The organism is Nocardia sp. NPDC057455, from assembly GCF_042802775.1.
Lineage (GTDB): Bacteria > Actinomycetota > Actinomycetes > Mycobacteriales > Mycobacteriaceae > Nocardia.
The window spans coordinates 1-97,487 of the sequence record NZ_JBHVDM010000003.1 but is presented as its reverse complement, the minus strand read 5'-3'; the positions used below and the strand labels follow the sequence as shown (position 1 = coordinate 97,487).

The 97,487-nt window shown below is 69.0% G+C and carries 97 protein-coding genes and 1 tRNA gene; 29 read left to right on the top strand and 69 right to left on the bottom strand.

Features of this window, described 5'->3' with window-relative positions; all coding sequences use genetic code 11:
- The first annotated feature begins 208 nt into the window (after positions 1 to 208).
- Both ACFU5M_RS02250 and ACFU5M_RS02245 read left to right on the top strand, forming a co-directional pair.
- A complete protein-coding gene (locus ACFU5M_RS02250) occupies positions 209 to 1,726 on the top strand; it encodes a methyltransferase (RefSeq protein ID WP_379042299.1) in 1,518 nt (505 codons plus the stop codon).
- Positions 1,727 to 1,920: 194 nt separating this feature from the next.
- On the top strand, positions 1,921 to 2,889 hold the full coding sequence (locus ACFU5M_RS02245) for a sigma-70 family RNA polymerase sigma factor (protein WP_379042297.1): 969 nt from the start codon (positions 1,921 to 1,923) through the stop codon (positions 2,887 to 2,889).
- Positions 2,890 to 3,047: 158 nt separating this feature from the next.
- Here the strand turns inward: ACFU5M_RS02245 and ACFU5M_RS02240 are convergent, their stop codons facing one another.
- The 3 genes from ACFU5M_RS02240 to ACFU5M_RS02230 form a co-directional block, all read right to left on the bottom strand.
- The gene (locus ACFU5M_RS02240; RefSeq protein WP_379042295.1) at positions 3,048 to 3,350 is read right to left on the bottom strand and encodes a DUF4333 domain-containing protein; all 303 of its coding nucleotides are present in this window, start codon (positions 3,348 to 3,350) and stop codon (positions 3,048 to 3,050) included.
- Positions 3,351 to 3,491: 141 nt separating this feature from the next.
- Positions 3,492 to 6,164, bottom strand: coding sequence for a GNAT family N-acetyltransferase (locus ACFU5M_RS02235; RefSeq protein ID WP_379042293.1), 2,673 nt, complete (start codon positions 6,162 to 6,164; stop codon positions 3,492 to 3,494).
- Complete coding sequence (locus tag ACFU5M_RS02230) at positions 6,157 to 7,428, bottom strand: acetoin utilization protein AcuC (protein WP_379042290.1); 1,272 nt, start codon at positions 7,426 to 7,428, stop codon at positions 6,157 to 6,159. Before ACFU5M_RS02230 ends, ACFU5M_RS02235 begins: the two co-directional genes overlap by 8 nt.
- A gap of 207 nt (positions 7,429 to 7,635) precedes the next feature.
- On the opposite strand from ACFU5M_RS02230, the gene ACFU5M_RS02225 reads away from it, so the two are divergent.
- Together ACFU5M_RS02225 and galE are read left to right on the top strand one after the other, a co-directional pair.
- On the top strand, positions 7,636 to 8,322 hold the full coding sequence (locus ACFU5M_RS02225; RefSeq protein WP_379042288.1) for an iron dependent repressor, metal binding and dimerization domain protein: 687 nt from the start codon (positions 7,636 to 7,638) through the stop codon (positions 8,320 to 8,322).
- A gap of 3 nt (positions 8,323 to 8,325) precedes the next feature.
- Positions 8,326 to 9,306 carry a UDP-glucose 4-epimerase GalE gene (galE, locus tag ACFU5M_RS02220; RefSeq protein WP_379042286.1) on the top strand — a complete coding sequence of 327 codons (981 nt, stop codon included), beginning with the start codon at positions 8,326 to 8,328 and terminating at the stop codon, positions 9,304 to 9,306.
- 185 nt (positions 9,307 to 9,491) lie between these two features.
- Here galE and ACFU5M_RS02215 read toward each other — a convergent pair whose 3' ends face one another.
- Both ACFU5M_RS02215 and ACFU5M_RS02210 read right to left on the bottom strand, forming a co-directional pair.
- Positions 9,492 to 10,553, bottom strand: a complete 1,062-nt coding sequence (locus tag ACFU5M_RS02215) for a DUF4192 domain-containing protein (protein ID WP_379042284.1) — start codon at positions 10,551 to 10,553, stop codon at positions 9,492 to 9,494.
- Between the two features lie 464 nt (positions 10,554 to 11,017).
- A complete protein-coding gene (locus ACFU5M_RS02210; protein ID WP_379042282.1) occupies positions 11,018 to 11,722 on the bottom strand; it encodes a sensor domain-containing protein in 705 nt (234 codons plus the stop codon).
- A gap of 278 nt (positions 11,723 to 12,000) precedes the next feature.
- Between ACFU5M_RS02210 and ACFU5M_RS02205 the strand changes: the two genes are divergently transcribed.
- The 4 genes from ACFU5M_RS02205 (at position 12,001) to speD (ending at position 18,003) form a co-directional block, all read left to right on the top strand.
- Positions 12,001 to 12,945: a PAC2 family protein gene (locus tag ACFU5M_RS02205; RefSeq protein ID WP_379042280.1), complete on the top strand. Its 945-nt coding sequence runs from the start codon at positions 12,001 to 12,003 to the stop codon at positions 12,943 to 12,945.
- Between the two features lie 69 nt (positions 12,946 to 13,014).
- The gene (locus ACFU5M_RS02200; protein WP_379042278.1) at positions 13,015 to 15,513 is read left to right on the top strand and encodes a DEAD/DEAH box helicase; all 2,499 of its coding nucleotides are present in this window, start codon (positions 13,015 to 13,017) and stop codon (positions 15,511 to 15,513) included.
- Positions 15,514 to 15,676: 163 nt separating this feature from the next.
- Positions 15,677 to 16,792, top strand: a complete 1,116-nt coding sequence (locus tag ACFU5M_RS02195; RefSeq protein WP_379042276.1) for a type III PLP-dependent enzyme — start codon at positions 15,677 to 15,679, stop codon at positions 16,790 to 16,792.
- A gap of 8 nt (positions 16,793 to 16,800) precedes the next feature.
- Positions 16,801 to 18,003 carry an adenosylmethionine decarboxylase gene (gene speD / locus ACFU5M_RS02190; RefSeq protein ID WP_379042274.1) on the top strand — a complete coding sequence of 401 codons (1,203 nt, stop codon included), beginning with the start codon at positions 16,801 to 16,803 and terminating at the stop codon, positions 18,001 to 18,003.
- An 84-nt stretch (positions 18,004 to 18,087) separates the two neighbouring features.
- Here the strand turns inward: speD and ACFU5M_RS02185 are convergent, their stop codons facing one another.
- From ACFU5M_RS02185 to ACFU5M_RS02165, 5 genes are all read right to left on the bottom strand, one after another.
- Positions 18,088 to 18,294 (bottom strand): 4-oxalocrotonate tautomerase family protein, encoded by a 207-nt coding sequence (locus ACFU5M_RS02185; RefSeq protein WP_181725417.1) that lies wholly within the window; start codon positions 18,292 to 18,294, stop codon positions 18,088 to 18,090.
- Position 18,295: 1 nt separating this feature from the next.
- Positions 18,296 to 19,030 (bottom strand): SDR family NAD(P)-dependent oxidoreductase, encoded by a 735-nt coding sequence (locus ACFU5M_RS02180; protein ID WP_379042271.1) that lies wholly within the window; start codon positions 19,028 to 19,030, stop codon positions 18,296 to 18,298.
- 77 nt (positions 19,031 to 19,107) lie between these two features.
- Positions 19,108 to 19,698, bottom strand: coding sequence for a TetR family transcriptional regulator C-terminal domain-containing protein (locus ACFU5M_RS02175; RefSeq protein ID WP_379042269.1), 591 nt, complete (start codon positions 19,696 to 19,698; stop codon positions 19,108 to 19,110).
- A gap of 56 nt (positions 19,699 to 19,754) precedes the next feature.
- Entirely contained in the window at positions 19,755 to 20,249 is a 495-nt protein-coding gene (locus ACFU5M_RS02170; protein ID WP_379042267.1) for a gamma-glutamylcyclotransferase family protein, read from the bottom strand.
- A 57-nt stretch (positions 20,250 to 20,306) separates the two neighbouring features.
- On the bottom strand, positions 20,307 to 21,215 hold the full coding sequence (locus ACFU5M_RS02165; protein WP_379042265.1) for a hydrogen peroxide-inducible genes activator: 909 nt from the start codon (positions 21,213 to 21,215) through the stop codon (positions 20,307 to 20,309).
- 178 nt (positions 21,216 to 21,393) lie between these two features.
- Between ACFU5M_RS02165 and ACFU5M_RS02160 the strand changes: the two genes are divergently transcribed.
- The 3 genes from ACFU5M_RS02160 to ACFU5M_RS02150 all read left to right on the top strand — a co-directional run bounded on the left by ACFU5M_RS02160 (position 21,394) and on the right by ACFU5M_RS02150 (position 23,400).
- The gene (locus ACFU5M_RS02160; protein WP_379042263.1) at positions 21,394 to 21,981 is read left to right on the top strand and encodes a peroxiredoxin; all 588 of its coding nucleotides are present in this window, start codon (positions 21,394 to 21,396) and stop codon (positions 21,979 to 21,981) included.
- Positions 21,982 to 22,078: 97 nt separating this feature from the next.
- Positions 22,079 to 22,618, top strand: a complete 540-nt coding sequence (locus ACFU5M_RS02155) for a carboxymuconolactone decarboxylase family protein (protein WP_357034144.1) — start codon at positions 22,079 to 22,081, stop codon at positions 22,616 to 22,618.
- A gap of 107 nt (positions 22,619 to 22,725) precedes the next feature.
- Entirely contained in the window at positions 22,726 to 23,400 is a 675-nt protein-coding gene (locus ACFU5M_RS02150; protein ID WP_379042260.1) for a PhzF family phenazine biosynthesis protein, read from the top strand.
- A gap of 7 nt (positions 23,401 to 23,407) precedes the next feature.
- Here ACFU5M_RS02150 and ACFU5M_RS02145 read toward each other — a convergent pair whose 3' ends face one another.
- The 4 genes from ACFU5M_RS02145 to ACFU5M_RS02130 all read right to left on the bottom strand — a co-directional run bounded on the left by ACFU5M_RS02145 (position 23,408) and on the right by ACFU5M_RS02130 (position 27,237).
- On the bottom strand, positions 23,408 to 24,139 hold the full coding sequence (locus ACFU5M_RS02145) for an anti-sigma factor domain-containing protein (RefSeq protein ID WP_379042258.1): 732 nt from the start codon (positions 24,137 to 24,139) through the stop codon (positions 23,408 to 23,410).
- On the bottom strand, positions 24,132 to 24,818 hold the full coding sequence (gene sigK, locus ACFU5M_RS02140; RefSeq protein WP_379042256.1) for an ECF RNA polymerase sigma factor SigK: 687 nt from the start codon (positions 24,816 to 24,818) through the stop codon (positions 24,132 to 24,134). The genes ACFU5M_RS02145 and sigK overlap by 8 nt, the downstream gene beginning before the upstream one ends.
- Before the next feature lie 63 nt (positions 24,819 to 24,881).
- Positions 24,882 to 25,565 carry a DUF5134 domain-containing protein gene (locus ACFU5M_RS02135; protein ID WP_379042254.1) on the bottom strand — a complete coding sequence of 228 codons (684 nt, stop codon included), beginning with the start codon at positions 25,563 to 25,565 and terminating at the stop codon, positions 24,882 to 24,884.
- 442 nt (positions 25,566 to 26,007) lie between these two features.
- Entirely contained in the window at positions 26,008 to 27,237 is a 1,230-nt protein-coding gene (locus ACFU5M_RS02130) for an aspartate aminotransferase family protein (protein WP_379042252.1), read from the bottom strand.
- 268 nt (positions 27,238 to 27,505) lie between these two features.
- Between ACFU5M_RS02130 and hrpA the strand changes: the two genes are divergently transcribed.
- Positions 27,506 to 31,612 carry an ATP-dependent RNA helicase HrpA gene (hrpA, locus tag ACFU5M_RS02125; protein ID WP_379042250.1) on the top strand — a complete coding sequence of 1,369 codons (4,107 nt, stop codon included), beginning with the start codon at positions 27,506 to 27,508 and terminating at the stop codon, positions 31,610 to 31,612.
- A 1-nt stretch (position 31,613) separates the two neighbouring features.
- Here hrpA and nrdR read toward each other — a convergent pair whose 3' ends face one another.
- The 3 genes from nrdR to ACFU5M_RS02110 all read right to left on the bottom strand — a co-directional run bounded on the left by nrdR (position 31,614) and on the right by ACFU5M_RS02110 (position 34,133).
- The gene (gene nrdR / locus ACFU5M_RS02120; RefSeq protein WP_379042248.1) at positions 31,614 to 32,084 is read right to left on the bottom strand and encodes a transcriptional regulator NrdR; all 471 of its coding nucleotides are present in this window, start codon (positions 32,082 to 32,084) and stop codon (positions 31,614 to 31,616) included.
- 206 nt (positions 32,085 to 32,290) lie between these two features.
- Entirely contained in the window at positions 32,291 to 33,544 is a 1,254-nt protein-coding gene (locus ACFU5M_RS02115) for a hypothetical protein (protein ID WP_379042246.1), read from the bottom strand.
- Between the two features lie 124 nt (positions 33,545 to 33,668).
- Positions 33,669 to 34,133, bottom strand: coding sequence for a hypothetical protein (locus ACFU5M_RS02110; RefSeq protein WP_379042244.1), 465 nt, complete (start codon positions 34,131 to 34,133; stop codon positions 33,669 to 33,671).
- Between the two features lie 220 nt (positions 34,134 to 34,353).
- On the opposite strand from ACFU5M_RS02110, the gene lexA reads away from it, so the two are divergent.
- Positions 34,354 to 35,127 (top strand): transcriptional repressor LexA, encoded by a 774-nt coding sequence (lexA, locus tag ACFU5M_RS02105; RefSeq protein WP_379042242.1) that lies wholly within the window; start codon positions 34,354 to 34,356, stop codon positions 35,125 to 35,127.
- 120 nt (positions 35,128 to 35,247) lie between these two features.
- Here lexA and ACFU5M_RS02100 read toward each other — a convergent pair whose 3' ends face one another.
- The 21 genes from ACFU5M_RS02100 to ACFU5M_RS02000 all read right to left on the bottom strand — a co-directional run bounded on the left by ACFU5M_RS02100 (position 35,248) and on the right by ACFU5M_RS02000 (position 53,252).
- Positions 35,248 to 35,661 carry a hypothetical protein gene (locus ACFU5M_RS02100; RefSeq protein WP_379042240.1) on the bottom strand — a complete coding sequence of 138 codons (414 nt, stop codon included), beginning with the start codon at positions 35,659 to 35,661 and terminating at the stop codon, positions 35,248 to 35,250.
- A 29-nt stretch (positions 35,662 to 35,690) separates the two neighbouring features.
- Complete coding sequence (locus ACFU5M_RS02095) at positions 35,691 to 36,200, bottom strand: DUF2231 domain-containing protein (RefSeq protein WP_379042238.1); 510 nt, start codon at positions 36,198 to 36,200, stop codon at positions 35,691 to 35,693.
- Between the two features lie 725 nt (positions 36,201 to 36,925).
- Positions 36,926 to 37,672: a DUF6390 family protein gene (locus ACFU5M_RS02090; RefSeq protein ID WP_379042236.1), complete on the bottom strand. Its 747-nt coding sequence runs from the start codon at positions 37,670 to 37,672 to the stop codon at positions 36,926 to 36,928.
- Positions 37,669 to 38,706, bottom strand: coding sequence for a HoxN/HupN/NixA family nickel/cobalt transporter (locus ACFU5M_RS02085; RefSeq protein ID WP_379042456.1), 1,038 nt, complete (start codon positions 38,704 to 38,706; stop codon positions 37,669 to 37,671). Before ACFU5M_RS02085 ends, ACFU5M_RS02090 begins: the two co-directional genes overlap by 4 nt.
- A 118-nt stretch (positions 38,707 to 38,824) precedes the next feature.
- The gene (gene hypE / locus ACFU5M_RS02080; RefSeq protein ID WP_379042234.1) at positions 38,825 to 39,901 is read right to left on the bottom strand and encodes a hydrogenase expression/formation protein HypE; all 1,077 of its coding nucleotides are present in this window, start codon (positions 39,899 to 39,901) and stop codon (positions 38,825 to 38,827) included.
- Positions 39,894 to 41,006, bottom strand: coding sequence for a hydrogenase formation protein HypD (gene hypD / locus ACFU5M_RS02075; RefSeq protein ID WP_379042232.1), 1,113 nt, complete (start codon positions 41,004 to 41,006; stop codon positions 39,894 to 39,896). The genes hypE and hypD overlap by 8 nt, the downstream gene beginning before the upstream one ends.
- On the bottom strand, positions 41,003 to 41,329 hold the full coding sequence (locus tag ACFU5M_RS02070) for a HypC/HybG/HupF family hydrogenase formation chaperone (RefSeq protein ID WP_379042230.1): 327 nt from the start codon (positions 41,327 to 41,329) through the stop codon (positions 41,003 to 41,005). The genes hypD and ACFU5M_RS02070 overlap by 4 nt, the downstream gene beginning before the upstream one ends.
- Before the next feature lie 16 nt (positions 41,330 to 41,345).
- Entirely contained in the window at positions 41,346 to 43,730 is a 2,385-nt protein-coding gene (locus ACFU5M_RS02065; protein WP_379042228.1) for a carbamoyltransferase HypF, read from the bottom strand.
- Entirely contained in the window at positions 43,727 to 43,969 is a 243-nt protein-coding gene (locus ACFU5M_RS02060; RefSeq protein WP_379042226.1) for a HypC/HybG/HupF family hydrogenase formation chaperone, read from the bottom strand. The genes ACFU5M_RS02065 and ACFU5M_RS02060 overlap by 4 nt, the downstream gene beginning before the upstream one ends.
- Positions 43,970 to 43,971: 2 nt before the next feature.
- Positions 43,972 to 44,478: a hydrogenase maturation protease gene (locus ACFU5M_RS02055; RefSeq protein ID WP_379042224.1), complete on the bottom strand. Its 507-nt coding sequence runs from the start codon at positions 44,476 to 44,478 to the stop codon at positions 43,972 to 43,974.
- Between the two features lie 13 nt (positions 44,479 to 44,491).
- Complete coding sequence (locus ACFU5M_RS02050; protein WP_379042222.1) at positions 44,492 to 44,809, bottom strand: hypothetical protein; 318 nt, start codon at positions 44,807 to 44,809, stop codon at positions 44,492 to 44,494.
- Positions 44,810 to 44,831: 22 nt separating this feature from the next.
- Entirely contained in the window at positions 44,832 to 44,951 is a 120-nt protein-coding gene (locus ACFU5M_RS02045; protein WP_085994907.1) for a DUF6893 family small protein, read from the bottom strand.
- Between the two features lie 13 nt (positions 44,952 to 44,964).
- The gene (locus ACFU5M_RS02040) at positions 44,965 to 46,293 is read right to left on the bottom strand and encodes a hypothetical protein (RefSeq protein WP_379042220.1); all 1,329 of its coding nucleotides are present in this window, start codon (positions 46,291 to 46,293) and stop codon (positions 44,965 to 44,967) included.
- Positions 46,290 to 46,937, bottom strand: coding sequence for a DUF6084 family protein (locus ACFU5M_RS02035; protein WP_379042218.1), 648 nt, complete (start codon positions 46,935 to 46,937; stop codon positions 46,290 to 46,292). The genes ACFU5M_RS02040 and ACFU5M_RS02035 overlap by 4 nt, the downstream gene beginning before the upstream one ends.
- The gene (locus ACFU5M_RS02030) at positions 46,934 to 47,569 is read right to left on the bottom strand and encodes a DUF5947 family protein (protein WP_379042216.1); all 636 of its coding nucleotides are present in this window, start codon (positions 47,567 to 47,569) and stop codon (positions 46,934 to 46,936) included. The genes ACFU5M_RS02035 and ACFU5M_RS02030 overlap by 4 nt, the downstream gene beginning before the upstream one ends.
- On the bottom strand, positions 47,566 to 48,480 hold the full coding sequence (locus tag ACFU5M_RS02025) for a NifU family protein (protein ID WP_379042453.1): 915 nt from the start codon (positions 48,478 to 48,480) through the stop codon (positions 47,566 to 47,568). Before ACFU5M_RS02025 ends, ACFU5M_RS02030 begins: the two co-directional genes overlap by 4 nt.
- A gap of 32 nt (positions 48,481 to 48,512) precedes the next feature.
- A complete protein-coding gene (locus tag ACFU5M_RS02020) occupies positions 48,513 to 50,309 on the bottom strand; it encodes a nickel-dependent hydrogenase large subunit (protein ID WP_379042214.1) in 1,797 nt (598 codons plus the stop codon).
- An 11-nt stretch (positions 50,310 to 50,320) separates the two neighbouring features.
- Entirely contained in the window at positions 50,321 to 51,376 is a 1,056-nt protein-coding gene (locus ACFU5M_RS02015; protein ID WP_062974012.1) for a hydrogenase expression protein HypE, read from the bottom strand.
- Between the two features lie 93 nt (positions 51,377 to 51,469).
- Positions 51,470 to 52,312: a hydrogenase nickel incorporation protein HypB gene (hypB, locus tag ACFU5M_RS02010; RefSeq protein WP_379042212.1), complete on the bottom strand. Its 843-nt coding sequence runs from the start codon at positions 52,310 to 52,312 to the stop codon at positions 51,470 to 51,472.
- Positions 52,270 to 52,644, bottom strand: coding sequence for a hydrogenase maturation nickel metallochaperone HypA (locus ACFU5M_RS02005; RefSeq protein WP_379042210.1), 375 nt, complete (start codon positions 52,642 to 52,644; stop codon positions 52,270 to 52,272). Before ACFU5M_RS02005 ends, hypB begins: the two co-directional genes overlap by 43 nt.
- A 233-nt stretch (positions 52,645 to 52,877) precedes the next feature.
- Positions 52,878 to 53,252, bottom strand: coding sequence for a PepSY domain-containing protein (locus ACFU5M_RS02000; protein WP_379042208.1), 375 nt, complete (start codon positions 53,250 to 53,252; stop codon positions 52,878 to 52,880).
- 114 nt (positions 53,253 to 53,366) lie between these two features.
- Here ACFU5M_RS02000 and ACFU5M_RS01995 point away from each other — a divergent pair, with 114 nt between their 5' ends.
- Entirely contained in the window at positions 53,367 to 54,044 is a 678-nt protein-coding gene (locus ACFU5M_RS01995) for a response regulator (protein ID WP_379042206.1), read from the top strand.
- Positions 54,037 to 55,524 (top strand): sensor histidine kinase, encoded by a 1,488-nt coding sequence (locus ACFU5M_RS01990; protein ID WP_379042204.1) that lies wholly within the window; start codon positions 54,037 to 54,039, stop codon positions 55,522 to 55,524. The genes ACFU5M_RS01995 and ACFU5M_RS01990 overlap by 8 nt, the downstream gene beginning before the upstream one ends.
- Before the next feature lie 62 nt (positions 55,525 to 55,586).
- Here ACFU5M_RS01990 and ACFU5M_RS01985 read toward each other — a convergent pair whose 3' ends face one another.
- From ACFU5M_RS01985 to ACFU5M_RS01950, 8 genes are all read right to left on the bottom strand, one after another.
- Positions 55,587 to 56,489, bottom strand: a complete 903-nt coding sequence (locus tag ACFU5M_RS01985; protein WP_379042202.1) for an alpha/beta hydrolase fold domain-containing protein — start codon at positions 56,487 to 56,489, stop codon at positions 55,587 to 55,589.
- 124 nt (positions 56,490 to 56,613) lie between these two features.
- Positions 56,614 to 57,759 (bottom strand): acyl-CoA dehydrogenase family protein, encoded by a 1,146-nt coding sequence (locus ACFU5M_RS01980; protein WP_379042200.1) that lies wholly within the window; start codon positions 57,757 to 57,759, stop codon positions 56,614 to 56,616.
- A gap of 662 nt (positions 57,760 to 58,421) precedes the next feature.
- Complete coding sequence (locus tag ACFU5M_RS01975; protein ID WP_379042198.1) at positions 58,422 to 59,318, bottom strand: lysophospholipid acyltransferase family protein; 897 nt, start codon at positions 59,316 to 59,318, stop codon at positions 58,422 to 58,424.
- 353 nt (positions 59,319 to 59,671) lie between these two features.
- Complete coding sequence (gene hflX / locus ACFU5M_RS01970; protein ID WP_379042450.1) at positions 59,672 to 61,099, bottom strand: GTPase HflX; 1,428 nt, start codon at positions 61,097 to 61,099, stop codon at positions 59,672 to 59,674.
- A 191-nt stretch (positions 61,100 to 61,290) separates the two neighbouring features.
- Positions 61,291 to 62,172 (bottom strand): diaminopimelate epimerase, encoded by an 882-nt coding sequence (gene dapF / locus ACFU5M_RS01965; protein WP_379042447.1) that lies wholly within the window; start codon positions 62,170 to 62,172, stop codon positions 61,291 to 61,293.
- Between the two features lie 33 nt (positions 62,173 to 62,205).
- The gene (locus tag ACFU5M_RS01960; RefSeq protein ID WP_379042196.1) at positions 62,206 to 63,042 is read right to left on the bottom strand and encodes a TrmH family RNA methyltransferase; all 837 of its coding nucleotides are present in this window, start codon (positions 63,040 to 63,042) and stop codon (positions 62,206 to 62,208) included.
- Positions 63,039 to 63,971 (bottom strand): tRNA (adenosine(37)-N6)-dimethylallyltransferase MiaA, encoded by a 933-nt coding sequence (gene miaA, locus ACFU5M_RS01955; protein ID WP_379042194.1) that lies wholly within the window; start codon positions 63,969 to 63,971, stop codon positions 63,039 to 63,041. Before miaA ends, ACFU5M_RS01960 begins: the two co-directional genes overlap by 4 nt.
- On the bottom strand, positions 63,968 to 64,732 hold the full coding sequence (locus ACFU5M_RS01950) for a hypothetical protein (RefSeq protein WP_379042192.1): 765 nt from the start codon (positions 64,730 to 64,732) through the stop codon (positions 63,968 to 63,970). The genes miaA and ACFU5M_RS01950 overlap by 4 nt, the downstream gene beginning before the upstream one ends.
- A gap of 240 nt (positions 64,733 to 64,972) precedes the next feature.
- Between ACFU5M_RS01950 and ACFU5M_RS01945 the strand changes: the two genes are divergently transcribed.
- The gene (locus ACFU5M_RS01945) at positions 64,973 to 66,349 is read left to right on the top strand and encodes a DUF349 domain-containing protein (RefSeq protein WP_379042190.1); all 1,377 of its coding nucleotides are present in this window, start codon (positions 64,973 to 64,975) and stop codon (positions 66,347 to 66,349) included.
- Positions 66,350 to 66,414: 65 nt separating this feature from the next.
- On the opposite strand, the gene ACFU5M_RS01940 is transcribed toward ACFU5M_RS01945, so the two are convergent.
- Both ACFU5M_RS01940 and miaB read right to left on the bottom strand, forming a co-directional pair.
- Entirely contained in the window at positions 66,415 to 66,996 is a 582-nt protein-coding gene (locus tag ACFU5M_RS01940) for a hypothetical protein (protein WP_379042188.1), read from the bottom strand.
- A gap of 137 nt (positions 66,997 to 67,133) precedes the next feature.
- Positions 67,134 to 68,681 carry a tRNA (N6-isopentenyl adenosine(37)-C2)-methylthiotransferase MiaB gene (miaB, locus tag ACFU5M_RS01935; protein ID WP_379042186.1) on the bottom strand — a complete coding sequence of 516 codons (1,548 nt, stop codon included), beginning with the start codon at positions 68,679 to 68,681 and terminating at the stop codon, positions 67,134 to 67,136.
- A gap of 258 nt (positions 68,682 to 68,939) precedes the next feature.
- Here miaB and ACFU5M_RS01930 point away from each other — a divergent pair, with 258 nt between their 5' ends.
- The 5 genes from ACFU5M_RS01930 to ACFU5M_RS01910 all read left to right on the top strand — a co-directional run bounded on the left by ACFU5M_RS01930 (position 68,940) and on the right by ACFU5M_RS01910 (position 72,603).
- Complete coding sequence (locus ACFU5M_RS01930; protein ID WP_379042444.1) at positions 68,940 to 69,668, top strand: amino acid ABC transporter ATP-binding protein; 729 nt, start codon at positions 68,940 to 68,942, stop codon at positions 69,666 to 69,668.
- A 48-nt stretch (positions 69,669 to 69,716) separates the two neighbouring features.
- On the top strand, positions 69,717 to 70,553 hold the full coding sequence (locus ACFU5M_RS01925) for a glutamate ABC transporter substrate-binding protein (protein ID WP_379042184.1): 837 nt from the start codon (positions 69,717 to 69,719) through the stop codon (positions 70,551 to 70,553).
- Positions 70,554 to 70,652: 99 nt separating this feature from the next.
- Positions 70,653 to 71,333, top strand: coding sequence for an amino acid ABC transporter permease (locus tag ACFU5M_RS01920; protein WP_379042182.1), 681 nt, complete (start codon positions 70,653 to 70,655; stop codon positions 71,331 to 71,333).
- Between the two features lie 19 nt (positions 71,334 to 71,352).
- Positions 71,353 to 72,255, top strand: coding sequence for an amino acid ABC transporter permease (locus ACFU5M_RS01915; RefSeq protein ID WP_379042180.1), 903 nt, complete (start codon positions 71,353 to 71,355; stop codon positions 72,253 to 72,255).
- Positions 72,256 to 72,462: 207 nt separating this feature from the next.
- Positions 72,463 to 72,603, top strand: coding sequence for a hypothetical protein (locus tag ACFU5M_RS01910; protein WP_379042178.1), 141 nt, complete (start codon positions 72,463 to 72,465; stop codon positions 72,601 to 72,603).
- A 265-nt stretch (positions 72,604 to 72,868) separates the two neighbouring features.
- Here ACFU5M_RS01910 and recX read toward each other — a convergent pair whose 3' ends face one another.
- From recX to ACFU5M_RS01895, 3 genes are all read right to left on the bottom strand, one after another.
- Positions 72,869 to 73,525: a recombination regulator RecX gene (gene recX, locus ACFU5M_RS01905; RefSeq protein ID WP_379042441.1), complete on the bottom strand. Its 657-nt coding sequence runs from the start codon at positions 73,523 to 73,525 to the stop codon at positions 72,869 to 72,871.
- A 187-nt stretch (positions 73,526 to 73,712) separates the two neighbouring features.
- A complete protein-coding gene (recA, locus tag ACFU5M_RS01900) occupies positions 73,713 to 74,756 on the bottom strand; it encodes a recombinase RecA (RefSeq protein WP_043694706.1) in 1,044 nt (347 codons plus the stop codon).
- A 169-nt stretch (positions 74,757 to 74,925) separates the two neighbouring features.
- Positions 74,926 to 75,948 (bottom strand): Lrp/AsnC family transcriptional regulator, encoded by a 1,023-nt coding sequence (locus ACFU5M_RS01895; RefSeq protein WP_379042176.1) that lies wholly within the window; start codon positions 75,946 to 75,948, stop codon positions 74,926 to 74,928.
- A gap of 98 nt (positions 75,949 to 76,046) precedes the next feature.
- On the opposite strand from ACFU5M_RS01895, the gene ACFU5M_RS01890 reads away from it, so the two are divergent.
- A complete protein-coding gene (locus ACFU5M_RS01890) occupies positions 76,047 to 77,456 on the top strand; it encodes an MFS transporter (protein WP_379042174.1) in 1,410 nt (469 codons plus the stop codon).
- Positions 77,457 to 77,535: 79 nt separating this feature from the next.
- Here the strand turns inward: ACFU5M_RS01890 and ACFU5M_RS01885 are convergent, their stop codons facing one another.
- From ACFU5M_RS01885 to ACFU5M_RS01875, 3 genes are all read right to left on the bottom strand, one after another.
- Entirely contained in the window at positions 77,536 to 77,985 is a 450-nt protein-coding gene (locus ACFU5M_RS01885) for a nuclear transport factor 2 family protein (protein ID WP_379042172.1), read from the bottom strand.
- A gap of 24 nt (positions 77,986 to 78,009) precedes the next feature.
- Positions 78,010 to 78,852, bottom strand: a complete 843-nt coding sequence (locus ACFU5M_RS01880) for a pyridoxamine 5'-phosphate oxidase family protein (RefSeq protein WP_379042438.1) — start codon at positions 78,850 to 78,852, stop codon at positions 78,010 to 78,012.
- Positions 78,853 to 78,927: 75 nt separating this feature from the next.
- Positions 78,928 to 79,389: a VOC family protein gene (locus tag ACFU5M_RS01875; protein WP_379042170.1), complete on the bottom strand. Its 462-nt coding sequence runs from the start codon at positions 79,387 to 79,389 to the stop codon at positions 78,928 to 78,930.
- 154 nt (positions 79,390 to 79,543) lie between these two features.
- On the opposite strand from ACFU5M_RS01875, the gene ACFU5M_RS01870 reads away from it, so the two are divergent.
- The gene (locus ACFU5M_RS01870) at positions 79,544 to 80,059 is read left to right on the top strand and encodes a CGNR zinc finger domain-containing protein (RefSeq protein ID WP_379042168.1); all 516 of its coding nucleotides are present in this window, start codon (positions 79,544 to 79,546) and stop codon (positions 80,057 to 80,059) included.
- Between the two features lie 3 nt (positions 80,060 to 80,062).
- On the opposite strand, the gene ACFU5M_RS01865 is transcribed toward ACFU5M_RS01870, so the two are convergent.
- The 7 genes from ACFU5M_RS01865 to ACFU5M_RS01835 form a co-directional block, all read right to left on the bottom strand.
- Positions 80,063 to 81,307, bottom strand: coding sequence for an APH(3') family aminoglycoside O-phosphotransferase (locus tag ACFU5M_RS01865; RefSeq protein ID WP_379042166.1), 1,245 nt, complete (start codon positions 81,305 to 81,307; stop codon positions 80,063 to 80,065).
- Complete coding sequence (locus tag ACFU5M_RS01860; RefSeq protein ID WP_379042164.1) at positions 81,304 to 81,498, bottom strand: DUF3046 domain-containing protein; 195 nt, start codon at positions 81,496 to 81,498, stop codon at positions 81,304 to 81,306. The genes ACFU5M_RS01865 and ACFU5M_RS01860 overlap by 4 nt, the downstream gene beginning before the upstream one ends.
- A 64-nt stretch (positions 81,499 to 81,562) precedes the next feature.
- The gene (locus ACFU5M_RS01855) at positions 81,563 to 82,720 is read right to left on the bottom strand and encodes a glycosyltransferase (protein WP_379042162.1); all 1,158 of its coding nucleotides are present in this window, start codon (positions 82,718 to 82,720) and stop codon (positions 81,563 to 81,565) included.
- Between the two features lie 88 nt (positions 82,721 to 82,808).
- Positions 82,809 to 82,982 (bottom strand): hypothetical protein, encoded by a 174-nt coding sequence (locus ACFU5M_RS01850; RefSeq protein WP_167464162.1) that lies wholly within the window; start codon positions 82,980 to 82,982, stop codon positions 82,809 to 82,811.
- 217 nt (positions 82,983 to 83,199) lie between these two features.
- On the bottom strand, positions 83,200 to 83,829 hold the full coding sequence (locus ACFU5M_RS01845) for a PRC-barrel domain-containing protein (protein ID WP_379042160.1): 630 nt from the start codon (positions 83,827 to 83,829) through the stop codon (positions 83,200 to 83,202).
- 78 nt (positions 83,830 to 83,907) lie between these two features.
- Positions 83,908 to 84,075: a hypothetical protein gene (locus tag ACFU5M_RS01840; RefSeq protein WP_379042158.1), complete on the bottom strand. Its 168-nt coding sequence runs from the start codon at positions 84,073 to 84,075 to the stop codon at positions 83,908 to 83,910.
- 163 nt (positions 84,076 to 84,238) lie between these two features.
- Positions 84,239 to 85,723, bottom strand: coding sequence for a bifunctional phosphatase PAP2/diacylglycerol kinase family protein (locus ACFU5M_RS01835; protein WP_379042156.1), 1,485 nt, complete (start codon positions 85,721 to 85,723; stop codon positions 84,239 to 84,241).
- Between the two features lie 297 nt (positions 85,724 to 86,020).
- On the opposite strand from ACFU5M_RS01835, the gene ACFU5M_RS01830 reads away from it, so the two are divergent.
- On the top strand, positions 86,021 to 86,221 hold the full coding sequence (locus ACFU5M_RS01830; RefSeq protein WP_379042154.1) for a hypothetical protein: 201 nt from the start codon (positions 86,021 to 86,023) through the stop codon (positions 86,219 to 86,221).
- A gap of 11 nt (positions 86,222 to 86,232) precedes the next feature.
- On the opposite strand, the gene ACFU5M_RS01825 is transcribed toward ACFU5M_RS01830, so the two are convergent.
- From ACFU5M_RS01825 to pgsA, 5 genes are all read right to left on the bottom strand, one after another.
- Positions 86,233 to 87,123, bottom strand: a complete 891-nt coding sequence (locus tag ACFU5M_RS01825; protein ID WP_379042152.1) for a hypothetical protein — start codon at positions 87,121 to 87,123, stop codon at positions 86,233 to 86,235.
- Positions 87,124 to 87,264: 141 nt separating this feature from the next.
- Complete coding sequence (pspA, locus tag ACFU5M_RS01820; RefSeq protein WP_379042150.1) at positions 87,265 to 88,086, bottom strand: phage shock protein PspA; 822 nt, start codon at positions 88,084 to 88,086, stop codon at positions 87,265 to 87,267.
- 199 nt (positions 88,087 to 88,285) lie between these two features.
- Positions 88,286 to 88,747, bottom strand: a complete 462-nt coding sequence (locus tag ACFU5M_RS01815) for a helix-turn-helix domain-containing protein (RefSeq protein ID WP_379042148.1) — start codon at positions 88,745 to 88,747, stop codon at positions 88,286 to 88,288.
- Between the two features lie 111 nt (positions 88,748 to 88,858).
- Positions 88,859 to 89,386: a CinA family protein gene (locus ACFU5M_RS01810; RefSeq protein WP_379042146.1), complete on the bottom strand. Its 528-nt coding sequence runs from the start codon at positions 89,384 to 89,386 to the stop codon at positions 88,859 to 88,861.
- Positions 89,383 to 90,042 carry a CDP-diacylglycerol--glycerol-3-phosphate 3-phosphatidyltransferase gene (gene pgsA, locus ACFU5M_RS01805; RefSeq protein WP_379042144.1) on the bottom strand — a complete coding sequence of 220 codons (660 nt, stop codon included), beginning with the start codon at positions 90,040 to 90,042 and terminating at the stop codon, positions 89,383 to 89,385. The genes ACFU5M_RS01810 and pgsA overlap by 4 nt, the downstream gene beginning before the upstream one ends.
- A 142-nt stretch (positions 90,043 to 90,184) precedes the next feature.
- Between pgsA and ACFU5M_RS01800 the strand changes: the two genes are divergently transcribed.
- Both ACFU5M_RS01800 and ACFU5M_RS01795 read left to right on the top strand, forming a co-directional pair.
- A complete protein-coding gene (locus tag ACFU5M_RS01800) occupies positions 90,185 to 90,751 on the top strand; it encodes an amino-acid N-acetyltransferase (RefSeq protein ID WP_379042142.1) in 567 nt (188 codons plus the stop codon).
- Positions 90,752 to 90,765: 14 nt separating this feature from the next.
- Positions 90,766 to 91,050 (top strand): YciI family protein, encoded by a 285-nt coding sequence (locus tag ACFU5M_RS01795; protein ID WP_379042140.1) that lies wholly within the window; start codon positions 90,766 to 90,768, stop codon positions 91,048 to 91,050.
- 4 nt (positions 91,051 to 91,054) lie between these two features.
- On the opposite strand, the gene ACFU5M_RS01790 is transcribed toward ACFU5M_RS01795, so the two are convergent.
- Complete coding sequence (locus ACFU5M_RS01790; protein ID WP_379042138.1) at positions 91,055 to 92,035, bottom strand: TerC family protein; 981 nt, start codon at positions 92,033 to 92,035, stop codon at positions 91,055 to 91,057.
- A gap of 817 nt (positions 92,036 to 92,852) precedes the next feature.
- Here ACFU5M_RS01790 and ACFU5M_RS01785 point away from each other — a divergent pair.
- Positions 92,853 to 92,929 (top strand) — tRNA-Leu (locus ACFU5M_RS01785).
- A 6-nt stretch (positions 92,930 to 92,935) separates the two neighbouring features.
- On the opposite strand, the gene ACFU5M_RS01780 is transcribed toward ACFU5M_RS01785, so the two are convergent.
- Both ACFU5M_RS01780 and ACFU5M_RS01775 read right to left on the bottom strand, forming a co-directional pair.
- Entirely contained in the window at positions 92,936 to 95,542 is a 2,607-nt protein-coding gene (locus ACFU5M_RS01780) for a DNA translocase FtsK (RefSeq protein ID WP_379042136.1), read from the bottom strand.
- Between the two features lie 117 nt (positions 95,543 to 95,659).
- On the bottom strand, positions 95,660 to 96,283 hold the full coding sequence (locus ACFU5M_RS01775) for a TIGR03085 family metal-binding protein (protein WP_379042134.1): 624 nt from the start codon (positions 96,281 to 96,283) through the stop codon (positions 95,660 to 95,662).
- A 197-nt stretch (positions 96,284 to 96,480) separates the two neighbouring features.
- Here ACFU5M_RS01775 and ACFU5M_RS01770 point away from each other — a divergent pair, with 197 nt between their 5' ends.
- Both ACFU5M_RS01770 and ACFU5M_RS01765 read left to right on the top strand, forming a co-directional pair.
- Complete coding sequence (locus ACFU5M_RS01770; protein ID WP_379042132.1) at positions 96,481 to 96,861, top strand: DUF4189 domain-containing protein; 381 nt, start codon at positions 96,481 to 96,483, stop codon at positions 96,859 to 96,861.
- A 29-nt stretch (positions 96,862 to 96,890) separates the two neighbouring features.
- Positions 96,891 to 97,448, top strand: a complete 558-nt coding sequence (locus tag ACFU5M_RS01765; RefSeq protein ID WP_379042130.1) for a hypothetical protein — start codon at positions 96,891 to 96,893, stop codon at positions 97,446 to 97,448.
- Positions 97,449 to 97,487 lie beyond the last annotated feature (39 nt).

Genomic DNA, 97,487 nt, shown 5'->3' with positions numbered 1-97,487 from the left:
GGCACAGCGGCACAGCGGCACAGCGGCACAGCGGCACAGCGGCACAGCGGCACAGCGGCACAGCGGCACAGCGGCACAGCGGCACAGCGGCACAGCGGCACAGACACCATCCCACCGGCCCACCACCGGTATGTCCACCGCGTCGAGGTGCCGTGGACACGATGGGTGCCTGATCCCCGCCCGGTGGACGCGGTGGCAGAGTACCGGTGTGTCTACGAACCGATCGACGACCACCGGCTCGCTGCTCACCGCGCTCTGCCCGGACCTGCGGACCGCGCTGACCAGGGTGGGCTACGACGCCGACACCCTGCTCGAGGTACTCGGCGACGCGCACGCGGCACTGGGCCGGTCGGAGCCGGTGCCGGTGCGCCGTGCGGCACGCCGGGCCGGGGAGCTGGGCACACTCATCCGCCTCCTGATGCTGGGCGACGCGCTGCCCGAGCGGGATGTGGCCGGGGCGCTCGCGCCCGTGGAGATCGATCGCGCGGTCGCCGCGGGCCTGCTGGACCGCGACGGCGACCAGGTGCGGGCGGCGCTGGACCTGCGGCCGCTGGATGCGGGTGCGGGAACGCGATGGGTCCTGTCCGACCTCGACGATTCGATGCACCGGCGCACACTGACCGAAGAGCACGTCCTCGGCGTCGGGCACGCCTCCCTGTCGCTGCTGCGCGCCACACCCACCCGGCCGGTCGGCACGGTGCTCGATCTCGGCACCGGCTGCGGCGTGCAGGCGGTGCACGCCGCCTCCTACGCGCGGCGCGTGACCGCCACCGATGTCAATCCCCGGGCGTTGTGGCTGGCCGAGGCCACCGCGGCGCTCAACGAGCTGGACATCGAACTGGTGGAGGGTTCCTGGTTCGAACCGGTGCGGGGCAGGCGCTTCGACCAGGTGGTGGCCAATCCGCCGTTCGTGGTAGGTCCCGGGCGCGTCGAGCACACCTATCGTGACTCCGGTCTCGCGCTCGACGGCGCAAGCGAATTGGTGATCTCGCAGGCCGCCGATCTGCTCGCCCCCGGTGGCACGGCCGCGATGCTCGCCGCGTGGGTCCATGCCGAGAACGAGGACTGGCGCGGCCGGGTCTCCTCCTGGTTGCCCGCGCACGGCGTGGACGCCTGGGTGGTGCAACGTGACGTCGCCGACCCCGCGCTGTATGTCGGCACCTGGTTGCGGGACGCGGGAGCGGATCCGCGCGATCCGGCCGCGCAGGCACGCGCACAGCGCTGGCTGGACGCCTTCGAGGCCGCCGACGTCGAGGGAATCGGGTTCGGTTTCGTCTACTTGCGCGCCATCGACGGGCCGACGGAACTGCTCGCCGAGGATCTCACGCACGGCTTCGACGATCCGCTCGGCGACGAGGCCATCCGGTATTTCGAGCGCTCGGCCTGGTTGCGCGCCGTCGCCGGTGACGAAAATCTCGCCTGGTCCGCACGTTTCGCCGTGGACCCGGCGACTGCGCTGGAACGGGTGTATCTGCGAGGCGACGAGGGGTGGACGCCGCAGGTGGCACGGCTGCATCGCGGCGACGGGCCCCGCTGGCAGCACGAAGTGGATGAGGTCACGATCGCCCTGCTGGCGGGAATGCGGGCCGAGGGCTTGCCGTTGTACGAGCTGATCGAGCTGCTGGCGCTCGCGCACGGATCCGAGGAGGTGAGCGCCGAGTTCGCGGCCGACGCGTTGTCCGTGGTCACCGGGTTGGTCCGGCACGGATTGATCAGGCCCGTGTGACACACGGCCGCCGCGCGCCGGTCGGTGCAGGTCTCGGCCGGGGATTGTCCCCGCGCTGCGGTGCTTCTCAGGAACTTCTCAGCCGAGAGGGGCGAAAACCGCTGCTCAGAGCGGTTTATGCCAGCCGTAACGGGGAACTTTCTTCCTGTCGGGTCCGTTTATCGGAGTGAGACACCACCGACAGGAGGCAAGTCATGACAAGCCCCGCCACCACTCGTGTGCGCATCAGCGATTCGGACCTCGACGCTCAGAGCCCTGCCGCCGACCTGGTACGCGTGTACCTGAATGGGATCGGCCGCACCGCACTGCTCACCGCTGCCGACGAGGTCGAGCTGGCCAAGCGCATCGAGGCGGGCCTCTACGCGCAACACCTGCTGGAAACCGGCAAGCGACTGTCGGCGACCCGCAAGCGTGATCTCGCGATCATCGTGCGCGACGGTCAAGCCGCCCGGTCTCATCTGCTGGAAGCCAACCTGCGCCTTGTTGTCTCGCTCGCCAAGCGTTACACCGGCCGCGGCATGCCGCTGCTCGATCTGATCCAGGAGGGCAACCTCGGGTTGATCCGGGCCATGGAGAAGTTCGACTACGCCAAGGGCTTCAAGTTCTCCACCTACGCCACCTGGTGGATCCGGCAAGCCATCACCCGCGGTATGGCCGATCAGAGCCGCACCATCCGCCTGCCCGTCCACCTCGTCGAGCAGGTGAACAAGCTGGCCAGGATCAAGCGCGAACTGCACCAGCAGCTGGGGCGTGAGGCGACCGACGAGGAACTGGCCAACGAATCCGGCATTCCGGTCGACAAGATCTCCGATCTGCTCGACCACAGCCGTGACCCGGTGAGCCTGGACATGCCGGTCGGCAACGACGAAGAGGCCCCGCTGGGCGATTTCATCGAGGATTCCGAGGCCACCTCGGCCGAGTCCGCGGTCATCGCAGGCCTGCTGCACCACGACGTGCGCAGCGTGCTCGCCACCCTGGACGAGCGCGAACAGCAGGTCATCCGGCTGCGTTTCGGCTTGGACGATGGCCAGCCGCGCACGTTGGACCAGATCGGCAAGCTCTTCGGCCTCTCCCGCGAGCGGGTGCGCCAGATCGAGCGTGAGGTCATGGCGAAACTGCGCAAGGGCGAGCGGGCCGACCGGCTCCGCGCCTACGCCAGCTGATCACTTCCCGGCGCCGGCAGCGCCGGCGTTCGGCTGGGTGGCCTCCCCCGCCAGGGTCACTTTTCCGCGCCGACCGGTAAGCGCGCGTGCCCATCCCTCCGGGTGTCGCGCGAGCCGGTCGGCGGTGTCGTACATCCCCCCGTCCGGCGCTGAGGGGCTCAGCCCTGATCCACCGCGATGTCGTACTTGATCGTGTCGCCGTCGACCGAGGTCACCGTCAGTATCACATCGAGCCTGTCCCCGCCCGCGGTCAGCGAGCAGCGCATGGTCGTTCCTTCCTTTCCGTTGAGATCGCTGGGGCAGTCGACGGCGTCGGGTTCCTGCCCGACCTTCTCGTTGAGCGAATCCTTGACCGACTTCTCCAGCTCGGCCTCTTCGACTTTCGGCGTGCCGATGCTGACCGAACACGCGGTGAGCGCCGTCACGAGCAGCGACAACAGGGCAAGGCTGCGAATCTTCATGGCGAGCTGGGCCTTTCTTTCCGGCGGGTGTGGCATCCCCAGATCGCGGCGAGAGCGATCGTCCGTTATCGGATATCCCGCTTGTGACGTGTGCGAGCCGACGTCTCAGCCGCGCCACACTCCCGGCGTAGCCCGTGCAGCTCAACCCAGCCGGCGCGGACCGGTGTCGAAACGACTCGGCTCCGGGCCGATACGGGCACGCGCGTAGAGGATTTCCGCCGAGGTAGGCGAGGCCAGCACCGGATCGAAGGACAGTTCTCGCATTTCCGGCAGATCGTCGAAGAGGGCCGAAATGCGCTGAGCCAGTTCGGCCAAAGCAGCTTTGTCCACGCGCGGGCTCGCCGGAGTACCCGACAGCAGAGGTGCGGCTCGCGGCGCGTCGATCAGAGCTGTGGCCTCGTCGGCGGTCAACGGCAGCGCCCGATAGGCGCGGTCGCCGAGCAATTCGATGATCAGGCCGGACAGACCGAACTCGATCACGGAGCCGAACGAGGGATCGTCCTGCACGCGCAAAATGCAGCCGACCCCCTTCGTGGCCATCTTCTGGATGTGCAATACGGGATCACCGCACAACTCCGCCAGATCCGCGTATCCCTGCCGCACCGCTTCCGGTCGCCACAGATCGAGCCGGACGCCGGTGAGATCCGGCCTGCGCCGCCACAGTTCGCCGGTCGCTTTGGCCGCCACCGGATAGCCGAGTTCCTCGGCGGCCGCGACCGCCTCCGCGGCGCTGCGTACCTCGCGGAATTCCACGACCGAAATGCCATAGCAGGCAAGCAGTTCCACTGTCTCCAGATCCGTCAGCCGCCGACCGTCCGACCCGGCCATCCAATCGGCCACCAGTTGGCGCGCGCGGTCGGTGTCTATGCCCTGCGGCCGCACCACCGGTGACACGGGCCTGGTCCGCCATTCGGCGTATCGACGCACCCGCGCCAGGGCCCGCGCGGCGCGTTCGGGATCGGGATACGACGGGATCGACCCGTGCGCCGCCGTGGCGCCCGGACCGCGCACCGCGAGCAGATTCGGGATTCCTTGCTCGGCGACGAACGTCGTGAGAATCGGTGTGCCCGACTCTGGCACCGCGGCCGCCGCCGCCCGGATCGCGTCGGCGAAGCCGGCGGTCGGCAGCGGCACCGGGGGTGCGAAAACGACGATCACAGCGTCTGCTTCGTCCGACCGCAGGGCCGCGACCAGTGCGTCCAGGTACGCGCCGGGCGTTGCCTGCGGGCCGAGGTTGACCGGCTCGCCGACCTGCAGGCCCTCACCCCGCGCGGCGTCGACGGCCAGCCAGTTGAGCGCCGTGCTGTTGCCGACGACGGCCAGGCGCGAGCCGCGCGGCAGCGGTTGATAGCCCAGCAGAGCGGCGCAGTCGAACAATTCGGAGATCGAGTCGACTTGGACGATGCCCGCTTGGGCGAACAGATCTCGCACGATCGAACGGTCCATGTCGCCCGCGGGCTGCGCGACCGAGCGGCCGCTGCTCACCGCGACGATCGGTTTGGTCCGGGCCACGCGGCGCGCGATCCGGGAGAACTTGCGCGGATTGCCGAAGCTCTCCAGGTACAGCAGCACCACATCGGTGTCCGGATCGCTGTCCCAGTACTGCAGCAGGTCGTTGCCGGAGACGTCGGCGCGGTTGCCCGCCGACACGAACGTCGACAGGCCGAGATTGCGCGCCGCCGCCTCGCCCAGGATGGCCGCGCCCAAGGGACCGGACTGGCAGAAGAATCCGATCCGGCCACGCCCGGGCAGCACGGTGGCGAGAGTCGCGTTCAAGCCGACCGCCGGGTCGGTGTTCGCGATGCCGAGCGCGCTCGGCCCCACCACGCGCATACCGTGACCACGAGCCGCCGCGACGAGTTCGCGCTCGGCTGCCAGACCCCCTTCGCCGGTCTCGCCGAAGCCCGCGGTCAGCACCACCAGACCCTTGACCCCCTTGGCCATGCAGTCGTCGAGCACCGACCCGATCGCCGTGGGCGGCACCGCGACCACGGCGAGATCGACCTCGTCGGGGATTTCCCTGACCGTGGCGTATGCCCGTACCCCGCGCACCGATCTGCGGTTCGGGTTCACCGGGAACACCGGCCCCTGGAACACACCCGACAGCAGATTCGCCAGCACCGACCCGCCGACACGCCCCGGCGCGGGGGTGGCCCCGATCACGGCGACCGACCGCGGCGCGAGCAGATTCCCCACGCTGCGCGCCTCCGAGGCGCGTTCGCGCGAATCACGCACCGACAGGAGCGCTTCGGTGGGATCGATGGCGAACTCGAGGTGCAGGACGGATCCGTCCCTGCTGCGCTCGACCTGATAGCCCGCGTCGCGGAACACCGTTACCATCACGGTGTTCTCGGCGAGCACCTCGGCGACGAAGGTCTCGATCTTGTTCTCGGCGGCGGCGCCGGCCAGATGTTCCAGCAGGATCGAGCCGAGCCCACGGCCCTGATGCCCGTCGGCGACCACGAACGCGACCTCCGCCGCCCGCGGCCCGTCCCGTTCCAGCAGTTCGTAGCGGCCCACCGCGACGATCGCCTCGCCCAGTTCCAGCACCAGCCCGACCCGGTCGTGATAGTCGACATGCGTGGTGCGGTAGAGGTCTTTGGGCGAGATTCGCGGGTAAGGGCCGAAATACCGCAGGTATCTGGTGCGATCCGATAACGCGCCGTGGAACTCCTGCAACCGCTCGGCGTCGTCGGGCGTGATCGGGCGCAGTCGTACGACGCCGCCATCGGAGGCCAGCACGTCGGCGAACCAGTGCTGCGGCGGCGGGGGCGGGGTGGCGGGAGTGTCCGAGGTATCGGCGGGATCAGTCACGAGGGTCCTCCGGGTCCAGACCGAGCAACCCGAAAGTCGCTCGGCGGGTGGCCAGCACGGCCATGTCGACGGCACGTTGGGCGCGGTCGGCCCGCGCGTCACCGCTCTCACCGGTGCCGCCGGGGCCGTCCCACGGGCGGAAGGCGACGTCACCGCCGTCGCCCATGGTGCGCGGCGGCTCCACCTGCGGGGCCGCCGCGCGGATCGAATCGATCCAGTCCTGTGGAATCGGCGTCGCCGGGTCGACGGTGCGGCCCAACGCGGTGGCCAGCAGATGGGTCCAAGCCCGCGGCACCACCCGGACCAGGCCGTATCCACCGCCGCCGACGGCCAGCCAGCGTCCTTCGGCATAACGGTCGGCGAGTTCGCGCATGGCGCGGAAGGCCGCGCGCTGCCCGTCGACGGTGAGTTCCAAGTCGGCAAGCGGATCCTCGCGATGCGTATCCACCCCGCACTGGCTGACCACGATCTGCGGACCGAACGCCGCCACCGCGCCCGGAACGACCGCGTGAAAACCACGCAGCCACTGCGCATCCCGCGTGCCCGGCAACAGCGGCAGGTTGATCGACGAGCCTTCCGCCGCACCCGCGCCGGTCTCCTCCGGCCAACCGGTGTTGGGCCACAAGGTGGCCGGATGCTGGTGCAGCGAGATGGTCAGCACCCGGGGGTCGGCGTAGAAGGCCCGCTGCACGCCGTCGCCGTGGTGCACGTCCACATCGATATAGGCGATCCGGTCGAAACCGTGATCCAGCAACCAGGAGATGGCCACGGCCGGGTCGTTGTACACGCAGAAGCCCGCCGCCGAATCGGCCATCGCGTGATGCATGCCACCGCCGATGCTCACCGCGCGCTTGGTGCGGCCTTCGGCGATCTCCCTGGCCGCGGCCAGGGTGCCGCCGACGATTGTGGACGCGGCCTCGTGCATACCCGGAAACACCGGGTTGTCCGGGGAACCGAGGCCGTAGGGCGGCGCGGTCGGCGAACCCATCGGCGGCACGGCGCGTTCGACCGCGTCGAGGTAGTCGGGCGTGTGAATCCGCAGCAGGTCCGGACGGCCGGCAGCGGCGGGCTCGAGCAGTTCGACACCCTCGAGCAATCCGAGACTTCCGGCCAGCGCCATGGTGAACTTCAAGCGCGCCGGCTGCATCGGATGCTCCGGAGTCCAGGTGTAATCCAGAAACCGCTCGCTCCAGACGACGGTTCCGGGCCGGCTCGTCCCGGGCGAGATCGGCGCCTGAGGTTCGCCGCGCGGTGCAGTGGCCATGATCGCAACGCTAGCGGGAAGCAAGGAACCCCGCGAAACGTTCCTATGCAGTACAAATACAAGAAAGACGCTCATGGCCGCCTGCCGTGCGCCGATCGGGTTGCCGCAATGCCGCCGGAATGTCGTGCGCGGCGTGGAGCGACACGATCCGGCACACGGGGGTGCCGTCGTGCGTGGGTAGAATTCGTGCCGACGAAGGGGTAACAGGTGAAGGATCTGGTCGACACCACGGAGATGTATCTCCGTACCATCTACGACCTCGAGGAGGAGGGCGTGGTGCCCCTGCGCGCCCGGATCGCCGAGCGCCTCGAACAAAGTGGTCCCACCGTGAGCCAGACCGTCGCCCGGATGGAACGTGACGGTTTGCTGCTGGTTGCCGGCGACCGTCATCTCGAGCTGACCGAGAAGGGGCGCAGCATGGCCGTCGCGGTCATGCGCAAGCATCGGCTGGCCGAACGGCTGCTCGTCGACATCATCGGCCTCGACTGGCAGAACGTGCACGCGGAGGCCTGTCGCTGGGAGCACGTGATGAGCGAAGACGTCGAGCGCCGCCTGGTCGAGGTGCTCAACCACCCCACCACCTCCCCGTACGGCAACCCCATCCCCGGCCTGGACGAGTTGGGCATCATTCCGCCCGCCGCCGCCGACGAGACGCTGCTGCGCCTGTCCGATCTGCCGCACGGCCAGATGTACGCCGTCGTCGTGCGCAGGCTCGCCGAGCACATCCAGACCGACCCGGAGGTCATCGGCCGGCTGCGCGAGGCGGGCGTGGTCCCCGACGCCCGCGTCACGGTGGAGACGAAGCCGGGGTCGGTGGTCATCACCGTGCCCGGCCACGACGGCTTCGAACTGCCCGACGAGATGGCGCATGCCGTCCAGGTGAAGCTGGCCTGACACATGAAACTTCTCGTCACAGGTGGCGCGGGCTACGTCGGCGGCGTCTGCGCACAAATTCTGTTGGAAGCCGGCCACGAAGTGGTCGTGGTCGACGATCTGTCCACCGGCAATGCCGACGGCGTCCCTTCCGCCGCCCGGTTCGTCGAGGGCGATGTGGCGATCGCCGCGCCCCGGCTGCTGGCCGCCGAACCCTTCGACGGAGTACTGCATTTCGCGGCGCAGTCGCTGGTCGGCGAGTCGGTGCAGCAGCCGGAGAAGTACTGGCACGGCAATGTGGTGAAGACGTTCGAACTGCTGGAGGCTCTGCGGCGCGCGGGCACGCGGCGGCTGGTCTTCTCCTCCACCGCGGCGGTCTACGGGGAACCCGAGCAGGTTCCGATCACCGAGGATGCCCCGACCCGCCCGACCAATCCGTACGGCGCGTCGAAGCTGGCCATCGATCACGCCATCACCTCCTACGCGATCGCGCACGGGCTGGCCGCGACCAGCCTGCGGTACTTCAATGTCGCCGGCGCCTATGGTGGCCTCGGCGAGAACCGGGTGGTGGAAACGCATCTCATCCCCCTGGTGTTGCAGGTCGCGGCGGGGCATCGCAAGGCGATCTCGGTCTTCGGCACAGATTGGCCCACCCCCGACGGCACCGCGGTCCGCGACTACATCCACATCCGCGACCTCGCTCAGGCCCATCTGCTGGCTTTGGCGACCGCGGAAGCGGGCACCCACCGGATCTACAACCTCGGCAGCGGCACCGGATTCTCCGTTCGCGAGGTGATCTCGGCCTGCGAGCGCGTCACCGGCCTGCCGATCACCGCGCAGGACGCGCCTCGCCGCCCCGGCGACCCGGCGACGCTCATCGCGTCCAGCGAGCGTGCCATCGCCGAACTCGGCTGGCGTCCCGAACACAACGATCTCGACGAGATCGTCACCGACGCCTGGGCTTTCCTCCAGTCGCTCGGCCCCCGCGCGCACAGCGCGAAATAGCCTCTTCCGCACCGCCCGAGCAGGCCCAGTGCCGACTCGGGCCGTCGGCGTCGCGCCACCGCACCGGGGCCGGGACCGCCGCGCCTTCGGGCGAAGCACTACGCGTCGTGGAGTCGTCGGGACACTCCGGCACCCAGCTCAGCGGGGTTCCCACCGACTCGTCAACGGCAAGTGGGACAACGGGTTCACGATATCGGCGCGCCTAGATCGACACCGAGACCGGCGGCGGTCCGGTACCCGCTGTGCGCGAGCCGGCGCAACTGTTCCGGGCGCATGCCCAAGCGCAGCGAGGTATCGAGCAGCATCGCCATCGGATGTCCCGGATCCGCCTCCAGCGCGGCTTCCAACGCGATGCCTGCCAGTGGTCCGTCCCCACGGACGTAGGCGCTGTAGCCGAGCAGAGCGGCGGCCTCGGCGCGGTCGGCGCCGGACAGTGCGCGGGTCAGCGCGGCCCACACCGCCTCGGCCGCGGCGGCGTGGTCGCCGACAGCCAAGGCGAACATCGAGTCCCGTACCGCCCGATCACGCAGGGCCGCCGTTATTTTCGCCAGTTCGGGCGCCATCAGCGCCGCGCCCGAGGCGGTGTTGGCGATCTGCCACAACACATGGTCGAGCGCTTGCCTGCTGGACCCGATCGGATCGCCGCGCCGTGCGGCCCGCGCATAGCGTTCACGGGCGCGAGCGAGCGCATCTTCCAGATGCGCCGCCACCTCGGCATGCGCGAGTGGGTCCTGCGCGACCAGTTCGGTGAGCTCGGCACGCGAACCGCGGATCGGCCTGCCGTCCAGCACGTGGGTCAGCGTCACCAACGAGGCCGCCGGATCTCGCAGCACCCCCTGCCGCGGCGGCCCCGCCAACGTCCACCAGCGCTGCCCGGTGGCGATCGCACGCACCGCCCACACTCCGCCGAGCGAGATGCCGCACGCCGCCAACCGCCTGCCGAGCGAGCCGACCAGCACGTCGAAACCTCCGGCCGCGCATCCCGGCCGGCCGGCGCCCGCTCCCGGTTCCACGGCGCGTTCGTCCACGATGACGGCCAGGACCTCGGCCGCCTCGTCGTGTGCGCAGATCCGCGCGACCGCCGTCGCCAATGTCGCGCCCCGGACGCGTCGTCCGGTGGGCGAAGCCAGATCGAACCGCACCACCGCGTCGACTATCGCACCGCCCGTCGTCCCGTGCCGCAGGACGAGCACGACCACCGAACGTTCGGGAGTGAAGCCGAGCATGGCGGGCACGGCGGCGATCAACTCCGCCGGGTCCTCGACGCGTACAACGTGATCCGGTGTACCCCGGAACAGCGGAGGTTCATCGCGGCATCGGGCATCGCCCCCCGCGCCAGCGGAGCTCCACGTGCTCGCTCCCCTCTCTGCGGCATGTGAAGAAGAGTGCGGCGAACCCATGGCGGTGGGAAAGAGGCGCGCCTCGGCCTCGGAACAAACGCCGGAGGGCGACGAACGGTCATGGCCGGTGCCCGGCCGGAATGCGTCGTCCTCGCCTGCATATCCGGTATCGATCGGTTCGGGAGCGGGAAATGGAGTCGCGGAAGTGGTCATGCTTCGACCATGCGGCTCGGCGGTCCCCGGCTTGCGGCGCCGACCTGGCGATTCCGCCGCCCTGGGGAATTCGTTTCGCGCTGTGCACGACTCGAACGGCACGACGCGAGTATCGCGATTCGTGTCGGTGGGGCCTGCTACCGTGCCGCTCCTGCCCGCTATCTCTCGCGCACTTTGCGTACCGCGGTGGCGAACAGCGCATTCAGCGCCGCCGTATCCGGTTCACCATCGGCGAAGGACATATACGTCACCGAAATACGCACGTCTCCGGTCTGCGCGACGTGGGTGTGCATGGACTGGGTCAGCCGGCTACCTCCCGCCTCCGGCCGCACGGTCCTGCGCAGCGAAAGGGCGTCGTCGGCGTCGATCGGCGGTGGCTCGGCCGGCTCGGTCGTCACGGTGGTGGCGGCGCCCGCCCGCTGCACCCGCACCGATCCGCACTGCTCCAGCCGGGCGCGCAGTGCCGTCAACGGCTCGCCGGTGCGCGTCAATTCGACGGTCAGCGTCGCGCGTGTGGCGTCGTCCGTGCCGACCGCCATGGCCGTGTGATCGGGCCCGAAGTCCTGGTTCGGCGGCACACAACGGCTGGGCTGCACATTCGAGCCGCGGCCCATACCGTCCAGATCGCCCGCCGCCTGGGCCACGGCTTCCTGTGGCAATACCACCGCCGTGTAGGGCGGGGGAAACACGCTCGCATCCGGCAACAGCGTCGGCAGTTCGGCGCTCACGTGCCGGGTCACCGTGGCAGGCACCGACGAGACCGGGCGCCCCGGTACCGTCGACCCGCATCCTGCGAGCAGCACCGCGCAGACGGCGGGCGCCACCCAGCCCGGCCGTACGCGCCTCGAATCCGCCACGGTCACGCCCCCACTGTGCCAAACTCCTCGTGTCCAGCAGGCGATGCCACGCCGCCGGGCCGGGAATGCGCGAGCCACCGATGCTGTTGCCTCGGAGTACGGGTCGGTGTCCGGCCGTGCGCGGTGACCGCCACGGCATGGGGGACAATGGACAGTGGTCCCCGGTCCGGACGACCTGCTCGTCTCGCACCACCACCGAGGGTGGCGAACGATCGGGCAGGCAACCACACTGGCGCGTGAGGTACGCGTCCGGGCCGCAGGAGCCGCGCAGGAAGGAGTACGCGATGGACTACGAGTCGCGAATGTACGAATTGGAGTTCCCCGCTCCGCAGCTGTCGTCCGCCGACGGCGCGGGCCCGGTCCTGGTGCACGGGCTGGAAGGTTTCACCGATGCCGGGCACGCGGTGCGGCTGGCGACCACGCACCTGCGCGAGAGCCTCGAAAGCGAACTCGTCGCCTCGTTCGACGTGGACGAGCTGCTGGACTACCGCTCGCGCCGTCCGCTCATGACGTTCAAGACGGATCATTTCTCCGATTACGCCGAGCCGGAACTCAATCTCTGGGCGTTGCGGGACACGACGGGAACCCCGTTCCTGTTGCTCGCCGGCCTGGAGCCGGACCTACGCTGGGAGAAGTTCACCACCGCGGTGCGGCTGCTCGCCGAGCAGCTGGGCGTGCGCCGCAGCATCGGCCTCAGCGCCATCCCGATGGCGATTCCGCACACTCGCCCCCTGGGCGTGACCGCGCATTCCTCCGATCGCGACCTGATCTCCGACCATCAGCGGTGGCCGGGCGAGCTGCAGGTCCCGGGCAGCGCGTCGTCGCTGCTGGAATTCCGCATGGCGCAGCACGGGCACGAGTCGGTCGGCTTCTCGGTGCACGTGCCGCACTACCTGGCGCAGACCGCCTACCCGGAGGCCGCGCAGACGCTGCTGGAGAACGTCGCGGACAACGCGGGCCTGCAGTTCCCGCTGGCCGCGCTCGGTGAGGCCGCCGCCCGGGTGCGTGAACAGGTCAACGAGCACATCGCGGGCAACGTCGAGGTGGAGACCGTTGTACACGCCCTGGAACGGCAGTACGACAGCTTCGTCACCGCGCAGGAGCGGCAGTCGAGCCTGCTGGTGGGCGACGGCGAGTTGCCGAGCGGCGATGAACTGGGCGCCGAGTTCGAGCGATTCCTCGCCGAGCAGAGCCGCGACAAGGGCGACGACGAGGGCGAGCAGGACTGAGCCGCGCGGCGGCCTGGTCCCGGTCGCCCCTGCACGGCCGACCGCCGGCGAGGCCGTAGGGTGGTCGGAGTGGATCTGACCGAACTGCTCGACATCCCGGGGACCGACGCCGACGCGCTCTACGAGTCGTTCGGGCTGTGGGCCGCCGAGCAGGGCACCCCGCTCTACCCCGCGCAGGACGAGGCGCTGCTCGAGCTGGCATCCGGATCCAACGTCATCCTCGCCACCCCAACCGGTTCCGGGAAATCGCTCGTCGCGGTCGGCGCGCATCTGTTCGCCCTCACCCAGGGGCTGCGCACCTATTACACCGCCCCGATCAAGGCGCTGGTGAGCGAGAAATTCTTCGCCCTCTGCGAAGTGTTCGGGGCCGAACGCGTCGGCATGGTCACCGGCGACGCCGCGGTGAATCCGGAGGCGCCGATCATCTGCGCGACCGCGGAGATCCTGGCCAACCTGGCACTGCGCGAGGGTGCCGACGCCGCCGTCGGCCAGATCGTGATGGACGAGTTCCACTTCTACGCCGACCCCGACCGGGGGTGGGCCTGGCAGGTTCCGTTGCTGGAACTGCCCCGCGCCCAGTTCCTGCTCATGTCGGCCACGCTCGGCGAAGTCGACTTCTTCGCCCGCGACCTGGAGCGCCGGACCGGGCGATCCACCGCGATCGTCGCGGGTACCGAGCGTCCCGTGCCGCTGAGCTTCTCCTATGCCCGCACTCCGATCACCGAAACGCTCGAGGAACTGGTCACCACCCACCAGGCCCCGGTGTACGTCGTGCACTTCACCCAGGCCGCCGCGCTGGAGCGCGCGCAGGCGCTGACCAGCGTGAATTTCGCGACGCGCGCCGAGAAAGACGCGATCGCCGGGGCGCTGGGCGGGTTCCGGTTCGCCACCGGGTTCGGCAAAACGCTGTCGCGGCTGATCCGGCACGGCATCGGCGTGCATCACGCGGGCATGCTGCCGAAGTACCGGCGTCTGGTGGAGCGTCTGGCCCAGGACGGCCTGCTGAAGGTGGTGTGCGGCACCGACACCCTCGGCGTAGGCATCAACGTGCCGATCCGCACGGTGCTGCTCACCGGGCTGACCAAGTTCGACGGCGTGCGCACCCGCAGGCTCAAGGCACGGGAGTTCCATCAGATCGCGGGCCGCGCGGGCCGGGCGGGTTACGACACCATGGGCACCGTCGTTGTGCAGGCTCCCGAACACGAGGTGGAGAACACTCGATTACTGGCCAAGGCGGGCGACGATCCCAAGAAACAGCGCAAGGTACAGCGGCGCAAACCACCGGAGGGCTTCGTCTCCTGGAGCGAGGAAACCTTCGACCGCTTGGTCGCCGCGCAGCCGGAGCCGATGGTGTCGCGTTTCACGGTGACCAACGCCATGCTGCTGAACGTGATCGCCCGGCCGGGCAACTGCTTCACCGCCATGCGTCACCTGCTCGAGGACAACCACGAGCCGCGCCCCGCCCAGCGCAGGCACATCCTGCGCGCCATCCGGCTGTATCGCGCGCTGCGCGACGCGGGGGTGGTGCAGCAACTGCCGGAACCGGACGCCCACGGCCGCCGTGCCCGCCTGACCGTCGACCTGCAGCGCGATTTCGCCCTCGACCAGCCGTTGTCGCCGTTCGCACTGGCCGCATTGGACCTGCTGGACAAACAGTCTGCGAGTTATACCCTCGACGTGGTGTCGCTCATCGAATCCACCTTGGAGGATCCGCGCCAGCTGCTGATGGCTCAGCAGCACAAGGCGCGCGGCGCGGCCATCGCGGAGATGAAGGCCGAGGGTATCGAGTACGACGAGCGGATGGAACTGCTCGAAGAGGTGACCTGGCCCAAGCCGCTGGCCGAGCTCATCGAACCGGCGTACGAGACCTATCGTGCCGGGCACCCGTGGGTGTCGGAATTCGCGCCCGCGCCGAAGTCGGTGGTGCGCGACATGATCGAGCGCGCCATGACCTTCGCGGAGCTGATCTCCTTCTACGAGCTGGCCCGCTCCGAGGGCGTGGTGCTGCGCTACCTCGCCGACGCCTACCGCGCGCTGCGGCGCACCGTGCCCGAGTCGGCGCGCACCGAGGAGCTCGACGACATCACCGAATGGCTCGGAGAGCTTGTGCGTCAAGTGGATTCGAGCTTGCTCGACGAGTGGGAGCAACTGACCAACCCGGGTGCGGAGACCGACGCCGACCAGCTGGCCTTCGGCGCGGAAACGGTGCGCCCGATCACCGCCAATGAGCGTGCCTTCCGGGTCATGATCCGCAACGCGCTGTTCCGTCGCGTCGAACTGGCCGCACTGCGACGCTGGGACGCACTCGCCGAACTGAGCCCCGGACCGGATTGGGCCGAGGCGCTCGCGGACTACTACGCGGAATACGAGCGGATCGGCACGGGCCCCGACGCCCGCGGCCCGCAACTGTTCCAGGTGGAACGAAGACCCGGATTCTGGCAGGTGCGCCAGGTGCTGGACGACCCTGCGGGCGATCACGGCTGGTCGATCGACGCGGTGGTGGATCTCGCCGAGTCCGACGCCGCGGGCGAGGTCGTCTTCGACGACGTCACCGTGTCCGCCGGCTGAGCCCGCATCGGCCATCGGTCCCGCATTCGCGCAGGTAAGCAGCTCCGTCATGCCAGGAGGACAGAGGTGCGCGACCTTGTGGCGAACCCAGGTTTCGACGGATTCGTTTCTGGGTAGGGGCCGCTGATACTCTCTCCCCCGCTGCCCAAGCGAAAGATCAACTATGCCCGAATCGCCCTACCTTGTCATCCATCCCGAGCGTGTCCGCCGGAATTACCGCGCGCTCGATACCGCCCTGTCCGCGGGCACGGGCGCCGCGACGAGGATCCGTTTCGCCGTGAAGGCGAGCCCGGTGCCGGAGATCGTGCGCCTGCTCGACGAGGAGGGCGCGGAATTCGACGTCGCCAGCATCGGCGAAATCGAACTCTGCCTCGGGCTGGGGGTGGCGCCACACCAGCTGTGCTACGGCAACCCGATCAAGAAGGCGGCGCATATCGCCCGGGCCTATGCCCTGGGCGTGCGCCGCTGGGCCTTCGACACCGAGGACGACCTGCTGCGCATCGCGGAGCACGCACCCGGCTCCGAGGTGGAGTGCCGATTCCTCGCCTCGGCGCCGGAGTCGCGCACCCCGTTCGGCACCAAGTTCGGCTGCAGCCCGGGTGAGGCGTTCCGGCTGCTGGTCCGGGCCCGCGATCTCGGGCTCGTGGTCGCCGGGCCGTACTTCCACGTCGGCTCCCAGCAACTGGACCCCACGGCGTGGCGGATCGGCATCGAGCAGGCGGGCCGGATCACTGAAGCTCTGGCCGACAAGGACATCGCGATCGGTTCGGTGAATATCGGCGGCGGGCTGCCGATCTCCTATGCCGACCCCGCGCCCGGGCTGGGCGAGATCGCCGCGGTGATCAAGCACGCCGCGGCCGAATTCCTTTCCGGAAGCATTGGATTGGTCGTCGAACCGGGCCGGGCGCTGGTCGGTTCGGCGGGCACGATCCACGCCGAGGTGGTCGGCGTCCGCATCGCGCCGGACGGCAGGCGCTGGGTATATCTCGACATCGGCCGCTACAACGGCATGGCCGAGACCGAGAACGAGTACATCGCCTACCGGTTCGTCACCGACCGGGACGGCGACCCCGTCGACGAGGCGGTGGTGGCCGGTCCGACCTGCGACGGCGACGATGTACTGTATCAACGCACGCGAGTCCTCCTACCGACCACGTTGCGAGCCGGTGATCGCGTTCGAATCCTCGACACCGGCGCCTATACCGCGAGCTATTCGTCGGTGTCATTCAATGGTTTTCCGCCCTTGACCGTTCATGTCTCGGGCGCTGAGCGAGAGTGAGTTTGCCCATGACGGCGGAATTCACCGGTTGGCATGTGCTGGCCGAGTTCGGTGGTGTCGACGCAGACCTCTGCGACGATCTCGAACGACTCGAATCGGCGTTGCGTGAGTCTTTGATCGCGGCGGGCGTCACCATCTGCGATGTCGTACACAAGAAGTTCGACCCGCAGGGGGTGACCGTCCTCGCGCTGTTGTCGGAGTCCCACGCCTCGATTCACACCTATCCGGAGTCCGGCGACATCTTCGTCGACGTGTTCACCTGCGGCAGCATCGGTGCCGGCGCGTCGAAGGCGGTCGAGCTACTGCGAGACGCATTGGCTCCCAAGGATGTTCGCATGCAGGTCATCCGCAGAGGGCACGGTAGCCAACGGATCGAGGAGCCGGTGGGCGCGGGCCTGACCCGCATCTGGGACCTGAACGAGGTGATCGTCGACACCCACACCCCGTTCCAGCACATGGTCATCGCGCGGACCGAGCAGGGCATCAGCCTGTTCTCCGACGACGACCGCCAGTCCACCGAGTTGTCCCAGCTCACCTACCACGAGGCGATGATGGTTCCGGCCTTCGTGCTGGCCGAGAAGCTGGACAAGGTACTCATCATCGGCTCCGGCGAGGGCGTGGCCAGTCAGATGTCGGTCGCCGCGGGCGCCACCCTGGTCGACCATGTCGATATCGACCAGCTCGAGGTGGAGCTGTGCGCTCAGCACCTGCCCTACGGCTACACCAGCGACGAACTGGCCGCCGCGGTCGAGGGCGAGGGGCCGATCAAGGTGCACTACGCCGATGGCTGGGACTTCCTGGCCACGGCCGCGCAGGCGGGCACTCGCTACGACGTCATCGTGATCGACCTGCCGGACGAGCGCGTCGAGGACGCGCAGCACAATCGCCTCTACGAGGCGGAGTTCCTGTCCCGATGTCGCGCGCTGCTCGCGCCCGGCGGCGTGCTGTGCGCCCAGGCAGGCTGCGCGACCATGTGGCGCAACGAGACGCTGAAGCGCTCCTGGCAGCGTTTCCACGAGCAGTTCGGCACCGTCGTGCACTACGGCAGCGACGAGCACGAGTGGTCGTTCCTGTTCGGGCTGGTGGACTCGGTTGACGACCCGGTCGGCGGGATGACCGATCGCCTGGCGCTGCTGCCCTACAAGGCCGAGACCATCGACGCGCGGGCGCTGGTGCGCGGCGCGATCGAACCGCACGCGCTGCGGGTCTAGGCGTTGGCACCCGAGTGCGCCGGTTCCCCTCGGAACCGGCGCACTCGTTCCTTACGGTGGAACGAGTTGCCCGCATTCAGCGGTTCAGGAGCGCTGCTGCTCGCGCCACCGCTCGACGTCGACCCCGCCGACACCCCAGTTCGACAGCGCCACCTCGTCGATCACGACGTAGGTGCTCGCGGGCGCCTTGCCGAGCACGTCGTGCAGCAGATCGGTGACGCCCGCGATCAGGCGCGCCTTCTGTTCGCGGGTGACGCCTTCGTCGGTGACTTTGATATTCACGTACGGCATTTCAGGCCGCCCTTCCAGAGATGAACCCGCCGTCGACGGGGAGGATGTGACCGGTCGTGAACTCCGCGTCGGCGAGATAGAGCACCGCCGCCGTCGTTTCGGCGACTTCGCCGATGCGGTTGAGCAGCGCGAGCCCGGCGGAGGCCGGTTCGTCGCCGTCGCCGAACAGCGGCGTACGGATGATGCCGGGGGCGACCGCGTTGACCCGGATGCCGTCGGCGGCGAGTTCGGCGGCCAAGCTTGTGGTCAGCGCGTGCACCCCGCCCTTGCTGACCAGAGCCGCCGTGGCGGGCAGCCCGGCGAGGGCATGGTCGATCAGCACCGTGCCGATATTCACGATGCTGCCGCCCCTGGCTTGCGTCAGGAACCGCCGCACCACGGCCTGCGTGGTGAAGTAGGTGCCTTTGAGGTTTCCGTTCAGATAGTTGTCCAGGTCTACCTCGGTGACCTCCACGAACGGTTTGGCTCCGAAAATGCCCGCGTTGTTGACCAGCACGTCCACGCCGCCGAACCGCTCGACGGCGACGCCGACCAAGGTCGCTCCGGTAGCGGCCGAGCCGATATCGCCCGCCACCGTGGCCACCCGCTCCGGCGCACCGAAGCCGGCGGCCACCTCCGTCAGTTTTTCCGCGTCTCGTCCGTTGAGCACGACGTTGTCGCCGCGTTCCACGAATGCCCGTGCGATATCGCGGCCGATCCCACTGGAGGAACCGGTCACGATGACCGTCTTCGCCATCGCTGTCCTTTCATTTATACGACCGGTCGTCTTGTATTGAGGGGCCGAAGACGCCGGACGGGTGTGCCGCCCTGGGATCAGGGCAGGAAGTAGTCGCCGAGCAGGCGATCCAGGCACTTGCGCAAGGGGACGAGGGTGCGATCGATCTTCATCCTGATCACCGCCCCCTCCCAGGATTCGAGCAGCAGATCCGCCAGTTCGACCGCCTCGATGTCGGCGCGGATCATGCCCAGGCGCTGCCCATGCGCGAGTTGCTCGGCGACCCGGTCGCGCCATGCGCCCCAAGCCTTCGACAGCGATTCCCGCAGCAGCTCACTACCTTCCAGCTCGCCGCCCAGGTTCGCGATGAGGCAGCCGCCGGTGAAATCGGAGGCGACGAAATCGTCCATCAGCCGCCCGAAGAACGCCCGCAAGCCGCTCACCGGGTCCGGCGCGGCTGCGAACGCCTCGGTCAGGTTGCGCTGGACGCACAGCGAGTGATGCTCGATGATCGCGCGCCCGAAACTCTCCTTGCTGTCGAAGTAGTTGTAGAACGACCCCTTCGGCACCCCGACCCGGTCGAGGATTTGTTTGAGCCCGGTGCCGTGGTAGCCGTTGGTCAGGAACCCCGAGGCGCCCTCTTCGACCAGAAGCCGCCGAGTGTCTTCGCTGCGCCGAGGTCGTGCCATACGGTCAATATACGACCGGTCGTCTTGGAATCGCAAACTGGCTGTACCCGTCGGCCTCACACCATCGGCCCAGACCATCCGGGTCCGGGCGGATCGCGGAAATTTGCCGGGTCTCGGCGCCACCGCGCGGAGCGAGCGGCGAAAGGCGCGAGGTGCTCAGCGGCGAACCGATCCCGTTGCCAGTCCGCCGAATCCGCCGCCACCGTCCAGACATAGGTCCATACCGGAACGTCCCGGTCATCGATGTACAACCGGCGCAGGTCGTACTCGTCGTCCTCGAACGCGTCGAGGATGGTCCACTCCACCGCGGTGATACCGCTCAGCACCGCGCCGCTTGTTCGTCCATCGGACGCGGCGATCAGCCCCGGGTAGATCCGACGCGGCAGCGCGGCAGCGCGCCAGCCGGTCAGCTCGGCCGGCTCGAGCGGCGGGACCCGCCCGAGCAGTGTCTTCAGCACTTCGGGAAATTGCAGCGTGCCGTAGACGAACAGCTCGTGATCCAGCCCGGACAGGCGGCCCAGTCGCCCGTCGCTCCACGCCGCCGATGCCAACTCGAGTCTCCTCTCACCCCGCTCCAGCGTGCTCGTCCCACGGGCTCGGCGCAGCAGCTACATCGGCCGCTGAGCGCGGATGATGGCGGACAGGTACTCGTAATCATCGGCCCTGGCGCTGGAAGTACGGAAGACCAGGCCGATGGTGCGGCCGGGTGCGGGGGCGCAGAAGTGGGCGACATCCAATGTGCCGCGGGCGGTTTCCGTCGCAACGGCCATCTGCGGGATCAGGGTCACGCCGAGTCCGCCCGCGACGCACTGCACCACCGTGGACAAGGACGCGGCCCGAGTGTCGCCGACAGCGGCCGGATGCACATCTGCCGAGCGGCACGCCTCCAGAGTCTGATCCCGCAGGCAGTGCCCTTCGTCCAGCAGCAGCAGCGGCTGGGCGTCCAGCACCGACGCCGCGAGGTCGGTACGCCCGGCCAGCTCGTGGCCGCGCGGTGTGACCAGCACGAACTCCTCGGCGAAAAGGGGAATCTCGACCAGGCCGGGCATCTCGGTGGGCACCGCCAGCAGCGCGACGTCCAGCACTCCGGTGCGCAGGCCGTCCAGCAGCCGGGCGGTCTGGTCCTCGACGATCTGCGGGCGCAGCTCGGGTAGCCGCTTGCGCAGCTCCGGCAGCAACCCGGGCAGCACATACGGGGCGACCGTCGGGATGATGCCCATCCGCAGCGTGCCGCCGAGTCCGTCGCCGGTGGCCGACGCGACGAAACGGTCGGCGGCCTCCAGCGTCGCCATCGCCTTGGGCAGCAAGCGCATCCCCGCGGCGGTCACCAGCACGCGCCGGGTGCTCCGTTCGATCAGCTGGAGCCCCAGCCCGTGTTCCAAAGCGGCGAGCGCCTGCGATAACGTGGGCTGACTCACACCGAGGCGGGCGGCCGCGGTGCCGAAATGGCGGTATTCCGCGATCGCTACGAACGCACGCAGCTGTGACAGGGTGGGCTGATAAGTCTGATCAGTCACGCCTATCAGTGTAGTGCGACTGATCACCTTTACCTTTTACGCACCCTTGGGCAAGATCGCCGGTGAGCTTTTCCACCGGCGGTGTGAGTGCCGGGCCCGAGGCGGTGGCTCGTATGACCGCAAAGGCCCCGCAATACCGCAGAACACAGTTGGCAACCCACCTGACGAGGAGACGAGCATGGCCCTGCTGACCATCGGCGACCAATTCCCGGCATACAACCTCACCGCGGTCATCGGCGGTGATCTGTCCAAGGTCGACGCTCAGCAGCCTGACGACTACTTCACCCGGATCACCAGCGACGACCACGCGGGCAAGTGGCGGATCGTCTTCTTCTGGCCGAAGGACTTCACCTTCGTGTGCCCGACCGAGATCGCCGCGTTCGGCAAGCTCAACGACGAGTTCGAGGACCGGGACGCCCAGGTGCTCGGCGCGTCGGTGGACAACGAGTTCGTGCACTTCCAGTGGCGTGCTCAGCACGAGGACCTCAAGACCCTCCCCTTCCCGATTCTTTCCGACCTCAAGCGTGAACTGGCCGCGGCCACCGGCGTGCTCAACGCCGACGGCGTCGCCGACCGCGCCACGTTCATCGTCGACCCGAACAACGAGATCCAGTTCGTCTCCGTCACCGCCGGTTCCGTGGGCCGCAACGTCGACGAGGTGCTGCGCGTGCTGGACGCCCTGCAGTCCGACGAGCTGTGCGCCTGCAACTGGAAGAAGGGCGATCCGACCATCAACGCCGGTGAGCTCCTGGCCGCCAGCGTCTGAAAATCCCTTCGCATCCGCAACTTTCGGGTGCACCGCCCACATCATCGAGAAACGACCCGGTCCCCCGACGGACCGCATCGAGTAGAGGAATCGCCGAATGAGCATTGAGAACCTGAAGAACTCCCTTCCCGAGTACGCCAAGGACCTCAAGCTCAACCTGTCATCCCTCGCGCGCACCACCGTGCTGAACGAGCAGCAGCTGTGGGGCACCCTGCTGGCGTCGGCGGCCGCGACCCGGTCGACGACCACGCTGCGCGAGATCGCCGAGGAAGCCGCCGACGTCCTGTCGGCGGAGGCGTACAACGCCGCGCTCGGCGCCGCCTCGATCATGGGCATGAACAACGTGTTCTATCGGGGCAAGGCGTTCCTCGGCGGCCGCTACGACGACCTGCGGGCCGGGCTGCGCATGCAGATCATCGGCGCGCCGGGCGTCGACAAGGCCGACTTCGAGCTCTGGTCGTTCGCGGTCTCCTCGATCAACGGCTGCGCGCACTGCCTCGAGGCGCACGAGCACACTCTGCGCGAAGCGGGCGTGTCACGCGAGGTGATCTTCGAATCGCTGCGCGCCGCCGCCATCGTGGCCGGTGTGGGCCAGGCGGTGCAATCGACCGAGGCGCTCAGCACGGCCGCGATCTGATTTCGCTCGAAAAGAGGTCCCTGTCCTGCGGCGGGGGCCTCTTTCGCGTTCTCGATGTGGGCCGGCCGACAGCTCGCGGCGGGGGCACGCGGGTAGGCTCGTCGAGCATGAGCACACAGGTTGATGTGGTGCGAGTGTTCACCGACGCGGCCGGGCGCTTCGGCAACGAGCTGGGTATCGCGCGAGCGGCCGATGTAGCAGCAACCGATCGGCAGGCGCTGGCGGCCAAAGCCGGCTACAGCGAGACCGTGGTGGTGGAGGAGCCGGTCGACGGCACGGTGGCGGTGCGGATCTACACCCCCACGGTGGAGCTCCCGTTCGCCGGACACCCATCGGTGGGGACCGCGTGGTGGTTCGCGTCCCAGGGCCTCCCGGTGCGAATCCTCGATGTGCCCGCGGGCCCGGTGGCGGTGGAACTCACCGAGGGACTGACCTGGATCACCGCTCGCGGCGAATGGGCGCCCCCGTTCACCTTTCATCAACTGGAAGACGCCGAGGAGCTGGCCGCTCTGCGCCCGGACGAGTTTCCCGGCGGACCGCACTACCTGTGGGCGTGGACCGACGAACATCGCGCCGTCCTGCGATCACGCATGTTCGCGCCGACCATGGGGATCGCCGAGGACGAGGCGACCGGAGCGGCGGCCGTGGCATTGACGGCGTTGCTGCGCAAAGGCCTGGTCATCACGCAGGGCAAAGGCTCGCAATTGTTCACCCGGTGGGATTCCGACGGCTGGGTGCACCTGGGCGGTCGAGTCGTCGGCGACCAACCGGTGGAGATCTAGAGCCCGCTCAGGGCAGCGTGACGCCCACGATCGGATCTCCGCTCGGTGTGGCCGAGCCGCCGTCGGGTTCGACGCTCACCGCGAGCAGATCGCCCGATCGGAAACCGGTGACGAACGGCCGATCGGCCGACGGCAGGTCGCGCAGCACGCCGGCGGAGCGGGCCTGTCCATCGGAGCCGACCAACCACATCTGATACACCTGGCCCGAAGGCGGCGGCGCGACCCGATCGAATACGACCACCGCGCGCCCGAGTTCGGGCAAGGCTTCGACGACGAGCGCACCGCCACCGGCGAACGACCCGTTCAGCGTCCGCACCCCCGGGCTCACCTGCACCTGGTCGGCAGCGGCCGGATCGGACGGCGAGCCGGTGAACTGCGCGGTCAGCACGCCTCCACCGATCAGCAGGCTGGCGGCGGCCGCGATCGGCACCGCCCAGCGCAGCGGCCGCCGCGTCGAGATCCGCCGGATCGATCGCCGCCCCCCGGGGTCGTCGGGCAGCGCGGCCAGGATGCGACGTTCCAGCTCCGGTGGCGGCGCGGACTCGTCGAGCACGGCCAGTCGCCCCATGACGTCGCGTACCTGCCAGACGGTGTCGGAGAATGCCCGCCGCACGTCGGGGTCCGCGGCCGCCAAGCGGGCATCGATATGCCTGCGCTCGATATCGGCGACCGCGTCCAGCGCGCACGGGTAGGCGAGGTCGATGAGGTCGGCCTCCAACCGTGGCGAGGCGTCAACCATCGGTGCGTTCCCCGGACAAACACTTCTCCAATCTCTTCAGCCCGTCGCGGATGCGGGTCTTGATCGTGGGCAGCGGCACCGAGAGATGATCGGCGACCTCTCGGTAGGTCCACCCGCTGTAATAGGCCAGCGCGATCGCTTCGCGCTGGGTGGGGGTCAGGTTTTCCAGACAGCCTGCCACCTGTTGCTCTTCGATGCGCTGGGTGACCGATTCCGCGACGACGTCGTGGTCGCGCCCCAGATGGGCGTGCGCGTAGACCAGGTCCCGGCTGGTGGCCGAACTCTCCGCGCGGACGCGATCCACCGCTCGGCGATGGGCGAGCATCATGAGCCAGCCGACCGGACTGGCCAGCGCGGCATCGTAGCGGTCGGCCATCGACCACACCTGGAGGTAGACCTCTTGGGTCACCTCTTCGGCGGCGGCGTGACTGCGCAGGATTCGCACGGTCAGCCCGAACACCCGTGGGCTGGTGAGCTGATAGAACTCGGTGAACGCGGCACGATCGCCCGTGCCCGTCGCGGCGAGCAGCGCCGCGAGCTCACGGCTCGCTCGGGTGGCCTGCGATCGGTTGTAGCCGGTCGGCAGCGGGCACGCGAGCGCCGGGCCATCGGATTCCTCTCCCGCGCGTGCCGCGGCGCCCGATCGGTGGGGTGAAGCAGAACCGTGTTCGTTGCTCATGGCCGAATCCCGTGCCTGCATGCACAGGGGTTCGGTATGCGGGAGGACCCGGATTGGTCCCGGTCACCGAATGATCACGGCCACCAGCATGTAGGCGGTGCCCGCGTCCATCACCACGTGCGGCACCGCCGCCCACGGTTTCGCGGGCCCGGTGAGCGCGGCGACGCAACCGCCCGAACGCGCCAGCAACCTCAGTGGGCCCGGCGCCTGCGCTTGCGCCCAGCCCGTGCAGGCGGCGACCGCGACCACGAGTGCGTCGAGGAGGAACAGCGCGGCAAGGGCGAGAGCGGGCCCGGCGGCCGGGCCGCCCGCGTGACCGGAGGCGGTGTGACCGGACATCGCGTACAGCATCGCCGCAGCGGCCACGATGTGGTAGCCGAGCGGGACCAATCGGTCGATCGGCAGCGCCCGCCCCTGGGCGGCGTGCTCCACGGCGCGGAGCGTCAGCAGTCCGGCGAAGACCACGGCCATCGCCGTCAGCACGCCACGCAACGCGTGCGGGCTCGCGCCCGAGGGGAACAGCAGCATGCCGAGCATGACCAGGCACATCACCAGGTGCGCCGCGTCGGACTCGGAGTGCCCGGCCGAAAGTTCGTGTGCGGAAGGCGAATCCGGCAAGGCGTCGACGGAATCGGCAGAGGGCGCCGCGGGCGCCGTCACCCGCGACAACACGATCACCGCGGCCACCACGAACGCCGCCACCGTCACCCACCGCAATGCGGCATACTCCTGCACGAACTCCGCCACACCCCACCACCTCTCAACACGGCGACCACGGCCGTCGCACCTCCATGCTCGCATCCCGAGGCGGCCGAGGTGCCCCCTTCTTTCGATTCGCCCACAGCACTGATCCGCCTCCGCTGCGACAATCGGCCGGCATTTCCGCACCTGGACAGGTACTTCCGACCGGTCTCGCTGAGACGGTGTGTACCGCAGCCGGTTCCGGCAACGACGTGAGGCGATCACATCGAGTCACCACCTGCGGCCGAATCGCATCCTGGCGAACACGTTTCCGAGGAGGCTCGCATGTACTACGACCAGGCGGGCAGTTCGAGGGCGCCCGGCCAACCGCGATGACGGGCCCATGTCCGATCGAACTGATCAGTGCGCTACCGCGATCGAGGGCGATGGTCTGTTGGTCTGCGCATCATCGTCGACGGTGCCAGGGGCCGATCACCGTCGCGGTCGATCACACATCGTTCAGTGCACGCGTGAAGCCGTCCACGAGTTCAGCGATCTGGTCGTCGGTCATGATGAAGGCCGGGGAGATCTGCATGGCTCCCTGGCCCGCGGCGCGACTGGAGATACCGTGTGCGCGCAGCGTCGTGACCAGCGGCAACCCTTCGGCGGGGTCGGCCAGCTGGATGGCCGCGACCGCGCCGAACCCGCTGCGGACCTCGGCGACCCTGGGGTGTCCGGCGAGCACCGACAGCTGCTCGTGCAGGGTGGCCTCCAAGCGCAGGGCGGCCTCGAGCAGGCCTTCCCGCTCGATGATGTCGAGATTCGCCAGCGCGGCGGCCGCGGCGCCCGCGTGGCCGCCGTAGGTGTAGCCGTGCCGCCACCAGACGCCGCCTCCGAAGAACGGCTCGGCCACGCGCGGGGCGGCGAAGACCGCGCCCATCGGGAGATAGCCGGAGGTCAGTCCTTTCGCGGTGGTCATCAGGTCGGGTTCGAGCCCGAGACGGGACGAGGCGAACCATGCGCCGCCGATACGGCCGAACCCGGTCACCACTTCGTCGGCGACGAAGAGGATGTCATAATCGCGGCAGATACGCCGTACCTCGGCGAGGTAGCCCGCCGGCGGCGGATACACACCGCCCGCACCGATGACCGGTTCGCAGAAGAACGCGGCGATCCGGTCGGCGCCGACCTCCTCGATCAAGGCGAGCAGTGCTTTCGCGTCGTCCCACTCGACGGTCCGGGCCGCGGGCATCAGTTCGCCGTAGCCCTCGCGATTGCCCGGGAGGCCGGCCAGCGCCGTACCCGCCACGTGCATGCCGTGATAGGCCATCCGCCGCCCGACCACGATCGTCTTGCCGGGCTGCCCGAGTTCGTGCCAGTAGCGGCGGGCGAGCTTGGTCGCGGTGTCGACGGAGTCGGAACCGCCCGAGGTGAAGAAGATCTTGCTGCCCGGCACCGGGGCGAGGCCGGCGAGCCGCTCGGCGAGGTCCTGGGTGGCGGGCTCGGTGATGTCGCCGAAGTTGGAATAGTGCGCGATCGTGCGCAGCTGGGCGGCCACCGCGTCGGCGATCTCGCCGCGCCCGTGGCCCACGTTGGCGAACCACAAGCCCGCCGTCGCGTCGAGGTATCGATTGCCCGCCTGGTCGAAGACGTACGCACCGTCCCCGCGGGCGACCACGAACGCTCCGTCCCGCTCGACGGCGCCCATGTCGGCAAAGCCATGCCATAGCGCGTTCATGTCTCCACCTTTACCGGTTCCCGGGTCGTGGTCCATACCGCCCGGCCGGCCACCGTGCGCAGCGCTGGTCCGCACGACGCCGCAGCCTGCCGTCGACCCGCGGCGAACGGCCACCCGCGATGCCGTGCCGGCATCCTCGGTCGTCGCCCGATCCCCACATATCGGGCCTGTCACCGGCCGGGCACGGGGCGTCGGGTTCCACTCGGCTACCGGCCAGGGCGCCTGGTGGAAAAATTCGCTGGCGGATTTCGCTAGGCTGGTCGATGCAATGACCAGGACAGCCGCCACCGACCCCCGCGAACTTCGCACCCGCCTGGCGAATCTTTCCCTTCGCGACGAACACCGGTTGCGGCGCAGGCTCGACAAGGCGCGCGGCGACCTGGGTGCGGTGGAGGCCGAGATCGCGGCCGCCGAACTGCGGGTCGAGGCGCGGCGTGCGGCGGTGCCGGAGATCCGCTACCCGGAGCAGCTACCGGTCACCACTCGCCGTGAAGACATCGCCGCGGCCATCGCCGACCACCAGGTGGTGATCGTCGCGGGCGAGACCGGTTCCGGCAAGACCACCCAGATTCCGAAGATCTGCCTCGAACTCGGCCGCGGCATCCGCGGCACCATCGGGCACACCCAGCCCCGCAGGCTGGCCGCCCGCACCGTCGCCGAGCGCATCGCCGAGGAGCTGGGCACCGAACTCGGCGATGTCGTCGGCTACACGGTCCGGTTCACCGACCACGCCTCCGAGCACACCCTGATCAAGCTGATGACCGACGGCATCCTGCTCGCCGAGATCCAGCGCGACCGGCTGCTGCGCCGCTACGACACGATCATCATCGACGAGGCGCACGAACGCAGTCTGAATATCGACTTCCTGCTCGGCTACCTGAAGCAGCTGCTGCCCCGCAGGCCCGACCTCAAGGTCATCATCACCTCGGCGACCATCGATCCCGAGCTGTTCGCCCGGCATTTCGCGGACGATCAAGGCACTCCCGCGCCGATCGTCGAAGTCTCCGGTCGCTCCTACCCGGTGGAGATCCGCTACCGGCCACTCGCGCTGGAACTTGCGGGCGCCGCCGGAGACGAAGACGACGAGGACACCCGCACCGTCGACCGGGACCCGGTGGACGCGATCGGTGACGCGGTGACGGAGTTGTTCGCCGCGGGTGACGGGGACGTGCTGGTGTTCTTGTCCGGCGAACGCGAGATCCGCGACACCGCGGACGCGCTGCGGGACCTGAAGCTGCCGCGCACCGAGATCCTCCCGCTCTACGCCCGGCTGTCCGCCGCCGAGCAGCACCGCGTGTTCGCTTCCCACACCGGGCGCCGGGTGGTGCTGGCGACGAACGTCGCGGAGACCTCGCTCACGGTGCCGGGCATCCGGTACGTCGTCGACCCTGGCACCGCGCGGATCTCGCGCTATTCCATGCGGACCAAAGTGCAGCGGTTGCCGATCGAGCCGGTATCGCAGGCATCGGCGCGGCAGCGCTCGGGGCGTTGCGGCCGCGTCGCCGACGGCATCTGCATCCGGCTGTATTCGGAGGACGACTTCGAATCCCGGCCGGTCTTCACCGATCCGGAGATCCTGCGCACCAACCTGGCCGCGGTCATCCTGCAGATGACCGCGCTCGGACTCGGCGACATCGAGAACTTCCCGTTCGTGGAGCCGCCGGACCGCCGCGCCATCCGCGATGGTATCGCCCTGCTCGAAGAGCTCGGCGCCCTTGCGCGCCGGGACGGCAGGTCCCGGGCGGACGGCGACGACGCGACCGCCCTGACGCTGACCCCGATCGGCCGCGACATGGCCCAGCTGCCGGTCGATCCCCGGATGGCGCGGATGCTGGTGCAGGCGCAGCGCACCGGTTGCCTGGCCGACGTGCTGGTCATCGTCGCGGCGCTGTCGATCCAGGACGTCCGGGAGCGGCCCGCCGAGCAGCAGCAGGCAGCCGATACCAAACACGCGCGCTTCACGGTCGAAGGCTCCGACTTCCTGGCCTATCTGCGGCTGTGGGACTACCTCGGCGGACAGCGCAAGTCGTTGTCGTCCAACCAGTTCCGACGTCTGTGCCGGGAGGAGTTCCTGCACTACCTGCGGATCCGGGAGTGGCAGGACTTGCACGGTCAACTGCGCACGATCACCAAGGGCCTCGGATGGTCGACGCCGGCGCAGGACCCGGCCGAACCGGACCGGCCCGAAACCGTCGCGCCGGATGGTAAGTCGGGCAACCGATCACGCCGTGGCCGGTCCACGCGCGGAGGCGACGGGCGCTCCGGCGCCGAACGTGGCCGGTCCGCAACCGCGACGACCATCGTGGACGACGACGCACTCCCCTGGGATTCCACCGCCATCCATCAAGCGCTGCTGGCGGGCATGCTGTCCCACATCGGCGTCCGAGAGGCGGAATCCCGGGAATTCCTCGGGGCCCGCAACGCCAAGTTCATGATCTTCCCCGGTTCGTCGCTGGCGAAGAAGCCGCCCCGATGGGTGATGGCCGCCGAACTGGTCGAGACTTCGCGGCTGTGGGGCCGGATGGCCGCGAAGATCGAGCCCGAATGGGCGGAGCGGCTGGCGGGCGAGCTCGTCAAACGCACCTACTCCGAACCGCACTGGTCGGCCAAGCGGGGCGCGGCACGCGCCTACGAACGCGTCACGTTGTACGGGATCCCGCTGGTCACCGGAAGGCCGGTGGACTATGGGCGGATCGACCCCGAGTTGTCGCGCGAATTGTTCATCCGGCACGCCCTGGTGCAGGGCGAGTGGCAGACCCGGCACGAGTTCTTCCACCGTAATCGCGCGCTGCTCGACGACGTCGCCGACTTGGAGCATCGCGCCCGCCGCCGGGACATCCTGGTCGACGACGAGGTGCTGTTCGAGTTCTACGACAAGCGCCTGCCCGCCGACATCGTCTCGGTGCGGCACTTCGACAGCTGGTGGCGCGCCGCACGCCGGGCAGACTCCGGGCTGCTGGATTTCAGCACCTCCACCGTGGTCAACGAGGGCGCGCCCGCGCTGGACCCTGCGGCCTTCCCCGACTCCTGGCGTCAGGGCGAACTCGGCTTCCCGCTCTCCTACCAGTTCGAGCCGGGCAACGAGGAAGACGGCGTCACCGTGCGGATCCCGGTGGAACAGCTCGCCCATGTCCGCTCCGTCGGCTTCGATTGGCTGGTGCCGGGCATGCGCGACGAACTGGCCGCCGCCCTGATCAAGACCTTGCCGAAGGCATTGCGACGCAGCGTCGTTCCCGCCCCCGACTTCGCGGCCGCCGCCTTGGCGGCACTGACCCCACGGGCGGAGCCGCTGCGGGCCGGGCTGGCGCGCGAGTTGTCCCGGCTGGGTTCGGTGTCGATCTCCCCCACCGACTTCGACGTCTCGGCATTGCCCGGCCACCTGCGCATGACTTTCGCGGCCATCGGCGACGACGGCGCCACACTCGCGCGAGGCAAGAGCCTCGCGGCGCTCAAATCGCAGTTGGCCGAGCAGGTTTCCGCCTCCGTCGCCCGGGCCACCGCGGGAGCGGAACGGCCGCCGGCCACAGTGTGGACCTCCGAATCACTCGGCACCCTCGCGCCGACGGTGCGGCGCGAGGTGGCGGGGCAGACCGTCACCGGATACCCGGCGCTCGTCGCCGAGGGCGACGGCGTGGCGGTTCGGGTGCTCAGCTCTCCCGCGGAGCAGGCCGCCGCCATGCGCCTCGGCATCAGAGCGCTGCTGCTGCACGCGCTGCCCGCGTCGGCCCGTAGCGCCACCGGGGGCCTGTCGCCCGCGGATCGTCTTGCGCTGAGCCAGAATCCGTACGGCTCACTGGAGGCGCTGCTCGAGGACTGCCGCGCGGCCGCCGCCGACGAGCTGCTCGCGGCCGCGGGCGGGCCGGTGCACGACCCGGCCGAGTTCGACGCGCTCGTCGCCCGGATTCGTCCGGATTTCGCGGCCACCGTAGCCCGCTATGTGCGTCTGGTCGTGCCGGTGCTCGCCGGCGCCCACCAGGTCTCCGTGGCGCTGGCGCGAACGAGCGAGCGCGACATCGCCGAGGACGTCCGCCATCAGCTCGACAACCTGGTGTTCCGCGGCTTCGTGTCCGAGACGGGCGCGGCCAGGCTGCGTGAGCTGCCGCGCTACCTCCAGGCGGCGGTGGCGCGATTGGAGGCGTTGCCCGGCTCGGCCGTTCGCGATCGGCAGGGCATGGCCGAACTCGATCGGGCACTGGCCGCGTACGACCGCTTGGTCGCGTCGCTACCGCACAGCCGCAGGCATGCGCCCGCGATCACCGAGATCTGGTGGATGATCGAGGAATTGCGCATCAGCCTGTTCGCGCAGAAGCTCGGTACCCCGTTCCCGGTGTCGGCCAAGCGAATCGAGAAGGCGATCGCCGCGGTCCGGCGCTGAGTCAGTCGGCGGCCGACAGCGCTTCGGCGCGCGCCTGGCGCATCTCCCGGATCTCGCGTTCGAAATCCTCGGCCGAGGTGAACGACCGGTAGACCGAGGCGAACCGCAGGTAGGCCACCTCGTCCAGATCGCGCAGCGGGCCCAGGATGGCCAGCCCCACCTCGTGGCTGGGCACCTCGGGAGAACCCTTGGCGCGCACCGCGTCCTCCACTTGTTGTGCCAGCAGGTTCAGCGCGTCGTCGTCGACTTCACGACCTTGGCAGGCCCGGCGCACGCCCCGGATGACCTTCTCGCGGCTGAACGGCTCGGTGACGCCGCTCCGCTTGACCACCGACATGATGGCGGTCTCCACGGTGGTGAACCGCCGCCCGCACTGCGGGCAGGCGCGACGCCGGCGGATGGCCGCGCCTTCGTCGGCCTCGCGCGAGTCCACCACCCGGGAGTCGGGGTGTCGGCAGTACGGGCAATGCATCCGAGAAATCCTTCGTCGATGCGCGTGCTCGCGTCCGGACCGGGCGCCGATCGGGGCGATCGGTCCGGCGAGCCCGTGTACAGAGGTCTATACCCCCGCACCAGGTATTCCTCGTGCGACACGCGGAATGCCTGCATAACACTTCGAGGATACCCGTCCGGGTTTCCGAATTGCCGCACTCACCCCCGCTAGCGGACGCGGCCTGCTCATCCGGTGATCTGCCAGTGCGCGGTCAGGTCGGCGAGGAGGTCCGGCAACCGGGCGGCGAGGCGACCGCGGGCGAGTTTGTCCCAGAACGCCTCGCCGAAAACGGCGCCGGCCACGGCGGGGTCGGTCTCCATATCGATATGGCGGGGCACCAGGTCGCCGGTGATGTAGTGCCATCGTGTCTCGCGATCGGCCCAATTGAAGCCGGGCAACGGCACGCGCAGCGCGAGGCTGCGGCCGCCTATCTCGGCGCCGACCACCGTAGGGGCGAATACACCGGGTGAGCGGACCCCCGGGACGCCGGGTTTACCCGCGATCGTGCTGACATAGGTGAGCACGCGCCCGATCGGCGCACGGCCCGCCGCCGTCTCGTCCCACTGGTCGGCGACGACGTGGTTCTGTTCCCGATCGGTCATCCGGATCAGAGCGTCGACGTAGCCGTCCCGGGTGCCGGAGGCGACCGAGCGCCAGGCGGTGCGGATGTCGTCATCGAGCACGCCTGCCGCGTACATCTCGTCGATCCCGCGCATGCCCAGCGCGACATAGGCTTCGTGCATCGGCACCAAATCCGTGAAGATGTGCTTCTGCATGATCATCAGGCGGGTCTGGTACCAGGCGATGTCCGCGGCGCTCAGTCGGGACCCCTCGGTGGCGAGCAGCCGGATGTCCTCCGGCAGCGCCCGTGTCAATTCCGGCGGGGTGGCACGAAGTAGATCGGCGACCGCGTCGCCGAGCCGATGGATGCCCGGTACGTCCAGGACGACGCCCACATCGCCCATGTCGAAGAATCCGGAGGCGAACGATCCGCCCGCGATGCCGGCCAGCCCCGCCCAGTAGAACTCCGGATGCCGCGTGGCCAGCCGCAGGTAGTTGACGTAGACCTGGTTGAAGGTGCGTTCGTTCGCGTGCGGGCCGCGCCCGGGATCCCAGGCGGCCGAATCGATGTCGGCGTTCCGGGTGGCGATCACCAGCCAGTACTGGTGCAGCAGTGTCGCGTAGCGGCGGGGCGCCACACCGTCGGCCCGCGCCTGGCGCAATGCCTCGGCGAGATCCGATTCCTCCAGCGGCAGAGCGGGATTCAGACCGCCGGCCCTCGCACCGTCAGCGTTGACGGATGGAAGGTCCAGATAGGTCGCGTACGCGGGTTCCGCTCGGGCGATCGACGCTGCGCCGAGCCCCAGGATCAGACAGAGGGCCGAGGCGGCCGCGCGGGTGACGACGCGAACCGAGCGGCCTGCGGTGAGGAGGGTCATGTGCTGAAAGGTCCCGACATCGTTCGGGCAGTGTTGCCCGGATCACGTTTTCAGCACGGTAGCAACACGTTCTAGTTTCCGATCGACAATTCCGGCCGCCCGGAGTGGCCGAAATCCCTTCCGCTCACCGCGAAGTGCCACCCACCGGCACACCCGGCCCATCCACCATCACGGGTACCGGACGGCCGGAATCACCACCCCACTCGCCCGCACGCACATGCGCCAAGGCGATCAGTCCTACCACTATCAAGGCGGTGACCAGCGCGGTGACGGCGAGGACGGCGAACCCGATCTGCGCCTGCTCGACTCGGCGCATCGGATGAGCACCACGAGCGCGCGGCCGCGCGACCGTGCGCGAGCCCCGGCCGTAGGCGACCACGCCCGCAGGGGGACGCGCGCCGGGCGGGCGACGATCGGCAGCGCAGCGGTGCGCGGGCGTCAGCGCGCGTGCGCGCGCACCGTCGCACAACAACCGCCGCGCCGTCTCGTAACCGAGATCGTCTTGCGCCGAAGCGAGATCGGCGCGGCGCTCGGGTTCCGCGACCGCCGCGCCCAGAGAAGGGGGGACATCGCTGATCGCAGTGCTCATCGGACAAACCTCCGTGGTAGGTGCTCCGTCGGCGTTCGAGCTTTCGAACAAGTGTTCAGTCCGCATTCGCTCATGTGTTCGAAGAACTGGTGTTCGATTTCTACCACGCCTCGCCGACAAAGTCAGCAGGACACCCGACATACGTCGAACAGATGTTTGATCCCGCGGCGTGACCGGACTAGATTCGAAGAACCGAAGACACGACAGGCCATCAGGACACATGCCGGGCACGGACCGGCCGGGCACAGCAGGAAAGGCGGTTGCGGTGAGGCAGACGGACGACACGGGCGAAGAGACCGATAGCGGCGCCGACGCGGCGGTTAGCGGGGCGGATCTCACCGTGCGTCAACGCAAAGTGCTGGAGGTGATCCGTACCTCGGTCAGCGAGCGCGGCTACCCGCCGAGCATCCGGGAGATCGGCGACGCCGTCGGCCTCACGTCCACCTCATCGGTCGCCCATCAACTGCGCGCCCTGGAGCGCAAGGGCTACCTGCGCCGCGATCCGAATCGGCCACGCGCCGTGGACGTCCGCGGCCTCGACGAGGTGGTGCGCTCGGTGACCAGCCTGCCGGCCGCGGCGGTCGACGACGGTGAGATCACCGTCGACGTCGACCGTCCGGTCCCCACGTTCGTCCCGGTGCTCGGCCGCATCGCCGCCGGTGGCCCGATCCTGGCCGAGCAGGCCGTTGAGGACGTCTTCCCGCTGCCGCGCGAGCTGGTCGGCGACGGTTCGCTGTTCCTGTTGAAGGTGGTCGGCCAGTCCATGATCGACGCGGCGATCTGCGACGGCGACTGGGTGGTGGTGCGGCAGCAGAACGTCGCCGAAAACGGCGACATCGTCGCCGCGATGATCGACGGTGAGGCCACGGTGAAGACCTTCAAGCGCACCGGCAAGGACGTCTGGCTGATGCCGCACAACCCCGTCTTCGAGCCGATTCCCGGTAACGACGCCCAGATCCTGGGCAAAGTCGTCACGGTCATCCGCAAGATCTGACGATCCGTACGGCAACCGGAGCGCCGGCCGCGTGGTGACGCGCCGCCGGCGTTCGCCTGCCCGGTGGACGGGCAGCAGTCCTACCGTCGATCCCGCAAGTCCGCGGCGCCGGAGCCGGTGTCAGCTCGTGCCCACACCGAGGGCGGTCAGCAGCACCAGCACGACGGTCAGCACGGCCAGCACACCATGGCCCGCGACGATGGCGACGGGAAAGTGCCCTTCGGGAGCTTCGGCCGCCCCGGCGGACCGGGCACGGTAGGTGGGCAGCCAGCGCAGAAACATCGCGAACCCGAGCAGCGCGACGGGAATCAGCAACACGAACGCGACCCACGCCAGTGCTTCCGTGTCGAGGACGAGATACAGGATCCAGCAGATCAGTCCGGCCACGGCGAGCGTGAAGTGACCGAACACGACCGGCACGGGCAGCTGGGTGGAACTCGGTTGCCGCGTCCCGCCCCGGGCGATCCATGTGCCGAGCAAGAAGAAGCCGCCGCCCGCGGTGAGCAGCCAAGAAACCAGTGCGGCGATGCCCATGGTGTGCCTCCTGGAGGATGCGAAGGGATTCAGTGGGTGAAGCCGCCGGCTTGGGTTGTTTCGTCGGCGACGCGCACGCCGTAGCGATAAGCCAGCTTGCCGCCGAGATACCCGGAAACCGCCAGTGTCATCAGGCCCGCCGCCGACAGCGCCAGCGGCCCGGCCGGGACCGCGACCGCGACGTCGGCACCCTGCCGCCACCCGAAACCCAGCGCATAGGCGACGGTCACCAGCAAGTTCAGCGTCATGTGCAGCAAGCCGGTGCGGAAGGCGGGCGTACCGGTCGGGATCGCGAGCAGATCGAGGAACCCGATCGTCGCGGCGACCAGAGCGCCCAGTACGCCGATCGCGATCAACCACGACGATCCCTCGACCAAGAAGTCCGGATCGTCGACGAAGTGGGACGCGATGTCGAACACGAAACTGGCGACCCAGGCGCCGATCGGGACGGTGACCAGGATCGGATGGAACGGATGCCCGTACGGACCGGCCAGCATCGCGCTCACCGGCCGCTTTCCCTGCCGTGGATCGCCGCTCATCGCATACCTCCGCCGAGGTCGATCGGGTCGATGACGAAAATTGACATACCCGCCGCGCGGGACATTCACACCGCGCATCGGGTCGACCCTCATCGACCCCGGGGTCGAATTCTCGGCCGTTGCATACCCGGCGGGTAACGCGCTGGTCGTGTTTCACCGAAACGGTAAACGAACGCTCGCACGCCACACCGCGAGATCCCTATTCGAATTTTCCGCCGTGCAGCAGCTACTACATCATCGGCATCATTGGCATCATCGGCATCGGCATGCCCGGGAACATACGGTTCCACCAGTCGCGCGCCATCCCCATCATCTGATCCATCACGGTGATTCACCTCCCTTCAGCAGACCCGAGAAGCAGATCGGCTCATCGGACACGTCGGCGAGGAAACGCGCTCACACGCTGTGATAATCACCCGGAACGAATTCCTGGGTAGCAATGAATTTCCGCCCGGGCGACCTTTTATGAATCCACGCGACACTCCTCGCGGTCGGGCTCGACAGCTGTATACATCATACTCCGCGCACAGGTCGCCGAAACACGTCCCCGCATTCTCGGAATTCGCCGATTCGACGAGCGCCGCGCATATTTCACCGACCGGATCCTTTGCCCGAGAGGAAACGCATCGCCATCGGCCGCGATCACGGCGGCGGTCCAGTCGTCCCGCTGACGCCCGTCGCCACGAATCCCACGCGCGCCATCGGCAGGGCGGTGCGTAGTTCGTTCAGCTGGTCGCCGGGCTTCGCCGCGCGGCCAACCGCCGATTGGTGACCTCCAGCTGACGCACCGTGCCCGCCTCCAGAGTTCGCACCCGCGCGTCGTCCAGTCGCCCGCACAGCCGTCCCCAATGCACCGCGACCTGCTCCCCCGCCGCCACATCCGGCAGCGCCGCGTACCCGTCCACCCGGATCGGCACGGACTCGGACGTTTCCGCCGACAGCGTGAGGCGTTCCCCGTCCCAGCGGAGCTTGCGGCAGCGCAGCGCGACCTCGCCGCCGCTGCGGTCGAGGACCGTTCCCCAGGTGATCCGGCAGCTGTCCAGCACGTGCAGGGGGTGTTCGTTCCCGTGCCGGAGCAACCGGGACCACGGGTACACACCGAAGACGTGGAAGCAATGGTTGGCCGCGGCCTCCTCGGCCAACCGGGGGGTCAGATGGGTCCAGTATCCGCCCGCGACCGGACCGAGCAGACGCAGCAGTTCCGCGGTGAACTCGCGGGGGTCCAGGCCCGCGCCGACTCCCCCGCCCAGCCAATAGGATTCGACGAGCCGGCGGTCCAGCGGATCGGCGATACCGGTCATCGCGGCCATCACTCGCAGGTAGGGCCACGCGCCGGTGAACCGGCGCGCCACCGCGCGCACCTGTTCTTCCGAACCGTCCCGCAAGGCGGCCGCGTCCGGCGGACCGCAGTAACCGAGCCGGTTGGGCGCGTAGGCGTACCGGGCGAACATCTCCGCGCCGCCGCCGGTCATCGGCATGGCCTTTCGCCGGCGTGCTCGACGGACCACCGCTGCTCGAGCCGGCCGAATCGCCACACCGCCACCGCCACGGCCCAGGTGAGCACGAACAGGCCCGCGATGAGGAAGCCCATGGCGCCGAGATCCAGTCCGCCGACCCAGGCCACCGGACCGTCGGCGATGCCGAGTTCGTCGGCCAGCACGGAGATCATCTCCTGCGCGCCGATCACCAGCGCTACCACGACCGACAGGCCCGTGACGACGATGTTGTAGTAGACGCTGCGCAGCGGCGCCGCGAACGCCCACCCGTACGCGTAGTTCATGAACGCGCCGTCCAGCGCGTCGAACAGCGTCATCCCCGCCGAGAACAACACCGGCAGTACGAGAATCGCGTACCACGGCAGGGCGGTCGCCGCCGCGCCACCCGCGATCACCAGCAGGCTCACCTCGGTGACGGTGTCGAAGCCTAGGCCGAACAGCATTCCGACCGGGTACATCTGCCACGGCGCGCGCACCGCCCGGGTCAGCGGACCGATCACCCGCTGCAAGGCGCCGCGGTCGTCCAACTTCTGCCGCAAGGTGGCCGAGTCGTATGTCCCGCGGCGCATGCCACGGAACACTCGCCAGATCCCGATCAGGGAAACCAGGTTCAACAGGCCGATGGCGAGCAGGAAGGTCCCCGAGACGCCGGTTCCGAACACCCCCGTCCAGCGGTGCAACCCGGACCTCTCGTCCCGCAGGTTTCCCGCCAGCGCCTTGACGCCGAACGCCAGCAGCGCGACGAGGGCGAAGACGATGGTGGAGTGACCGAGGGCGAACCAGAATCCCACCGACAGCGGCTTGCGCCCGTCGGTCATCAGCTTGCGGGTGGTGTTATCGATGGCGGCGATGTGGTCGGCGTCGAAGGCGTGTCGCATTCCGAGCGTGTACGCGGTGACGCCGAGGCCGACCCCGAACACCGCACCGTCCACGACGTACCCGCCGGGGACCACGACCAGCAGCAGCGCCGCCCATCCCAGGACGTGCAGGGCGACGATGACCGACGCCATCCCCGCGACGCCGCGCCGCTGCCGCCCCTCCAGCGAGCCGCGCGTCGCCGAGGGAGTATCGGCGATCCGAACGATGATCCGCACCTCGCCTTCTGGTTCGTGACCGATCCAGGTCCCTTCAGCAGATTCGCGGCAACTGCTCGCCCGCGGGCAGGTCCACCACCCGTGTCCCGCCGAGTGCGGTGCGGGCGACCACCATGCCGGGATGTTCGGCGACGCACCGGCCGATCGCCGCGGCCTGCGCGCCCAGCGGGTGCTCCCGCATCGCCGCGAGCACACGATCGGCGTCCTCGGGCGCGACGAAGGCCAGCAGCTTGCCCTCGTTGGCCACGTACATCGGGTCCAGCCCGAGCAAGCCGCACGCGTCACGCACGCCGTCGGGCACCGGGAGCCGGCGTTCGTCCAGGGATACCCCGACCCCAGCGGCGCGAGCTATCTCGTTGAGCGAGGCCGCGACGCCACCGCGGGTGGGATCGCGCAGCACGTGCACGTCGGCGCCGGTGGCCAGCATCGCCGCGACCAAGCCGTGCAGCGGCGCGGTGTCGCTGAGCACGGTGGTGCCGAATTCCAGTCCCTCGCGGCAGCTGAGCACCGCGACACCGTGCACACCGATGTCACCGCTGACCAGCACGACATCGCCGGGCCTCGCGCGCTGCGGCCGGATGTCCACCTCGGGGGGCACCACCCCGATTCCGGCGGTGTTGAGGTAGATGCCGTCACCGTGTCCGGCGTCGACGACCTTGGTGTCCCCGGTGACCAGCTGGACTTCCGCCGCCAGCGCGGCGGTGCCGACCGCCTGCGCGATGCGCGCGATCTCGGCCAGCGCGGTGCCCTCCTCCAGAATGAACGCGGTGGACAACACCATCGGATGCGCTCCGGACATGGCCAGATCGTTCACCGTGCCGTTGACCGCGAGTTCACCGATGGTGCCGCCCGGGAACACGATCGGCTTGACCACGAACGAATCGGTGGAGAAGGCCAGCCGCGCGCCGTCGAGCGTGACCACCGCGGAGTCGCCGAGATCCGCGTGCGCGGCCGAGCCGAACGCGGGCAGGAACAGATGCTCGATCAGCTCGCCGGACATCGCTCCGCCGCCGCCGTGGCCCATCACGATGTTCGGCGCGTCCCGCAGCGGCATCGGGCAGACCCAGCCCTCGATGTCGATCGCCACGGGGGCGGCGCCTTCCTCACGCATGGGCCACCTCCGCGGGCAGGTCGAGCCGCCGGTACAGGTAGTAGGCGGCGCACGCGCCTTCGGAGGACACCATGGTGGCGCCCAGCGGGTTACGCGGCGTGCACTGCTTGCCGAAGGCGGCGCACTCGTTCGGTTTGATCAACCCTTGCAGCACCTCGCCGGAACGGCAGATAGTCGACTCGGCGGTGTGCAGGTCGCCCACGGCGAAGCGGTGCTCGGCGTCGAATTCGCGATAGCGCTCCGACAGCCGCCAGCCGCTGCGCGGGATCACGCCGATGCCACGCCAGGCTCGGTCGGTGACCTCGAAGACGTCCTGCAGCATGGCTTTCGCCGCGGGATTACCCGCCGCGGATACCGCGCGCGGGTACGCGTTCTCCAGTTCGTGCCTACCCGACTCCAGTTGCAGCACGGTGCGGCGGATGCCCTCCAGGATGTCCAGCGGCTCGAATCCGGTGACCACCATCGGCACCTTGTACTGCTCGGCCAGCGGCGGATACTCGTCGGTGCCCATCACCGTGCAGACGTGCCCGGCAGCGAGGAAGCCCTGCACCCGGCAGGTCGGCGACTCCATGATCGCGGCGATGGCCGGGGGGACCAGCACGTGCGACACCAGCAGCGAGAAGTTCCGGATGCCGAGACGCTCGGCCTGGTACACCGTCATCGCGTTGGCCGGAGCGGTGGTCTCGAAACCGATGCCGAAGAACACGACTTCCCGGTCGGGATTCTCCTTGGCCAAGTTCAGCGCGTCCAGCGGCGAGTACACCACCCGGACGTCACCGCCTTCGCTCTTGACCCGGAACAGGTCCTTGGCGCTGCCGGGCACGCGCAGCATGTCACCGAACGAGCAGAAGATCACGCCAGGCCGCGCGGCGATCTCCAGCGCCTTGTCGATCACCTCGAGCGGGGTGACGCAGACCGGGCAGCCGGGACCGTGGATCATCTCGATCTGGTCGGGCAACAGTTGGTCGATGCCGTGGCGGATGATCGAATGGGTCTGACCGCCACAGACTTCCATGATCGCCCAGCGGCGGCTGGTAGTGGCTCGGATCCGATCGAGCAGGTGCTGGGCCAGCTCCGGATTGCTGAATTCGTCCAAATACTTCATGTCCTCGCCTCCGGTTCCTCGCGTGATGGCTCGGCGGCGGGATTGTCCATGCCCGCCTGCTTCGCGGCGATGGCGAAACCGTCGCCGAATTCCTCGTTCAGTACGCCGAGGTGCTCGAACTCGGCCAGGGTCCGCAACGCGGACTCCTCGTCCAGCCGCTGGATCGCGAAGCCGACGTGGACCACGACGTAGTCACCGACCGCCGCGTCCGGGATGTACTGCAAGCACACGTCCTTGTGCACACCGCCGAAGTCGACGATCGACATCAGCGTGCCGTCCCGCTCGTGCAGGCTGAGCACTTTGCCTGGTACCGCAAGACACATCGTTGCTCTCCTTCGCTCATCCCTCGCTGCACGCGAGGAGTTGCCCGAATGCGAGGCCGCCGTCGTTGGGCGGCAGCCGGTGGTGGGTGATCACGGCGTAGCCGTCGTGGCGCAGCAGCGCGCACGATCGCGCGAGCAGCAGGGCGTTCTGGAAGACGCCGCCGGACAGGGCGACAACCGTCGCCGGGGCGGCATAGCGAACCGCCAGTTCGAGCACCAGCCGGGCGACGGCGGCGTGGAACCGCGCGCCCACCACCGGCGCGGGCGTGCCCGCGCGTACGTCGGCGACCACGTCCGCGAGCACCGGTGCGGGATCGATCAGGGCGGGATCACCGTCGTCCAGTGAGAATCGGTAGGCGGTGGCGCCTTCCGCGCCGGCCCGGGACAGTCCCTCGAGTTCGATCGCCGCCTGGGCTTCGTAGTCGACGACGTGCCGCACCCCGCACAGCGAGGACACCGCGTCGAACAGTCGGCCCATGCTCGACGTGGGAGCGCAGCCCAAACCGGTCCGGAACTGGTGGGCCAGCACCGAACGCTCGGCGGGCGGGCATGCCGCGACCGCCGGAATGTCCTCGGTCCAGTCGATCCCGGCCGACCGCAGATGCGCCAGCGCCATCCGGTAGGGCCTGCGTACCGCGAGATCGCCGCCTGCCAGCGGCACGTACTTCAGATGGGCCAGGCGTCGATAGCCCTTGTAGCCCGCGAGCAGCACCTCACCACCCCACACCGCCGCGTCCGGTCCGAACCCGGTCCCGTCGAAGGCGATGCCGACCACCTGATCGGACGCGCCGAGTCCGTGCTCGCCCATGACGGCCGCGATGTGCGCGTGGTGGTGCTGGACGGTGTACACGGCTCGCTTACCCGCGTGCCCGCGCGCCCATGCGGTGGAGCGGTAGCCGGGATGCGCGTCGGCGACCAGTTGCGTGGGCCGCACGCCGGTGAGTTCCGCGAGGTGGCGCTGGGCGGCGTCGAAGGAACGCAGCGTCGCCAGATCGTCCATGTCGCCGATGTGCTGGCTCAGCCAGGCGTAGCGGCCGTCGGCCACCGCGCAGGTGTTCTTGAGGTCGGCGCCGACGGCGAGCGTCGGCGGTAGCGGAACCGGCAGCAGCAGCGGCAACGGCGCGTAACCCCGGGAGCGCCGGACCGGCAGTTCACGGCCGTCGAGCGAACGCACCACCGAGTCGTCGCAGGGCACCAGGATGCGCCGGTTGTGCGTCAGCCAGCCGTCGGCCAGTCCGGCCAGCCTGGTGCGGGCGTCGTCGTCCTCGTAGCAGATCGGCTCGCCACCGAGATTGCCGGAGGTCATCACCAGCACCCGCGGGCCGGGCGGGTCGCCGGGCAGGCCGAACAGCAACAGGTGCAGCGGGGTGTAGGCGAGCATGACGCCCAGATCCGGGTTGCCGGGCGCCACCGACGCGGCCGGGATCGGGTGGCGCGTCCGCGGCGCGGCATCGCCCGGCACCGCGATCGCCGACGCGGTGTCTTCGCCCGCCCGAACGGCATATCCCGAATCGCTCGCGGCCGACGAGAATTGTCCTGATGTGTGTCGGCTTGCCAGCAGCACTATCGGGCGAGCCGGGCTGGTCAGCAGCGTCGCGGCGGCGTCGTCGACGGCGACGATGGCCTTGGCCGTGGCGAGATCCGGCACCATCACGGCGAACGGCTTGTCGCCGCGGCGTTTGCGCCTGCGCAGCTCGGCCACGGCCGTCTCGTCGGTGGCGTCGCAGGCCAGGTGGTAGCCGCCGATGCCTTTGACCGCCAGGATGCCGCCCGCGCGCAGCAGCTGCCGCGCGGCCGTCAGCGGCGCACCGGCTCCCGGTCCCGTATACCCGAGGGTGGGACCGCAGTCGGGGCAGGCGATCGGCTGCGCGTGGAAGCGCCGGTCGGTGGGATCGGCGTATTCCCGCGCGCACCGGTCGCACATGGCGAAGTCGGCCATCGATGTCCGCTCGCGGTCGTAGGGCAGGCTCGCGATGATGGTGAAACGCGGACCGCAGTTGGTGCAGTTGACGAACGGGTGGCGATAGCGGCGATCAGCGGGATCGCGCAACTCGCGTTCGCAGTCGGCGCAGATCGCGACATCGGGTGAGGCCAGCGTGCGGCCACCGCCGTCGCGGGTGGTGCCCGCGATGTGGAAGCCGGTGCCGCCACGCGCCGGGATGTCGGCCTGCTCGACCGACTCGATCACCGCAAGCGGCGGCGGGCGCAGGCGCAGCCGCTCGGCGAACCGGTCCAGATCCGGCGGCGCTCCCTCGATTTCGATGACGACGCCACTGCTGTCGTTGCCGACGCTGCCGGACAGGGACAGCTCGGCGGCGGTGGTGTAGACGAACGGGCGGAACCCGACACCCTGGACCACACCGCGCACGAGCACACGACGCCGCAGCCGCCCGGTGGTCATGGCAGGTCTCCACGCTGTAGCAGGCGCAAACCGTCCAGCGCCGCGGTGGCGCCTGCCTCGTCGGTCTTCTCCACCGCGAAGCCCATGTGGATGATCACCCAGTCACCCGGCCGGGCCGGATCGGCATCGAGCAGGCCGATGTTCACCTTCCGCTGCTCGCCCGAGACGTCGACCAGCGCGATCTGGCCGTGGTAGCCGTCGGGGATCGCCAGTACGCGTCCCGGGATGCCCAGACACATCGTCAGTCCTCCTTTCGCGCTGTGGCCCGCCGGAGCGGCTCGCAACCATCGGATGTACCGGTGGACAGCAGCCCGGCGAGCACGACGTCCACGGCCGCGACCGCCTCGTCCACCGCCGCGGCGACCGGCCCGGACAGACCGATGCCCTCCTCCACGCAGGCGACTTGGCAGCCGATCACCACGGTGGGCGGTAGCGCACCACCCAGGGCCCGCACCCCGGCGAAGACGGCGTCCGGGCTCATCGCGTGTGCGTCGAGGTGCGCGGCGCCGGTGTCCTCCGGCGCGGCGGCGAACACCGCGATCCGGCCGGGTGCACCGCGATCGGGCAGCGCGTCGATCAGCACCAGCGCGTCCCAGGGATCGAGCAGGTCGTAGGCGAGGTGCATGCCGCGGATGCCGTAGTCCACCGCGCGCACGCCCGGGTCGGGGTGGCGCGGCAGCCGCCGCACCACCTCGGGTCCGAATCCGTCGTCGCCGAGGAAGATGTTGCCGATCCCGGCGATCAGCACCGCGCCCGTCGATTCACCCCTCTTCCTCGGTAGGCGTTGTCGCCCCGCCCACCCGCGCGTCGTCGACCTTTCCGGTCGCCGTCTCCGAGGGGGCGTTGGCGGTCTCCTTGCGTTCGTCGTAAGGAGGCGCCGCCGATTCGGTGCCGGACGGGGCTTCCGAGGTGAACTCGGCGCCCTTCTTCGTGTCTTCGGAGTGCGCGGAGGTCATCTCCTCGTGATCGATGTGCCCCGGTTCCCGATCCGCCGGGCCTCCGGCCGCGACATCGGCGCCGGTGTCGCGCGAACCCGGCGCGCCCCGTGCCGATTGCGGCTCTTCGCGATGCTCACCCATGATGCTCCTTTCCGGTCGGCCGCTACATGTGCCGGATCTTCAGGTATCGCCGCAGATCCGGGATCGAGCGCACGCCGAGATACACTCCCGCCGCCACCAGCACGGCGACAACGGTTGTCGACACCACTCCCACGGTTTCCATAGCGGACTTCCTTTCACTTCTCGGTGCCGTCGAGCGGCTCCAGTTCGTCGGGCGCGAAATACAGGTAGCGGCCGTACCATTCGTGCAACTCGGCCGCCGGATCGTCCTCCAGCACGACCCCGACGTGCGCCTGCCCGTCCACGTCCTCGTGGACCGAGACGACCCGCGCGCACTGTCCGTCGAAGAACAGATCCTGGGCGTCGGCCCGCCGCGCCGGGTGCAGCCGGACCCGGCTGCCTTTGCGCACGAGCACGCCCGCGACCGGCACCGCGTCCAGGTCGGGGCGAACGGCTTCGTCGGCCAGCGGATCCCACCAGTCGAGGCCCGCGGGTACGTCCGGGATCAGTCCCGGACCTTCGGCGTGGGGGTCACGCAGAACCCCGTGCAGCTGCCGCATCGCGTCGGGAGACATGGCTTCGCAGCGGTCGATGATCTCCGCCGCGCGTGGGTCGGTGGCTCGCGCCCGCGCCTTCTCCGCGTCGGTCATCGTAAGGATCCGCAGCGTGAGGATCTCGTCGATCTCGGTGGAGTCGAACAGCGCGCCTTCACTCTGCTCCGCGATCTCCGGATGGTCGTAGAGGATGATCGGCGAGATCAGCAGCATGCTGTAGTCGCCGGGCGGACCCGCGAGCACGGGGAAGCACCGGTATCGATCGCAACGGGCGGCCGCGGCCACCGCGTCCGGTGGTGGTTCCAGCAGCGAGACGAAATCGCCTCCGGTGATCTCCGCGATGACATGCGCGCCGATCAGCGAGCGGGCGATGGCGTCGTGCTGGTCGGCCGCGGGTGCGCCCACATTGCGCAGGACGACTGTCAGCCGCAAGAAGCCGTCGTCCCGGTCGGCCGCGAGCTCCAGCTCACCCGCCAGCGGCAGCCGGGTTCGCACGAGCGTGCCGCGCGCGGAGGCGTCGGCCGTGGCGATCTCCTCGGTGTCGGAGCCGCCCGGGACGGTCAGCGGCCGGACGAGGCGGCCCGGCGGGACCGGACCGATGACGATCTCCTGCTCGACCGCCTCGTCCCAGGACAGCCACGACCGCTCACCGTCGGACAACTCGGCGACGAACGCGCCGTCCCCGTTCATCACTCGGCGGCGCTGGAGCTGAAGGAACCGGACGGTCAGGGTGATCTCCGGATGTTCGACCGGAGCGACCAGGCATTGCGCCGACAGCGTCGGCTCCTCGCCGAGCCCCGCGGCAGCCGCTCCACGTGGTCCCAGCACACCGAACTGCCAGCGCGACTGGTTCTTGCGGGCGTCGGCCCGGTAGGGATAGAGCAAGTAGCCCTCGTAGAGCACCGCGTCGGCCACGGAGCGGGCGCGGGCGCGGGCGTCGGCGGTCGTCACGTCGTCTCCTCCGTACTGGTCAGCAGGCGGGTCACCGCGTCGTCGAAACCGGGGAGGCCGTGGCCGGACTTGTAGGCGGCCAGCGCGCGGAGGGTGTCGTTGTGCAGCCGCACCCACCCGGAATTCGGGAAGTACGCGCCCATCAGGTTCTGCCACACCGACACGGGCATGCCGAACTTGTCCTCGCGGTCCCACGGAATCTGCTGGATGGCGAATCCGGTGCTGCCCCGGATGAAAACGGTCCCGCTGAACAGGAACAGCAGCGGAACCACACCGTCGCGCAACGCGTGCAGGTACTTCGACCCCGTCACCTCGAAGTCGTAGGTGCACGGCATGGGCAGATCCACTTCGGCGCCGCCGGTGAAACTCGGCACCATGGTGGCGCAGTGCATCCAGAGAAACGAACGCTGGGTCTCGTGCCACCGTTCGCGCGGACCGAACAGATCGACCAGTCCCGCGGCCTCCTCGTCGGAGTAGCCGCGGCGGAACGGCTCGATGCGCACCTGCGCGCGCAGGGCGATGGCGTGCACGGGTTCCTCCGCGAGCGCGGCGATGCCCACGCGCGCGGACAGGATCGGCGCGACGGCGTATGGCTCGGGTTTCATCTCGAGCACAGCGAACGTCGTCGAGTACACCGGGCTCATGTCGCACCCCCGGCTCTCGCGCGCGCCGACGCCTCGGTGAAGAACCGCTCCAGATACCGGTGCACGTCCTGACCGCCGTCGAAACCGCGCCACAACAGCCGCATCCGGCCGACGAACTCATAACAGGCATCGATCGGCAGCAGCAGGCAGGCCGCCTGCTCGGTCCGGCGATCCGGCACCCGGATGAGCAGCGCTTCCACGTCGGGAGCCAGCACGTCCAGCTCGGGATGACGGTGCAGGATCGCGTGCCACTGCTCCAGCGGCAATTCCGATTCCGTCGCGCCCGCGGGCCCGGGATAGAACGCCACCGTCCGCTCCAGTGCGGAATTGCGGAAGAAGAACGCCAGGCTCACCGGAATCTCCAGCGCGTCCCACTCGGCCTGGCTGATCGTGAAATCGGGGAACGCGAGATACCGGTCCGGCACCGCTCGATACCGCAGCGCCGCGTTCTGGTCGACGAACAGCAGATAGCAGCCGCGGCACACGCACATCAGCTGCCTGCCCTCGACATTCACGACGTGCTGGTGCTGCTCGGCGATCGGCTCCGCGCACATCTCGCATCGCTCGCCGGGCCGGGGAGCGGGCCCGCGGTCGGCGGCGATTCGCTGGAGCGCGCGGAACGGTGTGCTCACCCGTGCACCCCCACCGGCACCGCCACCGACAGTTCGCCGGAACGCACGAGCACGGGAAGCGGCTCGAGATGCCCGTCGCCGTCGACCCGGGCGCCCGCGTGCACCACGTCGTAGTGCGCCCGGCAGGTGGGGCACCGCAACACCGCGTCACCGGTGGGGAATCCCACGCGCCGCTCCAGCACCGCACCCGCGAGGGAGCGGTCACACCCGGGACAGTGGTCCCGGTAGGCGTAGAGATCCTCCCCCACCCTGCAGGCCAGGACGGTCAGCCCGGCGACATCGAAGCCGCCCACCTCGCCCGCGCCCAACTCGGCCAGTTCGGGGACCGCGATCCAACTGCCGGACCGCGCGCCGTCCGCGCGCACGCGCGAGAACAGCGAGTCGGCGGAGATCACCCCCGCCGACTCCGTCCGCGCGGCGACGACTTCGATGGACTCGATCTCCGGCGCCGCCGCCCGCACCGCGTCTTCGACGGCCAGTTCGAGCGTCACCGACGAGGACGGACAGCTCTTGCAACTGCCCGCCAATTCCAGGCGCACCACCCCGTCGACGATGTCGACCAAGTGGACGTCCCCGCCGTGGGAACCGAGGTAGGGGCGCACGCTGTCCAGCGCGGTCCGCACCCGGGTGGTCACATCATGCGGATGCAACCCGTGCACCAGCAGCAGGCTCGCGACCAGATCGTCGCGGGTCAACCGCTCGACCGCCGCCGCGTCGAGCAGTGCGACCGCGCGGGTCAGCCCCGCGCCGTAGAGTTCGACCAGTTCGCGCACGAGTTGTTCGGCGCGCTCGCGGGCGAGCGCACCGCCCGCCGAACTCGCCTCGAGCAAAGTCTCGATGCGGTTGCCGGCTTCCCGCCACCTGGCCTCACCGAGTGTTGCGTCGTCCTGGTCGTCCGGGCGATCCTCCACCGTCACCTCCGGTCGTTTCGCCCGACGCGGACTCACTCGGGGATGAGGGTCTGCGTCGGTGAATGCAGTTTCTCCAGCGACTTCCCGTTGCCGAGGTACATGTGCACGCCGCACGGCAGGCACGGATCGAAACTGCGCACGGTGCGCATGATGTCGATGCCCTTGAAGTGCTCGCGGTCGTTCTCTTCGAAGATCGGCTGGCCCTGCACCGCGTCCTCGTAGGGTCCCGGTGTGCCGTAGCTGTCGCGCGGGCTGGCATTCCACGGCGTCGGCGGATACGGGTGGTAGTTGGCGATCTTGCCGTCCCGGATCACCATGTGATGCGACAGCACGCCGCGCACCGCCTCGGTGAAGCCGCAGCCGATGCCCTCTTCGGGAACCTCGAATTTTTCCCAGGTCTTGGTGTGGCCGGCCCGGATCTCCGCCATCGCCTTCTCAGCGAAGTGCAGCGCGCAGGCCGCCGCGTACGCCTGGAAATAGGTGCGCGCGCGGTTGCGCTCGAGGGTGTTGCTGCCGTGCACCGGGATCTTCCACTCCAGCGTGACCGGGCCTTTGAGCGCGGTCTTGGGCAGGTTGATCTGCACGCTGTTCCCGGTCGACTTCACGTACCCGATGTCGACCAGGTCGGCCAAAGCCGTCGCCCACAGCCGGGCCAGCGGGCCACCGCCGGTGTCCAGGGAGAGGTGATCGGTGCCGTCGAACCAGCGCGGCGACATCACCCAGCTGTACTTCTCGTCCAAGTCCCGCTTCTGCGGCCGGGGGTTGGTGTGCTGGTTCCAGGGGTGGCGCCGGTCCACCGGGTTGCCCAGCGGATCGGTCTGGACGAACATCTCCTGATCGGTCCAGTCCTCGTAATACGAACTGCCGAGCAGGATCCGCAGGCCCAGGTTGATGTCCACCAGGGAGGTGGTCAGCAGCTTGCCGTCGACCACGACGCCGGGGGTGACGAACATCTTGCGGCCCCAGTCCTCCATGTCCTTGTATTCGAAATTGCAGACCTCCGGGTCCTGGAACGAGCCCCAGCAACCCAGCAGCGTGCGCCGCAGACCGACCTTCTCGTATCCCGGCAGCGCCTCGTAGAAGAAGTCGAACAGGTCGTCGTGCATCGGCACGACCTTCTTCATGAATTCCACATAGCGCATCAGCCGGGACAGGTAATCGGTCATCAACTGGATCGTCGCGACCGTGCCCGGTCCACCGGGATACAGCGTGGACGGGTGGACGTGCCTGCCTTCCATCAGGCAGAACATCTCCCGGGTGATCCGGCTGACCTGCAAGGCCTCGCGGTAGAACTCACCGGTGAACGGGTTGAGCGCCCGCATGATGTCGGCGATCGTGCGATACCCGTGGTCGCCCGCGTGCGGCGCCTCGGCGTTCTCCGCCCTGGCCAGCACACCCGGGTTGGTCTCGGAGACCATCTTCTCGCAGTAGTCCACGCCGACCAGGTTCTCCTGGAAGATGTTGTGGTCGAACATGTACTCGGCGGCCTCGCCGAGGTTGACGACCCACTCGCCGAGGTGCGGCGGGCGCACGCCGTAGGCCATGTTCTGGCAGTAGCACGAACAGGTGGCGTGATTGTCGCCGCAGATGCCGCAGATGCGGCTGGTGATGAAGTGCGCGTCGCGCGGGTCCTTGCCCTTCATGAAGATCGAGTAGCCCCGGAAGATGGACGAGGTGCTGTGGCACTCGACCACTTCCCGGTTATCGAAGTCGATTTTGGTGTAGATGCCGAGGCTGCCGACGATGCGAGTGACCGGGTCCCACGCCATCTCGACGAGACGGCCGGGCTCGATCGTCCGGTGCGACGGCTCCGGGATGATCTGTGTCATCAGAGATCCTCCTACCAAGTGCGGGTCGCGCCGGTCTCCAGCTTCCGGCCCCGGTGCCGCCAGTGCGGCTCCTTGTCGACGGTGCGTCCGGTGATGTGACGGAGGCTGCGGATCACCGATCCGTAGAGCCCCGATGCGCTGGAGGAGAGCTTCCCGCCGGGGGGTTCGTCCATGAACGGCATGAACTTGTCCGGGAAGCCCGGCATGGTGCAGCCGATGCAGATGCCGCCGACGTTCGGGCAGCCGCCCAAGCCGTTGATCCAGCCACGCTTGGGGACATTGCACTTGACCACGGGCCCCCAGCAGCCCAGCTTCACAATGCATTTAGGCGAGCCGTACTCGGTGGCGAACTCACCTTGCTCGTAGTAACCCGCGCGGTCGCAACCCTCGTGCACGGTCGCCCCGAACAGCCACTTGGGCCGCAGCGCTTCATCGAGTGGGATCATCGGCGCCTGTCCGGTCGCCATGTAGAGCAGATAGGTGAGCGTCTCCGACATGTTGTCCGGCTGGATGGGGCAGCCCGGCACGCAGACGATCGGTATACCCGCTTTGCTCTTCCAATCCCAGCCGAGGTAGTCCGGGACGCCCATCGCACCGGTCGGGTTGCCCGCCATCGCGTGGATGCCGCCGTAGGTCGCGCAGGTGCCCGCCGCCACGATGGCCGTGGCCTTCGGCGCGAGACGGTCCAGCCATTCGCTGGTCGTCATGGGCTGGCCGGTGGCGGGATTGTTGCCGAACCCGCACCAGTAGCCCTCTTCCTTGAGTTGCTCGTTCGGGATCGAGCCCTCGACCACCAGAACGAACGGTTCGAGTTCCCCACGGTCGGCCTTGAAGAACCACTCCAGGAAATCATCGGCGCCGCCGTTCGGCCCGCACTCGAAGTCGATGAGCGGCCAGTGCACGGCGATCTTGGGCAGACCGGGGAGGGCGCCGAGGGCGATTTCTTCGATGCTCGGCTGCGTGGCCGCCGTCAAGGCGACCGAATCACCGTCACAACTGAGTCCCGCGTTGATCCAGAGAACGTGGATCAGCGTCTCTTCGGCTCGTACTGCTTCCTGAGTGGGCATATCTCGCCACCTTCCGCAGCGGACCACCGGGGGCCGAATCTCGCCTTTCTCGAAGAAGGGGTCACCCGTAGATGTGATCCTGATCACTTCACTTTAAGCGCGCCCGGCGGCATCCTCAAGAGCCGCCGAACCGGCCGCGCGACGCCGCGCGACCAGCCAGTCGTACCAGGTAGACAGGCCTGTACCGCTGCTCACGGACAGCGGAAGGACCTCGACGCCGGGGTGGATCGAATGGATGTACTCCCGGCATCGGTCCAGATCGAAATCGACATAGGGCAGCAGATCGGTCTTGTTCACCAGCACCAGTCCCGCCGCCTGGAACATGTGCGGGTACTTCAGCGGTTTGTCGGTCCCCTCGGTCACCGAGATGACGACCACCTTCTCCCGCTCCCCCAGGTCGAACAGCGCCGGGCAGACCAGGTTGCCGACGTTCTCGACGAACAGCAACGTACCCGGCGCCGGGTCGAGCCGCTCCAACGCGCGATACATCATCTCGGCGTCCAGGTGACATCCCGCGCCGGTGTTGACCTGCACGACACGGCACCCCGTGGCCTGGATCCGTTCGGCGTCGAGCAATGTCGCCTGGTCGCCCTCGATCACCGCGATCGGGGCCTGGCCGGACTCGCGGATGGTGCGTTCCAGCAGACTGGTCTTGCCCGCGCCCGGCGAACTGGTCATGTTCAGCGCGACGATGTCGCGCTCGGCCAGCCAGGCTCGGTTGCGCTGCGCCAGCTCGTCGTTCTTGGCCAGAACCTTCAGCTCCAGGCTGACGGTCTCGGTGGCGGGCACGTGGACGTGCTCATCGTCCGGGCCGTGCGCGTGCTCATGGGGATGGTGGTGCTCATGGGCGTGGTCGTGCGCCTCGGAGTGCTGGTGGTCGTGCGGGACGCGAATCAGCGCGGCGGCGTCGTCGCCGCACCCGCAGGTTGCGCACATGCCTCACTCACCTCCATGGATCGGATACGCAGCTCGCGCCCGGAACGGATCTCGACATCGGCGCTGCCGCAGGGACACAGCAGGATCGGGTCCGGCAGCCGGAACTCGGCTCCGCAGGTCCGGCAAGCCCCTACCCCGGGGAGCTCCACCAGGACCAGTTCCGCGCCCTCGGCGACGGTCGCCTCGGCCGCGACTTCGAAACAGAACCGCATAGCCTCGGGCACGACGGCGCACAGCGCGCCGACCTCGACGGTGACGGTGTGGACCCGCCGGCCCGCCGCGTGCTCGCAGACGGCGTCGATGACGCTCTGCGTGATGGCCATCTCGTGCATCGCGACCTCGATTCCTCGAGCGGACTACCTTGAGGCTACTCTCGGGCAAACCTGGCGAGGACCAAATCGTTTATGCTCGGCGAACGCGTCTCCAAGGCGTTATGCGCAGGTTCGAACGCCGCCTGGTAGAGGTGAAGCGGCGGCCGGGATCCCCCTCCGGATCCCCGCCGCCCAGCGGCAAACACCTCGCGCTTACCCGGGCACCGAGCCGTCACACCTGCGCCGCCGAAAGATCAGTCGTGGTCGACCGCGCTGTGGACCGCGCCGCTGTTCGCATCGATCGTCACGTCGTACTGAACGCCCGCGGGCGTGGTGAGTTCCACCTCCCAGACCGGGGTGCCGCGATCGGTGTCGAACTCGATCGACCGGAACCGCCCGCCGGGCACGGCCTGCACCGCCTTGTCGATCGCCTGCTGCCTGCTGATCCCGGTGTCGGCAACCAGCGACCAGTCCCCCGTGGATGCGCGGAAGGCGACGGTGTGATCGTTCTGCCCGCCGGTCGCGACCGTGGCCAGGGCCACGCTGAGACCGACCACGGCGGCCGCGACGGCCGTGCCGACGAGCAGCCAGCGGAGACCGGCGTAAGCACGGCGGAAAACGGTGTTCATACGAAACCTCCTGCGGGAGTGCTGATTCGAATGCGTTCACGATGACGCACGGAACTGAAGGCGAGCTGAAGCCACCTGAAGACGGTTTCAGGATCCGTCTGCCACTCTTGGTGGATGCGTCTGCTGATCGTGGAGGACGAGAAACGTCTGGCTCTCACACTGGCAAAAGGCTTGTCGGCCGAGGGATTTGCCGTGGATGTGGTGCACGACGGCGCCGAGGGGCTGCATCTGGCGACCACCACCGACTACGACCTGATCATCCTCGACATCATGCTGCCCGGCATGAACGGTTACCGGGTCTGCGCCGCGCTGCGCGCTGGGGGCCACGAGACGCCGGTGCTCATGCTGACCGCGAAAGACGGCGAATACGACGAAGCCGAGGGCCTGGACACCGGAGCGGACGACTACCTCAGCAAGCCGTTCTCCTACCTTGTGCTGCTGGCCCGCATTCGCGCCCTGTTGCGCCGCCGAACCCGCGGCGGTGCGCGGGTGCTGCGCGTCGGCGACCTCATCGTGGACCCCGGCACCCGGACGTGCCGCCGCGGCGCGGAGGAGGTGACGCTGACCGCCAAGGAGTTCGCCGTGCTCGAGCACCTGGCCGTCCGCGCCGGGGAGGTGGTGTCGAAAGCCGATATCCTGCATCACGTCTGGGACTTCGCCTACGACGGTGATCCGAATATCGTCGAGGTCTACATCAGCACATTGCGCCGCAAGATCGATGCGCCCTTCGGGCGCCGATCGATCACCACCGTCCGCGGCGCCGGATACCGGCTGGCAGCCGACCGTGCCTGAGCGGAGCAGGCGGGCTTGGTGGCGTTCGGTCCGCGCGCGCACCACGGTCGCGGCGACGGCCGTGGTCGCGGTGGCGTTGACGGCCGCCGGGCTCGCGGTGCTGGCCGTGCTGCGGCACAACCTGGTGCACAGCGCCGAATTGCAGGCGGAGACCACCGCGCGTGACGTGGCGACCCAGCTCGCCGCGGGCGCCGACCTCGCGCGCTTGTCGCTTCCGGACGCCGAAGATCAGCCGGTGCAGATTGTTTCGATGGACCGCCGGGTCCTCGCGGCCGCCGCCGAGCTCGCGGGGAAACCTCCGATGGCCGACTTCGGGCCGCTCTCGAAGGCCCCCGAGGACGAAGGCGACGAGGACGAGAGTGACGAGGACGAAGGAGAAGACGACGACGAGACGGAATCGGACGACGACGAAAGCCCGTCCGAGTCCACGGACCCTACGACGGCCGATGCGGAATTCCGCGATGTGCGACTGACGGTGGACGCGGAGGACGGCCCGCACCCGTTCCGGGTCGCCGCCCTCGGGGTGACCATCCCGGGCGGGCAGCCCGCCACCGTCTACGCGGGCTCCTCGCTGGAGACCGCCGACAGCGCGGTGGCGGACGCACGGCAAGCGATGCTGATCGGCCTGCTGCCGCTGCTCGCCCTGGTGGCCCTGGTGACCTGGCTGGTCACCAGACGTGCCCTGCGCCCGGTGGAGGCGATCCGCAGGCAGCTCGCCGAGATCATGGACGGCGATCTCTCCCGGCGGGTGCCCGAACCGGGCTCCCGCGACGAGATCGGCCGACTGGCGACCACCACCAACGCCACGCTCGCCGCGCTGGAGGAATTCGGGGAGCGCCAGCGCCGGTTCATCGCCGACGCCGCACACGAATTGCGCAGCCCCATCGCCAGTCTGCGCACCCAGCTCGAGGTAGCCCAGGCGCACCCCGAACTGCTGGAATTGGACGGGGTGATCGGCGACACCATCCGGCTGGAACACCTCGCGGCCGACCTGCTGCTCCTGGCCCGGCTCGACGCGGGCGAGCAACCGCGCGCGGATCGCGTGGACCTGACCGTCCTGATCCGCGACGAACTCGAGCATCGGGTCGGCGACCGGGTCGCCGTGCAGATCGCGACACCCGAGGACGCCGTGGCGGTCACCGGCAGCCGCACTCAGCTCGCACGCGTCCTGGGCAATCTCGTCGACAACGCCCAGCGGCATGCCGCGAGCATCGTGCGCGTCGCCGTGCAGCGAGACGCCGACGGGCGAGCGGTACTGACGGTTACCGACGACGGTCTGGGTGTGCCGCCCGCCGATCGCGACCGCATCTTCCAGCGGTTCGTCCGGCTGGACGACGCCCGCAGCCGCGACGAAGGCGGCGCGGGCCTGGGCTTGGCCATCGTCCGCGATGTCGTCGAACGCCACGGGGGCAGCATCAGCGTCACCGATGGCGCGCCCGGGGCCCAGTTCGTGGTAACTCTGCCCGCCGCCGAGGCGTGACCCCGGTGCCCGGCCCCGATGCCGGTCGAGGATCGAAGTCGGCGACGCGCCCGGCCGAATGATCAACCGGCGAGCGCGCTACGCACACTTTCGATGACAACGCTACGGGCGGCCCGTCCTTCGGGGGTCGGCGTCAGCGGATAGACGTGTGGCAGCCCTGGACCCTCGTGGTAATCCACCGTGACCCCGGCCCCACGCGCCGCGTCCACCAACAGGCGCGTGTCCGGGTGCAAAATGTCGTCGGTGCCGCAGAAGACCGTCAGCGGACCGAGCCCGCGCAGGTCGGCGGCGAGGGGGCTGACCCTCGGATCGGCGATCTCGAGATCTCCCCGCCAATGCTCGATCAACACCCGCGTTCCCGCGACGCCCAGCCACGGGTCGCGCGGCTGCACGACCGGGATCTCGGGATTGGTCAGCGAGAGATCGAGGGCGGGGGCGATCAGCACGGTGCCCGGCAGCCGCACGCGATGGTCGTCGCGCAGGACCACCGCGGCCGACAGAGCGATCTGCCCACCGGCGGAATCCCCTGCCAAGCAGACGTTTTCGTACGTTTCCTGATTCGCGAGCACCAGGTCCGCGAAGCCACGGACGACTTGTGCTGCCGTCCCGAACGGGATCAGCGGGTAGATCGCGACCGTCACGGCCGCACCGGTTTCCGCGGCCACGGCCGCGCACAGTGCCCAATGCTGCGGTGCGATCTCGTGCACCCAGCCACCACCGTGCGCGTACACGATGTTCCCCCGAGGTCGCCGCCCTCGCGGAGTGAGCGTGTAGACCGGCCAGCCGCCGCGACGGTCCACCGCGATCGCCACATCCGCGCGCAGCCTGCGCGGCGGACCGTAGCGCCGGGGCCGCACACTGAGATCCCGGACCCGCTCGCGCGCCGCGTCGGCCTCGACGAACACACGATTGGCGCGCGTCGCCTTCAAATATCCGCGCACGACCTGATTGGCCAGACTCGGCATCGTCTCTCCTCCGCTTCGGGTGATGGACGGACCTCGCGTCCGCCCGGCACCTCGGAAGGCGATTGTGCCGCAAGCGACGCTCGGGCCGACCGACGACGGCGACCCGAGCGGATACCGCCTGCAATCAGGAGAGTTTCAGGCTGCGCCCGATGATCTCCTTCATGATCTCGGTGGTACCGCCGTAGATGGTCTGGATGCGAGCGTCCATGTAAGCCTTCGCGATCGGGTATTCCTTCATGTAGCCGTATCCGCCGTGCAGCTGCAGGCAGCGGTTGATCAGGTCGAGCTGCTCCTCGGTGCTCCACCACTTGGCCATCGCCGCGTCCTCGGCGGTCAGCTTGCCCTCGTTGAGCAGTTCGATGAACTTGTCCACCATCAGGCGCACCGCGGTGGTCTTGGTGGCCAGTTCGGCGAGCACGAAGCGGGTGTTCTGCAAGGCGCCGATCGGCTTGCCGAACGCCTTGCGGTCCCGGACGTACTGGACGGTCATCTCCAAACAGGACTCCATGGCCGCCGCCGCCATCACGGCGATCGAGAGCCGTTCCTGCGGCAGGTTCTGCATGAGGTGGATGAAGCCCATGCCCTCGGTACCGAGCAGGTTCTTACCGGGCACGCGCACGTCGGTGAAGCTCAGCTCGGCGGTGTCCTGGGCTTTGAGGCCGAGCTTGTCCAGATTGCGGCCACGCTCGAAGCCGGGCATACCGCGCTCGACCACGAACAGGCTGAAGCCCATCGCGCCCTTCTCCGGGTCGGTCTGCGCCACCACGATCACGATGTCGGAGTTGATGCCGTTGGTGATGAAGGTCTTGGCGCCGTTGAGGATCCAGTCGTCCCCGTCACGCACCGCGCGGGTCTTGATGCCCTGCAGGTCCGAACCGGTGCCCGGCTCGGTCATCGCGATCGCGGTGATGATCTCGCCTGCGCAGAAACCGGGCAACCAGCGCTGCTTCTGCTCGTCGTTGGCCAGCTCGAGCAGGTAAGGCGCGATCACGTCGTTGTGCAGCGAGAAGCCGAGACCGGAGTACTGGCCGCGCACCGACTCTTCCGAGACGATGGAGTTGTAGCGGAAATCCTTCACCCCGCCGCCGCCGTACTGCTCCGGCATGGCCATGCCGAGGAAGCCCTGCTTGCCCGCCTCGAGCCAGACCTCCCGGTCGACGATGCCCTGCTCCTCCCACTTCGCGTGATTCGGCGCGACGTGCTGATCGAGAAACTTGCGGAACGACTCCCGGAACAGTTCGTGTTCGGGTTCGAACAGTGTGCGTTCCACGCCAACCTCCTAGTGACCACACCGGCCGGTCCACACCGACCAGTCGTTGCCCATACCGTACCCGGAAGGAGAATCCCTGTTCACTTCTGGGGCCAGAACCATGGTCCCACCAGGAGTGGCCGCGCGGGTCCGGATCAACAAGCGAGATTCCCCGCAAACGGTCGGGACGTCGGGCCACCCCGGGACGTTCCACCGAGCAGCGCAGAACCCCCGGTCTCCGATTTCCGGCGAAGGGTCGAGCCGCCTTCGATCGGAGGCCGCTCCCAGGACTGCGACTCCGCGCTCCAGGGCCCGCGCTCAACGCCACCCTTCGCCGCCCTTCCCGGCATCGGCAACCGGACCTATCCGCGGGGACCGACCCGAGGCGCCCCTGGCGAACCTCGAGGCGAACATGCTGAACGGCACCACGGCACCACCAACCCGGACTTCTCCACGTGGATCGACTCGAGGCCACCGTGCTGGTCGGATTGTCGACCCACACATCGGCGATCCGGATTTGTCCGTGTGCCGACCGGCCGAGAGGGAGGGCACCCGACGTCGGCGTTCGCCCCCGACCGCCTCACACGAAGCGGCTACGACGTGTCCAGCTCGATCGGGTCGGTGGTCACCGAGCCGAGATCATCAACCGGTCGGCCGCGCGAAGACCGGGCAGCGCCGAGCCGTCAGAGGTTCAGCCAGCCGCGCACCCGGCCCACCAAGGTGCGGCCTTGGTCGCGCGCCCGTTCGGCGAAGAGGAAGTTCATCTCCTCCTCGAGCGCCTTGCGCACCACGTCGCGGAATTCGATCGCGGCGGCGTGCATGTCGCCCGCGTTGTGCCAGGGCGCCGGGTCGATAGGCGCGCCGGCGGAGAAATAGAAGCGCTCCGGACGCGGGATGACGGTGGGACCGACGCCGCGGATGAGCGGCGGGGTGAGGTCGCGGCTGAGGCCGAGCGCTTGCACGGTCCAGCGCAGCGGGCGCAGGATCGGATGGTCGCCGTCGGCCACGATGTCGTAGGCGTCGTCGACACCGATCATCGCGACCGGGACGATGGGCGCGCCGGCCTCGATGGCCATGCGCGCGAAGCCGCTGCGCCCCTCCCACTTCAACAGGTACTTCTCGTTCTTGCGGCGGACCGCCTCCCGGCCGCCGCCGGGAAACACCATCACGGCCTCACCGCGGCGCAGCAGGGCCAGACAGTTGGACCGAGTCCCGCGTACCGCGCCGTAGCGGTGCAGCAGGTGACGTACACCGGGCACGTTGATCAGCACGTTCTCGGCGAGACCGCGGATCAGGCGGCCGCGACGGCGCAGTACCTCGGGCAGCAGCATCGGCGCGTCGATGCCGCCCAGCAAGTTGTGGTTACCGACCAGCAGCACCGGGCCGTCGGCGGGAATGTTCTCCAAGCCGTAGAAGCGCGGGCTGGTCCACGCGCGCAGTGGCGCGAGCAGGGTGTCGATCACCCGCAGATCGGTGCCGGTCAGCGAGACCGACAGCGGCGCACCATCGGTGAGCGCCGGATCGGCGCTGTTCGCGGCGCCGGAGCGCCGGGTGCGGGGATCGGAGCGGGCGTCCGACATGAACCCTCCTGGTGTCGATTCGATGACGATAGCGCAACGAAATCGACTGCGTCGCACCGGATGTGCGCGTCACATCGTGACACGCCCGATTCGGTCGATCGACCAGCTCGTTCGTCGTCCCGGCAAGCCCATCGCGAACTCGCAATCATCACCCCGCCGAGGCGCACGAGACGTCCGTTCCGACGCCCGCCCCCGCAGCGAAACCCCATGGCATGCGCACTGCTCCGCGCCCACATCCGCGTCGGCGTATGTACCCACGTGGCGAGGCTCCGAGACAGCCGACAACCAGCGGCTCGCACCGAACTCCGCTGCCGTGGGGCCGAGTCGCAGGTCGCGGCTGGGGGAAGCGAAACCTACTCGCCGGACTCCCCCGTGCCCGCGTGTGCGTACTCCGAGAGGGCAGCAGCCAGAGCATGCGGGACGCGCGCGTGCACGCGGGTTCCCCCCTCCTCGTGGTGTGAGTCCAGGATGCGGCCGTCGGCATGGATGCGGGCGAGCAGGTCGCCGCGCGTGTACGGCAGCAGCACGCTGATCTCCACGTCCAGGCCGCCGAGCATTTCGGCGAGCCGCTCGCGCAGCGCGTCGATGCCATGACCGCTGTGCGCGGAGACGAACGAGGCGTCCGGCAGCAACGCGCGCAGGTTGGTGCGCTCGGTCGGCCCCATGGCGTCGGTCTTGTTCACCACCAGCAACTCCGGCGGGGCGGGCGTACCGGATTCCTTGATCACGTCGGTGATCACCTCGCGGACGGCCTTGATCTGCTCTGCGGGCAGTGCGTCGGAACCGTCCACCACGTGCAGCAGCAGGTCGGCGCCGGTCACCTCTTCCAAGGTGGAACGGAACGCCTCGACCAGTTGTGTGGGCAGATGCCGCACGAAACCGACGGTGTCGGTGAAGACGACCTCGCGCCCGTCGTCCAGCTCCGCCCGGCGGGTGGTCGGATCGAGAGTGGCGAACAGCGCGTCCTGGACGAGCACCCCGGAACCGGTGAGCTTGTTCATCAGGCTCGACTTGCCCGCATTGGTGTAACCGACGATCGCGACGGACGGGATGCCGCTGGAGTTGCGGCGCGCCCGCATGGTGTCGCGCGCGGTCTTCATCTCCCGGATCTCCCGGCGCAGTCTGGCCATGCGCTCGCGAATGCGACGCCGATCGGTTTCGATCTTGGTCTCACCGGGGCCACGCAGACCCACGCCGCCGTTGCTGCCCGCGCGGCCACCGGCCTGCCGGGACATCGACTCGCCCCAACCGCGCAGCCTGGGCAGCATGTACTCCATCTGAGCCAGCGACACCTGCGCCTTGCCCTCCCGGGAGGTGGCGTGCTGGGCGAAGATGTCCAGGATCAACGCGGTCCGGTCGACCACCTTGACCTTGACCACCTTCTCCAGGGCGGTCAGCTGCGCCGGAGTCAGCTCGCCGTCGCAGATGACGGTGTCGGCGCCGGTCTCCAGCACGACGGTACGCAGCTCCTCGGCCTTGCCGGAGCCGATGTAGGTGGCCGGATCCGGCCGGTCGCGGCGCTGGATCAGCGCTTCGAGCACCTCGGAACCCGCGGTCTCGGCGAGCGCCGCCAGCTCGGCCATGCTCGCCTCGGCCTGTGCGGCGGTACCGGCGGTCCATACGCCGACCAGCACGACGCGTTCCAGGCGCAGCTGCCGGTACTCGACCTCGGTGATGTCGGCGAGTTCGGTGGACAGGCCCGCCACGCGCCGCAGTGAACTGCGTTCATCCAGTTGCAGCTCACCCACGGTCGGATCGGCCGACCAGCCGGACCGTTTCATCCGCGCGGCGTGCTCGGCGACGACGTCGCCGGAGACCGCGTCTTCGCCGGTCACGGCGTCGTCGGCCGCCTCGGCGGCGCGATCGTTCGCGTCCGCCGGAGTGAATTCATACGTCTCTGATTTTCTCATACACCATCCATGCTGCCACGACATCACCGCAGCACGCACCCGGTTATCGAATCGCGACGCCGCTACAGCCCGTCCCACCACGATCCGGCGAGATGGCCCGTGGCCACCAGGACCGACGGCCCGCGCAGCCAGGCCGAGCCGCGCTCCAGGCCGACGGTCAGTTCGCCGCCGGGCACCCGGACCGTCACCCGGCCGGTGTCCTCGGCGATCCGGAAGCCGTCGGCGGCCAGCGCCGCGGCGGCCGCGGCGACGGTTCCGGTTCCACAGGAACGGGTTTCGCCAACGCCACGCTCGTAGACCCGCATGTCGACCGACCCCTCTGCGTCCAACGCGGTGACGATCTCGACGTTCACGCCGTGCGGGAACAGGTCCGGATCGAAGCCGGGCGCCACGGTGAGGTCGAGCTTGCCGAGCGCGTCCGCGGACATCGCCGGATCGACGCAGGCCAGATGCGGATTGCCGACGTCGATACCGATGCCGGGCAGCGCCCAGCCCGCGAGAGTCGCGGTGGACGCGCCGAGTTCGCGCACCGGCCCCATACCGACGGTGACGTCACCGGTGACCGCGTTCCCGGCATGCACCGTCACCGGGCGCGCGCCGGCGCGGCTACCGACGACGAAGCTGTCGCGGGTCTCGAGTCCTGCCACGTTCAGGTAATGGGCGAACACGCGCACGCCGTTGCCGCACATCTCCGCGATCGAGCCGTCGGCGTTGCGGTAGTCCATGAACCAGTCGTCCGCGCCGACACCCTCCGGGATCCGCGTGAGCACACCGGCGGCCAGCAGCGCACCGGCGCGCGCGACCCGAAGCACACCGTCCGCGCCGAGCCCGCGACGGCGATCACACAGCGCTCCGACCTGCGCGGCCGTCAGCGCCAGGCCGGCCCCCGGGTCCGGCAGCACCACGAAGTCGTTCTGGGTGCCGTGCCCCTTGGTGAACTCGATATCCGGCACGTGCGATGTCTCCCTATCTCGTCGTCACTTGGCAAACGTCCGGCGCTGCCGGGAAATTTCGTAGAGCGCCACCGCGGCCGCCGAGGGCGCTCCCAGCGAGCTGGCCGTGCCACCCATCGGGATGTACACCATGTCGTCGCAGGCTGCCTGCCAGGCCGTGCTCATCCCGCTGGTCTCGTTGCCGACCACGAGGATGGTCGCGTCGGTGAAGTCGTAGTCGTAGGCGGCGTGCGGGGCGTGCTCGTCGGTCCCCACGATGCGGGTCGGAATGCCACGGCGCACCTGCCGGTTACGGAACTCCAGCACCTGTGCGGGCCCGGCCGCGCGGATCACCGGCACGGCGAACAGCGAGCCGGTCGAGGCCCGCACGGCCTGCGGGTCGTACTGGTCGGCGCCGTGCCCGGTGACGATGACGCCGCAGGCCCCGAACGCGTCTGCCGAGCGGATCAGGGTGCCGAGATTGCCGGGCGAGTTGGGCCGGTCGAACACCACGACCACCGGCGCGTCCTCCCCCGGCTCGCCCGGCTCGAAGGTTTCCAGCTCGGGCTGCCGCGACTCCGCGACCGCCACGAGTTCCGGTATCCCACCGGCTTTCTCGCCGAGCTCGGCCATCAGTTCGGGCACCAAGCCGACCTGCGGCACGCCGCTGGTGTCCAGCACTTCGCGCGCCCAGCCCGACAGCTCCTGGCCGCCCAGGCGGTACAGCAGCGTCTCCAGCGGCCAATCGTTGGCCACGGCTTGCGTGATCGGACGCACCCCTTGCACCAGGAAACGGCCGTCGCGATGACGTTTGGTGCGATTGTTGAGGTAGGCCTGCCACACCTGGACGGAGGCGTTGCGCGTGCTCACACGTCGGGTCACTGCGGAGTCCGTTCTTTCTCTTCGAGCAGGGCCAGCGCCGTCGCGACCGGATCCGCCGCGCCGCCGTCCACCCACCGCACCCGAGGATCGCGCCGGAACCAGGAGCGTTGCCTGCGCACGTAGCGCCGGGTGCCGATCAGGGTGCGTTCCTGAGCGTGGTTCAGGTCGTATTCGTTGTCCAGATAGGCCAGGACTTGTGCGTAGCCGATGGCGCGCCGGGCTGTGACGCCCTCCCGCAGGCCGTGCTCGATCAGGCCGCGTACCTCCTCGACCAGCCCACCGTCGAACATCGCCGCGGTGCGCCGCTGTATGCGCTCGTCCAGTGCCGAGGTCTCCCGGTCGACGCCGATGACGACGGTGCCCCAGCGCGGCCGCCCGATGGTCGGCGCCGAGGCGGCGAACGGCTCTCCGGTGAGTTCCACGACCTCGAGCGCCCGCACCATGCGGCGCCCGTCGGTGGGCAGGATGGTGGCCGCGGCCACCGGATCGGCCTCGCGCAGCGCCGCGTGCACCGCCGCGACACCCCGCTGCGCGAGCACCGCCTCCCAGCGCGCCCGGACGGCCGGATCGGTGGCCGGGAATTCCCAGTCGTCCAGCAGCGCCTGGACATACATCATCGATCCGCCCACGATGACGGGCACCCGGCCGCGCCCCATGATCGCGACGACGTCCGCGCCTGCCGCCGCCTGATAGGCGGCCACGGAGGCGGTGTCGGTCACGTCGAGCACGTCGAGCTGGTGGTGCGGAATGCCCCGGCGCTGCGCGACGGGCAGCTTCGCGGTGCCGACGTCCATGCCGCGGTAGAGCTGCATGGCGTCGATGTTCACGATCTCACCGCCGAGCCGTTCGGCCAGTTCGAGGGCGAGATCGGATTTGCCGGTGGCGGTGGGACCGACGACCGCGATCGGAGTGATGCCGGAATCGCTCACGGCGCATCATCTCCCGTGGGCCGCCAGAGGCTCACGTGGTAACCGACCCCGAACGGAGCGTCGCAGTAACGGGTCTCGACCAGCGGGTCGGTCCGGAACAGACCGGCCAGCACCTGGTAGGCGGCGCGTCCGGAAAGGCCCAGTTCGGCGCACAGCCCGGGATCGAGTGCCCGCAGCGCGGCGCGATCCCCCGTGGTCAGGGCGTGATCGAGCTGGTCCTGCACCGGCCGGGCTCGTTCGTCGAGGTAGCCGGGTGCCTTGGTGGACAGTGTCGCGGCGCCGTCCGCGACGACCAGCACACCGCGCGGCGCGACGTCGCCGTCGAGATCGGCGCGCAGCTTCGCCCCGGCCTCGCGGCAGTGCTCCGGCGTCGCGTCCGCGGGGACGACGCGCGCCTCGGCGACCGCGCTCGGGGCGGCCTGCCCGCGCAGCCATCCGCCGATCAGCACGGACAACGGCAGGTCGGCTTCGGCCACCTGCGCTCCGGCGACCGCCGCGCCGGAAAGACCGACGCGCACGTCCGCGCCGAATCCGCGGAACGTGCCCGCGGTCTCCGGACCGAACATGCCGTCGCCTGCGCCGACGCCCAGCACCGTCCAGCGCTCCGTCACGGCCGCGAAGGCGCGTACGGCGTCGAGCACGGCGGACCGCAGCACCTCGCGCGGGTCGGAATCGCCCGCTCCCGCCGAGTCCGCCACGCCGCCGCACAGCTCGGGAACCAGCACGGGTGGCGACGGAACCAGAGCGGCGACGGAGAACACGTCGTAACCGTAGTCGTTGCGGGACCACCGGTACCGCCCGGCTTCGAGTGTCTCTGCCGGAAATACCGCCGGGATTGATAGTGTTCGAGGAGCTACAACCCAGGTCATCAGGGGTTGGAAACCCCCGGGATTCCTCCTCGGGAAGGCATGGGTCGATGGTCACAAGGGCTCGGACCGGGTTGAATGGGATGAGCTAGGGCGTAACCAGGCAGCCGTGACGCGCGGCAGGGACGAGGAAAGATGACCGACAGCAACGGAACCGCGAAAGCCGGCCCCGGCAAGATGCCCCGTTCTTCCGGTGCCCCGAAACCGGGCCGCTCGATTCCACCGCCCAAGCCGCACGCGGTCAAACCCGCCCCTGGCCCGGCTCAACAGCATCCCCATCCCGTCGTAGTCCCCACCGTGTCCGATCCGAGCCGGTGGGGCCGGGTCGATGAGGACGGTACCGCCTGGGTGAAGACCCCCGAGGGTGAACGCCAGGTCGGCTCGTGGCAGGCCGGTGACGCCACGGAGGGACTGGCTCACTTCGGCCGCCGGTTCGACGATCTGGCCACCGAGGTCGCTCTGCTGGAGGCCCGGCTGGCCGCGGGCGCGGACGCACGCAAGACCAAGGCCGCCGCCGTGGCGCTGGTCGAGTCGCTGCCGACCGCCTCCGTCATCGGAGACATCGAGGGGCTGGCCCGGCGCCTGCAGGTCATCGCCGAGCACTCCGAAGAAGCCGCCGCGCACGCCAAAGAAGAGAAGGAACGCGCCCGGCACGAGCACACCGAACGCAAGGAGGCGCTGGCCGCCGAGGCGGAGAAGATCGCCGCCGAGTCCACCCAGTGGAAGGCCGCGGGCGATCGGTTGCGCGAGATCCTGGACGAGTGGAAGTCCATCCGCGGCGTGGACCGCAAGGTGGACGACGCGCTGTGGAAGCGCTACTCCAAGGCCCGCGAGGCGTTCAACCGCCGCCGCGGCGCGCACTTCGCCGAGTTGGATCGTGAACGCGCCGCCGCGAAGACGCGCAAGGAAGAACTGTGCGTGCAGGCCGAGGAGCTGTCCGGCTCCACCGAGTGGGTGGCCACCGCGGGCGTCTTCCGCGATCTGCTCGCCGAGTGGAAGGCCGCCGGGCGCGCGCCGCGCGAGGCCGACGAGGCGCTGTGGCGGCGCTTCAAAAGCGCGCAGGATGTGTTCTTCGCCGCCCGCAACGCCGCTGTCTCCGAGCGCGACGCCGAGTTCGAACAGAACGCGGCCGCCAAAGAGGAACTGCTGAGCGCCTACGCCTTCATCGATCCGTCCGCCGACCTGGAAGCGGCCCGTAGCGCGCTGCGCGAACTCCAGGGCAAGTGGGACACCATCGGCAAGGTGCCGCGCGAGCGCATGCAGGACCTCGAAGGCAAGCTGCGGGCGATCGAGAAGCGCGTGCGCGACGCCGCCGACGCGCAGTGGCGGCGCACCGATCCCGAGGCGATGGCCCGCGCCGCCCAGTTCCGGGAGCGCGTGGCGCAGTTCGAGGAGCAGGCCGCGAAAGCGCAGGCCGCGGGCAACTCGCGCGACGCGGAGAAGGCGCTGGAGCAAGCCAAGCAGTGGCGGGAGTGGGCTGAGGCCGCCGAAGGCGCCGTCAGCAACCGCTGAGTCCGGCTCGATCGATGATTGCGGCCCTTCCCATCCGGGAGGGCCGCACGTGTGTGGGCGATCGCTCAGGAATCGCCCATGAGACGACGCCGGTCGCGTTCCTCCGCGGCCGCGGAGGCGTTGCGGCGCTGCTCCTCGGCGGCCAGGTGCAGCGCGGTGCGGCTCCACACCACCCGGATCCAGTGGAAGGTGAGCACGACGGTCACGATCGCGCCCAGGATCAGGCCGATGCCGGGCCCCGCACCGATGTAGTTACCCACGCCGGGGGTCTGACGGTGCCAGATCGAGAGCACACCGAACACACTGGCCACAGCGCTGCCAGCGACGGCGACCCAGGCCAGCACCCAGCGGCGGGTCATCAGCGCCAGCGTCGAGAACCCGATGCCGAAGACCACGAGGAACCAGACGAACACCCGCGAGGGCAGCCCGATGTGCTCGTCCCGCGCGACGTCGGTGTTCAACAGCACATCGAATCCGCGCGCGGCGCCGGCGTGCGACAGCACGAGCGAGGCCAGCAGCAGGAACACCGCACCGGCCACGACCATGGCGCGGATGCCCGGATCGATCTCACCGGCGATCTTGCGCTCGACGGCGTCGAGATCGTCGCGGAACTGTTCGAAATCGCCGGTGCTCTCGACCGAGCTCACTGAGTCCTCGTTTCGTTCGTCGCCATCGCGGCTGCCTGGCTGGTGTCGCGGGTTCGCCGCGGACGCTGCGCGCTCCTCGTCACCGGACGCGGGAACGGCACCATCGGCGCCGCCCTCGTCGTCGTCCGGGCCGGTGGTCATGCGCCGCAGCCGGTCGAGCAGCCCGCGGCCGCGGGTTCCGCGATGGGCGCGCCGATGCGGGGCAGGCCGAGCCCCACACCGATCGGCGCGGTCTTCGGTGTGATGCCGCGCTCGTGCGCGTCACCGGCGCGGGTGCGGCGGTGTGTCTTGAGCACGGCATCGGCGACCAAGTGGTGCGGCGCCGCGGCGGTGATGTCGACGGTGACCAGGTCGCCGGGGCGAATCGGCTCGGCGGTGCCACCCGGCCGGAAGTGCACCAGCCTGCCGTCGCGCGCGCGGCCGCTCATGCGCGCGGTCGCGGCGTTCTTCTTGCCCGCGCCATCGGCCACGAGTAGCTCCACCTCGGTGCCGACCAGCTCACGGTTGGCGGCCAGGGAGATCTCCTCCTGCAGCGCGATGAGGCGGTCGTAACGTTCCTGAACGACGGCCTTGGGCAGCTGATCGGGCATGTCCGCGGCGGGCGTGCCGGGCCGCTTGGAGTACTGGAAGGTATAGGCGCTGGTGAAACGCGCCTGCCGCACCACATCCAGGGTCTCCTGGAAATCCTCTTCGGTTTCCCCGGGGAAGCCCACGATGATGTCGGTGGTGATCGCGGCGTGCGGCATCGCGGCACGCACCTTGTCGATGATCCCGAGGTAACGGGCCTTGCGGTAGGAGCGGCGCATCGCCTTGAGCACCCGGTCCGAGCCGGATTGCAGCGGCATGTGCAGCTGCGGACAGATGTTCGAGGTCTCGGCCATGGCATCGATCACGTCGTCGGTGAACTCGGCCGGATGCGGCGAGGTGAAGCGGACCCGCTCCAAGCCCTCGATATGCCCGCACGCGCGCAACAGTTTGGCGAACGCGCCGCGGTCGCGCGGCTCGCTCGGATCGGCGAACGACGCGCCGTAGGAGTTCACGTTCTGGCCGAGCAGCGTCACCTCGAGCACACCCTGCTCCACCAGTGCCTGTACCTCGGCGAGCACGTCACCGGGGCGGCGGTCGACCTCCTTGCCGCGTAGGGCGGGCACGATGCAGAAGGTGCAGGTGTTGTTGCAGCCGACCGAGATGGAAACCCACCCCGCGTAGGCGGATTCGCGCTTGGCCGGCAGCGTGGACGGGAACGCCTCCAGCGACTCCAGGATCTCCACCTGGGCTTCCCGGTTGTGCCGCGCCCGCTCCAGCAGCACCGGCAGCGAGCCGATGTTGTGCGTACCGAAGACCACGTCCACCCACGGCGCCTTGCGCACCACGACGTCGCGGTCCTTTTGCGCCAGGCAGCCGCCGACAGCGATCTGCATGCCCGGATGGCTCGCCTTGGTCGGCGCCAGGTGACCGAGCGTGCCGTAGAGCTTGTTGTCGGCGTTCTCACGCACGGCACAGGTGTTGAAGACGACGAGGTCGGCCGTCGCGCCGGGCGCGGCCTTCACGTATCCCGCGTCCTCCAGCAAACCCGACAAGCGTTCGGAATCGTGCACGTTCATCTGGCAACCGAAGGTGCGGACCTCGTAACTGCGCGCTGTGCCCTCGGCGGGAGCCTGCACTGCCTGTCCGATCGAATCCACCCATCCAGGGTACGGGGCGGCCTTCGACGGTTTTCGCGGGCATCGGCGCAGGCTCCGGGCGTCGGCGGCCGACACCGATCCGACCGTGAGGTTACGCGCGCATGTCGAATCGGCGCGGCGAGACGGTGTGTCGCGGAAAGCCGGGCAAATCCCCGATTTTTGCCTAAGGTCATGACCATGACCGACGACGCCGCCGCTCCCGGCACTCCCGGGGACGCCTCTGCCGGGGACGTCAGCGCCGCCACCAGCGCGCCGCCGATGATCTTGATGCGCAATGTGGACAAGCACTTCGGCGACCTGCACGTACTCAGGGACATCACTTTGGAGGTCCCGAAAGGGCAGGTCGTCATCGTTCTGGGCCCATCTGGCTCCGGTAAATCGACGCTGTGCCGCACCATCAACCGGCTGGAGCCGATCGACTCCGGCGACATCGCCATCGATGGTGTCCCGCTGCCCGCGGAGGGCCGCGCACTGGCCGCCCTGCGCGCCGACGTAGGCATGGTCTTCCAGTCGTTCAACCTGTTCGCGCACAAGACGATCATCGAGAACGTCATGCTCGCGCCGGTCAAGGTGCGCAAGGTCAAGAAGGACGACGCTCGCGCCCGCGCCATGGAACTGCTCGACCGGGTCGGCATCGCCGATCAGGCCGACAAGTACCCGGCACAACTGTCCGGCGGGCAGCAGCAACGCGTCGCCATCGCCCGGGCGCTGGCGATGAACCCGAAGGTGATGCTGTTCGACGAGCCGACTTCCGCGCTGGACCCGGAGATGGTCAACGAAGTGCTCGAAGTGATGGTGTCGCTGGCCAAGGAGGGGATGACGATGCTGGTCGTCACCCATGAGATGGGCTTCGCGCGCCGCGCCGGGAACCGGGTGTTGTTCATGGCCGACGGCCAGATAGTGGAGGACGCGTCGCCGGACGTCTTCTTCACCGCCCCGAAGTCGGAGCGGGCCAGAGACTTCCTGGGCAAGATTTTGAGCCACTGATCTGCCGGACAGCGGCCAGCACACCCACGGATAGGGAGAAGGAACTCGATGAGGATCAATCGCGCTCTGCGCATCGGCGTCGGGGCGATCGCCCTGACACTCGCCGCCGCGACCGCCACCGCGTGCGGCGGCGGCGACGACAAGTCCGCCCTGGACCACGCCAAGGACGGCAAGCTCACCATCGGCATCAAATTCGACCAGCCGGGTCTGGGCCTGCGTAACAAGGACGGGTCCTACAGCGGCTTCGATGTCGAGGTGGCCGAGTACGTCGCCGGGAAACTGGGTGTGCAGCCGGACCGGATCACGTTCAAGGAAGCGCCGTCACCGCAGCGGGAGACGCTGATCGAGAACGGGCAGGTCGACTACATCGTCGCCACCTACTCGATCAACGACAAGCGCAAGGAGAAGATCGACTTCGCCGGCCCGTACTACATCGCCGGACAGTCGCTGCTGGTGCGGGCCGACAACACCGACATCAACGGCCCGGACAATCTGAAGGGCAAGAAGGTCTGCTCGGTGAAGGGCTCCACACCGGCCCAGAACATCGAGAAGAACTTCCCCGATACCCAGCTGCAGACCAACGACACCTACTCGCTCTGCCTCGAGGGTCTGCGCGCCGGATCCTGGGACGCCGTGACCACCGACGACATCATCCTCGCCGGGTATGCCGCGCAGAGCAGCGGCGCGTTCAAGGTGGTCGGCAAGCCGTTCACCACGGAGAACTACGGCATCGGGTTGAAGAGGGGCGACAAGGAACTGCGGGACAAGATCAACGACGCCATCGAGTCGATGATCGCCGACGGCTCCTGGAAGAAGGCCTTCGATTCGACCGTCGGCGCGTCCGGCTACCAGGCCCCCCAGCCGCCGACCGTGAATCGGTACTGACCTCCCGCGCCCGGACGGGTGGCCCGGGCCACGCCCCGGCACGGGCCACCCACCGCACTTTCCTGACCATCGAGACCTGATCGGAGGGACGCGTCCGCCGTGTTCGACCTGATCTCGAGGTACGACAACCAAATCCTCGAAGCCTTCTGGGTGACAATTCAACTGACCGTGCTCTCCGGGGTCGGCGCGCTGATCATGGGCACTGTCGTGGCCGGCTTGCGCGTGTCTCCCGTGCCCGTCGCCCGCTGGGTCGGCACCGCCTACGTCACCGTCTTCCGCAACACCCCGCTCACGCTGATCATCGTGTTCATGTCATTGGGCCTCTACACGACGATGGGCTGGCGCCTCGCCGGCGAGGGGCCGGATTCCCTGGCGCAGAACAACTTCCGCTTCGCAGTCATCGGCCTCAGCATCTACACCGCCGCCTTCGTCTGCGAGTCGTTACGTGCGGGCATCAACACCGTACCGATGGGCCAGTCCGAGGCGGGGCGCTCACTCGGCTTCGGCTTCTTGCAGAACTTGCGGCTGGTCGTGTTGCCGCAGGCGTTCCGTTCGGTCATCGCTCCGCTGGGCAGCGTCCTGATCGCGCTGACCAAGAACTCCACCATCGCCTCGGCCATCGGTGTCGCCGAGGCGGCGACTCTGATGGCGGAAATGACCGAGACAGAGGCCGCGGTCCTGGCGATCGGAGCGATCTTCGCACTCGGCTTCGTAATCCTGACCCTGCCGACCGGCTTGCTCTTCGGCTGGCTGGCCAAGAAGTACGAGGTGGCTCGATGAGCGTCAGTGAGGCGCGGGTATGAGCGCGGGTGCTTCGGTCCTGTTCGACGCGCCGGGCCCGAAGGCGAAGCTGCGCAACACTGTCTACTCGCTGCTGGTTGTGGCCGCCGTGGCCGCGGCAGGCTGGCTGCTCTACCGCGGCTTCGCCGAGAAGGGGCAGTTCACCGCGGAGAAGTGGAAGCCGTTCCTGGAGGCGGAGGTCTGGTCGACCTATCTGCTGCCCGGTCTGCGCGGCACGATCGTGGCCGCGCTGCTGTCGATCGTGTTCGCGTTGATCATCGGCATGATCTTCGGCGTCCTGCGACTGTCGGATCATCGCATCGTGCGTTGGGTCGCGGGGGCGATCGTCGAGGTGGCGCGTGCCATCCCGGTGCTGATCCTGATGATCTTCCTGTTCGCCGTGTATTCCGAGTACGACGTGTTCAAGTCCGATGATCTCGCGCTCGCCGCGGTGGTCACCGCGCTGACCGTCTACAACGGCTCGGTCATCGCGGAGATCGTGCGAGCGGGCATCCGCTCGCTGCCGAAAGGACAGACCGAGGCCGCGGTCGCGCTCGGCATGCGCAAGAACCAGCTGATGCGGTTGATCCTGTTGCCGCAAGCGATCACGGCGATGCTGCCCGCGCTGATCTCGCAGATGGTGGTCGCGCTGAAGGACTCGGCACTGGGCTACCAGATCACCTACGTCGAGGTCGTGCGCTCGGGGCAGCAACTCGGCGCGGCCGAACAGAACACGATTCCGGCGCTGATCGTCATCGCGATCATCATGATCGCCCTCAACAGCACGTTGACGCTGGTTGCGACCCGGCTCGAACGACGGCTACGGGCACGTAAGCGAGGCAAGGGCGGCGGCGCCGTCGTCGCTGCGGACTCGGTCATCACCGACGCGGCCCCCGGTGTCGACATCGGTAAGACGCCATGAGCCTCCGGAAACCGAGGCGCCGCAAATCATTCGGAGAGGAGTGCTCCGGCGAACCATAGTGATCGGGATGCGGATGTTGTGCTCGAGCTGAGCGCAACACTCGTGCCCTCGGCGGTATGCGGCCAATCTCGTAGGCGAAAGCCGATCCCCGGTAGCCGACCGGTGGGACGGTCATCAGTGCTTCGTACCCGCGGGAGTTGATGATCGATGACCAGCCGTACCTCCGACCGCCTCGTCGACCGGTCCTCTGCCTGTTCCGGCGAGCGACGGCGGACCGGGTACGCGGACCGCACCGTCATGGCCGGCATCGAGGCCGTCGAGTTGTCCGCCGACACCGGAGAGATGTAGACCGGCGATGCCGCACCCGAAACCCGCGCAGCGTTGCACCTCCGCGGCGGCAGTACGAAGGGTACTGACCTCGACCGCCGCAGGCCGGGCCCCGATCGGCTGTCCGAGCAGCGACAACCAGCAAACCGACCGGAAACGCCGTAGCCGACCGCGATTCCGCTAGCCGCGGCCGAGGTACATGGCCGCATGAGAATCCGTATCCCGCGTATCCGACCGGCGTGGAGCGCAGTTGTGAGCGGGATGCGGCTTCGCGCGGCGGCTGAACTCAATCGACGGGCTCGTCGAGGTCGCCCTCGACCCCTCGATCGGCCAATTCGGCTTTGACCACCCGATAAGCCGTGGCCTGGCTGTAACCACGCCGAGCGAGCATGCCGACGAGACGACGAATCATCTTGTCCCGGTCCAGATCTCGCGGCAAGGAGCGTAGTTTGCGGCGGACCAGCTCGCTCGCGCGAATCTCCTCGTCGTCGGTGGTGATGGCGTCGAGGGCGGCGGTGGCATCCGACTGCGCGACCCCCTTGCGCCGAAGTTCCTGTGCGAGCGCCTGCTTGCCTTTACCGGAGAAAGCGTGACGGGAGTGCACCCATTGCTCGGCGAAGGCGGCATCGTCGATGAGGCCCACTTCGGTGAGTCGCTCGAGTGCCCGTTCACTCACTTCGGGCGAATAACCCTTCGCGGCGAGACGCTGGGCCAGCTCGGCACGACTGCGGGCGCGGACGGCGAGCAAGCGGAGACACGCCTCCTTCGCCTGCTCGACCGTCCCGCCTTCGGATCCGGCCGCCACCGGATCCGCCGATCGGCCCTCGGGCCGGCCGGAGTCGGTCGAGGAAGAGCCGGTCCGCCCCCGCGCGGCGCGGTGACCGCGACGGGACCCAGCCGGACGCGCCCGCTGCGGATCGGACGCGTCCGGCCGAGTTCCCATGATGTCCGGCGCCACCGAACCACCTTCGGCATTCCGGACGAGTTCGGAATCCTGTCCGCGCGGCCGGACGCCGTTCGGCGAACCGGAGGCGGACAGGAGTTCTTCCAATCGGCGCCGCATGTCCTGCACGACGTCGCCCCCGGCATCGGCCGGGGACGTCCCGGGCGAGCGCCTGCGGTTCGTCGGCTCAGAAATCGGCAGGCACCTCCGCGGCCGCATCGGCCGTCACATCGGCGCCGATGCCGAGCTTCTCCTTGATCTTCTTCTCGATCTCATCGCGAACGTCGATGTTCTCCAGCAGGAACTTGCGGGCGTTCTCCTTGCCCTGACCGAGCTGATCGCCCTCGTAGGTGTACCAGGAACCCGACTTGCGGATGAAGCCGTGCTCGACGCCCATATCGATGAGCGAGCCCTCCTTGGAGATGCCGTGCCCGTAGAGGATGTCGAACTCGGCCTGCTTGAACGGCGGGGAGACCTTGTTCTTCACGACCTTCACGCGGGTGCGGTTGCCCACCGCGTCGCTGCCGTCCTTGAGCGTTTCGATGCGGCGCACGTCCAGACGCACCGACGCGTAGAACTTCAGCGCCTTACCGCCGGTGGTGGTCTCCGGCGAGCCGAACATCACGCCGATCTTCTCGCGCAGCTGGTTGATGAAGATCGCGGTGGTGCCGGAATTGTTCAGCGCGCTGGTCATCTTGCGCAGCGCCTGGCTCATCAGGCGGGCCTGCAGACCGACGTGGCTGTCGCCCATTTCGCCCTCGATCTCGGCGCGCGGCACCAGCGCGGCCACCGAGTCGATGACGATGATGTCGATGGCGCCGGAGCGCACCAGCATGTCGGCGATCTCCAGCGCCTGCTCACCGGTGTCGGGCTGGGAGACAAGCAGCGCGTCGGTGTCGACGCCCAGCTTGCGGGCGTAGTCCGGATCGAGCGCGTGCTCGGCGTCGATGAACGCCGCCACTCCACCCGCGGCCTGCGCGTTGGCCACCGCATGCAGCGCCACGGTGGTCTTACCCGAGGATTCCGGACCGTAGATCTCGACGACGCGGCCGCGCGGCAGCCCGCCGATGCCCAGCGCCACGTCGAGCGCGATGGAGCCGGTGGGGATCACCGAGATGGGCTGGCGCGCCTCCTCGCCCAGGCGCATGACGGCGCCCTTGCCGAAGCTCTTCTCCACCTGGGCCAGCGCGAGTTCGAGCGCCTTGTCCCGGTCGTACGCCTGTGGTGCCATGTCGTGATCCCCTTTTCGACGGGTGAGTCTCGTTCTGTGGTTGGCGCCTACAGTAGAGCCCGGCACCGACAAGTTCTGGCGACCAGACTAGACGAACAGGTGTTCGAGTCAAGTGACGCGCCCGGCGCGCCCCGCACCGCCCGCGCCGCCCTCGGCGAACGCCGCGTGATCAGGGCACCAGCGCGATCCGGTCGGTGTGCAGCAGCGTCTGCGCCTGCTTGAGCACGCGCAGCGACGGCGTCACCTCGAGGCCGGCGATTCCGTCCAGCGCACCGAGCCGCCCGGTCACATACCGGTAGAGATCCGCGGTGTCGCGGCAGATGATCGATGCGAACACATTGCACGGTCCGGTGGTGGCGGCGACGAAGACGATCTCCGGGTGCGTCGCAATCGCGCGCCCCACCGCGTCCAGATCGGCGGGACGCACGCGTAACCACAGCGCGCCGCGCACCCCGTAACCCATCCGCTCGATCGCGAAATCGACGTCGAAGTACAGCACGCCCGCCGCTGTCAGCTCGGCCATCCGCCGCGCTACCCGCGGCGCCGTCCACCCGGTCTCGGCGGCGAGCTGGGCGTACGGAGCGCGCCCGTCCCGGCCGAGCAGCGCGAGCATCGCCTCATCGGCCGGGGACAGGTCCACCGGCGTCTCCGGTCCCGCATCCGCGGGCCGGGGCCGGGCGGCTCCCAGCTCGTCGAGCTGGGCGGCGGTCAGCAGGTGCCGATGGCGCGGCCACTCCTCGTCGAGAGGAAAGCGGTGGATGACCTCGTGCGCGGTCAATTCCAGCACTTGCGGGGCGCGCGGCAGGATGTGCAGCAGCAGCGCGTCGCGCCGCTCGATCGAGCGCGGCCTGCCCACGCAGGTCACCTCGGATCCGGTGGACAGCAGTGTCACCCAGCTCAGGTCAGGGAACCGCGCCAGCGATTCGGCCAGCCGCAACGCTTTGTCCGGCGTCGATCTCAGGCGCAGCACCCAGCGCGCGTGGCCGAGCGGCACCGCGTTCACCTGGCCGGACACGTGCAGGATGCCGCGCTGACGCAGCGCGCGGTACCTCCGCGCCACTGTCTGCTCGGACACCCCGAGGATGCCGCCCAGCCGGGCGAACGGGATCCGGGCATCGTGCACCAGCGCGTGCACGATCTGTTTGTCCAGCACATCCAGTTCAGAGGATTCCTTCGAGATACCGTCGAGCACAGGAGGAATCTAACGCCGATGCGCCTGCGGCTAGGGGGATCCGTCCGAATCCCGCACGCTTGGCGTCGATATCGTTCGAATCCGCCGTGGAGGCTCCCGTGAGGAAATGGCTCCCCCTGTTCGCCGCGTGCCTAGGCACGCTGATGCTGCTTATCGACGTCACCATCGTGAACGTCGCCCTGCCGGACATCGCCGCCGATCTGGACACCGGATTGTCCGGCTTGCAGTGGGTGGTGGACGGCTACGCGTTGGCACTGGCGGCATTGCTGCTGGTGCTCGGCTCGCTCGCCGATCGGATCGGCGCGAAGCGCGCGTATCTGGCCGGACTGATCGTCTTCGCGGTCGCGTCGCTCGGCTGTGGCGTCGCCGAGTCCGCGGGGGCACTTGTCGCGGCCCGAGCGCTGCAAGGCGTCGGCGGCGCGGCCATGTTCGCCACCACACTGTCGCTGCTGCACGCCACCTACACCGGCCGCGACCGCGGCGTCGCCTTCGGCGTCTGGGGCGCGGTGTCCGGTGCGGCGGCCGGAATCGGAGTGGTGCTCGGCGGCGTCCTCACCGATGCGCTGTCGTGGCGCTGGATCTTCTTGGTCAACCTGCCCATCGCCGTGCTGGCGATCGGCCTGACCGCCACCGTGTTCCCGCCCTCACCGCGGCGGGTCGACCGAGCGGTCGACGTGCCGGGCATGCTGGCTTTCGCGACCGCGGCGACCGCGGTCACCTACGGCGTCATCCGCGGTGGCGAGCACGGCTGGACCGACACGGCCGCGGTGACCGCGTTCGCGCTGGGCGCCGCCGCGACACTGGTCTTCGTCATCGTCGAAGCGCGCCGTGCCGCACCGATGTTCCCGCTGGCACTGCTGCGCAACCGCGATTTCGGCGCGACCCTGTTCGGCGCGTCCGGGCAGACGTTCGCCGCGTTCGCGAGCAGTCCATTGATCTCGCTGTGGCTGCAGCAGCAACTGCACATGTCACCACTGCACGCGGGCCTGGCGATGCTCCCGATGGCCGCGACCGCGTTCGTGGTGGCGGGCGTGTTCGGACGGCTGCTGCACGACGTCGCACCGAAGTGGACCATCGGCGCCGGGTTGGTGGTGGTCGGCCTGGGCACCTGGCTGCTCATGCTCGTCGGCCCCGAGTCCTCCTGGGTCGCGCTGAGCCCCGGATTCGTGGTGATCGGCATCGGGATCGGCGTCAACGCGCCCGCGCTGGTGTCGGTCGGCATGGCGGCCGTCGCCACGGAGCAGGCAGGCACGGCGGCGGGTGCGGTGAACACCGCACGGCAATTGGGCTTGGCCCTCGGCGTCGCGGTACTCGGCACCGTGTTCCGCGATGTGGCGACCGTCGAACAGCCGATGACGTTGCCGCACTTCGTCGCCGGGCTCGACGCGGCGTTCGGCGTCGCGGCCGCGGTTGGCGTCGGATTCGGCATGGTCGCCTTCGCCCTGTTCCACCGGCAGCGCGTGGATGCCGCGCCGTCCGAAGCCGAGCGGCATACGGTCGCCGCCTGACCGCGATCGGGCACGACGAGACGGCGGCGTCCGGTCGGGGCGCCGCCGTCTCCTGCGCCCGGACGGTCCGGAGAGCCCCTCAACGCGAGGGCAGCACCGATTCGTCGCCCGGCTCGCGCGGCCCGAAGATGCGCCGCTCCGATTCCTCGATGCGGACATCGTTGATGCTGGCCTCCCGGCGGGACATCAGCCCGTCCGGCGCGAACTCCCACTGCTCGTTGCCGTAACTGCGGAACCACCGGCCGGACTCGTCGTGCCATTCGTACTGGAAGCGCACGGCGATTCGGTTGCCCTCGAAGGCCCACAGATCCTTGCGCAGCGCGTAGCCGTTCTCGATGGACCACTTCCTGGTGAGGAACTCGACGATGGCCTCGCGTCCGGTGAAGAACTCCGCACGATTGCGCCACACCGAATCCTCGGTGTAGGCGGCGGCCACCCGCTGCGGATCACGGGTGTTCCAGGCGTTCTCGGCGGCCCGCACTTTGACTTTCGCGTTTTCCGCGTCGAACGGTGGCAGTGGAGGTCGCATGGGACGGCTCCTTTCTCGTGCAGGTCAGGGATTGACGGGTGACAGCTCGGCCGGCCCCCACCGCAGCGCTCCTCCGGGCCGCTCGACCACTTCCTCGACGGTGAAGTCGAGAGAGCACTGCGCGCCTGCCGCGAAAGTATCCGGCGCCCAGATCACTGCGGCGGTTCCGGTGAGCTGCAACATGGCGCCCGTGGACCAGTCGGGGATCAGAATCCCGCAGCGGGGGTTGACCTCGATATTGCCGAGCGTCATGAACATCGAATTGCCCCGGTAGTCCGGCCAGCGCAGCCGCGTGGGCGAAAGCACTTGCAGAAAACCGGGGTTCCCACCGCGGTGCGAGGCGTCCGCATTGCCCTCGCCATCCGCGGTCGCGACGAAGAACGTGTCGGCTGCCGCTATCGCGGCCCGCTGGTCGGCGTCGAGTTCGACACTGTGACGCACCGTCGGCGCCTCGATGTCGGGCGTAAAGCTCTCGACCTCGCGGCGGGAGATGTACTTGGGACAGTTCGAGTACACCTGATCGGTCACGATGCGCAGGCCCGCACCCTCCGCCGTCGATCTGCCGTTGACCCGCATCCGCCTGCGCCGCTGCGGTTGCAGGGCGATCATGCCGACGCGGGAGCGTCGGGTCAGCGCTTCGTGCAACGGATCGGCGGTCCCCGGCCGGGCACCGACCGATATCGTCCGGTCGTCCACCGCTCGGACGAAACCCGGCTGCCCGACCACTTCGCTCGCCCACAGCCTGCCCGCCGTGTCGGCGGCGGCGAGCACGACCATCCGTTGTTCGGCCAGGAAGCCGGCGGCGACCGCGGGGATATCGGGCCGGATCATGCGGCCGACCCGTTCGGCGATGTCCGCTTGGCCCATCCTGCGCTGGACGGCGACCTCTCCGCTGTGAAACGGCTCAGGCACGATTCTCCCTTCGCTGTGCGGATGACCGGATCAGAAGAACCCGCAGGTCGGGGCGGCGCCGCTGGGCGCGGGCGCGGATTCGGCGCCGCTGGGCGCGTAGACCTCCAGCCGAATGCCGTCGGGATCGGTGAAGAAGATCCCACCGGAGGCCACGCCCTCGCCGTGCGCCACCACCCCGTCGTGCGCGATGGCGACCGAGAGCTCACGCAGCACCCGCTCCACCGCGCGCACCTGGTCGATGCTGTCGACCTGGAACGAAAGGTGATGCAGTCCGGGCGTTTCGGCGGAGAACGCGCCGTCGCTCTGTTCCCACAGCGTGACGACCAGCTTGCCGTCCGCACCGAGGAATGCCCAGCGGCGCTGGGCATCGGTGCTCGCGGCGAGCTGTTCGAAGCCGAGGGCCCGGCGATAGAAGTCCACCGAACGATCCAGATCGGAGACGTTCAGGCCGATGTGCCCGGTGGCGAGGTGAGGTGCGGCGACCGCGGTCATGGTGTTCCTCCTCGGAATGTTTAACCGATAAACTCGGTTTTGACAGTTAGAACATATCGACGCGCAACGCTCGCGTCAACCATCGAAAATGTTTTGATCAGTTAGACGGGAGGTGGCCACTCTGGACGGTGACCCGCACTCGATACCCTCGGGCATGCCCGATCCACGCCCCCACCTCGGTGAACCCCTGGCGCTCGATCTGCTGAACACGCGATGGATCGAGAACGGACCACAAGACCTGCTCACCGAGATCGCGGGCCTGCACACCTGGCTGACGTCCGCGAACCTGACCGATCGCGCGACCGCCGACGAGGCCACGTGGCACGCCGTGCTGGCCGCGCGGGCGGCCATCTACGACGTGATCGTGCACGCCTCCCCCGCGGCGCTCAACGACGTGCTGGCACACGGCCGCATCCGCCGCACGCTCACCGACACCGGGCCCGCCGAGCTGGTAGACGTTCCGGATCCAGTCTGGCTACCCGCCTGGCTGGCGGCCGACAACCTTCTGGAACTGCTGCGCGCCGCGCCCGATCGGATCCGTCAGTGCGCGCACCCGGAGTGCGTGCTGTTCTTCTACGACACCTCGAAGAACGGAACCCGGCGCTGGCACTCGATGGCCACCTGCGGCAACCGCACCAAAGCGGCCCGCCACTACGCGCGAAAAGCGTGAAGCTCAGAACAACTCGTCGAGCAGCCGGTAGTACTCCAAGCGACTCTCGTCCGGCTCGGTCTGCCCGTAGGCCGCCAAGAAGGCCGTTACTTCCCCTTCGCCGAAGTCCGCGCGCAGATCGCGGACGGCCAGTGCCAGATCGCGGTAGCGGTCGGCCACGCCGAGCGCGCCCACATCGAGCAGGATCTCGTTCTCCAGCACGTTCGGCGGGGTGAAATCACCGTGCGCCACGACCAGGTCCTCTCGATCCGGCCGCTGCCGACGCAGCCGCTCGAGGATGTCTGCCGGAGTGCTTCCGAGGTTGTCTTCGTCGAACTCGTCCGCGTCCACGAGCCCTTCGACGACGTTGCGCCGCGCCTGCGCCAGAACGACGTCGAGGCGTCCGTCGAACGGGCACTCGGCGACCGGAATGCTGTGCAGCCGCCGCAGTAACCCGCCCAGCGCGGCGCCGATCGACGTGGCGTGCGCGCTGCCGGAGTTCGTTCGCGCCGCCAGGCTGGGCGCGCCCGCGTCCATGAGTACCAGGACGTCGTCTTCGAACGCCGCGACCTCCGGTACGGGGATTCCCCGATCGCGCAACCAGGTGAGCCGCTCGTACTCGGCGACCGCCTTCGGTCCACGTTTGAGCCAGTAAGCGCCGTTGACGAAAGCCACTGCGCCGCTCAGGCCTTCGTGCTCGTCCGACCAGCTCGGCGACTCGCCGAACAGCGCCGCGACGGTAGGCGGCAACGGGATCGGCAGCTCAGCCAGCGTGTCCAGCGCCGCGCGGGTGGATTCGATCTCCTCGGGATCACCTTCCGCGACACGCAGCCGCATCGCCTCGGTCAGCAACGCGTGCGCCTCGGGCAGGTGATCGCGCTCGGCGAGCGCCTTGCCCAAGTGCTGCACGGCGAAGGAGAGCACTTCCGGAGCGGCCGCCCTGGCGTGCGCCACGGCGCGGCGGTACAACGTCTCGGCGGTGCCGACGTCGCCGTGGTAGCGGTAGACGTCACCCAAGTTGATCCACACACTGATCCTGCGCTGCTCGGTATCCACCAGTTCGAGCGCGCGATCGAGGTGATCGAGCGCCTCGTCGTAGCGGCCGAGCAACATCAGCTCGATACCGGTCTGCCGGTAGCTCGCGAAGTCGTCGGGGCGGGCCTGCGCCACCCTGGCGGCCAGGCGCTGCGGGTCGTGCGGGATCATCCGCTGCCGCTCGTCGAACCGGTATACCGGCTCGTCCCGCTCCACCTGCCCCGCGGGGCTCACCAGTGCGCCCTCGGCACATCGAAGTCGGCGCACAGGGCGCGCCAGACGTCGCGGGGATCGATCCCGGCCTCGATGGCGGCGGCGCCGGTGCGCCCGCCCAACGCGGGGATCACATGGTCGGCCAGCAGGGCATCGCCCCGGGCCACACCGAACTCGGTGTGCAACAGTTCCTGGAATTCGGTCAACCGCACCGTCCCGAACTTACTCCCATTCCACGCGTTGCCAGGTCAGTGGCACACCCGGGACCCGGCTCGGTCAGTAGTGCACGGCGTGGCGGATCTGATGGCACAGCCCGACGGGGTCCGCGAACTCGGCCGTGGCGGCCGCGGCGCGGGCGGCCGCGGTGTAGCCGGGGCCGGCGAGGATCTCCTGGACCGCAGCGCGGACGGCGTCGGGCGACAACGGCCGCACGACGATCGAACTGCCCTGCCGCGCAGCACGATTGGCCAGCTCCCACTGGTCACCGCCGCCGGGAACGGTGACGATAGGAACGCCCGCGGACAGCGTCTTGGCGAGCAGGCCGTGGCCGCCGCCGCCCACGACGACGGACGCGTGGGTCAGCAATTCGTCTTGCCGCCCCAGCCCGGCCGTGGCCCACGGCGGCAGGTCGGCGGGCGGCGTGTCCAGCATCGAAATCGCCACGCGGACACCGGTTCCGTCCAGAGCCTCGAGGACGGTCTCCGCCATGCCCGCCACGCCGGTGTGCGCGGTCGAGGGGGCGACCATGACCAGCGGTCCGTCACCTGGCGGAAGGTCCAGAATCGCGTCGGTCGGCTCCCACAGCAGAGGGCCGATCACGTGGGCGGATTCCGGCCAGTCGGGGCGCGACACCTCCAGCGCGGGCAGGGTGGCGATCAGGCGGGCGGCGGGACCGGGGTCGACGGCCGGGAGACCGACGCTCTCCCGGGCCCGCTCGCGCTGGCGCCGCCCGTTCCGGAGGGCGCGCGCGGTCATGCCGCGCAGCACACCGTCGCGCACCCGCCCGCGCAGACCCGCACCGGGTGCGAGCCCACTTCCGATGGGCGGCAATCCCTTCGACGGCAGATACAGCGGATGCGGGGAAAGTTCCACCCAAGGGACGCCGAGCCGCTCCGCGGCCATCCCGCCGCCCGCGGTCAGCACGTCGGAGACCACCAGTTCGGGCAGCATGGCGCTCAGCTCGGGCAGGATCTCGGTGGAGATGTGCGCGGCCCGCTCGTGGATGCGCTGTCCCGCGTCGGCGTCGTCGTCCACCGGCCGCGGCGCCAGGCCTTTCAGTCTGCGCACGCCGATGCCCGCGGCGAGCGCGGCGTCGAACCAGCGCGGACCGGTGAACAAGACCGGCTCGTCACCGGCCGCCAAGAACCGCAGGCACAACGCGATAGCGGGGAACGCGTGACCGGGATCGGGCCCTGCGACAACGGCTACTCGCATCCGCCTAGCCTGCCACACCCCCGTGCGGGGCGATCACACGCCGCATCGCGGCGGCGCGGGGACGGGGTTCCGTACGCCGCCGCTTCCGCTACAGCTTGCTCACCGTCGAGTTGTCCGAGCCCGACACCGCCTTGTACAGCAGGTACAGCCCGAACACGATGGCGCTGATCACCAAGATGGGGAACAGGCCCTTGATCAGTGCGCCGATGATCGCCAGCGCGATCCAGACGACCGCGACTATGCCGATGATCTTCCACAACATTCGATGCCTCCCGAAGTCCGTTTACGCTTCGAAGCATGACACCCGAATGAGCTTGAATCACCAGGTGAGACGGGATATCGGGGTGAAAATCAGGGTTCCCCCCGACACCCGGCCCTCGCTCGCGGGGCGGCGATCGGGGTTTTCTCTCGGCATGTGGCGCGGGGGAGCGAAACTGGACCCGGCCGCGCGGTCGGCGCGACCGGGTCCGCGCGCCCGATCAGCCCCGCCGGCGCTCGGCGTCCGGGAGGTCTCCGCCCAGGGGGTCGTCCTGCGGCATGCCCTCCGGTTCCCGCATACCGAGATCGGCCGTGTCGACGGCATAGGAATCGATCATCGGCTCACGTCCTACGCGCGACCGTTCGCCGGCCGGAGGCATCCGCAACGTCTCCTCCTCGCTTCCCGGATAGCTCCGCATCCGGGCCGGGGCGATGTCTTCCGGTTGCCCGGCGCGCTCCTCGGGCGGGCGAGTCATCTCGGGACGGGCGCGCCGCGGCTGCGGCACCGGCTGCCTGCCGTAGACATCCCAGGCGGCATGCTCCGGGTCGATCTGGTAGTGATCGAACAGTTCCTGCTCGGCCTGCGGGCTGATCTGCCCGTTGTGGTCCAGCTGGGGCGAGACCTTCACCGCGTCCCTCCCGACCCGCACCTGCAACGTGGCCGACTCGGGGCGGTGCTCGGCGCCGGCCAGCGGGACGAGGGCGTCGGCGCTGAACAGGCCGGTGGATACCGCGATCCAGGTGGGTGACCCGGAATTGTTGTCGACGTAGACCCGCTTGACCTTGCCGATCTTCTCGCCTTCGGGGCCGTACACCGAGCTTCCGATGAGCGTTTCCAGCATTTCAGTCATGGGTTCCTCCGCAGTTCGTCCGTGCGATGCGCAGCCCGACAGAACGCGGCCGACCACCGCACGTGCTGAGAAAAGGGTTCAATCGCTTGTGGGTCGATCGGTGACGTCGGGGCTTACGGCGACGCGCTGCGCTCTGCGCGACAGCCGCACCGGGTCCTCGGCGGTCTCACACGACAGATACCGGCTGACATCCAGCCGCTGCGTGTCCTGGTCGAGCAGCGATCGACGGTAGGAAACATCAAGCATGACGCGCTCCTGCCCAGTAGTGCATGTTCCCGGCCCCAGACGAAGCCGGAAGAGATCAGCTACAGGGTGGCAACTACCCAGGCATTTCACTATCAAACGAGTAGAGGGCGCTACACAGCCGATTCTCCGTAACTTTCGCGACGATATAGCAATCGAGTAGCTATCACTCCTTGACTGACCGCGTCCCGCGTTGGGTTCCGCGTCCGCCCTTGAGCAGCATCAGCGCCGACGGCCCGCTGGTGAACCGGAAGTTCCTGCCGCGATGGTCCACCTCGCCGTCGGTGGCCAAGGAGATCGGCTGCTCGGCCACCCGCACGTCCACCCGGGAGACCCGGCGGTGCCGGTAGGTGGGCGAATAGTTCAGCGTGCCGGTGAACGTCGCGAAGACCAGCCGCAGCCGCGAGAGAGGGACGTCGGCGCGCAGGTAGCGGACGTCCAGGGTGCCGCCGTGCAACTCCGGGCGCGACATGGGGATCTGGTCGGCGGGGTGGTAGGTGCCGTTGCCGACGAACAGCATCCACAGCGCGGCACGGGTGCCGTCGATGGTGACGTGCAGGGGCTGCGCCCGGAACAGCACGCGCACCATGGCCATACCCGCCGCGGGCCATTTCCCGATCCGGCGCTCCCAGCGCTCACGGACGCGCACGAAATCGGGATAGCCGCCGAGACTGGCGGTGTTGACGAAGATTCTCCGCTCGGCGTCGTCGAAGCACACCTCGGCCACGTCGACACGAACCGCCTCGCCTGTTTCCAATCCGGCGAGGGTCACCGCGGCGTCCTCCACTCCGGCGTCTCTGGCGAAGTGGTTGAGCGTGCCGCCCGCGAAGACCGCCAGCGGCAGCCGGTGGCGCACCGCGTACTCCGCGACCGCCGACACCGTCCCGTCTCCGCCGACGACGCCGAGCGCGACGATGTCGTCGCGTCGCAGCAGTTCGCCGACCCGCGCCTCGACATCGTCGCCGCCGCCGAGTTCGAGCACCTCGGCGGCGGGCAGCCGCTCACGCAGGGCGGCGAGCGCGTCGTCGCCGCCGCCCGATCCCGCGTGCGGATTCCCGATCAGCAGCAGCCCGGCGCCGCACGGCAGCGGGTCGATGTGCTCGACCGGCCCCAGGGTGGCGGGTTCGTCGTCGCGCACCGCCCACCACCGCCGGGTGACCAGCGCGACCGCACCACCGAACAGCGCGCCCGCGACCACGTCGGATGGCCAATGAACGCCGATGTGCACGCGCGAATAGCCGACCGCGGCGGCGACCGGGGCCACCGCGGCGGCCGCCACGGGAGATTCCAGCGCCAGACCCGTCGCGAAAGCCGCGGCGGAAGCCGAATGCCCGGACGGGAACGACGACGAGACCGGCGGCGCGACGAGCCTGCGCACGAACGGAACGGATTCATCCGGCGGACGGCGGCGCGGGAACAGCGGCTTCGCCACGCCGTTGGCCACACCGCTGGCAATGCTCAGCGCGAGCAGCCCGCGCACCGCGCCGCGCCGGGTCGAGCGATCCCCGGCGACGAACAGGATCGCCCCGAGCGCGATCCACAAGCGGTTCTTGTCGGCTGCGGTGCTCAACGCCTTCAGCACCCGGTCCGCCGGGGTCGCCCGCACGCGCGCACTGCGATCGACCAGCCAGCGATCCAGGCTGCTCGTCATTGCGACCACTCCATCGTCGCGCCCCCGAGTCGAGAGAAACCGCATCGCCGCAGCCTACCGACCGTTGGCGTGCCCCGCCCGGCCGACCGCTGCGCCCGGGTCTACGCGACCAAGCCCTCGCGGGACGCCATCGGCGCTGTCACAAACCGGAAAGTACGCCATTTCAGTGCACGGATGTACTCTGATCTCGAACGCACAGTGGCGTTGCGCGACAACCGGGAAGGGATGATCCAATGACGCAGACACCCCAATCAGCACACAGTCATGCACTGAATCTCAGGTAACGGCCGGGACTCGATGGACAACACGAACGAGCTGGCGCAGGAACTCGCGGCCGCAGCACGACGGCACGGTTCGGCGATCGCGGGGATCGTCGGATCGGCCGCCCGCAAGGCGTCCTGGGAGGTGCTCGACCTCATGGCCGAGAGCCGAGAACTGGTGGGCGCGGCGCTTCGCGTCAGGGCCGAGGAACTTCGCCGCCGGGACCGGCAGAGCTGAACCGAGTCCGATCAGATCGGTGGCCGCGGCGACGCGGGCACCGATTTGTCGGCCACTTCGATGAGGGCCTGCGCCCACCCGTCCAGCCGGTCGGAGGCGTGACGCAGATCCGCCACGATGGTGTCGAAGTGGTGCCGCACGACAGCGTTGTCCGGGACCGCGAGTATCCGGCCCGCCGCGGCGACGACCTGCTCGTACTCCTCGACGCCCGCGTCGAGCCTGGCCAAGGTCAGCCGCAGGTTCTCGGTGAGCGCTACGGCAGCGGGCGAATTCGCGTTTCCCATGGCGCCGAGTCCTTGCTCCACCGCCGTGATGTCGGCGGCCAGCGCGTGCAGCGCCGCCGCGCCCGAGGCCGCCGTCTCGAGCATGTCGGCCAGTTCGTCCGGGGGCAGCCGATGCGAGCGAGCGATCTGGGCACCCATTCCGTGCAATGCCTTCTCCGCGCGTACCAGACGCGCGATCGACGGGCGCGCGTTCGACCACAAAGGCGGCTGCTTGCGCGGCACGAACGCTGCCTGGGGTAGCGGAGCGCCCCGCAGCCGCAGATAGCGGCGAGTGCTCAGCGCCGCACCGGTCACCAGCGCGACCGCGCCGCCGCCGACCACGACCACGGCCCACACCGGCGCGGAAACGACCACGAGGCCAACGGTTCCCGCCGTGGTGAGGCCGGACACGGTGCCCAGCTGGAAGCTGCGGCGGCGAACTCTGCGGCGGCGGCGCAGCTCTCGCTCCCGCGGATCGGCCCAGCGCCGCACGGCGACGAGCGCGTTCTCGCCGACTTCGCGAAGGCTGTCCGGCAGGCTGCCCGGCTGTGGCGCGAGCGCGGCTTGTGCCCGGATCATCGCCGACCCGCGCGGGCGCCGCGCGTCGAGCTGCCGCTCGCGAAATACACTGCCGCTCATACCTTCTCTCCCACCGGTTGCACACATCGGACAGACCGAGACCCGACTCGGCCGACGGCCGGCCGGTCGGGTCCCCACGCCTTGTCTTCCAGTGAACCAGCCCCCACCGACACGTGTTCGCCGAACGTCCGGTCGCGGCGGCTACTGCTGTGCGGCCTGCCCCTTGTTCATCTGCGGTTGTGCCGGATCGGCCTGCGCCGGATTGATGGCGGGCTGGGCGCCACCGGCCGGCAACTGGTCGCCGCGCATGGACGCGCGGATCTGCTCCAGCTTGCTGTGCCCGGCCATCTGGACGCTGGCCTGCTGCACCTCGAGCATGCGGCCCTGCACCGAGTTCTGCGCGAGCTCGGCGGCACCCAGCGCGTTGGCGTAGCGGCGCTCGATCTTCTCGCGCACCGCGTCCAGGCTCGGCGTGCTGCCCGGCGCCGACAGCGTCGAATCCATCTGCTGCAGCGAAGCCGAGACCTGCTCCTGCATCTTGGCCTGCTCCAGCTGGCTGAGCAGCTTGGTGCGCTCGGCGACCTTCTGCTGCAACAGCATCGCGTTCTGCTCCACGGCCTTCTTGGCCTGGGCGGCCGCCTGCAGCGACTGGTCGTGCAGAACCTTCAGGTCCTCCACCGACTGCTCGGCGGTGACCAGCTGCGCGGCGAACGCCTCGGCGGCGTTGGTGTACTGGATCGCCTTCTCGGTGTCGCCCGCCGCGGCGGCCTGATCGGCCAGCAGAACGGCCTGGCGCGCGTTGGCGTTGAGCTTCTCGACTTCGTCCAGTTGCCGGTTCAGCTTCATCTCCAGCTGACGCTGGTTGCCGATGACGGATGCGGCCTGCTGGGAAAGGGCCTGGTGCTGCCGCTGGGCTTCCTCGATAGCCTGCTGAATCTGGACCTTCGGATCCGCGTGCTCCTCGATCTTCGAATCGAAGAGGGCCATCAGGTATTTCCAGGCCTTGACGAACGGACTAGCCATCGATTGATCCCGCCTCCATCTGACATGCCGCGCTTCGGCGCGACTCCAGTGCGCGACCGTCACGCACCCGATATGTGCCTATCCTCCACCATGCGGCACCCGGGCCGGGCGAACCCGGCCCAACCGACGCCTAGGGAGAATCTATCCGCTTTTCGCGGCGGCCCGCAGCGTTGCCGCCGTGGCCACGTCTCGCAGCGCGTCACACGCCCTTCACCAGGACCAGCATGTCCGATCGCGGCGCGGGGATGACGATCCTGGTGTCCTCCGCCAGCGGCAGCGGCCGCGCCGCCACGTCGGCCGCCGACATGGCCGCCGTCGCCGGAGCGGGCGCGGATTCGTCCTGCGCCGCGGGCTCGGCCGCCGTCGGCTCCGACTCGGCGGCGGCCGCGGCCGCGGCGTCGTCCGCGGGGGCACCGGCCGTCGGTCCGTCGGCCCCTGCCATGAGCGTGCTCACATCCCACAGCACCCGCGACAGCGGAAGGTCCAGAGCTTCGCAGATGGCGGCCAGCAATTCGCTGGAGGCCTCCTTACGACCGCGCTCGACTTCCGAGAGATAGCCCAAGCTGACCCGCGCCGATGTCGACACCTCGCGCAGGGTCCGGTTCTGGGCGAGACGCGCACGCCGCAGACTGTCCCCGATTGCCTCTCGCAGCAGCGTCATCTCGTTCTCCTTCGCTCCCGGTCGCCGGGCCGACACGATTCTCGGCCCCACGCATGCCGTTCTCTTTGGCACAACGTCGGAGCCGGGGCGGTTGGTTCCCGCCGAGGGCACCTAGCCGCTCCGCCCGACGCGGTCGGCCGGACCCGAGCCCGCCTCCCGCACGCACCGCAGCAATTCCGACACCGCCGTGCGCGTCGCACCGATTCTGATCGTCCATCGGTCGCCGGGGAGTTTCAACCGCATCACCTCGGTATGCCCGGGACCGGCCAATCCGAGGAAGACCGTGCCGACCGGGTGCCCGTCCTGCGAATCGGGGCCCGCGACGCCGGTCAGACCGACCCCCCAGTCCGCTCCGCAGCGCGTGCGCGCGCCGACGGCCAGTTGTTCGGCGGTGCTCGCCGCCACCGGTCCCTCGGTCGCGAGAACCTCCGCGTCGACGCCGGCGAGGCTGTGCTTGAGGTCCGTGGCGTACACCACCAGCCCGCCGCGCAGTACAGCGCTGGCGCCGGGCACCCCGGCGATGGTCGCGGTGAGCAGGCCCGCGGTCAAGGATTCGGCGGTTGCCACGGTTTGCCGCACGGTCACCAGCGCACGAACGAGATCGACAGCGGGCATGTCGGCGATCAGCGGATCGCTCATACGCCGCGCGTCCGCCCCTGGCCGCCCGCGAACCACACCCGGGCCGCCTGGCCGACGTAGTCCAGTCCGGTGCCCACGGTCAGCGCGACCGCCAAGTACATCATCGGCATGCCGATCTCCGCGAGCCTGCCCGACAGCGGCAACAGCAGCATGGCGATGGCCAGCGACTGGACCAGCGTCTTCAGTTTGCCGCCGCGCCCGGCCGGGATCACGCCGCGGCGCACCACGATCAAACGCAGCAGTGTGACGCCGATCTCACGCCCGCAGATCACCAGGGTAATCCACCAGGCCAGATCACCGAGCAGGGACAGTCCGATCACTGCCGACCCGATCAACGCCTTGTCCGCGATGGGATCGGCCAGCTTGCCGAAATCGGTCACCAAGCCGTATTTGCGTGCCAGTTGCCCGTCGAACCGGTCGGTGATCGCGGCAAGGCCGAACAGCGCCGCGGCGGTGACCCGCCAGCCGGTTTGGTGACCATCCCCGACGAACAGCGCCGCGACGAACAGCGGCACGATCGCGATGCGCAGCATGGTGAGCACGTTCGCGATGTTCAGCAGCGGCGGCCCGGCCTCGGCCTGGGCCGGTGCGAAGCCGGGTCGGAGCGGGGCGGGCGCACTCCAGGGACGGTCCGTCTCGTCGGGTTGCACGCTCATGCCTTCGCCTCACCGGCGATCGGCTCGGTCACGGCCGCCTCGTCACCGCGCCGCGCCACCCGGCGCGACGCGGTGAAGTGAACGAGTGGATCCGCGGCACACGTTCAGACTATCGGTAGCCGGGCCGACTACTGTGCACCCCATGACCTCTCGGGGACCACTAGGTGGTTCGACCAGCGACGCGCATCCGGGCGCGGCTTCTGCCGCGCGCAGTTCCCTCCCGGTCGTCCGACGCGCGCGAACCTCCGACGTGCCCGAGATCAAACGCCTCGTCGACGAATACGCCGGCCGGATTCTGCTGGAGAAGAACCTGGTCACCCTCTACGAGGCGGTACAGGAGTTCTGGGTCGCCGAATCGGACGGCCGCATCGTCGGCTGCGGCGCGCTGCACGTGCTGTGGGCGGATCTCGGGGAGGTGCGCACGGTCGCGGTGCACCCCGACGTCAAGGGCACCGGTGTGGGCAAGCTCATCGTGCAGCGATTGGTCGCGGTGGCCCGCGAACTCGAATTGCGGCGGCTGTTCGTGCTGACCTTCGAGGTGGAGTTCTTCGGCAGGCACGGCTTCGTCGAGATCGACGGCACCCCGGTCACCGCCGAGGTGTACGCCGAGATGTGCCGCTCCTACGACACCGGTGTGGCCGAGTTCCTCGATCTGAGCTATGTGAAGCCGAACACTCTCGGCAATACTCGAATGCTGCTGACGCTCTGACAGGAAGCGATACCGTGCCGATCTTCGCCGTCCACTACGTCTACTCCGAGTCCACCGTCGCCGACCGGGATGTGCACCGTCCCGAGCACCGGGCCTGGCTGGCCGGTCTGCTCGAGTCGGGCGCCCTGCTCAGCAGCGGCCCGTACCCGGACGGGTCCGGGGCGCTGCTGATCTTCCGCTCGGAGGACGCGGGGCAGTTGAAGGACCTGCTCGCCCAGGATCCGTTCGCCCGGGAGAACCTGATCGAGCAGGCCCGCGCCGTGGAGTGGGTCCCCGTCTTCGGCGCCTTCGCCTCCTGACCGGCTAACGGTCGGCTCGGGCCCGCGTCCGGAGCAGGCTGGCGACCGTCGCGACGACCAGGATGCCCAGGATGACGCCCAGCGAGACGGGCGTGGAGATCTCCGGGACCGCGACGTGCTCGCCGCCGTTGACGAACGGCAGCGTGTTCTCGTGCAGGGCGTGCAGCACCAGCTTCACGCCGATGAACGCGAGTATCGCGGCCAATCCATAGGACAGGTAGACCAGTCGATCGAGCAGCCCGCCGATCAGGAAGTACAGCTGTCGCAACCCCATCAGCGCGAACGCGTTCGCGGTGAAGACGAGGTAGGGCTGCTCGGTCAGGCCGTAGATGGCCGGGATGGAGTCCAGCGCGAAGAGCAGATCGGTGAACCCGATCGCCAGCAACGCCAGCAACAGCGGCGTGACCGCCCGGCGTCCGTCGAGCCTGGTCACCAGCTTGTCACCGTCGTATTCATCGGTCGTGGGCAGCACGCGCTTGGCCAGTGCGACGATCCGGCTGTCGCGTTTCTCCTCGACTTCGACCTCGTGACCGCTTTCGCGCAGCAGCTTGACCGCGGTGTAGACGAGGAAGATCCCGAACAGATAGAACACCCAACTGAACGCGCTGATCGCGGCAGCGCCGACGGCGATGAACGCACCGCGCATGGCCAGAGCGAGCACGATGCCGATCAGCAGAACCTTTTGCTGGTAGATCCGCGGCACGGCGAAGGTGGACATGATGATCAGGAAGACGAACAGGTTGTCCACCGAGAGCGCCTTCTCGGTGACGAAGCCCGCGTAGTACTCCCCGGCGTAGGTCGATCCCCACTGCCAGGCGACCACACCACCGAACAGCAGCGCCAGCCCGATGTAGACCGCGGACCAGAATCCGGATTCGCGGAACGTCGGCTCGTGCGGAGTGCGGACGTGAGCGAAGAAGTCGAAGACGAACAATCCGAGGATCACCACGACGGTGATCGCCCACTCGAGTGCGGTTACATGCATGCGGGGTACCGATCGGTAGCGAAGATCATGGTGTCCATAGTGCCCGATTTGTCCGTTGAGGTTCAGTAGCGGGGTGATTGCCGCCCATAATTCCACATGTGTTCAGCCGACGTTCCGTGCGACAGTCCTCGACCGTGACCGCACGCTGAACCGCGCGAACCGGGGCGACCGCGGTCCGCACACGCTGCCTCCGGGAGGACGGCACCACCCACGTCGAAACCGATGCACACTTCTGCCGGACCATCACGCACGAATGAAACCGCGGCCTCGGCGAGGTCGTGATCGCGCTGCTGAAGGCGGGCCGGACGCCGACGAGCACGGTCGAAGATCGCAGCGTTCCGTCGAACACGTTGCCCGGACCGATGACAGCGGGCGCGCGGACGGCGAATGGCGGCTGACCCGCACCTGGAAAGGCTGCTACTGAGCGATACCCGGCAGGCCGGGAGGAACTGAACCAGGTAGGGTCGTCGGCGAAGCAAAATCGGTTTCCGACACCGGCATCCGGTGTTGGTTTCTGAGCGGCGAAGATCGGACCACAGGAAGGCGAGACGATGTCCGGGACGGTGCGGCAGGGATTGCCGAGCGGTGTCCGGCAGTCGTATCTGCGCGCCGTGCTATCGGCCTCATCCGCTCGGCGGATGAGCGCGCGGAGCCGCCCCTGAACGTGTCTTTCGCAGACCCGTACGAAGGGGTCACTCCGCGGCCGACCGCCGAGGAGTGGCCCCTTTTTCGTGCGAACGGACGTAGCGCAGCGGTCTGAACCGCCGCCGGAGACCCTCCGTCCGTGTCGATCCCCTCCGGTCGGAACTCCGACCGATCCCTCGTAGCCCAATCGGTAGAGGCGCCGGACCTAGATTCCGGGAGATGCGAGTTCGAATCTCGCCGAGGGAACCAGCCCGATCACTCCGGCGGCTCCGCGTCGCCGTCATCCCCGCCGCCGCGGATCGACCACAACAGCCCTTCCAGCTCATCGGGTTTCACCAGCACATCACGCGCCTTGGACCCCTCGCTCGGACCGACCACGCCGCGGGTCTCCATCAGGTCCATCAGCCGCCCCGCCTTGGCGAAACCGACGCGCAGCTTGCGCTGCAGCATCGAGGTGGACCCGAACTGCGAGGTGACCACGAGTTCCACCGCCTGCAGGAAGACGTCGAGATCGTCGCCGATGTCGGGGTCGACGTCCTTCTTCTCCCCGGCCTTCGCGGCGGTCACGCCTTCTCGGTATTCCGGCTGGGCCTGATTCTTGGCGAACTCGACGACGGCGTGGATCTCCTCGTCGCTGATGAACGCGCCCTGCAGCCGGGTGGGCTTGCCCGCGCCCATCGGCAGGAACAGGCCGTCACCCATGCCGATCAGCTTCTCCGCGCCGGGCTGGTCGAGAATGACGCGGGAGTCGGTCAGCGACGAGGTGGCGAAGGCCAGCCGGGAGGGCACGTTGGTCTTGATCAGACCCGTCACCACGTCCACCGACGGCCGCTGCGTGGCCAGTACGAGGTGGATGCCCGCGGCACGGGCCTTCTGGGTGATGCGGACGATGGCGTCTTCCACGTCGCGCGGAGCGGTCATCATCAGATCGGCCAGCTCGTCGACGATGGCCAGGATGTAGGGGTAGGGCCGGTACACCCGTTCGCTGCCCAGCGGCGCGGTGATCGCTCCCGACTTCACCTTCTTGTTGAAGTCGTCGATGTGGCGCACCTTGTTGGCCTGCATGTCCTGGTAGCGCTGTTCCATCTCCTCCACCAGCCAGGCCAGCGCGGCCGCGGCTTTCTTCGGCTGGGTGATGATCGGCGTGATCAGGTGCGGAATGCCCTCGTAGGGTGTCAGTTCCACCATTTTCGGGTCGATCAGGATCATCCGGACCTCGTCCGGCGTCGCCCGCTGCAGCAGCGACACCAGCATCGAGTTCACGAAGCTCGACTTACCCGAACCGGTGGAGCCCGCGACCAGCAGGTGCGGCATCTTGGCCAGATTCGCCGAGACGAACTCGCCCTCGATGTTCTTGCCCAGACCGATCACCAGCGGGTGGTGGTCGGTGCGGGTGCTGGGCGCCTTGAGCACGTCGGCCAGCCGGACCAGCTCGCGGTCGGCGTTCGGCACCTCGATGCCGACGGCCGACTTGCCGGGGATCGGCGCGAGCAGCCGGACGTTCTCCGTCGCGACGGCGTAGGCGATGTTGCGCGCCAGCGCGGTGATCTTCTCGACCTTCACGCCTGGCCCGAGTTCGACCTCGTAGCGCGTCACCGTGGGGCCTCGGACGAACCCGGTGACGGCGGCGTCGATCTTGAACTGCACCAGCACCTCGGTGATCGCCTCGATCATCGATTCGTTGGCGGCGCTGCGCTTCTTGGGCGGATCCCCGTCGGTCAGCAACGACAACGGCGGCAGCGTGTAGTCGCCTTCGACCTCGCGATCGGTGACGAACTCCAATTGCTGCGGCTGCGGCGGTGGCGTCTGATCCTCGACTACCGCGGCGGGACGTTGCCTCTTCGGCTTCGGTTTCGGCGCGGGTTCCTCGACCGCGACCTGCTTGGCGTCGCGCAGGGGGGGTTCGCCGAGTGCCTCGGTGACCGCGCCGGGGTCGCCGAACTCATCGGGCGGATAGTTCTCCGCGGGCGTGCGACCGCGCCGCTCGGCGGTGGTGCGATGCACCGGGAAGCCGTCGGCGTCGTAGTCGGCCGGGTCGTAATCCCGGTAGTCGCCGTCGAATTCGCCGTAGTCGCCACCGGTCTCGGTGCCGAAGTATCGCCGCAGCTTGTCCGGCACCTCGCGCACCGTCGTCCCGGTCACCAGCAGCGCGCCGAAGATGATGGCCAGCAACAGGATCGGGACCGACAGCCAGGCGGTGAGGCCGTTGGTCAGCGGCCCGCCGGTCACGAAGCCGACGAAACCGGCGGCGCGGGAACGCCCGTGCGCGTCGGTGGGTGCGCCCGCGGCGATGTGCCACAGCCCGAGGATCGGCAAGCCGATCAGCAAGCCGCCGAGCACCAGCCGCGGCCGGATCTCGGGGCGCGGTTCGGTACGCATCAGGACCACCGCGATCCCGGAGGCGACGAACGGCAGTCCGGCGGAAGCCGATCCGGAGATCGCGCGGATCACGTCCTCGACCCAGTGGCCGACCGGGCCGCCGGCCGACAACCAGACCGCCGCCGCGATCACGGCGCTCAGTGCGATCAGCGCCAGTGCGGCGCCGTCGCGCCGATGCCCGTGTTCGATCTCGCCCGCGCGGCTCAGCGTGCGTGTGGCCGCGCCGAGCCCGCGGGCCAGCATGGTCCAGCCGCTGCCGATGCCGCGCGTGAAGACCGCGAGGGGAGCCGTGTTCGACTGACGGCGCACCGGACGCCGAGCCGGGGAGCTACGTCGGCGGGGCGTTGCGGTCGTTCGGGGCGTGGCCGTGCGGGGCGTCGCCGCGCGGGGCGTGGCCGCGCGAGATCGCGCCGTGGTGGCCCTCCCCCGCGCCGATCCCGCCCGCGCCCGAGTCGTCGGAGTGCTGCGGGACTTACCTGCCATGGCCCCAGGCTAGCCGCAATCGCCCCATCCGGACCATCCGCAACACTGGTACCGTTCCGCAGCTCGCGGCTTTCCGCGGGTCACCGGAGCCCGGACGGCGAAGCGACGAGGGGCGAATCAGACCGATCGGTCTGCCTCGAGCACCGCCCGGACGGCCTCCGGGGATCCCGCGGTCTCCAGCCGGACTTCGTCCCGTCCGAAGGCGTGCAGCACCAGTTCCGAGGGCTTGCCGGTCAGCGTGACGACGTCCTCGAACGCCGACCGCAGCACCGTGCGCCTGCCGTCCGGCGTCGCCAGCTCGACCGTCACCGGCGCCTTGCGGTAGGCCATCCTGGCCATTTTGCGCAACACCGACCACAGCCGGTCCTCGTCGGCGGCGGGCAGTTCGCGTGGCTGCCAACCGGGCTCGGCGCGACGCACGTCCTCGTGATGGACGAACATCTCCGACAGATTGACCGCCGCGTCGACCGGCCGCAGCGGCGACCACCACGGCGGACCGGTCCGCACCTGCTCCAAGAGCTCGGGAAACGGCTTGTTCGCGGCCTTCGCCTGCACCCGGTCGAGATATCCCGCCAGCGGCTTCACCAGGATGCCCGGCGCGGCGTCGGGGCGCCGTTCGCGAACCACCAAGTGCGCGGCCAGGTCCCGTACCGTCCACGCACCACAGAGCGTGCGCGCGTCCGGCCCCGCCGCCGCCATCGCCTCGACGAGTGCCCGGCGTTCCCGCTGTGCCATAGTCACACCCCCGAACATACCGACCCCCCGGCCACATCGCCGGGGCGGCGCGGTCACCGCAACCACTGCTTCTCCTCGGGGTACACGGCGTTCGGTGCCCCCTCTGCCGGGAAATCTCCGGCTAGCGTAATGAGAGTCGGCTCTGTACCTTGTCACTCGGTCCATCGGGTCGTGGGCCATATGACAAGAAGGGGCAAATCCTCGTGAAGAAGGTTGCTACCGGTGTAGCCGCGCTCGCGGCGGTAGGTGCCGCGCTGGCTGTCAGCGCACCCGCCGCGAACGCCTACACCAACAACTACGGCGCGATCGCGCTGTCCACCTCCACCGGTTTGATCGGGTACTCCTACGACTACCCGAACTCGGCTGCCGCGCAGCAGCGCGCCGTGAACTCTTGCGGCGCAGCGGACTGCCAGTCGGTGGTCTGGTTCCGCAACGGCTGCGGCGCCGTGGCGTACTCCAGCGGCACCGGCACCTGGAGCTGGGGATACGCATCGTCGCGCCGCAGCGCACAGGGCCAAGCTCTGGCGCGCAACGATTCCGACGCCTACATCGTGCACTGGAACTGCACGTCCAACCACGGCTGACGCCCGGACTTCGAGTCGAAGGAAACATCGTGAAGCACCGCACTTTCCGGACCACCGTGGCCGTCGTCCTCACCGCAGTCGCCTGCTCGCTGACCGCCTGCGCCTCCAACGACGACTCCTCGTCTCCGAGCACCAGCGCCAATCCCAGCCACGCGGCGGGTGAATTGGAGGGTGGCTCGGACAAGGGCGACAAGGAGGCAGGCTCCGCGCCGACCACCCCGTCCTCGCCCGCACTGCCCAAGCCCTCCGTGCAGCAACTGAACGAACGGCTGCAGAAGGCGTTCGACCCGAACGTGCCCAACGAGGAGAAGATCAGCTGGATCCAGGCCGCCGAGCAGGATCCCTACCTGGTCGCCAACCTCGTCGACGCGGCGAAGAAGCAGAAGGTCACCGTCGAGGTCACCAACGTGGGCGACCCGAAGGACAACAAGCTCAAGGCCGACGCCAAGGTCACCATCGACGGCACCCCGGTGGACGACGCGTTCATCCAGTTCGTCTCCGAGGGCGGCCAATGGAAGGTCGACCACACCTTCGCCTGCAACATCGTCAAGAGCGCGAAGATCGAATCCGCGGCCTGCCAGGAGTAACCGCTCCCGAACCAGCGAAAAGCGCCGGACAGCTGAGCC

What these genes read in the sequence shown, in the direction of transcription:
- ACFU5M_RS02245 (WP_379042297.1), top strand. Translation starts at nt 1,921, where the DNA reads ATGACAAGCCCCGCCACCACTCGTGTGCGCATCAGCGATTCGGACCTC.
- ACFU5M_RS02240 (WP_379042295.1), bottom strand. Translation starts at nt 3,350, where the DNA reads ATGAAGATTCGCAGCCTTGCCCTGTTGTCGCTGCTCGTGACGGCGCTC.
- ACFU5M_RS02230 (WP_379042290.1), bottom strand. Translation starts at nt 7,428, where the DNA reads ATGGCCACTGCACCGCGCGGCGAACCTCAGGCGCCGATCTCGCCCGGG.
- galE (WP_379042286.1), top strand. Translation starts at nt 8,326, where the DNA reads ATGAAACTTCTCGTCACAGGTGGCGCGGGCTACGTCGGCGGCGTCTGC.
- ACFU5M_RS02205 (WP_379042280.1), top strand. Translation starts at nt 12,001, where the DNA reads ATGGACTACGAGTCGCGAATGTACGAATTGGAGTTCCCCGCTCCGCAG.
- ACFU5M_RS02195 (WP_379042276.1), top strand. Translation starts at nt 15,677, where the DNA reads ATGCCCGAATCGCCCTACCTTGTCATCCATCCCGAGCGTGTCCGCCGG.
- speD (WP_379042274.1), top strand. Translation starts at nt 16,801, where the DNA reads ATGACGGCGGAATTCACCGGTTGGCATGTGCTGGCCGAGTTCGGTGGT.
- ACFU5M_RS02185 (WP_181725417.1), bottom strand. Translation starts at nt 18,294, where the DNA reads ATGCCGTACGTGAATATCAAAGTCACCGACGAAGGCGTCACCCGCGAA.
- ACFU5M_RS02180 (WP_379042271.1), bottom strand. Translation starts at nt 19,030, where the DNA reads ATGGCGAAGACGGTCATCGTGACCGGTTCCTCCAGTGGGATCGGCCGC.
- ACFU5M_RS02175 (WP_379042269.1), bottom strand. Translation starts at nt 19,698, where the DNA reads ATGGCACGACCTCGGCGCAGCGAAGACACTCGGCGGCTTCTGGTCGAA.
- ACFU5M_RS02160 (WP_379042263.1), top strand. Translation starts at nt 21,394, where the DNA reads ATGGCCCTGCTGACCATCGGCGACCAATTCCCGGCATACAACCTCACC.
- ACFU5M_RS02155 (WP_357034144.1), top strand. Translation starts at nt 22,079, where the DNA reads ATGAGCATTGAGAACCTGAAGAACTCCCTTCCCGAGTACGCCAAGGAC.
- ACFU5M_RS02150 (WP_379042260.1), top strand. Translation starts at nt 22,726, where the DNA reads ATGAGCACACAGGTTGATGTGGTGCGAGTGTTCACCGACGCGGCCGGG.
- ACFU5M_RS02145 (WP_379042258.1), bottom strand. Translation starts at nt 24,139, where the DNA reads ATGGTTGACGCCTCGCCACGGTTGGAGGCCGACCTCATCGACCTCGCC.
- sigK (WP_379042256.1), bottom strand. Translation starts at nt 24,818, where the DNA reads ATGAGCAACGAACACGGTTCTGCTTCACCCCACCGATCGGGCGCCGCG.
- ACFU5M_RS02130 (WP_379042252.1), bottom strand. Translation starts at nt 27,237, where the DNA reads ATGAACGCGCTATGGCATGGCTTTGCCGACATGGGCGCCGTCGAGCGG.
- hrpA (WP_379042250.1), top strand. Translation starts at nt 27,506, where the DNA reads ATGACCAGGACAGCCGCCACCGACCCCCGCGAACTTCGCACCCGCCTG.
- nrdR (WP_379042248.1), bottom strand. Translation starts at nt 32,084, where the DNA reads ATGCATTGCCCGTACTGCCGACACCCCGACTCCCGGGTGGTGGACTCG.
- ACFU5M_RS02115 (WP_379042246.1), bottom strand. Translation starts at nt 33,544, where the DNA reads ATGACCCTCCTCACCGCAGGCCGCTCGGTTCGCGTCGTCACCCGCGCG.
- ACFU5M_RS02110 (WP_379042244.1), bottom strand. Translation starts at nt 34,133, where the DNA reads ATGAGCACTGCGATCAGCGATGTCCCCCCTTCTCTGGGCGCGGCGGTC.
- lexA (WP_379042242.1), top strand. Translation starts at nt 34,354, where the DNA reads ATGCCGGGCACGGACCGGCCGGGCACAGCAGGAAAGGCGGTTGCGGTG.
- ACFU5M_RS02100 (WP_379042240.1), bottom strand. Translation starts at nt 35,661, where the DNA reads ATGGGCATCGCCGCACTGGTTTCTTGGCTGCTCACCGCGGGCGGCGGC.
- ACFU5M_RS02095 (WP_379042238.1), bottom strand. Translation starts at nt 36,200, where the DNA reads ATGAGCGGCGATCCACGGCAGGGAAAGCGGCCGGTGAGCGCGATGCTG.
- ACFU5M_RS02090 (WP_379042236.1), bottom strand. Translation starts at nt 37,672, where the DNA reads ATGACCGGCGGCGGCGCGGAGATGTTCGCCCGGTACGCCTACGCGCCC.
- ACFU5M_RS02085 (WP_379042456.1), bottom strand. Translation starts at nt 38,706, where the DNA reads ATGGCGTCGGTCATCGTCGCCCTGCACGTCCTGGGATGGGCGGCGCTG.
- hypE (WP_379042234.1), bottom strand. Translation starts at nt 39,901, where the DNA reads ATGCGTGAGGAAGGCGCCGCCCCCGTGGCGATCGACATCGAGGGCTGG.
- hypD (WP_379042232.1), bottom strand. Translation starts at nt 41,006, where the DNA reads ATGAAGTATTTGGACGAATTCAGCAATCCGGAGCTGGCCCAGCACCTG.
- ACFU5M_RS02070 (WP_379042230.1), bottom strand. Translation starts at nt 41,329, where the DNA reads ATGTGTCTTGCGGTACCAGGCAAAGTGCTCAGCCTGCACGAGCGGGAC.
- ACFU5M_RS02065 (WP_379042228.1), bottom strand. Translation starts at nt 43,730, where the DNA reads ATGACCACCGGGCGGCTGCGGCGTCGTGTGCTCGTGCGCGGTGTGGTC.
- ACFU5M_RS02060 (WP_379042226.1), bottom strand. Translation starts at nt 43,969, where the DNA reads ATGTGTCTGGGCATCCCGGGACGCGTACTGGCGATCCCCGACGGCTAC.
- ACFU5M_RS02050 (WP_379042222.1), bottom strand. Translation starts at nt 44,809, where the DNA reads ATGGGTGAGCATCGCGAAGAGCCGCAATCGGCACGGGGCGCGCCGGGT.
- ACFU5M_RS02045 (WP_085994907.1), bottom strand. Translation starts at nt 44,951, where the DNA reads ATGGAAACCGTGGGAGTGGTGTCGACAACCGTTGTCGCCGTGCTGGTG.
- ACFU5M_RS02035 (WP_379042218.1), bottom strand. Translation starts at nt 46,937, where the DNA reads ATGAGCCCGGTGTACTCGACGACGTTCGCTGTGCTCGAGATGAAACCC.
- ACFU5M_RS02020 (WP_379042214.1), bottom strand. Translation starts at nt 50,309, where the DNA reads ATGACACAGATCATCCCGGAGCCGTCGCACCGGACGATCGAGCCCGGC.
- ACFU5M_RS02015 (WP_062974012.1), bottom strand. Translation starts at nt 51,376, where the DNA reads ATGCCCACTCAGGAAGCAGTACGAGCCGAAGAGACGCTGATCCACGTT.
- hypB (WP_379042212.1), bottom strand. Translation starts at nt 52,312, where the DNA reads ATGTGCGCAACCTGCGGGTGCGGCGACGACGCCGCCGCGCTGATTCGC.
- ACFU5M_RS02005 (WP_379042210.1), bottom strand. Translation starts at nt 52,644, where the DNA reads ATGCACGAGATGGCCATCACGCAGAGCGTCATCGACGCCGTCTGCGAG.
- ACFU5M_RS02000 (WP_379042208.1), bottom strand. Translation starts at nt 53,252, where the DNA reads ATGAACACCGTTTTCCGCCGTGCTTACGCCGGTCTCCGCTGGCTGCTC.
- ACFU5M_RS01995 (WP_379042206.1), top strand. Translation starts at nt 53,367, where the DNA reads ATGCGTCTGCTGATCGTGGAGGACGAGAAACGTCTGGCTCTCACACTG.
- ACFU5M_RS01985 (WP_379042202.1), bottom strand. Translation starts at nt 56,489, where the DNA reads ATGCCGAGTCTGGCCAATCAGGTCGTGCGCGGATATTTGAAGGCGACG.
- ACFU5M_RS01975 (WP_379042198.1), bottom strand. Translation starts at nt 59,318, where the DNA reads ATGTCGGACGCCCGCTCCGATCCCCGCACCCGGCGCTCCGGCGCCGCG.
- hflX (WP_379042450.1), bottom strand. Translation starts at nt 61,099, where the DNA reads ATGAAACGGTCCGGCTGGTCGGCCGATCCGACCGTGGGTGAGCTGCAA.
- ACFU5M_RS01945 (WP_379042190.1), top strand. Translation starts at nt 64,973, where the DNA reads ATGACCGACAGCAACGGAACCGCGAAAGCCGGCCCCGGCAAGATGCCC.
- ACFU5M_RS01930 (WP_379042444.1), top strand. Translation starts at nt 68,940, where the DNA reads ATGATCTTGATGCGCAATGTGGACAAGCACTTCGGCGACCTGCACGTA.
- ACFU5M_RS01925 (WP_379042184.1), top strand. Translation starts at nt 69,717, where the DNA reads ATGAGGATCAATCGCGCTCTGCGCATCGGCGTCGGGGCGATCGCCCTG.
- ACFU5M_RS01915 (WP_379042180.1), top strand. Translation starts at nt 71,353, where the DNA reads ATGAGCGCGGGTGCTTCGGTCCTGTTCGACGCGCCGGGCCCGAAGGCG.
- ACFU5M_RS01910 (WP_379042178.1), top strand. Translation starts at nt 72,463, where the DNA reads ATGACCAGCCGTACCTCCGACCGCCTCGTCGACCGGTCCTCTGCCTGT.
- recX (WP_379042441.1), bottom strand. Translation starts at nt 73,525, where the DNA reads ATGGGAACTCGGCCGGACGCGTCCGATCCGCAGCGGGCGCGTCCGGCT.
- recA (WP_043694706.1), bottom strand. Translation starts at nt 74,756, where the DNA reads ATGGCACCACAGGCGTACGACCGGGACAAGGCGCTCGAACTCGCGCTG.
- ACFU5M_RS01885 (WP_379042172.1), bottom strand. Translation starts at nt 77,985, where the DNA reads ATGCGACCTCCACTGCCACCGTTCGACGCGGAAAACGCGAAAGTCAAA.
- ACFU5M_RS01880 (WP_379042438.1), bottom strand. Translation starts at nt 78,852, where the DNA reads ATGGGCCAAGCGGACATCGCCGAACGGGTCGGCCGCATGATCCGGCCC.
- ACFU5M_RS01875 (WP_379042170.1), bottom strand. Translation starts at nt 79,389, where the DNA reads ATGACCGCGGTCGCCGCACCTCACCTCGCCACCGGGCACATCGGCCTG.
- ACFU5M_RS01870 (WP_379042168.1), top strand. Translation starts at nt 79,544, where the DNA reads ATGCCCGATCCACGCCCCCACCTCGGTGAACCCCTGGCGCTCGATCTG.
- ACFU5M_RS01855 (WP_379042162.1), bottom strand. Translation starts at nt 82,720, where the DNA reads ATGCGAGTAGCCGTTGTCGCAGGGCCCGATCCCGGTCACGCGTTCCCC.
- ACFU5M_RS01850 (WP_167464162.1), bottom strand. Translation starts at nt 82,982, where the DNA reads ATGTTGTGGAAGATCATCGGCATAGTCGCGGTCGTCTGGATCGCGCTG.
- ACFU5M_RS01845 (WP_379042160.1), bottom strand. Translation starts at nt 83,829, where the DNA reads ATGACTGAAATGCTGGAAACGCTCATCGGAAGCTCGGTGTACGGCCCC.
- ACFU5M_RS01840 (WP_379042158.1), bottom strand. Translation starts at nt 84,075, where the DNA reads ATGCTTGATGTTTCCTACCGTCGATCGCTGCTCGACCAGGACACGCAG.
- ACFU5M_RS01835 (WP_379042156.1), bottom strand. Translation starts at nt 85,723, where the DNA reads ATGACGAGCAGCCTGGATCGCTGGCTGGTCGATCGCAGTGCGCGCGTG.
- ACFU5M_RS01830 (WP_379042154.1), top strand. Translation starts at nt 86,021, where the DNA reads ATGGACAACACGAACGAGCTGGCGCAGGAACTCGCGGCCGCAGCACGA.
- ACFU5M_RS01825 (WP_379042152.1), bottom strand. Translation starts at nt 87,123, where the DNA reads ATGAGCGGCAGTGTATTTCGCGAGCGGCAGCTCGACGCGCGGCGCCCG.
- pspA (WP_379042150.1), bottom strand. Translation starts at nt 88,086, where the DNA reads ATGGCTAGTCCGTTCGTCAAGGCCTGGAAATACCTGATGGCCCTCTTC.
- ACFU5M_RS01815 (WP_379042148.1), bottom strand. Translation starts at nt 88,747, where the DNA reads ATGACGCTGCTGCGAGAGGCAATCGGGGACAGTCTGCGGCGTGCGCGT.
- ACFU5M_RS01810 (WP_379042146.1), bottom strand. Translation starts at nt 89,386, where the DNA reads ATGAGCGATCCGCTGATCGCCGACATGCCCGCTGTCGATCTCGTTCGT.
- pgsA (WP_379042144.1), bottom strand. Translation starts at nt 90,042, where the DNA reads ATGAGCGTGCAACCCGACGAGACGGACCGTCCCTGGAGTGCGCCCGCC.
- ACFU5M_RS01800 (WP_379042142.1), top strand. Translation starts at nt 90,185, where the DNA reads ATGACCTCTCGGGGACCACTAGGTGGTTCGACCAGCGACGCGCATCCG.
- ACFU5M_RS01790 (WP_379042138.1), bottom strand. Translation starts at nt 92,035, where the DNA reads ATGCATGTAACCGCACTCGAGTGGGCGATCACCGTCGTGGTGATCCTC.
- ACFU5M_RS01780 (WP_379042136.1), bottom strand. Translation starts at nt 95,542, where the DNA reads ATGGCAGGTAAGTCCCGCAGCACTCCGACGACTCGGGCGCGGGCGGGA.